Source organism: Sphingobacterium corticibacter (assembly GCF_003076635.1).
GTDB lineage: Bacteria > Bacteroidota > Bacteroidia > Sphingobacteriales > Sphingobacteriaceae > Sphingobacterium > Sphingobacterium corticibacter.
Genome location: NZ_QDKG01000002.1, coordinates 288,357 through 403,699 on the forward strand (window position 1 = coordinate 288,357; position 115,343 = coordinate 403,699).

The 115,343-nt window shown below is 42.0% G+C and carries 101 protein-coding genes and 2 tRNA genes (2 of these 103 cut by a window edge); 46 read left to right on the forward strand and 57 right to left on the reverse strand.

Annotated elements, in window-relative coordinates:
- The 3 genes in view from recG to lipB are tightly spaced (at most 46 nt apart) and all read left to right on the forward strand, a layout consistent with a single transcriptional unit that may run on beyond the window.
- Positions 1 to 2,072 carry the 3' portion of an ATP-dependent DNA helicase RecG gene (gene recG, locus DC487_RS07225; RefSeq protein WP_116775291.1) on the forward strand. 34 nt of this gene lie to the left of the window's left edge, so only the last 2,072 of its 2,106 coding nucleotides appear in the window; its start codon lies beyond the left edge, outside the window; it ends in the stop codon at positions 2,070 to 2,072.
- Between the two features lie 46 nt (positions 2,073 to 2,118).
- Complete coding sequence (gene hflX, locus DC487_RS07230) at positions 2,119 to 3,312, forward strand: GTPase HflX (RefSeq protein WP_116775292.1); 1,194 nt, start codon at positions 2,119 to 2,121, stop codon at positions 3,310 to 3,312.
- A 21-nt stretch (positions 3,313 to 3,333) separates the two neighbouring features.
- A complete protein-coding gene (lipB, locus tag DC487_RS07235) occupies positions 3,334 to 4,092 on the forward strand; it encodes a lipoyl(octanoyl) transferase LipB (RefSeq protein ID WP_116775293.1) in 759 nt (252 codons plus the stop codon).
- Here lipB and DC487_RS07240 read toward each other — a convergent pair.
- The 5 genes from DC487_RS07240 to DC487_RS07260 all read right to left on the reverse strand — a co-directional run bounded on the left by DC487_RS07240 (position 4,034) and on the right by DC487_RS07260 (position 8,077).
- Positions 4,034 to 4,801, reverse strand: a complete 768-nt coding sequence (locus tag DC487_RS07240; protein WP_116775294.1) for an exodeoxyribonuclease III — start codon at positions 4,799 to 4,801, stop codon at positions 4,034 to 4,036. The genes lipB and DC487_RS07240 overlap by 59 nt on opposite strands.
- Before the next feature lie 3 nt (positions 4,802 to 4,804).
- On the reverse strand, positions 4,805 to 5,581 hold the full coding sequence (locus DC487_RS07245) for a peptidylprolyl isomerase (RefSeq protein WP_116775295.1): 777 nt from the start codon (positions 5,579 to 5,581) through the stop codon (positions 4,805 to 4,807).
- Positions 5,565 to 5,912 carry a hypothetical protein gene (locus DC487_RS07250; RefSeq protein ID WP_116775296.1) on the reverse strand — a complete coding sequence of 116 codons (348 nt, stop codon included), beginning with the start codon at positions 5,910 to 5,912 and terminating at the stop codon, positions 5,565 to 5,567. The genes DC487_RS07245 and DC487_RS07250 overlap by 17 nt, the downstream gene beginning before the upstream one ends.
- Entirely contained in the window at positions 5,909 to 6,367 is a 459-nt protein-coding gene (locus tag DC487_RS07255) for a low molecular weight protein-tyrosine-phosphatase (RefSeq protein ID WP_116775297.1), read from the reverse strand. Before DC487_RS07255 ends, DC487_RS07250 begins: the two co-directional genes overlap by 4 nt.
- Positions 6,368 to 6,517: 150 nt before the next feature.
- A complete protein-coding gene (locus DC487_RS07260) occupies positions 6,518 to 8,077 on the reverse strand; it encodes a Do family serine endopeptidase (RefSeq protein WP_207774334.1) in 1,560 nt (519 codons plus the stop codon).
- 213 nt (positions 8,078 to 8,290) lie between these two features.
- On the opposite strand from DC487_RS07260, the gene dapF reads away from it, so the two are divergent.
- Both dapF and DC487_RS07270 read left to right on the forward strand, forming a co-directional pair.
- On the forward strand, positions 8,291 to 9,085 hold the full coding sequence (gene dapF / locus DC487_RS07265) for a diaminopimelate epimerase (RefSeq protein ID WP_116775298.1): 795 nt from the start codon (positions 8,291 to 8,293) through the stop codon (positions 9,083 to 9,085).
- Between the two features lie 61 nt (positions 9,086 to 9,146).
- Positions 9,147 to 12,032, forward strand: a complete 2,886-nt coding sequence (locus DC487_RS07270) for a DEAD/DEAH box helicase (protein WP_116775299.1) — start codon at positions 9,147 to 9,149, stop codon at positions 12,030 to 12,032.
- A gap of 5 nt (positions 12,033 to 12,037) precedes the next feature.
- On the opposite strand, the gene DC487_RS07275 is transcribed toward DC487_RS07270, so the two are convergent.
- Both DC487_RS07275 and DC487_RS07280 read right to left on the reverse strand, forming a co-directional pair.
- Positions 12,038 to 13,333: an HAD-IB family phosphatase gene (locus DC487_RS07275; protein ID WP_116775300.1), complete on the reverse strand. Its 1,296-nt coding sequence runs from the start codon at positions 13,331 to 13,333 to the stop codon at positions 12,038 to 12,040.
- Between the two features lie 12 nt (positions 13,334 to 13,345).
- Positions 13,346 to 14,320 carry an NAD-dependent epimerase/dehydratase family protein gene (locus DC487_RS07280; RefSeq protein WP_116775301.1) on the reverse strand — a complete coding sequence of 325 codons (975 nt, stop codon included), beginning with the start codon at positions 14,318 to 14,320 and terminating at the stop codon, positions 13,346 to 13,348.
- Between the two features lie 160 nt (positions 14,321 to 14,480).
- Between DC487_RS07280 and DC487_RS07285 the strand changes: the two genes are divergently transcribed.
- On the forward strand, positions 14,481 to 15,668 hold the full coding sequence (locus DC487_RS07285; protein ID WP_116775302.1) for a formimidoylglutamase: 1,188 nt from the start codon (positions 14,481 to 14,483) through the stop codon (positions 15,666 to 15,668).
- Positions 15,669 to 16,525: 857 nt separating this feature from the next.
- On the opposite strand, the gene ggt is transcribed toward DC487_RS07285, so the two are convergent.
- Both ggt and DC487_RS07300 read right to left on the reverse strand, forming a co-directional pair.
- Entirely contained in the window at positions 16,526 to 18,217 is a 1,692-nt protein-coding gene (gene ggt / locus DC487_RS07295; protein ID WP_116775304.1) for a gamma-glutamyltransferase, read from the reverse strand.
- Between the two features lie 161 nt (positions 18,218 to 18,378).
- On the reverse strand, positions 18,379 to 19,539 hold the full coding sequence (locus tag DC487_RS07300) for an MFS transporter (RefSeq protein ID WP_116775305.1): 1,161 nt from the start codon (positions 19,537 to 19,539) through the stop codon (positions 18,379 to 18,381).
- Positions 19,540 to 19,704: 165 nt separating this feature from the next.
- Between DC487_RS07300 and DC487_RS07305 the strand changes: the two genes are divergently transcribed.
- Positions 19,705 to 20,025, forward strand: coding sequence for a winged helix-turn-helix transcriptional regulator (locus DC487_RS07305; protein WP_262508155.1), 321 nt, complete (start codon positions 19,705 to 19,707; stop codon positions 20,023 to 20,025).
- A gap of 71 nt (positions 20,026 to 20,096) precedes the next feature.
- Here DC487_RS07305 and DC487_RS07310 read toward each other — a convergent pair whose 3' ends face one another.
- From DC487_RS07310 to dtd, 3 genes are read right to left on the reverse strand one after another with little or no spacing between them, the layout of a single operon-like run.
- Complete coding sequence (locus DC487_RS07310; protein WP_133228449.1) at positions 20,097 to 20,894, reverse strand: ankyrin repeat domain-containing protein; 798 nt, start codon at positions 20,892 to 20,894, stop codon at positions 20,097 to 20,099.
- A 27-nt stretch (positions 20,895 to 20,921) separates the two neighbouring features.
- A complete protein-coding gene (locus DC487_RS07315; protein ID WP_116775308.1) occupies positions 20,922 to 21,248 on the reverse strand; it encodes a nucleotide pyrophosphohydrolase in 327 nt (108 codons plus the stop codon).
- A 24-nt stretch (positions 21,249 to 21,272) separates the two neighbouring features.
- The gene (gene dtd / locus DC487_RS07320; RefSeq protein WP_116775309.1) at positions 21,273 to 21,731 is read right to left on the reverse strand and encodes a D-aminoacyl-tRNA deacylase; all 459 of its coding nucleotides are present in this window, start codon (positions 21,729 to 21,731) and stop codon (positions 21,273 to 21,275) included.
- Positions 21,732 to 21,930: 199 nt separating this feature from the next.
- On the opposite strand from dtd, the gene DC487_RS07325 reads away from it, so the two are divergent.
- The 5 genes from DC487_RS07325 (at position 21,931) to DC487_RS07345 (ending at position 26,417) form a co-directional block, all read left to right on the forward strand.
- Positions 21,931 to 22,206, forward strand: a complete 276-nt coding sequence (locus DC487_RS07325) for a co-chaperone GroES (RefSeq protein ID WP_066756485.1) — start codon at positions 21,931 to 21,933, stop codon at positions 22,204 to 22,206.
- Positions 22,207 to 22,248: 42 nt separating this feature from the next.
- Positions 22,249 to 23,892, forward strand: coding sequence for a chaperonin GroEL (gene groL / locus DC487_RS07330; protein ID WP_116775310.1), 1,644 nt, complete (start codon positions 22,249 to 22,251; stop codon positions 23,890 to 23,892).
- Positions 23,893 to 24,111: 219 nt separating this feature from the next.
- On the forward strand, positions 24,112 to 25,068 hold the full coding sequence (locus tag DC487_RS07335) for an NAD-dependent epimerase/dehydratase family protein (protein WP_262508156.1): 957 nt from the start codon (positions 24,112 to 24,114) through the stop codon (positions 25,066 to 25,068).
- Entirely contained in the window at positions 25,031 to 25,522 is a 492-nt protein-coding gene (locus DC487_RS07340) for a YdcF family protein (RefSeq protein WP_116775312.1), read from the forward strand. Before DC487_RS07335 ends, DC487_RS07340 begins: the two co-directional genes overlap by 38 nt.
- Positions 25,523 to 25,670: 148 nt before the next feature.
- Entirely contained in the window at positions 25,671 to 26,417 is a 747-nt protein-coding gene (locus DC487_RS07345; protein ID WP_116775313.1) for an amidohydrolase family protein, read from the forward strand.
- 65 nt (positions 26,418 to 26,482) lie between these two features.
- Here DC487_RS07345 and DC487_RS07350 read toward each other — a convergent pair whose 3' ends face one another.
- Both DC487_RS07350 and DC487_RS07355 read right to left on the reverse strand, forming a co-directional pair.
- Entirely contained in the window at positions 26,483 to 26,929 is a 447-nt protein-coding gene (locus DC487_RS07350; protein ID WP_133228452.1) for a hypothetical protein, read from the reverse strand.
- Positions 26,930 to 27,084: 155 nt separating this feature from the next.
- Positions 27,085 to 27,156: transfer RNA gene (locus tag DC487_RS07355), tRNA-Arg, on the reverse strand.
- 212 nt (positions 27,157 to 27,368) lie between these two features.
- On the opposite strand from DC487_RS07355, the gene DC487_RS07360 reads away from it, so the two are divergent.
- From DC487_RS07360 to DC487_RS07385, 6 genes are all read left to right on the forward strand, one after another.
- Positions 27,369 to 28,001 (forward strand): peroxiredoxin, encoded by a 633-nt coding sequence (locus DC487_RS07360; RefSeq protein ID WP_066756431.1) that lies wholly within the window; start codon positions 27,369 to 27,371, stop codon positions 27,999 to 28,001.
- Between the two features lie 113 nt (positions 28,002 to 28,114).
- Positions 28,115 to 28,429 (forward strand): thioredoxin family protein, encoded by a 315-nt coding sequence (locus DC487_RS07365; RefSeq protein ID WP_116775315.1) that lies wholly within the window; start codon positions 28,115 to 28,117, stop codon positions 28,427 to 28,429.
- Entirely contained in the window at positions 28,410 to 28,667 is a 258-nt protein-coding gene (locus DC487_RS07370; RefSeq protein WP_116775316.1) for a DUF6952 family protein, read from the forward strand. Before DC487_RS07365 ends, DC487_RS07370 begins: the two co-directional genes overlap by 20 nt.
- Positions 28,668 to 28,913: 246 nt before the next feature.
- Entirely contained in the window at positions 28,914 to 31,364 is a 2,451-nt protein-coding gene (locus DC487_RS07375; RefSeq protein ID WP_116775317.1) for a PIG-L family deacetylase, read from the forward strand.
- 20 nt (positions 31,365 to 31,384) lie between these two features.
- Entirely contained in the window at positions 31,385 to 31,576 is a 192-nt protein-coding gene (locus tag DC487_RS07380) for a hypothetical protein (protein WP_116775318.1), read from the forward strand.
- Between the two features lie 105 nt (positions 31,577 to 31,681).
- Positions 31,682 to 33,382: a sodium:solute symporter gene (locus tag DC487_RS07385; protein ID WP_116775319.1), complete on the forward strand. Its 1,701-nt coding sequence runs from the start codon at positions 31,682 to 31,684 to the stop codon at positions 33,380 to 33,382.
- Positions 33,383 to 33,399: 17 nt separating this feature from the next.
- On the opposite strand, the gene DC487_RS07390 is transcribed toward DC487_RS07385, so the two are convergent.
- The 4 genes from DC487_RS07390 to DC487_RS07405 all read right to left on the reverse strand — a co-directional run bounded on the left by DC487_RS07390 (position 33,400) and on the right by DC487_RS07405 (position 38,556).
- Complete coding sequence (locus DC487_RS07390; RefSeq protein ID WP_207774335.1) at positions 33,400 to 33,987, reverse strand: LOG family protein; 588 nt, start codon at positions 33,985 to 33,987, stop codon at positions 33,400 to 33,402.
- A gap of 94 nt (positions 33,988 to 34,081) precedes the next feature.
- The gene (locus tag DC487_RS07395; RefSeq protein WP_116775320.1) at positions 34,082 to 36,499 is read right to left on the reverse strand and encodes an outer membrane beta-barrel protein; all 2,418 of its coding nucleotides are present in this window, start codon (positions 36,497 to 36,499) and stop codon (positions 34,082 to 34,084) included.
- A 47-nt stretch (positions 36,500 to 36,546) separates the two neighbouring features.
- The gene (locus DC487_RS07400) at positions 36,547 to 38,187 is read right to left on the reverse strand and encodes a PspC domain-containing protein (protein ID WP_116775321.1); all 1,641 of its coding nucleotides are present in this window, start codon (positions 38,185 to 38,187) and stop codon (positions 36,547 to 36,549) included.
- Between the two features lie 33 nt (positions 38,188 to 38,220).
- Positions 38,221 to 38,556 (reverse strand): PadR family transcriptional regulator, encoded by a 336-nt coding sequence (locus tag DC487_RS07405; protein ID WP_116775322.1) that lies wholly within the window; start codon positions 38,554 to 38,556, stop codon positions 38,221 to 38,223.
- A 200-nt stretch (positions 38,557 to 38,756) separates the two neighbouring features.
- Here DC487_RS07405 and DC487_RS07410 point away from each other — a divergent pair, with 200 nt between their 5' ends.
- Positions 38,757 to 39,134: a VanZ family protein gene (locus tag DC487_RS07410; protein WP_116775323.1), complete on the forward strand. Its 378-nt coding sequence runs from the start codon at positions 38,757 to 38,759 to the stop codon at positions 39,132 to 39,134.
- A 62-nt stretch (positions 39,135 to 39,196) separates the two neighbouring features.
- Here the strand turns inward: DC487_RS07410 and DC487_RS07415 are convergent, their stop codons facing one another.
- Together DC487_RS07415 and rlmN are read right to left on the reverse strand one after the other, a co-directional pair.
- Positions 39,197 to 39,898, reverse strand: a complete 702-nt coding sequence (locus DC487_RS07415) for a ComF family protein (RefSeq protein WP_116775324.1) — start codon at positions 39,896 to 39,898, stop codon at positions 39,197 to 39,199.
- A 36-nt stretch (positions 39,899 to 39,934) separates the two neighbouring features.
- On the reverse strand, positions 39,935 to 40,999 hold the full coding sequence (rlmN, locus tag DC487_RS07420) for a 23S rRNA (adenine(2503)-C(2))-methyltransferase RlmN (protein ID WP_116775325.1): 1,065 nt from the start codon (positions 40,997 to 40,999) through the stop codon (positions 39,935 to 39,937).
- Between the two features lie 85 nt (positions 41,000 to 41,084).
- Between rlmN and DC487_RS07425 the strand changes: the two genes are divergently transcribed.
- On the forward strand, positions 41,085 to 41,912 hold the full coding sequence (locus DC487_RS07425) for an SMP-30/gluconolactonase/LRE family protein (protein ID WP_116775326.1): 828 nt from the start codon (positions 41,085 to 41,087) through the stop codon (positions 41,910 to 41,912).
- On the opposite strand, the gene DC487_RS07430 is transcribed toward DC487_RS07425, so the two are convergent.
- The 3 genes from DC487_RS07430 to DC487_RS07440 form a co-directional block, all read right to left on the reverse strand.
- A complete protein-coding gene (locus DC487_RS07430) occupies positions 41,902 to 43,230 on the reverse strand; it encodes a hypothetical protein (RefSeq protein ID WP_207774336.1) in 1,329 nt (442 codons plus the stop codon). The genes DC487_RS07425 and DC487_RS07430 overlap by 11 nt on opposite strands.
- A 212-nt stretch (positions 43,231 to 43,442) precedes the next feature.
- The gene (locus tag DC487_RS07435; RefSeq protein WP_116775327.1) at positions 43,443 to 45,458 is read right to left on the reverse strand and encodes a RagB/SusD family nutrient uptake outer membrane protein; all 2,016 of its coding nucleotides are present in this window, start codon (positions 45,456 to 45,458) and stop codon (positions 43,443 to 43,445) included.
- An 18-nt stretch (positions 45,459 to 45,476) separates the two neighbouring features.
- Positions 45,477 to 48,728, reverse strand: coding sequence for a SusC/RagA family TonB-linked outer membrane protein (locus DC487_RS07440; RefSeq protein ID WP_116775328.1), 3,252 nt, complete (start codon positions 48,726 to 48,728; stop codon positions 45,477 to 45,479).
- A 256-nt stretch (positions 48,729 to 48,984) separates the two neighbouring features.
- Here DC487_RS07440 and DC487_RS07445 point away from each other — a divergent pair, with 256 nt between their 5' ends.
- Positions 48,985 to 49,431: a KTSC domain-containing protein gene (locus DC487_RS07445; RefSeq protein ID WP_116775329.1), complete on the forward strand. Its 447-nt coding sequence runs from the start codon at positions 48,985 to 48,987 to the stop codon at positions 49,429 to 49,431.
- Positions 49,432 to 49,541: 110 nt separating this feature from the next.
- Here the strand turns inward: DC487_RS07445 and DC487_RS07450 are convergent, their stop codons facing one another.
- From DC487_RS07450 to DC487_RS07465, 4 genes are read right to left on the reverse strand one after another with little or no spacing between them, the layout of a single operon-like run.
- Positions 49,542 to 51,170 (reverse strand): PepSY-associated TM helix domain-containing protein, encoded by a 1,629-nt coding sequence (locus tag DC487_RS07450; RefSeq protein ID WP_116775330.1) that lies wholly within the window; start codon positions 51,168 to 51,170, stop codon positions 49,542 to 49,544.
- A gap of 7 nt (positions 51,171 to 51,177) precedes the next feature.
- The gene (locus tag DC487_RS07455; protein ID WP_116775331.1) at positions 51,178 to 51,462 is read right to left on the reverse strand and encodes a hypothetical protein; all 285 of its coding nucleotides are present in this window, start codon (positions 51,460 to 51,462) and stop codon (positions 51,178 to 51,180) included.
- 2 nt (positions 51,463 to 51,464) lie between these two features.
- On the reverse strand, positions 51,465 to 51,740 hold the full coding sequence (locus DC487_RS07460; protein WP_116775332.1) for a hypothetical protein: 276 nt from the start codon (positions 51,738 to 51,740) through the stop codon (positions 51,465 to 51,467).
- Positions 51,741 to 51,796: 56 nt separating this feature from the next.
- Positions 51,797 to 54,187, reverse strand: coding sequence for a TonB-dependent receptor (locus tag DC487_RS07465; RefSeq protein WP_239016338.1), 2,391 nt, complete (start codon positions 54,185 to 54,187; stop codon positions 51,797 to 51,799).
- Positions 54,188 to 54,294: 107 nt separating this feature from the next.
- Between DC487_RS07465 and DC487_RS07470 the strand changes: the two genes are divergently transcribed.
- Positions 54,295 to 55,290 (forward strand): helix-turn-helix domain-containing protein, encoded by a 996-nt coding sequence (locus DC487_RS07470; protein WP_116775334.1) that lies wholly within the window; start codon positions 54,295 to 54,297, stop codon positions 55,288 to 55,290.
- A gap of 218 nt (positions 55,291 to 55,508) precedes the next feature.
- On the opposite strand, the gene DC487_RS07475 is transcribed toward DC487_RS07470, so the two are convergent.
- Together DC487_RS07475 and DC487_RS07480 are read right to left on the reverse strand one after the other, a co-directional pair.
- Complete coding sequence (locus DC487_RS07475) at positions 55,509 to 56,213, reverse strand: response regulator transcription factor (RefSeq protein ID WP_165799043.1); 705 nt, start codon at positions 56,211 to 56,213, stop codon at positions 55,509 to 55,511.
- A 1-nt stretch (position 56,214) separates the two neighbouring features.
- Complete coding sequence (locus tag DC487_RS07480; protein ID WP_116775336.1) at positions 56,215 to 57,615, reverse strand: sensor histidine kinase; 1,401 nt, start codon at positions 57,613 to 57,615, stop codon at positions 56,215 to 56,217.
- A gap of 131 nt (positions 57,616 to 57,746) precedes the next feature.
- Between DC487_RS07480 and DC487_RS07485 the strand changes: the two genes are divergently transcribed.
- Positions 57,747 to 59,159, forward strand: a complete 1,413-nt coding sequence (locus DC487_RS07485; RefSeq protein WP_207774337.1) for an alpha-L-fucosidase — start codon at positions 57,747 to 57,749, stop codon at positions 59,157 to 59,159.
- A gap of 93 nt (positions 59,160 to 59,252) precedes the next feature.
- Here DC487_RS07485 and DC487_RS07490 read toward each other — a convergent pair whose 3' ends face one another.
- The 8 genes from DC487_RS07490 to purD all read right to left on the reverse strand — a co-directional run bounded on the left by DC487_RS07490 (position 59,253) and on the right by purD (position 65,761).
- Positions 59,253 to 60,200, reverse strand: coding sequence for an aldo/keto reductase (locus DC487_RS07490; protein ID WP_116775338.1), 948 nt, complete (start codon positions 60,198 to 60,200; stop codon positions 59,253 to 59,255).
- A 129-nt stretch (positions 60,201 to 60,329) separates the two neighbouring features.
- Positions 60,330 to 60,821 carry a VOC family protein gene (locus DC487_RS07495; RefSeq protein ID WP_116775339.1) on the reverse strand — a complete coding sequence of 164 codons (492 nt, stop codon included), beginning with the start codon at positions 60,819 to 60,821 and terminating at the stop codon, positions 60,330 to 60,332.
- Between the two features lie 375 nt (positions 60,822 to 61,196).
- A complete protein-coding gene (locus DC487_RS07500; RefSeq protein ID WP_116775340.1) occupies positions 61,197 to 61,988 on the reverse strand; it encodes a hypothetical protein in 792 nt (263 codons plus the stop codon).
- A gap of 11 nt (positions 61,989 to 61,999) precedes the next feature.
- On the reverse strand, positions 62,000 to 62,353 hold the full coding sequence (locus DC487_RS07505; RefSeq protein ID WP_116775341.1) for a GntR family transcriptional regulator: 354 nt from the start codon (positions 62,351 to 62,353) through the stop codon (positions 62,000 to 62,002).
- Position 62,354: 1 nt separating this feature from the next.
- A complete protein-coding gene (locus tag DC487_RS07510; RefSeq protein ID WP_116775342.1) occupies positions 62,355 to 63,161 on the reverse strand; it encodes a hypothetical protein in 807 nt (268 codons plus the stop codon).
- A 1-nt stretch (position 63,162) separates the two neighbouring features.
- Entirely contained in the window at positions 63,163 to 64,005 is an 843-nt protein-coding gene (locus DC487_RS07515; protein WP_116775343.1) for an ABC transporter ATP-binding protein, read from the reverse strand.
- A gap of 306 nt (positions 64,006 to 64,311) precedes the next feature.
- Positions 64,312 to 64,386 (reverse strand) — tRNA-Glu (locus DC487_RS07520).
- A 97-nt stretch (positions 64,387 to 64,483) separates the two neighbouring features.
- Entirely contained in the window at positions 64,484 to 65,761 is a 1,278-nt protein-coding gene (purD, locus tag DC487_RS07525) for a phosphoribosylamine--glycine ligase (protein WP_116775344.1), read from the reverse strand.
- Positions 65,762 to 66,081: 320 nt separating this feature from the next.
- On the opposite strand from purD, the gene DC487_RS07530 reads away from it, so the two are divergent.
- The 4 genes from DC487_RS07530 to DC487_RS07555 all read left to right on the forward strand — a co-directional run bounded on the left by DC487_RS07530 (position 66,082) and on the right by DC487_RS07555 (position 71,229).
- Entirely contained in the window at positions 66,082 to 66,624 is a 543-nt protein-coding gene (locus DC487_RS07530; RefSeq protein WP_116775345.1) for a hypothetical protein, read from the forward strand.
- Positions 66,625 to 66,749: 125 nt separating this feature from the next.
- Positions 66,750 to 68,081, forward strand: coding sequence for a hypothetical protein (locus DC487_RS07535; protein ID WP_116775346.1), 1,332 nt, complete (start codon positions 66,750 to 66,752; stop codon positions 68,079 to 68,081).
- A complete protein-coding gene (locus DC487_RS07540) occupies positions 68,050 to 68,967 on the forward strand; it encodes a hypothetical protein (protein ID WP_116775347.1) in 918 nt (305 codons plus the stop codon). Before DC487_RS07535 ends, DC487_RS07540 begins: the two co-directional genes overlap by 32 nt.
- Before the next feature lie 945 nt (positions 68,968 to 69,912).
- On the forward strand, positions 69,913 to 71,229 hold the full coding sequence (locus DC487_RS07555) for a hypothetical protein (protein WP_116775349.1): 1,317 nt from the start codon (positions 69,913 to 69,915) through the stop codon (positions 71,227 to 71,229).
- Positions 71,230 to 71,494: 265 nt separating this feature from the next.
- On the opposite strand, the gene DC487_RS07560 is transcribed toward DC487_RS07555, so the two are convergent.
- Both DC487_RS07560 and DC487_RS07565 read right to left on the reverse strand, forming a co-directional pair.
- Positions 71,495 to 72,280 carry a DUF4435 domain-containing protein gene (locus DC487_RS07560; RefSeq protein ID WP_116775350.1) on the reverse strand — a complete coding sequence of 262 codons (786 nt, stop codon included), beginning with the start codon at positions 72,278 to 72,280 and terminating at the stop codon, positions 71,495 to 71,497.
- On the reverse strand, positions 72,273 to 73,445 hold the full coding sequence (locus DC487_RS07565; RefSeq protein ID WP_116775351.1) for an AAA family ATPase: 1,173 nt from the start codon (positions 73,443 to 73,445) through the stop codon (positions 72,273 to 72,275). The genes DC487_RS07560 and DC487_RS07565 overlap by 8 nt, the downstream gene beginning before the upstream one ends.
- 383 nt (positions 73,446 to 73,828) lie before the next feature.
- Between DC487_RS07565 and DC487_RS07570 the strand changes: the two genes are divergently transcribed.
- The 3 genes from DC487_RS07570 to DC487_RS07580 are packed head-to-tail and all read left to right on the forward strand — an operon-like array spanning position 73,829 to position 75,701.
- The gene (locus DC487_RS07570) at positions 73,829 to 74,608 is read left to right on the forward strand and encodes a TIGR04255 family protein (RefSeq protein ID WP_116775352.1); all 780 of its coding nucleotides are present in this window, start codon (positions 73,829 to 73,831) and stop codon (positions 74,606 to 74,608) included.
- 5 nt (positions 74,609 to 74,613) lie between these two features.
- Positions 74,614 to 75,174 carry a hypothetical protein gene (locus DC487_RS07575; RefSeq protein WP_116775353.1) on the forward strand — a complete coding sequence of 187 codons (561 nt, stop codon included), beginning with the start codon at positions 74,614 to 74,616 and terminating at the stop codon, positions 75,172 to 75,174.
- A gap of 5 nt (positions 75,175 to 75,179) precedes the next feature.
- Entirely contained in the window at positions 75,180 to 75,701 is a 522-nt protein-coding gene (locus tag DC487_RS07580; protein ID WP_116775354.1) for a hypothetical protein, read from the forward strand.
- 691 nt (positions 75,702 to 76,392) lie between these two features.
- On the opposite strand, the gene DC487_RS07585 is transcribed toward DC487_RS07580, so the two are convergent.
- On the reverse strand, positions 76,393 to 77,265 hold the full coding sequence (locus DC487_RS07585; RefSeq protein ID WP_116775355.1) for an SDR family NAD(P)-dependent oxidoreductase: 873 nt from the start codon (positions 77,263 to 77,265) through the stop codon (positions 76,393 to 76,395).
- 477 nt (positions 77,266 to 77,742) lie between these two features.
- On the opposite strand from DC487_RS07585, the gene DC487_RS07590 reads away from it, so the two are divergent.
- The 7 genes from DC487_RS07590 to DC487_RS07620 all read left to right on the forward strand — a co-directional run bounded on the left by DC487_RS07590 (position 77,743) and on the right by DC487_RS07620 (position 86,541).
- Complete coding sequence (locus DC487_RS07590; RefSeq protein ID WP_116775356.1) at positions 77,743 to 80,403, forward strand: TonB-dependent receptor plug domain-containing protein; 2,661 nt, start codon at positions 77,743 to 77,745, stop codon at positions 80,401 to 80,403.
- A gap of 62 nt (positions 80,404 to 80,465) precedes the next feature.
- The gene (locus tag DC487_RS07595) at positions 80,466 to 81,236 is read left to right on the forward strand and encodes an enoyl-CoA hydratase/isomerase family protein (RefSeq protein ID WP_116775357.1); all 771 of its coding nucleotides are present in this window, start codon (positions 80,466 to 80,468) and stop codon (positions 81,234 to 81,236) included.
- A gap of 1 nt (position 81,237) precedes the next feature.
- The gene (locus tag DC487_RS07600; protein ID WP_116775358.1) at positions 81,238 to 82,110 is read left to right on the forward strand and encodes an SDR family oxidoreductase; all 873 of its coding nucleotides are present in this window, start codon (positions 81,238 to 81,240) and stop codon (positions 82,108 to 82,110) included.
- A gap of 2 nt (positions 82,111 to 82,112) precedes the next feature.
- A complete protein-coding gene (locus tag DC487_RS07605) occupies positions 82,113 to 82,772 on the forward strand; it encodes a hypothetical protein (RefSeq protein ID WP_116775359.1) in 660 nt (219 codons plus the stop codon).
- 75 nt (positions 82,773 to 82,847) lie between these two features.
- The gene (locus DC487_RS07610) at positions 82,848 to 84,587 is read left to right on the forward strand and encodes a phospho-sugar mutase (RefSeq protein ID WP_116775360.1); all 1,740 of its coding nucleotides are present in this window, start codon (positions 82,848 to 82,850) and stop codon (positions 84,585 to 84,587) included.
- Positions 84,588 to 84,614: 27 nt separating this feature from the next.
- Positions 84,615 to 85,160, forward strand: coding sequence for an NUDIX hydrolase (locus DC487_RS07615; RefSeq protein ID WP_116775361.1), 546 nt, complete (start codon positions 84,615 to 84,617; stop codon positions 85,158 to 85,160).
- Positions 85,161 to 85,221: 61 nt separating this feature from the next.
- Positions 85,222 to 86,541, forward strand: a complete 1,320-nt coding sequence (locus DC487_RS07620) for a nicotinamide mononucleotide adenylyltransferase (RefSeq protein WP_116775362.1) — start codon at positions 85,222 to 85,224, stop codon at positions 86,539 to 86,541.
- Between the two features lie 2 nt (positions 86,542 to 86,543).
- Here DC487_RS07620 and DC487_RS07625 read toward each other — a convergent pair whose 3' ends face one another.
- Both DC487_RS07625 and surE read right to left on the reverse strand, forming a co-directional pair.
- The gene (locus tag DC487_RS07625; RefSeq protein ID WP_116775363.1) at positions 86,544 to 86,810 is read right to left on the reverse strand and encodes a hypothetical protein; all 267 of its coding nucleotides are present in this window, start codon (positions 86,808 to 86,810) and stop codon (positions 86,544 to 86,546) included.
- A gap of 2 nt (positions 86,811 to 86,812) precedes the next feature.
- Positions 86,813 to 87,595 (reverse strand): 5'/3'-nucleotidase SurE, encoded by a 783-nt coding sequence (gene surE / locus DC487_RS07630; protein WP_116775364.1) that lies wholly within the window; start codon positions 87,593 to 87,595, stop codon positions 86,813 to 86,815.
- Positions 87,596 to 87,681: 86 nt separating this feature from the next.
- On the opposite strand from surE, the gene DC487_RS07635 reads away from it, so the two are divergent.
- The gene (locus DC487_RS07635) at positions 87,682 to 88,509 is read left to right on the forward strand and encodes an N-acetylmuramoyl-L-alanine amidase (RefSeq protein ID WP_116775365.1); all 828 of its coding nucleotides are present in this window, start codon (positions 87,682 to 87,684) and stop codon (positions 88,507 to 88,509) included.
- Between the two features lie 290 nt (positions 88,510 to 88,799).
- Here the strand turns inward: DC487_RS07635 and nadD are convergent, their stop codons facing one another.
- From nadD to dnaN, 5 genes are all read right to left on the reverse strand, one after another.
- Entirely contained in the window at positions 88,800 to 89,381 is a 582-nt protein-coding gene (gene nadD / locus DC487_RS07640) for a nicotinate (nicotinamide) nucleotide adenylyltransferase (protein ID WP_116775366.1), read from the reverse strand.
- A 6-nt stretch (positions 89,382 to 89,387) separates the two neighbouring features.
- On the reverse strand, positions 89,388 to 89,957 hold the full coding sequence (gene gmk / locus DC487_RS07645; RefSeq protein WP_116775367.1) for a guanylate kinase: 570 nt from the start codon (positions 89,955 to 89,957) through the stop codon (positions 89,388 to 89,390).
- Positions 89,958 to 89,964: 7 nt separating this feature from the next.
- The gene (locus tag DC487_RS07650) at positions 89,965 to 90,840 is read right to left on the reverse strand and encodes a YicC/YloC family endoribonuclease (protein WP_116775368.1); all 876 of its coding nucleotides are present in this window, start codon (positions 90,838 to 90,840) and stop codon (positions 89,965 to 89,967) included.
- Between the two features lie 97 nt (positions 90,841 to 90,937).
- Complete coding sequence (locus DC487_RS07655; RefSeq protein ID WP_116775369.1) at positions 90,938 to 91,609, reverse strand: DedA family protein; 672 nt, start codon at positions 91,607 to 91,609, stop codon at positions 90,938 to 90,940.
- Positions 91,610 to 91,623: 14 nt separating this feature from the next.
- Positions 91,624 to 92,745, reverse strand: a complete 1,122-nt coding sequence (gene dnaN, locus DC487_RS07660; protein ID WP_116775370.1) for a DNA polymerase III subunit beta — start codon at positions 92,743 to 92,745, stop codon at positions 91,624 to 91,626.
- Between the two features lie 87 nt (positions 92,746 to 92,832).
- Between dnaN and DC487_RS07665 the strand changes: the two genes are divergently transcribed.
- The 5 genes from DC487_RS07665 to DC487_RS07685 all read left to right on the forward strand — a co-directional run bounded on the left by DC487_RS07665 (position 92,833) and on the right by DC487_RS07685 (position 97,492).
- Entirely contained in the window at positions 92,833 to 93,981 is a 1,149-nt protein-coding gene (locus DC487_RS07665; protein WP_116775371.1) for a DNA polymerase III subunit, read from the forward strand.
- Positions 93,982 to 93,985: 4 nt separating this feature from the next.
- Positions 93,986 to 95,374, forward strand: a complete 1,389-nt coding sequence (locus tag DC487_RS07670; protein ID WP_207774338.1) for a PSP1 domain-containing protein — start codon at positions 93,986 to 93,988, stop codon at positions 95,372 to 95,374.
- 1 nt (position 95,375) lies between these two features.
- Positions 95,376 to 95,849, forward strand: coding sequence for a gliding motility lipoprotein GldH (locus tag DC487_RS07675; RefSeq protein ID WP_116775373.1), 474 nt, complete (start codon positions 95,376 to 95,378; stop codon positions 95,847 to 95,849).
- The gene (lpxK, locus tag DC487_RS07680; RefSeq protein WP_239016339.1) at positions 95,846 to 96,904 is read left to right on the forward strand and encodes a tetraacyldisaccharide 4'-kinase; all 1,059 of its coding nucleotides are present in this window, start codon (positions 95,846 to 95,848) and stop codon (positions 96,902 to 96,904) included. Before DC487_RS07675 ends, lpxK begins: the two co-directional genes overlap by 4 nt.
- Positions 96,905 to 97,003: 99 nt before the next feature.
- Entirely contained in the window at positions 97,004 to 97,492 is a 489-nt protein-coding gene (locus DC487_RS07685; RefSeq protein WP_116775374.1) for a hypothetical protein, read from the forward strand.
- 68 nt (positions 97,493 to 97,560) lie between these two features.
- On the opposite strand, the gene DC487_RS07690 is transcribed toward DC487_RS07685, so the two are convergent.
- From DC487_RS07690 to DC487_RS07715, 6 genes are all read right to left on the reverse strand, one after another.
- Positions 97,561 to 99,954 (reverse strand): glycoside hydrolase family 3 N-terminal domain-containing protein, encoded by a 2,394-nt coding sequence (locus DC487_RS07690; RefSeq protein ID WP_116775375.1) that lies wholly within the window; start codon positions 99,952 to 99,954, stop codon positions 97,561 to 97,563.
- Positions 99,955 to 100,084: 130 nt separating this feature from the next.
- The gene (gene dnaA, locus DC487_RS07695; protein ID WP_116775376.1) at positions 100,085 to 101,512 is read right to left on the reverse strand and encodes a chromosomal replication initiator protein DnaA; all 1,428 of its coding nucleotides are present in this window, start codon (positions 101,510 to 101,512) and stop codon (positions 100,085 to 100,087) included.
- Between the two features lie 353 nt (positions 101,513 to 101,865).
- Entirely contained in the window at positions 101,866 to 103,794 is a 1,929-nt protein-coding gene (gene dxs, locus DC487_RS07700) for a 1-deoxy-D-xylulose-5-phosphate synthase (protein WP_116775377.1), read from the reverse strand.
- Between the two features lie 169 nt (positions 103,795 to 103,963).
- The gene (locus DC487_RS07705) at positions 103,964 to 104,668 is read right to left on the reverse strand and encodes an enoyl-CoA hydratase/isomerase family protein (RefSeq protein ID WP_116775378.1); all 705 of its coding nucleotides are present in this window, start codon (positions 104,666 to 104,668) and stop codon (positions 103,964 to 103,966) included.
- A gap of 4 nt (positions 104,669 to 104,672) precedes the next feature.
- The gene (locus DC487_RS07710; protein WP_116775379.1) at positions 104,673 to 105,533 is read right to left on the reverse strand and encodes a beta/alpha barrel domain-containing protein; all 861 of its coding nucleotides are present in this window, start codon (positions 105,531 to 105,533) and stop codon (positions 104,673 to 104,675) included.
- Complete coding sequence (locus DC487_RS07715) at positions 105,523 to 106,677, reverse strand: acyl-CoA dehydrogenase family protein (RefSeq protein WP_116775380.1); 1,155 nt, start codon at positions 106,675 to 106,677, stop codon at positions 105,523 to 105,525. The genes DC487_RS07710 and DC487_RS07715 overlap by 11 nt, the downstream gene beginning before the upstream one ends.
- A gap of 138 nt (positions 106,678 to 106,815) precedes the next feature.
- Between DC487_RS07715 and DC487_RS07720 the strand changes: the two genes are divergently transcribed.
- The gene (locus DC487_RS07720; RefSeq protein WP_116775381.1) at positions 106,816 to 108,423 is read left to right on the forward strand and encodes an acyl-CoA carboxylase subunit beta; all 1,608 of its coding nucleotides are present in this window, start codon (positions 106,816 to 106,818) and stop codon (positions 108,421 to 108,423) included.
- Positions 108,424 to 108,619: 196 nt separating this feature from the next.
- Here DC487_RS07720 and thiL read toward each other — a convergent pair whose 3' ends face one another.
- Both thiL and nadA read right to left on the reverse strand, forming a co-directional pair.
- Positions 108,620 to 109,657 (reverse strand): thiamine-phosphate kinase, encoded by a 1,038-nt coding sequence (gene thiL, locus DC487_RS07725; RefSeq protein ID WP_116775382.1) that lies wholly within the window; start codon positions 109,655 to 109,657, stop codon positions 108,620 to 108,622.
- A 21-nt stretch (positions 109,658 to 109,678) separates the two neighbouring features.
- Positions 109,679 to 110,677, reverse strand: coding sequence for a quinolinate synthase NadA (gene nadA, locus DC487_RS07730; RefSeq protein WP_116775383.1), 999 nt, complete (start codon positions 110,675 to 110,677; stop codon positions 109,679 to 109,681).
- 481 nt (positions 110,678 to 111,158) lie between these two features.
- On the opposite strand from nadA, the gene nadB reads away from it, so the two are divergent.
- The gene (nadB, locus tag DC487_RS07735; RefSeq protein WP_116775384.1) at positions 111,159 to 112,751 is read left to right on the forward strand and encodes an L-aspartate oxidase; all 1,593 of its coding nucleotides are present in this window, start codon (positions 111,159 to 111,161) and stop codon (positions 112,749 to 112,751) included.
- 10 nt (positions 112,752 to 112,761) lie between these two features.
- Positions 112,762 to 113,289, forward strand: coding sequence for a gamma carbonic anhydrase family protein (locus tag DC487_RS07740; protein WP_116775385.1), 528 nt, complete (start codon positions 112,762 to 112,764; stop codon positions 113,287 to 113,289).
- On the opposite strand, the gene DC487_RS07745 is transcribed toward DC487_RS07740, so the two are convergent.
- Positions 113,286 to 114,848 (reverse strand): Ig-like domain-containing protein, encoded by a 1,563-nt coding sequence (locus tag DC487_RS07745; protein ID WP_239016340.1) that lies wholly within the window; start codon positions 114,846 to 114,848, stop codon positions 113,286 to 113,288. The two genes, DC487_RS07740 and DC487_RS07745, sit on opposite strands and share 4 nt — an antisense overlap.
- Positions 114,849 to 115,051: 203 nt before the next feature.
- A protein-coding gene (mnmG, locus tag DC487_RS07750) for a tRNA uridine-5-carboxymethylaminomethyl(34) synthesis enzyme MnmG (protein WP_116775387.1) crosses the window boundary here: on the reverse strand, positions 115,052 to 115,343 show its 3' end. 1,565 nt of this gene lie beyond the right edge of the window; the window shows 292 of its 1,857 coding nt (coding positions 1,566-1,857); the start codon falls outside the window, past its right edge — the gene reads right to left on this strand; it ends in the stop codon at positions 115,052 to 115,054.

A 115,343-nucleotide genomic window follows, 5' to 3' on the forward strand; every position in this document is an offset into this window, starting at 1 on the left:
ATCTAAAAGGCGTCGGCCCGCAAAAAGCCGACGTCTTGAAAAAAGAGTTGCAGATTTTCACGATCGGCGACCTGCTACAGCTATATCCTTTTCGGTACGTGGATCGGACGCAGTTTTTCAAAATCCGACAACTGGACGCTACGTTATTAGGCGCGCAAGTTTTGGGGCGACTAATTCGCCTGCAAGAGGTTGGCGAAAAGCGCGCGAAGCGCCTAGTCGGATTGCTCAAAGACGAAACCGGAACGGTCGAATTGGTTTGGTTTCAACAAATCGCTTGGCTCAAAAAAACGCTGCAGCTCAATGCAGTGTATGTCATGTACGGCAAGCCGACCTCATTCAATGGCGCGATTTCCATCACGCACCCCGAGATGGAACTGTACCAATCTTCCGAGAAAAAAATCGGCAACCAAACCTTGCAGCCGGTCTATACTTCTACCGAAAAACTGAAGAAATTCAATCTGGACACCAAAGGTTTGCAGAAGTTGGTGGCTCAAGCCTTAGAAACAGTATTGCCGAATTGGGAAGATGATCTACCCGCAGATCTACGGCAGAAACATCATCTGATTCCAGCTCGTGAAGCTGTATTGGGCATTCATTTCCCGACCGATCAGAAAGCGTATGAAACCGCTTCTCGTCGGCTCAAATTCGATGAATTATTCTGGCTGCAGTTGCGCTTGCTGCGCAATAAGCAACTCAACACCAAGAAATACCGTGGACATCGCTTTACGCAAGTAGGCGATCATTTCAATACGTTTTTCAATACGAGATTACCTTTCCCACTTACGGGCGCGCAGAAGCGCGTGATGAAAGAGATCCGCATTGATACGAATACCGGCGCACAGATGAATCGCTTGGTGCAAGGCGATGTCGGCTCGGGCAAAACGGTGGTGGCGCTTATGGCGATGCTATTGGCCATCGACAATGGATTTCAGGCCTGCATGATGGCGCCGACAGAAATTTTGGCGACACAACATTATCACGGCGTGAAAGAATTGCTGGGGGAAGATTTGTGTCAGGTCGCATTATTGACAGGATCAACGTCGACCAAAGAGCGTCGTCGTATTCACGAACAGCTAGAAGACGGTAGTCTGAATATTCTGATCGGCACACATGCTTTGATCGAGGATAAAGTAAAGTTCAAAAATATTGGCTTCGTCGTGATCGATGAACAACACCGTTTTGGCGTGGAGCAGCGCGCCAAGCTTTGGCGCAAAAACACCATTCCGCCCCACATGCTGGTGATGACGGCGACGCCGATTCCGCGCACCTTGGCCATGACGATGTACGGCGATCTGGACATTTCGGCAATTGATGAATTGCCGGCAGGCCGAAAACCCATCAAAACCGTGCATTTTTTCGAAAACCAGCGCTTGCGCGCTTTTGGTTTTATGCGCGAAGAAATCCAAAAGGGTCGACAGATCTATATCGTTTATCCACTCATCAAAGAAAGTGAAAAGCTGGATTTACTACATCTGGAAGCAGGACTGGAATCTCTGATGCGTGAATTTCCACTACCCAACTACCGCATCAGCGTGGTACACGGCAAAATGCCGGTGAAGGACAAGAACTTTGAAATGCAACGTTTTGTAAAAGGAGAAACGCAGATTATGGTGGCCACCACCGTGATTGAAGTCGGCGTCAATGTTCCCAACGCTTCGGTAATGATTATCGAAAATTCCGAACGCTTCGGCCTTTCGCAACTACACCAATTGCGCGGCCGTGTTGGGCGCGGTGCGGAGCAATCTTTTTGTATCTTAATGTCGAGCAATAAGCTAAGCAAAGACGGCAGAAAGCGACTGGAAACGATGGTGGAAACCAATGACGGTTTTAAGATTGCCGAAGTGGACTTGCAATTGCGCGGGCCTGGAGATATTTCGGGCACTCAACAATCGGGCATTTTGGAAATGAAAATTGCCAACCTCAGCACAGATCAAGCCTTGCTAACCGAAGTACGGGAAACGGTGATCGACATTTTCTTGCAAGACCCCGAGCTGCAACTTCCAGAACACCAATCATTACTCCAAAAACTCACCCACAAAGGCCCAGCTATCGCTTGGGATAAAATCTCTTAAAAACACGTATCTTTGTACTTTACAATCATAAAGAGAGAGAGATTTAATGGGAAAAGAACCAAAAATATACGATACCGCTGCGAAACAAGAAACGGCTATTTTAGTCAGTGTCATTCCGCAGGGCGTCTCGGACGAAACCGCCAAGGAATACTTGGGTGAGTTGGATTTTCTGGTGCAGACGGCGGGTGGTATTGTAAAAGGCGTTTTCACGCAAAAACTAACCAAGCCAGATCGGGCAACATTTGTTGGATCGGGAAAGCTGGACGAGATCAAAGCATTCATAAAAGCAGAAGAAATTGACATCGTCGTATTCGACGATGAGCTTTCGCCATCGCAACTGCGTAACATAGAGAAGGAATTTGAGATCAAGGTGTTGGATAGATCCAACCTGATCTTAGATATTTTTGCCAACCATGCAAAGACCGCTCAGGCGAAAACGCAAGTAGAATTGGCACAATTACAATACTTATTGCCACGACTAACCCGCATGTGGACTCACTTGGAGCGCCAGCGAGGTGGTATCGGTATGCGTGGTCCCGGTGAGAGCCAGATCGAGAGTGACCGCCGGATGATTTTGAACAAGATTTCCTTATTCAAAGAGCGCTTACAACATATCGACAAGCAGAATGAAACGCAGCGCAAAAATCGCGGCGAACTCGTTCGCGTCGCATTAGTGGGTTATACCAACGTCGGGAAATCGACGATCATGAACTTATTGTCCAAGTCGGATGTATTGATCGAAAACAAGCTATTTGCGACGTTAGATACTACCGTTCGCAAGGTGGTAATCGAAAACTTGCCTTTCTTGCTATCAGATACCGTTGGATTTATTCGAAAATTACCGCATCACTTGGTAGAATGTTTCAAATCGACTTTGGATGAGGTGCGCGAAGCGGATATTTTGATTCACGTGGTGGATATTTCACACCATAGTTTCGAAGATCATATTCACGCGGTGAATGAAACTTTGAAAGATTTGAAAGCGCTGGATAAACCAATCTTGACGGTGTTCAACAAGATCGACGCGTACAAACCGGCGGTTGAACAAGATGAGGATGGCGAAGAAATCAAAGTGACGTTGGAGGATTTTAAAAACTCTTGGATGGGTCGCCATGCTGCGCCGGCGATCTTCGTTTCAGCTACGGACAAAGTCAATGTCGAAGAGTTTCGCGCGAAGCTATACGAGATGGTTTCCGAACTCCACACCGCACGCTATCCGCACAACAATTTGTTGTACTAAACGTTCGAAAAACGAAAGGTCATGCAAAACAAGCAAACGCAATTTATCGATTGGGGTTTGGTGGATTACCAAGAAGCGTGGGATCGGCAAGAGTCGGTATTCAATGGAATCTTGGAAGCCAAGCTGCAGAATCGCACGCAAAACACCGAAAATCCTACGCCCAATTACCTGATCTTCACGGAGCATCCGCACGTGTATACATTGGGTAAAAGCGGCCATTTGGAGTATTTGTTATTGGACGAAGAAGGATTGCAAAAGCACCAAGCGACATTTTATAAGATCAACCGTGGTGGTGATATTACATACCACGGACCGGGACAGATTGTTGGATATCCGATCCTGGATTTGGACAATTTCTTCACCGATATTCACAAATACCTACGAATGCTGGAAGAAGCGGTCATACTGACACTGGCCGATTACGGCATTGTAGCTGGTAGATATCCCGGATTTACGGGCGTTTGGATTGATGCAGACAATGATCGCGCGCGCAAGATCTGCGCAATGGGCGTACGCGCTTCGCGCTGGGTAACGATGCACGGTTTCGCGTTCAATGTGAATGCGGATCTGAATTATTTCAACCACATTGTGCCTTGCGGTATTGATGATAAAGATGTGACTTCCATGCAGCGCGAGCTGGGCTATGCACTGGATATGGAAGAAGTGAAAGCGAAGCTAAAAGGTCATATTGCTTCGCTTTTTGAGATGGAATTAACGGCTGCTATAGCGCCAATTCCACTACAGTCGGACAATGATCTGAGTGTACCGCCTCTGCCATAATACTCGAGCTGACAATCTGGTTTTCCAACGCTTTGGATACCATATTGTAATCAATGCGCCAGCCTAAGTTTTTGCCGCGCGATCCTGCGCGGTAACTCCACCAGGTATAATTATGTGGCTCTGGATTGAGATGCCGAAACGAATCAATAAAGCCCGATTCTAAATATTGCTCCATCCATTCGCGCTCCTGCGGCAAAAAGCCGGAAGTATTGGCATTGGACTTTGGATTGTGAATGTCGATCGCGCGGTGACAGATGTTGAAATCTCCGCACACCACGAGCTTGGGTTGTTCTTCGACCAGTTTGTTGCTGTACGCCTGAAAATCGTCCAGAAAACGGTATTTAAACGTTTGACGAATATCGCCAGTCGTTCCCGAAGGGAAATAAACGCTCATCACCGACAGCTCCTCAAAATCCAAGCGGATCATGCGGCCTTCGAAATCGTAATCTTCGTGCCCACAACCATAAACAACTTGCTTTGGTGTTCGGCGGGTGAAGATGGCCGTTCCGCTATAACCTTTTTTCTGAGCTGGATACCAATAATGTTCGTAACCCATTTGTTCGAGATACACCAATTCGGGAACCTGATCCGGTGTGGCCTTGATTTCCTGAATGCAAATGACATCCGGCGCAGCCGTTTTCAACCATTCGAGCCAGCCTTTTTTGAGCGCAGCACGTATTCCGTTGACGTTATAGGTGATGATTTTCATGGATTATTTCTTGCTCGGTGTTAGGGTGTATTCTTGTGCCGGTGCTTTAGAGAATACCTGCGCAAAAAAGCCGCGCTTCGGAACTGCTCCTAATTCGATTTTCAACGCTTCGTCACGCGTTAACGTACGCATAGACATCCGTTCGTTCGCCACTGGGCGATCGCGCCCGTCTGTTTCCACTTTGGCGATGCTATCTACCACGGCTAATCCATCAATGATTTCTCCGTATACGGTGTACTCTCCATCCAGATGCGGCACACCACCGACTGTAGTATAGGTTTCCCGTTGTTTCGGTGTCAACTTTTTCTTCAAGCGCATGGTTTCCAAAGAATCCAACCCCGCCTCGGAATACTTCTTGCCTTGTACCAAGTAGAATTGTGAACCCGAAGATTTCTTCTCTGGGTTATTATCGCGCGCAGCGCCAATGACTCCTTTTTTGTGAATCAATTGCTCTTGGATTTCTGCCGGCACATCATAGCCTGGTCCGCCTTCACCCAAACTTTGTTTATCGACGGCAAACTTGGATCCCGGATCACCACCTTGTATCATAAACTGATTGATCACGCGGTGAAACAATAAAGAATCGTAAAAATTCGCGCGCACCAAGCGCACCATATTATCGCGGTGCAGCGGCGTCTCGTTGTACAATTTCAAAATGGCATTGCCTTTCCCCGTTTTGATCTCCACATAATAGTGAGTAGGTGATTGCGCATACGTCGCATTGTTGCTCAATAACAGCGCGAAAACGAGCAGTATCGTAGCCTTAAATAACCTGTGCATCTTCAAAATAATCTATGATTAATGATTTGATAATTAATTCTTGCTCCATGAGCGTGTAATTGGGGATTGGCTTCACCAATTCCCAGTGCGGCCAACCTTCTTCGTCCAAGCCCTTTAATTCATAAAAACCCATGGAGCTGAACAAGCGACAGTTGGCAATATGCATCAGCTCTTCTTTCTGTCTCTTCGAAAATTCCTGCGGACCTTTTCCTAGCTCCTGCACACCGATTAGAAACAACATCACCTTCAGGTCGGGGATATCCATATCAAACTGCTCGGCCAATACCTCTTGCAGATGTGCCCATTTCTTATTTACTTCTCCGGCGTTCATGCTTTGTCCTCCTGCTTTTCGGATTGCCAAGTTTTCAGTAAAACCTGTGCTTGTGCAGCAATCATATCATATACTGGCTCAAACATCGTATCATCGAAATACGGATCAGGCACTTCGCCTTCGGGCAAGAATAATGTCACTTTATCGCGTTGTTCATCGGTTTTAGCTTGGTCAATTACATCGCGGTAATTCTGGCGATCCATCACCAGAATCTTATCAAAGCGGTCGAACATATTCGGTTGAAACCATTGCGCTTGTTGCGTAGATATATCCAATCCGTAGCTTTTTGCTGTCGCAATAGAGCGTCTGTCCGGCGCTTGGCCAACATGCCAATCGCCCGTTCCGGCAGAATCCACCTGCCAATCTAATCCTTCTTTATCTATCATTGCTTGCATAATGCCATGCGCCAAAGGCGAACGGCAAATATTACCCAAGCATACCATTAATATCTTCATGTATTGCTAGTCCATTTTTGTTGGTGATCGAAATTACTACATTATGCGGAGATATTATAATTCCGCTGCCGCAATGGCCGAATTTCTCTATAACAAGAAAGCCTCCCCAATCGGGGAGGCTCTTCCATTGGGATGGAAACTATCTACTTTTTATCGTTGCAAGGGCACATTCATTTCACGAATGCTTCCTCTACGTGGCACTGCCACGATGTTAATCATATTTCTACGTGTGTTGGACAAAGCACTTTCTACCTCATCTACATTGTTCACTGGTTTGCCATTGATTTCAGTGATCACCAATCCAGACTCATAGCCAAAGTACTCGAACAATCCACCACGGTGTACCTGTGCGATCGTTACACCAGAATTGACGCCCAATTCTTTTTTCTTTGCATCGGTTGCTGGCACAAAGCTAGCTCCTAGCTTATTAAAGATCTCCGCACCGCTAGCCGATCCACCTTCAGATTCTGCTGCTGTTTTGGTTTCCTCACCTTTCAAGGTAACCGTAACATCTTTCTCCTTTTTATCGCGTTTGTACGTCAATTTTACCTTATCGCCAGGACGGAGTCTCGCTACGCGTTCTTGTAAATCTGGAGTTGACTCAATCGTACGTCCTTCGATTTTTGTTAGTACGTCGCCACGTTTGATACCTGCGGCTTCTGCTGCACCACCTTTTACTACATCTCTTACATAAAGACCGGACACATCATCAATACCAAACTCTTCGCGAGTCGCTGCATTGATTTCCGTGAAAGTAACGCCTACATAACCACGTTTTACGCTACCAAATTCTTTGAAATCATCCAATACTTTTTTGGCTAAGTTGATCGGAATAGCAAAACCATAACCAGCGTATACACCTGTCGGAGAAGCAATCGCCGAGTTGATCGCAACCAATTCGCCGCGTGCATTTACCAAGGCACCACCACTGTTACCGCGATTGATTACCGCATCTGTTTGAATAAAGGATTCGATCGCCGTATTCACCATCAGCTCTTGCTGTTCCTGCGGACTACCAAATCCACGTGGACGTTGTTGTTGCTGCTGCGATTCACCCAAAATACCGATCTGACGGCCTTTTGCACTCACAATACCTGCGGTAACTGTCGATTCTAAACCAAGAGGATAACCAACGGCTAAAACCCACTCACCTACTTGCACATTATCTGAATCACCCAGCTTTACGATTGGCAAATTGCTGCCACTAACTTTGATTAATGCTAAATCCGTATTCGCATCGCGACCAATTACTTTCGCTTCAAACGTACGTTTGTCGGTCAGTTTTACTTCGATCTTGTCTGCATCTTGTACCACGTGATTATTCGTCACGATGTAACCATCTGGCGAGATAATCACACCAGAGCCAGATCCCGTAGATTGACGTGGCTGTTGTTGTCTGCGTTGTTGTGGCATACCAAAGAACTCCTCGAAAAGATCAAATGGCTCACCTCCGCCACGTTGCGAACCACGCGCTGTAGACGTCACCGTAATATGCACTACACCTGGTGTCACAGCTGCTGCCGCTTGGGTAAAATCAGGATTTCCGGTAGAAGACATAATTTCTGCACCTGGATTATTCGCATAGAAAACTTTCTGCTGTTCCTCGAAAGTCATCCGATCCAGCTGCCGATTCTCGAAGAGCTTATAGCCCCCCAATGCGATAGCTCCTCCTATCGCCGCTACCAATAATGTTGCTCCTATTTTTTTCATAATGATTTTAATTGTTGAAACATAAATAAACACCGCTACAAATCCGGTGATGTTTTGATTAAGTCAAATGTAATACCATGCGGCCTGCTGGTACAAGTTTTGTCAGTTAAATAATGTTAATCAAAAACGCGTTTGATGCGCTTTTAACAAGATTTAACCATATTGGTCTCTTTTGTAACAAGATTATTAAATTTGTAGCATATTATAAAGGACATGAGCAGAAAAATTGCATTCTCTAAATATCAAGGCGCAGGCAACGATTTTATTTTAATTGATAACCGCAACAACGGTTTTGACCACAATAACCATGATTTAGTGGCCAAAATGTGCGATCGTCGTTTTGGTATCGGTGCTGATGGTCTGATGCTATTGGAGTATACAAAAAATTCTGATATCAGGTCTGATTTCGACATGATTTACTATAACGCAGACGGTCAAAAAGGTTCGATGTGCGGCAATGGCGGACGCTGTATTGTTGCTTTTGCCCGTGATCTTGGCGTTATTGAGCAAGACACTGTCTTTATGGCAGTTGACGGCTTACATCATGCCAATATCCAAGCCGAGCAAGTACAACTTGGCATGATAGACGTGAACAATTTCGCTCGCGATGGCGAAGCGTATATCTTGCAAACTGGATCTCCGCACTACGTAGAATTCGTATCGGGGCTGGCAGATTTAGATGTCTTCACAGTCGGTGGGGCGATTCGAAATAATGAAACCTACAAAACCGAAGGTATCAACGTCAACTTTGTGGAGAAAGAGGGAGAAGATGCCTATTTCTGTCGTACTTTCGAACGTGGCGTAGAAGATGAAACATTTGCTTGTGGTACTGGCGCGACGGCCGCAGCGATGGCCATTGCCCTGCAAGAAGAACGCGAAGGACATCAAGAAATTGGTATTCGTGTATTAGGTGGCCAATTACGCATTGCCTTCGACAAACAAGGAGATACCTTTACCAATGTGTGGTTGCACGGCCCTGCCAAATCGGTATTTCAGGGCGAATTTTAAACTCTAGCAGGAGAATGGTATATTAGTGGTCTTTTTTGCGAGACAGCACTACAATCATTTCATGCAGCAAGTTGATTCCAATCTTCCTTTTCGATTAATTTACTCTTTGGGTGAGCACCCTTATTTGGGCTACCTCATCGAGCCGCATGTGGTGCAGCTCAATAGCAATGGATCGCTATCACTTACTTATAAAAGAGTGTTTAGCAATACGGCTGCGGAGTACGCTGCAGGATTATCTGATGCAGATATGGAGATGATTCGCTTGCTCGATGAAGTCGAGCAAACACATATCATCAAGCGGTATCACAAAAAACCGATTCGTCCGGCAGATTATTTCACCAAGATATTCGATCAAAAAATATATCAGTTTGTTCGCCCAAAGATCGAACAACGATTGCTCAAAGTACTCGACAAACTGGAAGGCCGTCCGCTCTATCTAATGAGCAAAAAAGATGGTTATCCGGCCGAAACGAGATTGCAAATTGCGCAAGAACCTGCTTCTATCCTATTTCATTTCAGAAGAAATGAAGAAGAAACGCGCTATTTCCCGACCATCAAATACCAAGGACACCGCATGGAGTTTATGTATAAAGATGCAAGTGTCATTATACAAGAACAAGCTTGGTTGTTACTCGAAGGCACCTTGTATCATTTTGATCAACCGCTAGACGGCAAGAAGCTCAGCCCATTCTTACAAAAGCGTTTTATATCGGTTCCTCGCAATACGGAAAAGAAGTATTTTGAAACCTTCGTGACCAACCTCATCGAGCGTCATAATGTCTATGCAGAAGGTTTTGACATCAAAACCATGAAAGAAGATGCCGTGCCGATCTTAACCATTCGCTACGCGGAAGGCCAAGCTCCACAAGTGGAATTGAGCTTTCGCTATGGTGACTATACGTTTCCGCCTAGCATCGAACGCTCGATCACGGTTCGTTTGCAACATGATGAAGAGCAAGATACGTACACCTTCACCCGGATCAAACGATCGGTGAAATGGGAGCAAAAGCAAGAAACTGCGCTGATCGAATTGGGTTTACAATCCAAAGATCGCCTCTTCGGCTCATTCGGCGTAGCCGCTGCTTCAGGTGAACACAGCTTTTCGATCTTCGAGTGGTTGAACAAGCATATAGAACAGTTAAAAGAATTGGGCTTTGTCGTCGAGCAACAAACCGGTGCGAAACGATTCTTTCTGGGCTTGGCCAGCGTCGACATGACGGTGGAGGAAAACAATGATTGGTTTGATCTACAAGCTTTCGTTTCTTTTGGGTCTTACAAGATTCCATTCGTGCAATTGCGCGATCATATCCTGAATAGGATTCACGAGTTTGTACTACCAAATGGCGAGATTGCGGTGATTCCCGAAGCTTGGTTTGCACAGTACGAACACTTATTCCATTTCTCCAACTCCACCGATGGATTGAAACTGAATAGAATGCATGTCGGCATTCTACAAGACATCAGCGAACATGCGATGGTTTCTTTCCAACGTAAATTGGAGAAACTAAACTCGTTTGAAGAGATTGAGCAGATGCCACCGCCGCTGCATTTCAAAGGACAATTACGCGCTTATCAGCAGGCGGGCTACAACTGGTTTCACTTCTTGCAGCAATATCGTTTTGGCGGTATTTTGGCGGATGATATGGGATTGGGAAAGACCGTACAAACTATTGCGCTACTGCAACGGCAAAAAGAAAACCGCGCCGAAGGCGAACATGCGGTTACCTCTTTGCTTATTTTGCCGACGTCCTTATTGTACAATTGGCAGAAAGAAGCCGCTCGTTTTGCGCCCAAACTCCGCGTGCTGCTGCACACCGGCTATGCACGTACCAAAGATTCTTTCGCATTTACGCACTACGATCTGGTAATTACCACCTATGGTGTGGTCAGAAGTGATGAGGCATTGTTTAGCGCATTCTTCTTCGATTACATCATTCTCGACGAGAGTCAGCATATTAAAAACCCGCGATCGAAATCATTTAAAGCCATCAAAACTTTGCGGAGCAAACATCGCTTGGCACTCACCGGTACTCCGATCGAAAACTCGGTAGCCGATCTTTGGACGCAGATGCACTTTTCGAATCCCGGATTATTGGGCAATTACCATTATTTCCAAGAGGAATTTGTGATTCCGATCGAGAAAAAGAAGGATGAGGATCGTGCGCAACGCCTGCAAGCGATGATCAAACCATTCATCCTACGCCGCACGAAGAATCAGGTGGCTACAGAACTACCTTCTAAAACGGAGCAAATCGTGTATTGCGCGATGAATGACAAGCAAGCGGAATTGTACGACAGCACGAAATCGGCTTATCGCAATGTCCTCTTGGACGAACCTGCGGCAGGTGAAAACAGTCAGATGACCTTGTTGCAGGGTTTGATGAAATTGCGGCAGCTGGCCAATCATCCGCACATGGTAGATCAGGAATATGCCGACGGCTCAGGAAAATTTGATGCGGTACTGGAAATGTTAGAATCCGTACCTACGCAAGATAGCAAGATCTTGATCTTCTCTCAGTTTGTGAAGCATTTGGATATTTTCCGCCAGCATTTCGACCGCAAGAAAACGAAATACGCTTACTTGGATGGTGGCACGAAAGATCGCGAAGCGGCGGTGAATCAGTTTAAAAACGATGCGGAAACACGTATCTTTCTGATTTCGATCAAAGCGGGTGGCGTGGGTCTGAATCTGACGGAGGCAGATTATGTATTTATTCTAGATCCGTGGTGGAATCCAGCGGTGGAGCAGCAAGCCATTGACCGCAGCCATCGCATTGGCCAAGAGCGCAATGTGTTTATCTACCGCTTCATCAGTAAAGATAGCGTTGAAGAGAAGATTGTGTCCTTACAAAACCGCAAAAAGAAACTCTCTTCCGCGTTGATCACGACAGAAGAGAGTTTCGTAAAATCCTTATCCCGCGAAGACCTAAGCATCCTCTTGGAGTAATCGGCTTATTTGTATAGTATTCGGAACTTGATCGTATTATCGATCTGCTTCAGTTGTTTCAACATTTCCTTATCATACTGCGCATCGACATCGGTGATGGCGTAGCCAATTTCATCTTTGGTCATCAGAAACTGAGAGAAAATATTGACTTCATTTTCTGCATACACCTTATTGATCTGCGCCATAATGCCCGGTACGTTCTTGTGAATGTGAATCAAGCGGTGCGCGTGTTTCAACTTCGGTAAAGTCATCGCTGGGAAATTGCGACTCATATAGGTATCGCCATGATTGATGAAATCTGCCATGCGACGCGGAATAAATTCGGCATTGCGTTTTTTATGGCGTTTATCATCAAAAATCACCACGCCTTTTTCGCAACATACCGTGCGCGACACATTGCCTTTTACATCGCCTAAGTAGCCTAAAACTTTCAGCTTATTAGCTCGGCGTAGCTGATTGGGATCGATTGAGACATTATCTCCCAGAAGCAACATACCAACATCCTTCACGTATTTCTCCTCAAAGCTATCTTTGATACGGACTGAAAAGCCATCATTCTTCAATATCTCGGCGGCCACATTGGGTACATTGCCAATAATTAGGCAGAGAATTCGATTTTTCGGATACGAGATCGCACGTGGTAAATCATTGACATACAGAAACTCATCAAAACTTGGCGTGACGTGATCTGCTTTCTCGGTGACGGATTGGCGTGCAATATTCTCCGTAAACGCATAGAATCGTTCGATCAATCCAGATTCCTTCAACTGGAAATCGGAATAACCATCACCAATACCGAACAATCGGCCTTGTACGTTGAGCTCTTTCAGCAATTTCACCTTGCCCCCTTCATCAGAAAGTGGATTGGTATCGTCGTAGCCCACAATATTTCCTTCATCATCAAATAAGAAGGTATTGGCATAAATATTCTCGGTCTTGATACCGTACGGCGCCACGACAGGCGTAATAAACTCCTTAAATCCACCCGATACAATCCATGCCGTATCGGCGTTGGCTTGAAAGAAAGCACGATTCCGATCAAAAGATTTGGAAACCTTCTTTTTGAGGTGTTTGATCAATTGATCCAGATGGGTTCTATTTGCTTTCAATAAGCTGATTCGGCCAGTAAGGCTTTCGCGAAAGGAGATCTTTCCTTCCATCGCCAAATTGGTATAGCGTTCTATTTCGCGGTATACGCTTTCTTGTTCGGGACTTCCTTCTAGAGATATTCTGGCTAATTCGTCCAGCGCTTCTACTTGTGTAAAGGTGCTGTCGAAATCAATGATATAATAATTTTTCACGCTCCGTATGGATTATTTGGCATAATATGCCTGGTATACATTCTTAAGGGTTTCGGCTACTGGCACGAATTGATGGGCAGTAAGTCGAGTGATCTTGGAATTATCGTAGCTCAATTTTTCGGAAGCTGCCCTGGCGGCATATTTGGTGAGTGCCGACGGTTGTCCGAACAGCGTCGCTTTTACCTTGGCCAATCGCCATGCGATTGACATTAAGGTTTTGCTCGCTTGGATGGTGGGTGCTGGTTTTCCCATTAAGGCGCTAATGTCTGTCAATAAATCGCGTGACAATACATTCTCACTGTTTAATATGAATCTTTCGCCAGAAATTTTGGAATTCATCAGCCAAATCATAATACTAGCCACATCCGTGACATCAACGATACCAACAGAGCCGATTGGAAAGATTTTCAGTCCTTTTTTGACTTGGTCGAATAAGGCATTGGCGGCAACTTTTCCTTTGCCCAGTCCCACGCCCATCATAATCGATGGATTGACAATCACGGCATCAAGATCTTCTTCCATCCCGCGCCACACTTCCATCTCCGCATCATGCTTCGCACGAGAATATAGGGCAGTTTTTCGTGTCATTTCCCATTTCGCCTCTTCAGTAACTGGCTGTCCGTTTTTGTTGGACCCAAGTGCTGCTATGGAACTTACATGCACCAAGCGTGCCCGATGCTCTACACACAGATTTACGATATGCTTAGTACCTTCTCGATTGATTTGAGTGATCTGGGCAGCATCTTTCGATTGATTGGAAATCATCGCCGCACAATGGTACACATACTTAATACCTGAAAACACTTCCTGTAAAGCGAAATAATCGGTGATATCGGCATCTTCCCATTGTACCAAAGAAGATGCTTTTAGTGCATCGGGTATAATGGATTGTGGTCGCTTTAGAGCGATGACGCTATGCCCTGCATCTATCAACTTTTTGATCAATACAGATCCCAAAAAACCGGTTCCTCCAGTTACTAAAATCATCTTCTACCTAGGTGTTTGACATTGCTTCCTTCAAAAGTATAGTAATTATACATACCATGCAAATGCTTATTTGTGGGAGCAAAAGCGAAGGAATAAGTGCATCTTTGTAGTAAACAAAAGCGATTTATTTACGTAAAGTACTTTTAGCATCACCATATTCATGACTTTAGCAGATTTTTTTCAACCGATAATCCTTTCTGAAATTACGTCTACGACAGATTTTCTTAATTCACAACTCGGCAAAACCATCACACGTTACGAAGAAAGCTTCCCTGATTTGGAGGATGCCGATACCAGACCGCATCTGGCTATTGTGGGCGTGGAAGAGGATCGCGCCGCGGTGAATAACCGTGGAACTGCGAAAGCACCGAACGAAGTGCGTAAGCATTTGTATGAACTCTATGAAGGCGATTATACGCTACGCATTGTTGATTTAGGAAATATCAAAGCAGGTGCACGTATCGAAGATACATACGCGGCACTACGTAATGTGGTAGAGGAATTGGTGAAAATGCAGATCGTACCCGTGATTATTGGTGGCGGACAGGATCTGACCTACGCACAGTATCAAGGTTATGAAAATCTAGAGCAAAAAGTTGAGGTAGCGGTGATCGATTCTCGATTTGACCTAGATCAAGAAAGTGATGAGAATACGACCTTGAACTCCACGACATATCTTAATCACATCATCTTGCACCAGCCAGATTATTTATTTAGCCTGAGCAATATCGCCTATCAAACGTATTTGGTGAGCAAGGAGTCAATCAACATGTACAATAAGTTGTTTTTCAACACCATGCGCCTTGGCGCAATTACCGGAAAACTGGACCAGTCCGAACCCTTGATCCGCGCAGCGGATATGGTGAGCTTTGATATGGGTGCGATTCGCGCTTCGGAAGCAGGTGGCAATGCGAATGCAACACCGAATGGATTATATGGCGATGAAGCTTGTCAGCTAGCGCGCTATGCGGGCATGTCCGACAAATGTTCGTCGGTGGGATTCTATGAGTTCAACCCAACATTCGATCCAATGGGACATAGCGCGATGTTGGTCGCTCAGATGATTTGGTGTTTTGTAGATGGTTTCTATTCGCGTAAGGGCGATGCGCCAATGTACCCGAAATCCAATTATATTATCTATCGCACTTCATTAGAAAGCGACGACTATGAATTGGTGTTCGTGAAGAGTAAAAAATCAGATCGTTGGTGGATGCAGGTTCCATATTTCGGTACCAAATCGGTGAACGAACGATTTTTCTTGGTTCCCTGCCGATACGAAGATTATCAATTGGCCGTAGATGGCGAAATGCCGGATTTGTGGTGGCGTACACATCAGAAGTTACAGTAAGTGTTTTTATTCAAACTTTTTCTTGATAAAAAGTTTGGCAAAAATCAAGACTGCGTCCCTTACTGCTACCAGTCCTCAGAAATCCTAAACAAAACCACGAAGTGCTCAGCGCAGCTAAATAAACTCGCTACGCTCAAACAGATTTTTGTTCTTTACGGATTTGCTTTCAGACGGCTGGACGTAGTCGGAACGCTAGGTCGGTTGAATCAGTAACTTTCCAACTCATAAAATGCCGCATTAGCGGATTGGCAATTGCACTAGGATGCACGGACGTTGTGCCAATACGGTCAGCGGCGAGGTTTTTGCATACTTTTTTACGGAGAAAAAGTATGAGCCCGCCCGGCTCGAGGGCAAGCACAAACAGATTTTTGTTCTTTACGGATTCCTTTCAGACGGCTGGACGCAGCCGGAACGCTAGGTCGGTTGAAGCAGCAACTCCCCATTCCGTCAAAATGCCGCCTTAGCGGATTGGCAATTGCACTAGGATGCACGGACGTTGTGCCAATACGGTCAGCGGCGAGGTTTTTGCATACTTTTTTACGGAGAAAAAGTATGAGCCCGCCCGGCTCAAGGGCAAGCTCAAACAGATTTTTGTTCTTCACGGATTTGCTATCGGACGGCTGGACGCAGCCGAAACGCTAGGTCGGTTGAAGCAGTAACTTTCCAACTCATAAAATGCCGCATTAGCGGATTGGCAATTGCACTAGGATGCACGGACGTTGTGCCAATACGGTCAGCGGCGAGGTTTTTGCATACTTTTTCGCGGAGAAAAAGTATGAGCCCGCCCGGCTCGAGGGCAATACTAACATCTCAATACGCAATACTAATCTCTCAATACTAGATACTAACATCTAAAATCAATACCCCCTCGCTACATCATCCCCGCGCGGATCTGCGCCAGTTTGCAATTTACCATTAGGCAACACAATAATATTCTCCACGCGACCGATATTTCCACGTTCGTGGAATTTGTAACCAGCTTGCTCCAAGCTTTTGCGTGTATCAGCTTTGATAGCGGCATCTTCCACATCAATCTGATCGGGCAGCCATTGATGATGAAATCGCGAAGCAGAAACCGATTCTTGCGCGTTCATCCCGTAATCGATCACGTTGGTAATGGTTTGAAATACCGATGTAATAATCGTAGAACCTCCTGGTGTCCCGACGACCATAAATAGCTTACCTTCTTTCTCCACGATTGTTGGCGTCATCGAACTCAGCATGCGTTTATTTGGCGCAATAGCATTGGCCTTGCCGCCAACTAGGCCGTATAAATTAGGCACGCCAGGTTTCACCGAAAAATCGTCCATCTCGTTGTTTAATAAAAAACCAGCGCCTTTTACCCACACGCCAGCACCGTAAGCGCCATTCAAGGTAGTGGTGAGCGAAACCGCATTGCCCTCTTTATCGACGATACAATAATGCGTCGTTTCTTCCGACTCGTAGCCCGCAAATTTAGATGCCAAAACTTCGCTGCTTGGTGTCGCTTTGGCGAAGTTGATTGCTTTCATGCGCGCTTTATTACGGTCATTATCCATCAATTCCTTCATCGGCACGCGATGAAAATCCGGATCGCCCATGTGCGTCGCGCGATCTGCGTAAACCCGTCGTTCGGCCTCTACAATCACGCGTACCGCGGAATCACTTTGAAAACCCCAATCGGTCAATGGATACAACTCCACCGATTGCAATAAGGCAATTAGCGCCGCACCGCCACTCGATGGTGGTGGCATAGAGATCACGCGGTGACCGCGATACATTCCTTCTACTGGTTTGCGCCATACGGCTTGATAATTCTCCAGATCCGCTTTGCTCATAATACCGTTGCCACGCTGCATTTCTTTCACAATATGATCGGCGGTCTCGCCTTTGTAAAAACCATCCCGCCCTTCATTCGCTACGCGCTCCAAGGTGCTAGCCAATTCGGGTTGCTGAAATACATCGCCCTCTTTCCATGCTTCGCTACGGATAATCGCTGCGCCATCGACATTGAGTTTCGAAAAAAGCTCCTGATGTTTATTAAATTCGGCGGCTTGCATGCTCGTAATTTGAAAACCTTCTTTGGCGAGTTTAATGGCTGGCGCAACGAGGGCTTTCCAATCCATCGAGCCATATTTCTCGTGTGCAGCAACCATTCCAGCAACGGTGCCCGGTACGCCTGCAGCCAGCTGTCCATACAGGCTTAAATCTGTAATCGCATTCCCGTCGGCATCCAAGTACATGTCTTTGTCAGACTTTTCCGGCGCTTTCTCTCGAAAATCTAATGCATCTACATTGCCGTCATGACTTCTGTACAGCATAAAACCACCACCGCCGATGTTGCCCGCATTAGGATATACGACGGCCAAAGCAAATTGAACCGCAATAGCCGCATCAATGGCATTACCGCCCTCTTTTAAGATTTGCACACCCACATCAGACGCCAATGGATGAGCTGCGACGACAGCACCGTGTTCGAATTCGTTTGTTTGTGCGGAATGCTGATTGTTGGAGTTCTGACACGAACTGAACAACAAGAACGCTATTAATAAGTGAGATAGTATTTTCATGTCTGTTGTTTGCTTGTTGGTATTAGCTTACAAGTGTATATCCTTTTTGTACAACGGTTCGCGTTACTTCACTACGCGTTCGCTGTGCTGGACTTGACCTAAGGCATCAAGGTACAAAAAATATTGTTTTGTAACTTGATGGTCTACCAAAGGGGTCGTTATTATTTACTCATTTTACTTTGAGTTTTTAATTCCAGCAAACTTCTTATTCCAATCATTAGGAAAGCCAAAACGCCAAAAACAAAACCTATCCAAGGATTATAAGCGACGCCTTTGGTCATAATTATCCACCCTCCGATAGTTGTTCCAAGTGTTACTCCCAAATTACCAAATGATGTTGCTAAACTATTCGCAAACTCTAAGCTACCAGGTACCGAAGAAATCATATAAGTAGAAGCATTCAAGAAGCTAGGCGAATAAAGAAAGCCCCAAATACCTATAACCAGAATAGTTGCAAAAGTATTGCCTCCCGAAAAATGCAGGAGAATCGGCGTCAGAATAGTTCCAGAAAGAAAAAAAGCGGTGGTCTTAGTTACGTTCTTATTCAACATCTTTCCCGCAACCTTCATCGACAAAAGACCAATGACCCCAAAAACAAGCATCATATAACTGATCATGGTATTATCCATTCCCTTTGCTTTGTTCAGGTATTCAGCAAAATAGCTGTAAGTAGAAAACCAAGCCGTTATCATAAAGAGATTCATGGCTGTACTAACTATAAAAGTCGGTTTTGTAAGAATCTTCAATTGGCTTCCATATGACTTCTTTTCTTTGACGGGCATCGGTGGCAATACAAAATAAATGCTTGCCAACGCAATGATACTAACGATTGCCTGCACCAGAAAAGAATATTCCCAAGACCACATACTTGCCAGCCAAGTAGCAAATGGAACCGTAGTCACCATCGCAAAGGCAACGCCGCTGAACACAATTCCCATCAATTCATTTTCATGCTCTTTATCTGCCTTGGAGATCGCTACGGCCAAAGCCGTTGCAATGTAGACGGGTTGCAGAAACGCGGGCAACACCCGAACCAGCATCAATAACCAGAACGGCGGAGAAAAAAATGAAACCACGCCCGTAAGCACAAAAATAGAAATTGCGGTTACCATTATTTTTTTTCGGTCAAAACCAGACACCAATAAGGTCATAAATGGTCCGGTGATCGCAATCACCAATGCAAATACGCTTAATAAATACCCTGCCTTATCGATGCTGATACCATAGTGCTCGGCGATTTGAGGTAAAATCCCAATGACTCCAAATTCGGTGGTAATGATTCCTACAAAACCAAGGCTGCCGATGTATGCATATTTTTTCATCACAATAAGCTCTTTTAAAATGAGCTGCAAAACTGTTGTTTAAATATTACATTTGCTGGGTACACCACCATTTGTGAGGTACACACAAATTTGTAAGTAATGGGGAAGAGAAAGGAAAATTCAACGAATAGGTTGAATGAAAAAGTCATTATGGAATGTGACTTGATGTATGCGATATGTAAAATAGGTGGGCGATGGAAATTAATGATTTTATGCAAACTGGAAAAGGGCAAACTACGTTTCAGTGAGATAAAAAGATGTATCCCAGAGATTACCGAGCGTATGCTTGCCTTACAGCTACGTGAACTGGAAAAAGATGGTTTAGTAAAACGTACCGTCTATGCGGAAGTTCCGCCTCGAGTGGATTATGAATTGACGGATATTGCTATTGGTTTAGTTCCCGTGTGGAGACAGTTGGAAGATTGGGCAGTGCAGCATAAATCGTTGTTGCAAAATGATAAAAGTAAAGTCCATGAAATAGCATAACTTTCATTTGCCTATCACTATGATTAAATCGTTTGGCCAATAGCGTCATTATTTAAATACGAATGCCTGCTTTAACGTGACTGACCTTTGGGAATCACTACTTTCTCGCCTCTTTCGCGCATTTGCTCCCGTACTTCAACGGGTGAAAGAGGCGGCCAAGCGATCCCTTTGTCAATAAGCTGATCACGCACTTGCACAAACTGCTCGCGCAAAGGATTGTTAGGGTTCATCTCTTCAATGGCTTGATATATCGACCAGATGGGCGTTACACCATTGACGGTTGCCAGGTGGATATCAGCTCCTTGCTCAATCAGATAAGCTGTGATTGCTGGTTTTACGCTTGTCGTCGACTCATACAAGGCTGTGCCTCCCATACTGTCCTGATCATTGATACGAGCGCCGTGCGAAAGTAGCAACTTCACGTGATCGAGACCGCCAAACACGCCGCGTTGAAGCATGAGTTTTCTACGCGGATAAATATGGTTTGGACTTAATCCGCCATCTAGCATGGCCTTCAAAAAACGCGTGTCATCATGTTTCATAAATGTCGCCTCCAAGGCACTACCCAACCCTTGCGCAATTTGCTCATCTGGGTTCACACCTAACTCTATCAACGCGGTGATCGCATCAAATTTTTTATTAAAAATAGCAAACCACAGCAAGTCCATATCTTTTTTGCCTTTCAGCGAAAGGTCTTGCCCTTCTGCGAGTTTTTTAAGTCGTAGAGTATCTTCCGATTCAATGGCCTTAGCTATCTTCAAGTAGTCATCCTGAAAAAAATCTTCCGCACGGTATTGTTGCATATTGCTCTCGTGCTGACAGGAGCTGAAAAACAACACTGCGACTAATATGTGAGCTACCATTTTCATCTGTCTTAGGTGCTTGTTGGTATTTGATTATTTGAGCTTCTCGTTATTGGCGTGACGATCCGCATCGCGTACGGTTTTCTTTTCCAAGTTCTTTTGCAATGCTTCGGTGAGGTTAATGCCAGTTTGATTGGCCAAACAGATTAATACAAAAAGCACATCGGCCATCTCATCCGCCAGATTCACCTCTTTGTCGGAAGCTTTAAACGATTGCTCTCCGTATTGACGCGCCATAATGCGCGCTACTTCTCCCACCTCTTCCATCAGCATAGCCGTATTCGTTAATTCGTTGAAATAACGAATGCCTGTCGTATTGATCCATTCGTCTACTTTGGTTTGTGCTTGCTCGATCGTCATATTTATAGTGTTGTGTGTTTCCTATTAAAAATTCTCTTTGTCTTTGGTGTTCATCATAATCGTCACCGGTCCATCATTCTCCAGACTGATCTTCATATCTGCCCCAAAAATTCCTGTTTGCACCGGTTGGCCTAACAGTTCGCTACAGCGCAGAATCATATCTTCATACATGGGCTTTGCCTTATCTGGCTTCGCCGCACGAATAAAAGATGGCCGATTACCTTTCTTGGTTTGCGCGTACAAGGTGAATTGCGAAATGAGTAATAAGCCGCCGCTCACATCTTGCAGGGAGCGATTCATCAACCCTTGATCGTCGGAAAATATGCGCATACTACAAATCTTGGCGGCCAGCCATGCGGCATCTTCGTCTCCATCTGCCTCTTCCACTCCTAGCAAAACCAATAATCCCTGTTTGATGGCTCCCGTTTCGACACCATCTACATGGCACGCGGCATAATTGACCCGCTGAATGACTGCTCTCATGGTTTAAAATTAGGCAAATTTGCCGAAATGTGAGATGCGGATATCCTGACAGCTTGACACGCAACTTTTGCAGAAATCTGACAACCAGGGAGCAGACTTATGCAAAAATGTCTCCTAAATATGTAAATCCTGCTTTGGCATAATTGGTGATGCGAAGAATGTATAAACGTAAATAAAACATAAAATAAATAGAATAATTATGGCATTAAGTATCAAACCTATCGGCGACAGAGTCGTAGTTGAGGCGGCTCCAGCAGAAGAGAAAACAGCATCAGGAATCTATATTCCAGATACAGCGAAAGAAAAACCTTCTCAAGGAACAGTGGTAGCAGTAGGAACTGGTAAACCAGATGAACCATTGACTGTACAAGTAGGCGATAAAGTGTTGTATGGTAAATATGCAGGTACAGAGATCACGTACGAAGGTAAAGAGTACTTGATCATGCGTGAATCAGACATTTACGCGGTACTGTAAGTTAAGTTTTAATCGATTATTAGATTTAAGTAATAGCAAGAAATGGCAAAACAGGTAAAATATAATGTTGAAGCGCGTGAAGCTCTGAAAAAAGGGGTAGATACGTTAGCAAATGCAGTAAAAGTAACGTTAGGACCAAAAGGTCGTAACGTCATTATCGAGAAAAAATTCGGTTCTCCAGCGATCACTAAAGATGGTGTAACAGTAGCAAAAGAAATCGAATTGAAAGACGCCGTGGAAAACATGGGCGCGCAAATGGTGAAAGAAGTGGCTTCTAAAACTGCTGACCAAGCAGGTGACGGAACGACTACTGCTACCGTATTGGCACAAGCAATCGTAGCGCCTGGTATCAAGTCGGTAGCGGCTGGTGCAAATCCAATGGACTTGAAACGCGGTATCGACAAAGCAGTTTCTGCAGTAGTAACTAACTTGCAGTCGCAATCTCAGGTTGTTGGCCAAGACAATAACAAAATCAAACAAGTAGCGTCTATCTCTGCTAACAACGATGAAGTGATCGGTTCGTTGATCGCACAAGCGATGGAAAAAGTAGGTAATGATGGCGTGATCACGGTAGAAGAAGCAAAAGGTACGGAAACTGAAGTAAAAACAGTAGAAGGTATGCAGTTTGACCGTGGTTATTTGTCTCCATATTTCGTGACCAACTCCGAAAAAATGGAAGCAGACTTAGAGAACCCATACATCTTGATCTACGACAAGAAAATCAGCAACATGAAAGAATTGTTGCCAATCTTGGAGAAACAAGTACAAACCGGTAAACCATTGTTGATCATCGCCGAAGATTTAGATGGTGAAGCATTGGCTACTTTGGTGGTAAACAAAATCCGTGGTTCATTGAAAGTGGCTGCTGTAAAAGCACCAGGATTCGGTGATCGTCGTAAAGCGATGTTGGAAGATATTGCGATCTTGACTGGCGGTACCGTTATTTCTGAAGAAAGAGGTTACAAATTGGAGAATGCTGAACTAGATATGCTAGGTCAAGCAGAGAAAGTGGTTATCGACAAAGATAATACTACTGTAATCAACGGATCTGGAAACGGTGAAGAGATCAAAGCACGCGTAGGACAAATTCGTTCACAAATCGAAACAACTACTTCTGATTACGATCGTGAGAAATTGCAAGAGCGTTTAGCGAAGCTTTCTGGCGGTGTGGCTGTTCTTTACGTAGGTGCTACTACTGAAGTAGAGATGAAAGAGAAGAAAGATCGCGTAGACGATGCATTGCATGCTACTCGTGCTGCCGTTGAAGAAGGTATCGTTGCTGGTGGTGGTGTTGCTTTCATCCGTGCAACAGAAGCGTTGAAAGACTTGAAAGGTGATAACGAAGACGAGAACATTGGTATCGATATCATCCGCCGTGCAATCGAGGAGCCTCTTCGTCAGATCTGTTTCAACGCAGGTATCGAAGGTGCCGTAATCGTACAAAAAGTAAAAGAAGGTTCAGCAGATTTCGGTTACAATGCGCGTACTGATGTATTCGAAAACTTAATCGCAGCTGGCGTTATCGATCCAACTAAAGTATCTCGCGTAGCCTTAGAAAATGCAGCTTCTGTAGCTTCTATGTTGTTGACTACCGAGTGTGTGTTGGCAGATGAGCCAGAAGAAGCTGGTGCAGCTGGTGGCGGTGCTCCTGCAGGTATGCCAGGTGGCATGGGCGGCATGATGTAAGCCAACAACTAGATTTTAATTATATATAGTGCAAAAGCCGGATATCCTGAGGGATGTCCGGCTTTTTTGTATTGATCTTTTTATACTGACGAAACAAAACCTCTCAATGGGTTTGTATTTTAAAACAAAAAATTAATGAAAAAGAAATAAAAAGTTTATAAATCATTTGTAAATTGAGCAATAATTACTTAAAATATCTCAATATGAAAAAAAATAGCAATTACAGGCGGAAGTGGATTTGTAGGATCTGCGATTTACAGAGCTTGCTTAAGTAGAGGTTTTAAGGTTTATTTGCTCGACAAAAACGAACCACCGTATGAACTTCCATCCGATGTCGTATGGGAAAAATGCGACGTCACCGACAAAGGACTGGTTATTAGCTGCCTAAACAGCATAAAGCCAGATCATATTTATCTCATCGCCGGTGTTCTCGGCACTACAGAATTGACGTACTCTCCCATGAAAGCCGTTAACACCAACATTGGCGGACTGGTCACATTTATAGAAGCTTTTATTAAGTTGAACTTTTTTCCTCGCGTCTTTTATGTCACAAAACCAAATGTATGGGAAAATATGTACACGATTACAAAAGAATCATCCGAACGAATCCTTAAGCTTTACATGTCTGAATTCAATATTGAAGGCTGTATCCATCGATGGTTCAACGCATACGGCCCTGGTCAACATACCCATCCCATAAGAAAAGCTGTGCCGAACTTTATACTAAATGCATTACACGATGTAGATATTGAAATTTGGGGAAATGGTCTTCAAACAGTAGATTTAATACATATAGATGATATTGCATACTTAGCCGTTGAAGCTATGAACAAACCAATAGCAACAAGGGAAAAAGTGATCGATATTGGCAGCGGAGTTGCCGTTACAGTGAATGAATTAGCTCAAACTATTCTCAGATTGACGAATTCAAGTTCAAAAATAATCCACAAGCCAATGAGACCCGGCGAAATTGAAGATACAGTACTCGTGGCAAACGTCAAAGACCTTAATCATGAAATAAGTAATGGATACATATTTAGGAATTTAGAAGAGGGACTTATTGAGACAATCGAATACTACAAATCGCTACCAGAAGATCATATAGCATCATATTTCGAATATTATAAAAGCGACGAACATGACAAATATTATTATCATTCTGGGCGCTCCGAATGATGACGATGGAAATCTCTCCATTATCGCTCAGGATAGGCTAAATTGTGCATATCGTGTCTTCCTATCTAATACAGGTTTCAAAATTATCTGCACCGGTGGGTTTGGAGCACATTTCAATAAAACAGAGAAGCCACATAGTTATTATGCTAAACAGTTTCTGATAGCTCGAGGTGTTCCAGAAGAAACCTTTCTTGATTCGCCTCTAACATCAAATACTATCGAGGATTTCACCGCAACAAAAGACCTGATCAACAGCGAAAAGCCAAACATCTTGGTGATCATAACGTCCGATTTTCATATGGAGAGAGCAAAGATATTATACAAGAATATTGTCAATTATGAGCGTGTTTTGTTTATTCCCGCGACATCTTCCCTTTCTGAGGAAGAGTTAAAACCCTTATTAGAACACGAGGAAAAAGCAATTGAATCCCTGTTAAAAGGACGTAGAAAATAGGCGTTGAAAAGTTCCGCAGCTTGGCTACTGGACATGAGTTAATTTTGGTTTATTAAAATTATCGCAAATAGGTGTGTTTTATATCACAATAAGCCCATTTAAGCGTTATACTATTATCCGAATACAAAAGCTGTACAATTAAACGATCATGAAGCTATTCGATGCCCATTTCCATATCATCAACCCCCAATTTCCATTAGTAGAAAACAATGGTTATCTGCCACCAGAATTTGTTACCAAAGATTACCTTCAGGCAACCAGTGCTTATGAGCTTGTGGGTGGAGCAGTTGTCTCTGGATCGTTTCAGGCTTTCGATCAGGATTATCTCATAGACACCTTAAGCACGCTTGGAGATGGTTTTGTTGGCGTTGCGAATATTCCGCACACGATGTCTGAGCTAGAATTGGCTCTATTGAACAAGGCAAATGTCGTTGCTGTTCGTTTTAATGTAAAACGGGGTGGCTCTGAAAAACTGGAGCATATCGAGCAGCTTTCTAATAAACTGTATGAGGAATACGGCTGGCACACGGAATTATACATCGACAGCAAAGATTTGAAAGAACTCAAACCCGTTTTGCAAAATATTCCCAAATTCTCTATTGATCACCTCGGACTTTCTAAAGAAGGATTGGATGATCTCTATTTTTGGGTAGATAAAGGCGTAAAAATAAAGGCGACAGGCTTCGGACGAATCAATTTCGATCCGATATCGGTGATGAAAAGGATCCACCAAATCAATCCGCACGCTTTGCTATTCGGCACAGACCTGCCATCTACACGGGCGACAGTCCCTTTTTCGGACAAAGACGTGCAATTGGTCTCCGATAATTTCTCGACGGATGATCTGGAAAAGATTATGTACAAAAATGCCGAGGCGTGGTATCATCGCACATGAGTCAAAAGATGCAACTTTCTATGGTGATGAAGTTCAAGGAGATTTTAAACCATTTCGAGTTACCGCTATTTGTTTGGGTAAACCGCTTGATAGATCAGTACAATCGGTGATGTTTGAATCACTTCCTCACTGTGATTTAGCAATGAAAGCTGAAATTTTATTTCCTTACCATCTGGAAAAGAAATAATCCGATCAATATCTTCCTCCAGAATAATATCTCTAAAATAACCTCTTGTATCCCAATTCATAGGCCTGGAAATGTTCTCGTCTGTTTTCACGATAGCCGAAAGCGGGCTATACTGCGCTGTACCATACAGTCGTGCTGTCTTTTCGCATACACCAAGCGGCATAGCATTATCTAGCTTATACTTAATTTCATGTGCGTCTATGGTATACATCTCACGCTTGCTATTGATCACCAAAGTATCGAAAAGTAATTTATAGATGTCGCCATCATTTGCACATTGGTTGTAGATGGTAGGTTCTATCACGGGTGGCTCGGGAATGTACACAGGATTTTTTTTATTACAGGATCCGATTAGGAAGAGAAAGGGGCTACAAATAATAACGATTAGCTTTAAAAATAGATGTATGTTTTTCATGGTTATTATAATCGGCATGGCGATGGTCGGCCAATATTTAATATTTCAAAAATAGATTAATTTTGTAGCCCCGAGCAGAATCGAACTGCTATCTAATGTTTAGGAAACACCTATTCTATCCGTTGAACTACGGGGCCAATAGTATATACAAAGATTTGAAAAAATTAGTCCACTATCAAGTTAAACGAATATTTAGTTCTCTCAACGGCAACCATAGGATTGATCAATAAATACACACACAAATTATAGATTAAGTTTATAAGTTATTGATAATTTCGATGTGACAATGGCATGTATTATATGTACTTTTGTACATCGAAATTAATACGAAAAATAAAATATCTTAACTATGAGCTTTACAGGCAAAAACTTCCCTAACATTACCGTAGACGCAATCGATTACATGGGAGATTATATCTCACTAAATATTTTTGAAAAGGCACAACAAGAGAATAAAAAGATCCTTTTATTCTGGTATCCAAAAGATTTCACTTTTGTGTGTCCTACTGAATTGCATGCTTTTCAAGCGGAAGTTGCTGAATTGGAAAAACGCAACACCATCGTGATTGGTGCATCTTGTGACTCTAATGAAGTACACTTTGCTTGGTTGAATACAGCAAAAGACAACGGCGGTATCGAAGGTGTGGAATACCCAATCATTGCAGATACTAACCGCAACTTATCAAGCGTGTTAGGCATCTTGGAAATGAAAGAAGTTGAGCACCCTGAATACGGTACTTTAGTAGAAGGTTCGGCTGTAACTTACCGCGCTACTTACTTGATCGACGAAACTGGAAAAGTATTCCACGAATCGGTAAATGATATGCCACTAGGTCGTAACGTAAAAGAATATATCCGTCTAATTGACGCATACACACACGTACAAAAACACGGTGAAGTATGTCCAGCGAACTGGGAAGAAGGAAAAGAAGCCATGAGCGCAACACGTGATGGCGTAGCTTCTTACTTAGCGAGCAACTAATAACAAAAGCCGTCCATTCGGTCTTTGAGTAAATTTTCGGGCTGACTAGAAAGCGTTTCTGCTACAGTGACATTTTTAGTCAGCTTTTTTGTACACCATTAAGCGCAAATAGCATGTTACAAGAATTAGATAATGACAATCTTCAGGAGATTGTAAACAGCAATGACACCGTATTAGTACAGTTCTCGGCCTCTTGGTGTGGCAATTGCCGCATTATGAAACCGAAGTTCAAAAAGCTATCTGGTGAAAATGAAAACGTAGCTTTTGTAATCGTAGACGCGGAAAAGTTTCCAGAATCTAGAAAACTAGCGAACGTAGATAATTTACCGACTTTTGCTGCCTTTAGTAATGGCAAATTGGTGAATCAGGTACAAACGAATAAGATTGATGGTTTAGTAGATTTATTAAATGAAGTTACCAGTAATTAAGCACCTGACCACTTTTATCGCAGAGAACGACGTAGATTTTGTCTTAGAAACCATCGAAACATTGGAATCCCTAACAGAAGTTTCGACGCTGAAAGATGAAGAGCTCGACGTGATTGGCGAATTGATCTCCAACATGTATGGTGCTGTGGAAGTCAACAAATTGATCAAAGAAGGACAAGCTCCAAAAGATGCGATCAATGCCTTTATGCAACGTGTAATGGGCTCGATAGACCGATAATACGGTTTTCCACAAAAAGCTGTGGAAAACGCGGTTTTTGTGGAAAAGTTTTTTACAGCCTTTTGCGTTTTAATAACATATAATGTCCTACTTTTATAGAAATGAAATTAATGCCTGACTCCGATTTCGTTTTAGGATGAAAGAAGTATCAGGTTTAGTATCAAGGGTTTTAAAAGGATTTTTAATTGTTGGTAAAAGGAATCAAATAACTATTTGATTCCTTTTATTGTTAATGTACATTCATACATGCTGCGCACACTTACTTTCCTAATACTGTTAATAACGCATAGTTTCTCTTTTGGTCAAACCATTATCCCAAAAAATTCTTCCGAAATCAAAGCTGGACTAGAGAAGCTCAATGTGCTAGGTTCTGTACTTTACTTTGCCGCTCATCCAGATGATGAAAATACCAAATTGATTGCTTGGTTGTCCAACGAGAAGAAATATGAAACGGCTTATTTATCCTTAACCAGAGGTGATGGTGGTCAAAATCTCATTGGTACGGAGATGGGTATCGAACTTGGCCTGATCCGCACACAAGAATTACTGGCCGCTCGACGTATCGATGGTGGCAATCAATATTTCAGCTCTGCGTATGACTTTGGATTTTCCAAAACCTTTGAAGAAACGTTTGCTTTTTGGAATAAGGAAGAGACGCTGCGGGAGAGCGTTTGGCTGATCCGCAAGTTGCGTCCAGATGTGATCATCACCCGGTTTCCGCCAGATCCACGCGGTGGCCACGGCCATCATCAGGCATCTGCCATTCTTGCGCATGAAGCGTTTATTGCGGCAGCGGATCCAAAACGCTTCCCAGAACAGCTGGACGAGTTGGATGTCTGGCAAGCGAAACGCTTGCTGTGGAATACGGCAAACTTTGGTGGACAGAATAATACATCGGACGATCAATTAAAGATTGAAACGGGCGACTTCAATACGTTACTAGGCGCTTCCTACGGCGAAGTATCGGCAATCAGCCGTTCGCAACACAAGAGCCAAGGTTTTGGCTCGGCATCGTCGCGCGGACAAAGCATTGAGTATTTTGAACATGTAGCTGGTGATCCAGCAAAGCAAACCTTATTCGATGGCGTCACGACAGATTGGTCACGCGTAGCGAACGCTGGATCAATCGCGCAGCACATTGCCGAGCTGAATAAGAACTTCGACATGAAAGCTCCACAAAAATCCGTACCGGCATTAATTGCGTTGCATAAAAGCCTGCAAAATATAGCAGACAAGCATTGGCGCGCCGTAAAAACGCAAGAGATAGAGGAACTGATCTTGGCCTGTGCTGGCTTTTATGTGGACAATTATACCTTAAAACCAGTTGGCATCGTGGGCGAATCGGTGGAGGTGTCTCAAGAAATCATTGTTCGCAATCCAAATATCGTCGCCAGCGTTGAGCGCATTGGCACGCAATCGATTCGTCAAACGCTCGAAAATAATAAGACTTTCCGTCATCAATATCAAATCACAGCGCCAGCCATTACGCAACCATTTTGGTTACGTAAGCCGTATACGTTGGGTAAATTTGATGTGGAAGAAGTTGATTTCGGCGCAGCCGAAAGTAGCGATCGCCCACAGACGGAGATTGTGGTTACGATTGATGGTCTTCCCATCACGATCCATCAGCCGATCTCACATCGTTATGTAGATCCAGTTCGTGGAGAAATCCACAATCCGCTACATATCTTGCCACAGATCACGGCTTCGGCAGTGCAAAGTGCCCTCCTATTAACGGATAAGGAACAGTCGCAGAAAATAGCAGTCACCTTTACACGGCATGATGATCGTGATCAAGCCCAGATTACCGTAAACGCACCAACGGGCATTCAAATATCTCCTTCTACAGTCGTTTTGAGTTTTGGCCAAGCCAAATCCATCACGCAATCTTTTGAAGTAAAAGCCGCCGCAGGCGGACCTGCTAAAGCATCCGAAGCGTCGGCTGAAGACATTAGCTTTAGCATAGGAAAGGATACGATTCGTCAGTATCGATTGATCGAATACAATCACATTCCATCGCAGGCTTGGTTTCCTAAATTGGCCATCAAAGCGGAAAAAATAGATTTGAAGATTCCGGTGAAACGCGTAGCGTATGTAACTGGAGCAGGCGATCGCGTGCCGGAATCATTGCGCGCTGTTGGTATGGTGGTCGATGTAATTCGTCCGCAAGAAATCTCGACGGTGAGCGCGGCCCAATACGACGCGTTAATCGTAGGCATTCGTGCTTACAATGTGTATGCTAACCTTACCGAATATACACCGGCATTGTTGCGCTATGCGGAAGCGGGCGGAACGGTATTGGTGCAATATCAAGTAAATTCCGGCGTAGCCGGAAAAGATATCGGGCCTTATCCTTTCCAAGTAACTCGCGCAAGGGTAACAGAGGAAGATGCTGACGTAAAATTTCTTTTACCAAACGACCTTTCTTTGCAAAAACCGAACAGCATTACTGAGGCGGATTTTGCGGGTTGGATACAAGAACGCGGATTATATTTTGTTGAAAATACGGATGCCACGTACCGCAAACCGCTATCCATGCACGATAAAAATGAAACTGCGCACGACGGCGCTCTAATCATCGCTCGGTATGGAAAAGGCAAATTTGTGTACACATCCTTGGCCTTTTTTAGGCAATTGCCCGCTGGAGTTCCGGGAGCTTACAGATTATTTGTAAATTTACTGGCAAAAGAAGAATAAATACAACGCATAACATTGATATGGAAAATACTAAAAACGAAAAAGCAACTTTGCACAATTCTCTTTACCTAATCGGTGCTGTCATGGGTGCCATCATTGCATTTGTATCGTCAGGAGCAACTTTGAGCTTAGTGACAGGAGCAATCGGCGGATTGATTTTCGCAAGCATCTTTGTGAAATTTGTTATCCCGCACAAGCCTAGTGATAGATAAGGGACTACCTTCCTTTATCGGTAGCTGGCGACGATTTTATTGGCTAGTTGCGCTGTGGCTCGTAGTCAATATTGCATTGATGTACTGGTTTACAAAATATTTTGAATGAGCGCTCTCGATTGGATAGTGCTCATTCTCACGTTGCTGGGTATCGTAACGTATGGAATCTACAAAAGTCGTAATGTTCAAAACATTGACGGCTACATGCTGGGCGATCGGGAATTGCCTTGGTACAATGTAGGTTTTTCGGTCATGGCCACACAAGCCAGTGCCATCACATTCCTATCCGCTCCAGGCTTGGCGTATACCTCAGGCATGAGCTTCGTACAATTCTATTTCGGCCTTCCTTTGGCCATGATTGTATTGTGCATCACCTTTGTACCGATCTTCCACCGGCTCAAAGTATATACGGCTTACGAATTCTTAGAAAAGCGTTTTGATGTGAATACGCGTGTGCTTACCGCGATCCTCTTCCTGATTCAGCGCGGTATCTCTACTGGCATAACGATCTTTGCTCCTGCCGTTATTTTATCCACTATTTTCGAGATTGACCTTACTTCAACCACTTTAGGGATCGGTATCATGGTGATCTCCTATACGGTGTATGGTGGCACAAAGGCGGTTTCCTATACGCAGTTGCTCCAAATGTCCATTATCTTTGGCGGTTTGCTATTGGCAGGCGTTTTAGTAGTGCATTTCTTGCCCGAAGAAATAGGTTTTTCAGAAGCACTACACATTGCCGGGAAATCCGGCAAAACCAACGCGATTGATTTCAGCTTTGATTTGAATAACCAATATACGGTATGGACCGGATTGATTGGTGGGTTCTTTTTGCAGCTATCTTATTTCGGCACGGACCAAAGTCAAGTCGGCCGCTATCTTACCGGATCTTCCGTACGCGAAAGCCGCATGGGATTGTTGATGAATGGCGTTTTGAAAATACCTATGCAGTTCTGCATCCTTTTGATTGGCGTATTGGTATTCGCCTATTATCAGTACAACACACCGCCGCTTTTCTTCAATCAGGCGGAGGCCAAAAAACTGGAAAATAGTAGCTATTCTGCCCAATACCAATCATTGATCACAAAACACGAGCAAACAAAAGCCGCCAAGGCTGCAGATGTCGAGGGATTAATAAAAGCGATGCAAGCCGACGATAAGCGGGCGGAAGAAGACTTTACTACAGCGCTGGCTACACACAATCAATCGACCGATTCGCTTCGCGCACAAATGATCGATTTGCTACAGCAAAATGATGCGGCAGCAGATACCAATGACAATAACTACATATTCTTATCTTTCGTTAGCGATGTATTTCCGAAAGGTCTGGTTGGCTTACTCATTGCGATTATCTTCCTAGCTTCTATGGGAGCGACAGCAAGTGCTATCAACTCCCTCTCGTCTACCACGGTAATCGATATTATTAAGCGATTCGTTCGCAAAACAGGCGATGATAAAACCTATTTACGCATTTCTCGATTCACGACGCTGTTTTGGGGAATTTTCACCGTGATTATTGCTTTGTATGCCAACCGGGTTGGCAACCTATTGGAAGCGGTGAATATTCTTGGTTCCCTCTTTTACGGAACCATACTCGGTATTTTTTTGGTCGCATTTTACCTCCAGAAAATTGGCGGAAAGGCGGTTTTTATTGCCGCTCTGCTTACCGAAGCCCTGATCATCTACATTTGGCAACAAGATGTGATTGCCTTCTTGTGGCTCAATTTGATTGGTTGTATCGGCGTGATTGTGATCGGTTATATCATCCAACTATTCTTGCCAGTACATAAAAGCATCGCGAAATAGGCAACTAAGGGCTTTCTTTACACATCACCTTTGTCCAGCCATTTCGGCACATTAGGCGCTTCGTAGTTATTCATTTTCTCTAGGAGATCCGCAATATTATCCGATACGAGCAACATATCTCTATTTTCTGGTTTGAGCAATCCTGCTACTACCATTTGGTCGATAAATGTAATGAGGTGATCATAGAACCCATTGACATTCAAGATGCCAACAGGCTTGCTGTGCAGTCCGAGCTGCGCCCAAGTGATCATCTCAAAAAGTTCTTCTAAGGTACCAAATCCACCCGGCAGAGCGATGACTCCTTCGCAGAGCGTGCTCATTTTCATTTTGCGCTCGTGCATCGTTTCGACCACGATCAATTCTGTCAAACCATGATGACCTACTTCTTTCGCGTCCAGAAATTCGGGAATCACACCGATCGCTGTTCCATTGGAATCCAATGCTGCATCTGCGACAGCGCCCATCAATCCAACTTTGCCACCGCCGTATACCAATGTGATTTCGGCATGCTCCAAATGTGCACCAACTTGGCGCGCGCTCTCCATCCACACCCCATCAAAACCGGGACTGGAAGCACAAAAAATTACAACACTCTTTATATTCATAACTCAAAGATAGGTCTTTTTCGAAAGCCTAAAAACCAGAAATCCTCCCTTTTGCAAAGGAGGATTTCTGGTTTTGTAGACGACTTATTTGCGCCTATTGTGCGCGATCTCTTTCTTCATTGCCGCTATCAGACTTACGAACACTCTGTTTCAGATTGCCGAAACGGAATGTGTACGTTAAACGTACGGTCTGACTATCATTGTACTGGCGGATATCAGTAAGGAATGCACCAAAGTTCGTACTGATGTTGTTTCGACTCGTACGAAAGATATCTGTCGCTGCCAATTTCAAGGTGCTGCGTGGATCTTTGAAGGTATAATTCACGCCCACATCCAGATTCCAGCGACTGTGGATTTTGTAGATGTTGTATACGAATGGCGACGTGTACGCCAATGATGTTTCTGCCGAGAATGATTTATTGATCTTGAAGTTGTTCATGTTGTTCAACTGAAACATAAATCCACCTTGATCTACGAACGAGCCTGCAATCGGACCTTTGAAGTACATATGCACCAAAGTCATATTGTTATTGATACTCCAGAAGTTACCCACTTTATATGGCGTATTGATATTCAAATAACTGTTCACTTGACGGCCCAAATTCTCGCGAATTACCCAAGATCTTTTTGTTTCTTCATCTTGCCCCATACTTTCAGTAATCGCATCGTTCGTGATATCGCTACCTAAGGTGAAATTGAACATCTGCATCCACGTGTAGTTTAACGAGAAGCCATGAGTGTACTGCGGCTGCAAAAATGGATTGCCGCGCATAAAGGTAAATCGATCGATGAAGTATTCGAATGGATTAAGATATCTATAATTTGGTCTTGAAATCTTCTTGGCGTAACTCAAGGATATGATATTATTCTCATTCAACGTGCGTGTGATACTGGCAGAAGGGAATAGGTCAAAATAACGACGTTTCACATTGCTTTCCATCGTGCGCGATTCTCCATTCGACAGCGTCAACTCCCCTCTCAACCCTGCTTTGATAGACCATTTGTTGATCTCTCTACTGTAGTCCGCGTAGGCCGCAGCTACTTGCTCGGTATAAATAAAATGATTGGGACGACCGGCAAATTCCTGCCATACGCCGTTGACAATGTGATCAAACTGCATATTATTGTCCGAACGGACATTACTGTATTTCAGCCCCGTTTCGAACTTATCCTTATTCTTAAATGGCTTGCTATAATCTATTCGCCCCACATAGATATTAATATCTACCGGCATCGCACTACGCTCAAACTCTGGATCATACAGCAAGGAGCCTTGCGCATCACGCATCAAATACTCATAGTTAATGGTATTGGTATTTCTAAAACGCGTCAAATCCGCATCCACAACAAGCTTACCGCCAGAAGTATCGGTCAAAAAGGTATTGTTTAAGTTGAGAGAATAGCGATTGAAACCAGCGCGCCCAAAGGTATTAGAATTTAGCATGGAATCGATTGGTCCACTTGGGCGACTCATGTTGGTAAAACTGACATTATCCTCTTCCTCAAAGGAATTATTGGCAGAAAATTGCGCGAGAAAGGTGTTTCTTTCAGAGGTTTTTTGCTCGATTCCAAATCGGTAGGTATGTGTCTTATCCGTCTGAAACAAATCGGATGTCTGATCGAAGGCCGTAGGTTCCTCCTCACCAACCACGCGATAAATATCCAAATCAAACTTTCGCTTATTCTGCATATAAGAGTACGTACCGAACAGTGTAGTATTATTTTTCTTGTAGTTCAAACTTGCCGAGGTATTACCGCGTGCATAATTCCCTTGCGCTAAACTTCCGATCAACGTACCATTAAAACCTTCGATTTTATTCTTTTTCAACACGATGTTGATACTACCGGATGAACCTTCCGCATCGTCTTTGGCGCTGCGCGTAGTAGCTACTTCAATATTCTTGATCTGTCCGCCGTCCATCGATTTCAGAAACGAGGCCAGTTGCTCACCCGTCATAAATGTTTGGCGGCCATCAATCGTTACATTAATACCTTCTCGACCCATTAACAGAATGTTTTCATCTTTATCGATGGTCACTCCTGGTGCACGTTGCAATACTTCTAATGCATTGTTTCCAGCAGCCAACGTGGAGTTTTCGACATCCATCACGAGTTTGCCATTGCTACTTCTAATCAAAGGTTGCTGTCCGGTAACTGCTACAGCTTCGATCGTTTGGCTTTGTGTCGTTAGTACAAAAGCGGGCATTTCTAACGTCTTTCCTGCAAATTCAAAAGGTGCAGATTGTGAAGAAGCATAGCCAATAGAGCCAACTTCTAAGTAATAATTTCCATTAGGCACGTAGCTGAGGGTATAATGTCCTTTTGCATCCGTTAGTGCGGATTTCAACAAAACCTTCGAGCTGCTGGTCATCAAATAAACCGTTGCTCCTTCTAGTGGTTCTTTCTGTTCATTGTGTACTGAACCCTGAATATGCACGGTTGCCTGCTGGGCAAAAGCTAGATTCGTTAGGGCAATAGTCGTCCAGGCAACTATAAATAGTATTCTAATCATTGGTTGGTAGTATGAAATAAGTTTTTTTTCTAAGTGTTAGACGCCAACTAGGACTCCGATGTTACATCTTCTTCCGCATTTTTTTCATCTTCATCCTTATCTGGATCGGCGGTAGCACATTTCAACCCATTTTTCGTCATGATCCACTCGGTAGATTTATGGTTGATGTTTGGATAACAATCGTGTATCCATACGCTATTTCTCACACGGTGATCCATATTATTCATAATGGTCACTTTCGTGCCGATTGGCAAGAACACACTCACATCGATACGCTGATCACGATACAATTTCTTTTTTGAGCTAAACAAGAAGTGGCTGTCAAACACAAGATTAGATCCATCTTGTTTCATCTGATAAGCGATATCAGATGCATTATCCGAAGCTTGCTTAAAAGTGCGACCTTTTGCGGTATAGTTGTATTGTATAAAGGGTTTTTCTAATGAATCCAACGATTCAATGCGAATACTTAAATCATCGCGAAGGCTAAATCCATCTTCAATCGCTTTTAATCGACCGTTGTCAAAATCCTCACTTGAAGCATCGATCACACGCACATCTTTCTCGGAGAATATATAGTTTGGAGCCGATCGCAAAGGTTTCTCCACTTTGATCGTGCTTGTCTCCCGGAAGTTTTGGGCAGTTGCCACACAGAAATAGATGATTGCAATGATCGACAAACCCCAGACAGTTAGTAAGGTAAGCGACGCATAATTGTTCATCTTTGGAGCTTTAAATAATATGCGAAGCAAAAGATAAAACAATGCCATGAACGGAATAAAGTTGGCTAGAAAACCAGCGAGCAATGCTACATAGGCATCTGAAGGGTCGAGCAATTCGAGTGGAGGGAAGTGCATATCAGTCTTGAAACCGATGAGATATAATCCACAGAAAATGAAGAAAATAAACAATCCTAACAAGGTAAGACCAACCGAAATCAGAAGAATTATTCCGAAAAAACGACCAATAATCCGGAAAAACGAACCGATAAATGACTCGACAGAACGAGCACCACGACCGATGTACTCACGAGCGCCAGATAGCTGCCCCGACTGCTCATCCATCTCGTAGGATTTTTTGAAATTTTGCAAGTTCGGCGCCTCGCCACGCATGGCCATTTTATCTGCACGACTAACTGCTTTGGGCATAAAAATCCATAACACCACATATAGCATAGCACCAGATCCTGCAAATAAGAAGAAAGTCAAAAACATAACACGAACCCACTTCGGCTCAATGCCGAAATAATGTCCCAAACCGCTACAAACACCACCTAAGATCTTGTCATCGGGATCTTTCATCAGTTTTTTGGCAAAATAGGACGGTTCCACTTTCGGCGCAGGCTCATCTGCGTCTACGGATGATGCACTCGGATCTGCAGCAGTTTCAGTCGTAGAAAATTCTTCCTCGTCACTAATTATACCTGCTTCAAAATCACTTACGCGTCCCATTTGGGCAATGACTTGATTGACATCATCAATACCAATCACTTCTTTCTTGCCAGAATGAATGCGCTCGGAAAACATCTCCGCAATGCGGTTCTCAATATCTTCCAATATTTCTTTGCTATCTTCCGAGCGACCAAAATGTCGCTTGATGTCGATCATGTACGATCGTAATATTTCGTAAGCATCCTCCTCAATATGGAACACGATGCTGTTTATGTTAATGATTATAGTCTTATTCATGGTTTTAGGGTTTTAATATTTTGTTGTTGTCACTTAAATTGTTCGATTTTGCAATGAGATTTCTACGGCAAATAGCAGTTCCTTCCAAGTCACATCCAGCTTTTTGAGCACAGCCATACCTTCTTCGGTAATCTCATAATATTTGCGTGGCGGGCCAGAAGTGGATTCTTTCCAGTTGTAGCTCAAAAGTCCATTGTTTTTGAGCCTAGTCAGTAAAGGGTACAATGTACCTTCCACGATGAGCAACTCCGCTTTCTTCAACTCCGCAATTATATCTGATGCATAGATCTCATTCCGAGAAATAATCGAGAGAATACAGTATTCCAGTATTCCCTTTCGCATCTGTACTTGTGTGTTTTCAGCTACCATAACAATACAAAGATATATCTTTAAGACAGTACTTTGCAATACATAGTACTGTGCAAAATTAAAAAAATAACGTAAATATCTTATAATCAGAGTAATAATTTTTTTTAAAATACGCTTCGCGTAGATATAATGTAGCGGTAAACCTATAAAAATCGTTAAAGCATTTTTATCTTTAACAGATAAAACCGACTTTTACCACTATGCGATTTATTCTAAGCTATTCCTGGGCATTCCTATGGAGCATCTGTATGTTGTATCTCATGTTAAAATCGCCCAGCAACGATATTCCCATACCACTTTACGAAGGTTTTGATAAGATTGCTCATTGTGGCAGTTTCTTCTTGCTTACTGCATTATTTTTGTATGGAGCAGTAGCCAATACGAAAGGTATGGCGCGAAAGTATCTTACCGCATTTTGGGTCTTGCTCGGAACTGGTTCATTCGCTTTTTTCACCGAGTTTGCGCAGTATTATTTTACCAGTACACGGCAGGCAGATTGGTGGGATATCTTTGCAGATGCTGTTGGTATTGGCATGGCACTATTTTCTTACCTGCTATTCTACCGAAAACGATTTTAGGGGTTCATAACAGAACTACTTCAAGAAATTACTTTTATATTTTCGTGATTACGCTTTGCTGCTTAGGCACGTGCTATGGTAACGATCGACACCGTGCAGCCCAAACCATTCATTAGCTGTTGCGCTGCGGCGGCAATGGTGGCGCCTGTGGTAATTACATCATCTACCAACAGCACATGATTCGGGGTTTGCACCCCCTCCTTTTGCGGTACAAAAGCAAAGGCATTTTCCACATTATCGTAACGATCTATCCGCGATCTACGCGTTTGGGAAACCGAATTAAAGGTGCGTTTTATTAAAGAATTATCAATCGGTATGGCCAGCACTTCACTTAATCCGCGCGCAAAATATTCGGATTGGTTGTAGCCGCGTTTTCTCTTTTTGATGGGGTGAATGGGAATTGGCACAATGACATCGACTCCATCTACAATCGGGTTTTCTAGCAGTATTTCACCGTACATCTTGCCGAGATAGATTCCTATTTCAGGCTGTTGACCATATTTTAGATGGTGAATCATTCGCTGTACGCGAGATGATTTGGAAAGCGTCAACATAGACGCGGCATATTGAAATTTGACTTTGCCCCACAACTGTTTTGCCGTTTCATTTTCGGCATCTTTGTGGTGGTCGGTTTGGGGTAAATGGTACAAGCAAGTACTGCAGAGTATGTGCTCCTGATGCATCAAAACGGTATCACACCCTGCACAGCGCTCAGGAAATAGAATATGGACTAATCCATGCCAATACCGATCCAATTTGTACATAGAGGATACATGAATACTGCCACAGAAAATTTAGTTTTATACTTCCTCAGCAGTTTTATCTTTAATAGCTAATTGACCACAGGCTGCGTCAATATCTTTACCACGACTGCGTCGTACATTGGTCACCACGCCTTGGTTACGAAGATAATCCGCAAAAACATCAATCTTATCTGCCTCTGCATTCACAAAATCAGCCAAAGCGATAGGGTTGTACTCAATGATGTTGACCTTACAAGGGATATGTTTACAGAATTTCGCTAAATCTTTGGCATCTTCCAACTCATCGTTGAAGTTATGAAACACAATATATTCGAATGTGACCGCATTCTTGGTTTTAGCATAGTAATACTTGAGCGCCTCAGCCAAGGCTTTCAACGTGTTCTGCTCATTGATCGGCATGATTTCGTTGCGTTTTTCATCATTGGCAGCATGCAAGGAAAGCGCCAGGTTGAAACGAACTTCATCATCTCCGAGTTTTTTGATCATCTTAGCGATACCCGCCGTACTTACTGTAATCCGTTTGGCGGCCATATTCAGGCCCGTTGGCGACGTAATGCGCTCAATAGATTTCATCATATTGGCATAGTTAAGCAGCGGCTCGCCCATACCCATATATACGATGTTTGACAACGGTTGCTGATAATGATCTTCTGCCTGTTTGGCAATCAAGACCACTTGATCGTAGATCTCGTCGGCATTGAGATTACGTTTGCGATCCATATAGCCAGTTGCGCAGAATTTGCAGGTGAGGCTACAGCCAACTTGCGAACTCACGCAAGCCGTCATCCGTGAATCAGCTGGAATCAGTACGCCTTCAATCACATTACCATCATAAAGTGTAAACGTGCTTTTGATGGTTTTATCGTTACTGATCTGCGATTGACGCACTTGTGCTGCATTGATCGTAAAATTGGTTTTAAGGTTTTCGCGCAGCGCCTTACTCAGGTTGCTCATCTCATCAAAAGAGGTACATGATTTTTGCCATAGCCACTCATATATCTGCTTTGCGCGAAACGCCTGCTCCCCCATCTCCGTAAGCTTGACCTTTAGCTGATCAACACTCAAACTTCTGATATCCACCAATTTTACATTATCTTTCACAAAGGCAAAGATACAGAAAGCCCGTTAAACCTTTGACATTCTTCGCTAAATTTGATAAATTAGGACATTCACAAAACACACTACCATGAAAAAGACATTGGCACTACTCGCTCTTTCTGCGCTGACCTATTCAGTTCAGGCACAGCACCAACTAGAAAAATTGTGGGAATCTACTGAGCAATTACCTGTTCCAGAATCGGTATTGCCACATCCTGCTCAATCCACCCTTTTGGTTTCGTTGATTGATGGTGGGGGCAGTGAAAAAGATGGCAAAGGTGGTGTTGCCGTATTGCATGCTGACGGTAAAATGAAAGATGCTACTTGGGTGTCAGGACTGCACGCGCCAAAAGGAATGGCTATGCACGGCAATCGCCTATATATTGCCGATATTACGGATGTGGTTGTCGTGGATATGGCGAATGGAAAAGTGCTAAAAAAAATCCCTGTAGCAGGTGCGACATTCTTAAATGACGTGACCGCAGATGCCATGGGACGTGTGTTTGTATCCGACACACGCGAGCATAAAGTGTATCTGATCGAGAACGATCAAGCGTCTGTGTATTTGGAAGAAGCCAATAATGCAAATGGTGTCCGCGTAATCGGAGAGGCGCTATATGTGTTAGCTGGTAAGGAATTGTGGAAAGTGGATCAAGCCAAAAACAAAACCGTCATTACTAAAGATTTGGAAGAAGGTGGTGATGGCTTGGAGCCGGTCGGCAATGGCGATTTCTTGGTCACTTGCTGGCCTGGATTAATTTATTACATCAAAGCCAATGGCACTGTAGAAAAACTGCTTGATGTACGCGGTAAAATGAACACTGCCGACTTGGGTTTTGATGCAAAAACGAAGACATTATATATACCAACCTTCAACAACAATAGCGTAGTCGCGTATAAGTTGGTTAAAAAATAAATCCGATGCCGGTCTCTACCATGTTGGAGACCGGATTTGGATCCAATGGCGACTTATTACGTCGATACTGGTAATTAGCTTTCAGCACAATGTTTTCTTTCGTGTTGAAATTAACGCCCAACGTAGTAATGCTCAAATTGCTTTCTACCCGCGGAATGCTTTGCAACAACGGATTTACCTGCTGATGCGTATTGAGGCGTTCATATCTTCCAAACAAGCTTAGTTTCATCTCATGCGAATCGAATAAGAAGGAGGATCGATGCTGCCGTTGGCTTGCAGGCCCCCGACGCAGATATGGCAAAATATCGCTGCCTAATTCGAAGAGATAACCATATGTGTTGCTCCCTAGGACCTGACCGCCATTATCTGCGTGTTCAGCGGTCTGCTGATATATTTTTTCGGTATCACTCAATGTACCGTAAGTGCCCAATGCAACAAATCGAAAAGTGCGCCAATGGTATGTACCGTAAGCCGTTGTTAGGTTAATTCTGCCTTTTATATCTTCCTCCCGATCGTTCATTCGAACAGCATTCCCCTGCCCTGAATTGCCATAATACCCCGATACAGACAATGTAGCTCCCGGCAGCCCATGGTAATTGATTTGTGGATTGATCGCAAGAGAACGAGGTACGCCCAAACGAATTTCACGGCCTTGCCTGATCCAACTTGCGCCGACAAACTCTTCGCTATTTAGGCCTTGAGAAAATCCCAAAGCATAACTCCAGTCTTTGGAAATATTGCCATAAAACATGGCGCCAAACTCGATCCATGTGGAGGGTGTAATCAATCTTTCGACATCCGACCGATTGACGGAGTAGAACATTACTGGCTCATCATTATTATTGACATATCCGATCGTCAATGGATAAAATCCTAGTCGCGCTTTCAGATAATCGGCATAAAGATAGTCTACAAAAGCTTCTACTAAAATTTCCTGATGTGTATTGCCATCGCGATCATGCATAAACTCAATTTGAAACTCCGAGTTCCAAATAAGCTTGTCGGTGAGGCGATAACCAAAAAAAGTCGAGTACCGATACAGACCAGAATAATACAGTTCTAGATCACCCAAATCGGTGTTCACATTTTGTTGAAATGGTACATAATTGAATTCGCCAAAACCTCCGATCGACCAGCGCTTCTCTGAGAAAAAGATTTTGGATGCCGCCAACGCCAATCCAGGTTGTTGCTGAAAGCGCGGCTTGTCGACCTCGGTGGTGTCGCTGAAATTAATAAGGGTGTCAGTTTGCACCTGACCTATCGTCGTCTTAGCACAAAAAATAAATGCTGTAGCAATGGTGATAAAAATGTTCCGCATAAATCGCCCTTTTACTTCAATTATTCGATTTCGCGTGCAAAGTTAGCTTTTAATTACAAAAAACAACTCAATTGAAGCAAAAAGTTTAAGTATAAGCATAAAATGTCACGCAATAAAAATGTCATTCTACTGATGCTCTTTATCACCAGTAGAATGACAAGTCATCGAGCGACGAGATTCGCACGATCTTTCTTTGCTACGAAATACGCGGATTACTCCGTTCTATCTTCGTCGGCTACCGCCTCCTGCCAAGTACTCCATTTGGCAACGCCAGCATCATACCCGTCGTAACCGAAATTTTGACTCAGGACGCCTTTTGTATTCGCTGTAATAGCAGCATAGGGTATTGGCCAATACATATTTTTCTTATCCATCGTGTAATTCGGATTACTATTTCCGGTGGCATTGATCTGAATTGGCCCTTTGTTGTACATACTATAATGATTGATGCGCTGATACCAATAACTGCCTCCAGCATCATCCGTGCCTGACTGTTTGTCGAAATTGGCCAAGCTATAGGTATTCCCCCATTCGTCGGGCTGGCCGCTACGAGCCAGACAAAGTGACACGCGTTTCAATTCCACATTGCGCCACTCTTCCCAATACAATTCGCGCGCACGCTCATTCATAATATCGCCGATGGTAACAGCTCCTTGGTACAATTGTGTACACTGTGCTCTCTGGCGAATGATGTTCAAATCATCTTTAATTGTCCCATCGTTCGGGTTAAGATAATATTTAGCTTCGGCGCGTAGTAAATAGGCTTCTGCCAAGCGATACAAATACCAATCGGCAATTCCGCCGTTCGTCGCGCCACGCAAACCATCAGAACCAACAATGTTGGCCTCATTCACCGGGTCATTCAAAAAGAACTTGTAGTGAGGAACATCAAACCAACGACGAATGGTATCGCTACATAATAATGCACCTGTTGTAGGATGAAATAGGGTTAGATTTTGGCCAAACTGCGCAGAAGCTTTATTGTTTACTTTATAATCCTCCATCCGTATCCAGTTTCCTGTGCTGGAGCTATGGCGAAGATCTGTCGCGTCGACTTGTCCATTCACATTCCATACCGCATGTGTTTGAAAATAAGTAGGACGAAATGTTGATATGCCTCTTCCGAATGAGCGCATATAGTCGTACAGCGGATTGTAGTCGCCGCTATTACGACGAACATTCAGCATGGCTTGGCGACCATCAGGCGCTTGCACCCGATTGTCGAACACAAACGGATATAAGATCCGCATCGTTAGCATTTGTGAGAAGGATTCCGCATCAGAACCCCGATTTGGCATTCCCATAATGACTTCCTTATTGGCTGCGATCAGTTTATTTTCCGCACGGTGCATATCCCAGATCACATTTCTGGTGATCGGCCAAGTGCGCGCTTCACCACCCGGATTGAAGGTGCCAAACGTATTGGTCATCAAGGAATATCCCGATTGATTAATAAGAATATCGGTTTGGTCTTTCGCTTTCTGGTATTCGCCCATCGCCAAATAAAGCTTTGTCAACAGCATGCGGCAAGCGCCTTTATTCACTAAACCAATCAGATTAGTTTCCTGCTGCGTAGGCACCCATTCGACCGCAAATTCCATATCTTGTATCAACATCTGCAAAATGGCATCGCGCTCCGTACTGCGGTAGTTCTGTTTTGGCACTTCCAACAACTTGCTTACCAATGGAATATCGCCAAATTGGAATACTAAGGCCATGTAGCGAAAGGCGCGATGAAAATAGGCTCTGCCTTTGTAAGCATTTTTAATATTTTCGTCTAAACCCTCTACTCGATCAACAAATTGGATAATGGTATTGGCATAGGAGATTCCTTTGTACGTTTCTTGCCACATATACCAAATACTGTTGGTTCTGTCCAAGTTCTGCAACCCCGTTTCGCTAGTTGGCGTTAGCATATTAGCCACATCACATAGCATATTTCGTTTATCCGTAGCGCCAGCAACCATTAGTTCTGAGAAGATATACTCTGTGCCCAACGTGAGCATCTCATTGTGCTCTGTAGCCCAATATAGTTTAAGGTGACGATCACAGATTGCCATGGCAGACATCAATCCTGATTCCGTAGAAAAAGTCGCTGCGGGCTCATAGATCGATAAGGGATTTGGTTTCAAAAAATCTTTGGAACAACTGCTAATTAACATGATCCCACTCAATATCGCGGCTATGCTGTACGATAGGCGGCTAGATCGTTGTTGAATATTTTTCATGGTTAAGTACTTTAAAATTTAAAAAACAAGGTTTAAGCCAAACGTATATAAGCGCGGCGCCCAACCACCGGTCTCTGGATCGCCATACGGCCAACCTGGTGACCAAGTCGCGACATTGCGCACAGCGCCAAATAATTTGATGCTGTTTAGATCTAAGTTTGAAGTCCAATGTCTTGGCAATGTGTAGCCCACAGTGATGTTCTCCAACCGCACGAAAGAGCGATTGTACAGTTTATTAACACCGCCAGCACCCACCGGACCACCCGCTTCGATACGACCAAATTCATTGGTTGGATTATCTGGTGTCCAATACTCTTTCCATTCTCGGTTAGATAAACCATACGCCATATGACCACCATTATCATCGTTATTCAGGTAGTTCCCATTCAAACTTTTGTGTCCGGTATACGCATACAAATTGAAAGAGAAAGTCAAATCTTTCCATAACGTGAAGTCACTACGTAATGACCATTGAAATGGCGCTACGCGACGCCCCAAGAATTCTTTATCTTGATCATTATAGACTGGTTTGCTCGTGCCATCTGCATTGATGACGTCGTCTTCTGTATAATTATTAGCCACTTTAGGATCGCCCGGTAGTTGTCCGTAACGCGCTGCTTCTTCTACTTCATTGGCTTGCCAGATTCCAGTAACACGATAGTTCCAAATGGCATCAATCGGTTGATCAATAAACCATCCATTCGGGATATCATCTACTTCTCTACGACTCAAAATACTGCCGTCTGGCGCAATAACGTCTTCGTATTGGTAGTATAAATGCTTGATGCGATTCTTATTATACGACATACCAAAATTGGTGCTCCATTGGAAATTTTCGCGTTGGATGTTGAGGGTATTTAAGGTCAATTCGAAACCTCTGTTGTCTACCTGACCCAAGTTGGTCGCGATGCGCTCAAATCCCGTGAATGATGGTAAGCGCTGTTGCATAATCATATCTTTGGTACTCATGGAGTAGTACTCCATCGTAGTCGAGATCCGATTATTGAACAGGGAGAATTCCAAGCCCACATTATAGGACGCGGTTTTTTCCCATTGTAAGAATGGGTTAGCCAATCGGTCAGCCATCAAATACCGGTACAACGCTAATTCGCCCGCACTATTAATGTACCCCTGCATCTTACCTGCGCCTTCATACAGATTGGCTAATGCCAAATTGGGATCTGCCAACGATCTATTACCATTCTCTCCGTACGATAAACGAAGTTTACCATTGCTGATCAGGCCTTGTGGATTAAAAAAGCTTTCGTTGGTAAAATTCCATGCTACCGCAGCAGATGGAAAAATAGCATGTGGGTTGGATGTACCAAAACCCGAATAACCATCACGACGAAGTGAAGTGGTAAGCTGGTAACGGTCATCGTAGGAGTAAAACAAACGTCCTAACATACCATCTGCCGTTTGGCGCGTATCAAAACTGGAGTACGAGCTGTCTTCTTTCATCCCATTTCTGGTATTGTGAAAACCCAAAGCGTCTGATGGCAAGATGTTTCGAGCATTGATCATATCTTCCCAGAACTGACGTTCTTCCGCTTCATACACAAAGGTCGCGTTGATGCGGTGCTTGTCATTAAACTCTTTCTCCCAGCTCACCACATTGTTGATCGACCAGTCGAACCGCTGCGCTTGCGAGCGGTTCACACCGCGAGATTTGGGATCCGAGCCCGGCAAAGCGGCCGACATAAAATAACGATCATGAAAAAACTGAAAGCGCGGTGAGGCGTTGAAAGAGTAGTTAATGTTGAACGGCAATTTCACACGTGCCTGCAAAATGGAATTCAACGTCGTGAAACCTTTTTCTAGCTCCAGAAACTGTTTGACAAAGTCATAATTGTAACCACGCTGGCTAAATTCGGGACCTAATGGAAACTGAACTGGATTGCCATCCGTATCTGCATAATCGCCATATGGACTGTTGCGTAGCGCCTGTGCCTGATCGATATCTACATTACCATCCGACCTATTTTGAAAGTTAACATTTGCGCCCAACTCAAACCACTTGGTGACCTTCGCGTCAATCTTCATGTTTGCGCGTACCGCGCGATAATTGTCGGATACGACAACACCTTGATTTTTCATGTAACCCATAGACAGGTAATAGTTTACCCGATCTCCAGCACCACTCACACTAGCATTATAATCTTGATCCAATCCCGTACGGAACACATGTTTAGACCAATCTGTAAAATTGCCATCCAAAAAGTTTTGCAAGGCATTGCCGGTGAAACCCAATCGCCTTCCCCAGATCGCCATATCAGACTCTCCATCTACGTTCGATGTGTAAGCGCGCCACGTATCGGCGGATACGCCTGCTGGTAATCGATCTGGACGCACAAAAAATCCCGGTTGCTGTGCAAAAAGCCCCGTTTGATAGGCTTCATATGCTCCTGTGCTTGGGTTTACACCGTAGGTATTTTTGGTAAACCAATCTTCTCTATGTCTGAGATAACCTGCTTCATCAAATGGCTCACGAAAGGTACTCAAGGTAGAAGCCCCGACGTTTGTCCGTAAGTTGACGATTGGTTTGCCGGGTTTACCTTTTTTTGTCGTAATAATGATAACTCCACTAGCTGCTTGAGCACCATAAACTGCCGCCGCAGAAGCATCTTTTAAAATGTCGATCTGCTCAATATCATCAGGATTGATTTCGGATAGTTCCCCATAATAAATCATTCCATCCAGAATCAACAACGGACTATTATGGCCGCCTTCATCATAAACAGAACGCTGACCGCGAATCTGCAAACCACCTCCACCTTTGGCAGAAGGATCAAAGCCCACGCGTACGCCTGGCGTACCGCGCAAGATATCTTGCACCGTACGTGGATTTTCATTAGCGATATTATCAGGGCGAATCTGCGTGACTGCACCCGTCAAATCTTTCTTGCGCATACTACCGTAACCTACCACAACGACCTCGTCCATACCGTGCACATCTGTGCTCAGCGTGACATTGATCGTCGTACGGTTTTCAATAGGAATTTCTTGTACCGCGTATCCTGTACTGGTAAAGGTTAGCGTGTTTCCGCCCGTGGCCGGAAGCTCTAAGCTATATCGGCCTTCCACATTGGTCGAAGTCGCGCGGTCAGAGCCTTTCACACGTACAGTTACACCTTCTACAGGAGTGCCAACTTCGGATGTAACGATACCGGAAATTTGCTTGTTTGGCGATTGCGCCTGCGCAATCGATGCCCGATAGGGACTCAAGCTTGCCAACAGAATGACAAGAATAAAGTAGCATTTATTCATCATGATTAACAATTTAGGCTGAGGACATACGCCGTAGTTAAGGGCGTATACAATTCCATCATCGTAGACATTAGGTAAACTTATTATAATTGGTGTCGCGGTTCAGACGACAATTCAAAAGTCTCCAATCTCCGTGGGAAAAAATTGACTAATTAGCTCAATTTCTAACCAAATAGTATCATGCTTCTGCTGTTCTTTTTAAATAGCAACGGTGCGGTAATGAAATTGTCTTAGCTTTGCATCATCAAAAAACACAGGGATGAAAAAAATTGCAGACTATAGAAATTTATTGGGAGTAGACAAAAACGCTACGCTAAAAGAGCTTAAGACCATCTACAGAAATGCGATGAAAGATACTCATCCTGACAAGTTTGTCGATAACGACGACGCTAAACTCGAAGCGGAAGAAAAGAGCAAAACGGTTATTGAGGCCTATCATTTTCTGGTAAGCATACATGCTGAAACACAGGAAAAATATAAAGAAGAGTATACGGAAACGACTACAAAATCAAATATTCATGATTTTTATTTAGAGAAGTCTATTCTTAAAGTACAACATCTTAATGGGCAAAAGTTCGAATACATCGGTGTGCCAAAAAATGTCTATATTAAGATGGTAAACTCAGACTCGCCAAGCCGTTTCGCAAGAAGACATATTTATGGAAACTTTATATACCGGAAGTCTGGTGAAGCGATGACCGATTAATTTTCAATAACTATGAATCCCGAGATTAAAGCACAGCTAGCTTTTGTCAAGCTAGCTGTGCTTTAAACGTAGAAGAAATCCGCCTACGAGCATTATCTGCGTTTGATTAACTACTTTTCTTTGTCCAACAACACCTGAAAAGGCTTCGCCTGTTTATTGACTTTCCAGCTAGCTATTATACTCGCTATGCCAAGCAATAAAAAAAGCATATCGATCAGAAAAATACCATCGGCTCCCATCTGCTTCGTTTTCCACAACCATAAGCCCGTGGTAAAACCATTGGCTAATGGCACCAGCAGACAGGTAATCGCCGATAGGATCAAGGTATGCAGATTCACTCTGGATGGATTTCGCAAGGCGATCAAATAGATGCTCAACACCAGCCAACTGTAAAAATAAACACGATAGACCACTTCTTGATTTATCGTCGGTAAAAACTTCAGCATGATGAAGGTGAACGCCGTAACTGGCAACATCGCTAAGCAGGCAGACAGAAATACATTGCTTGCCCAGAAGTTGAACCGTCTTTTGTACAACGGCACATTGTTTTTGTTGCGCGCTACCAACCAGATCATAATACCAGAGATGATGACCGCACAACCCATTAACCCCAAAACAAAGAAAACCAGACGCAACGGTGTGCCACCAAAATCACCAAAATGCAGGTGATAAATTAAGCTACGGACACCATCTACATAGTTTGCGTCATCGATCGGCGATTTTGATTCTAAAACCTCGCCCGTAGCAATATTTTGCTTTACAAATCCCGAACCGGCGAATCGTCGTGCAGGATTTGGTTTTGCTTCCAACACAACCTGCATGTTTTGATCTTGAAAATTACGAATATGAATACGAGAAATTCGACTGCCTTCCCAAGTCTGCTGCCATTCGGCAACGTAGGCGTTCATATCAAACTCCTTATCTAATGCTTGGTAAGCATAAGGCACTTCGATCGTCCGATTGTATTGCAGATCCTCAAAAAGCTGCTCTTGCTTGCCCTCATACAGGAAATGCGAGAATGGCGTGGTTAACACGAAATTCGTAATCAAAACTACCCCCGTCACCGCAAACAATAATTGGGATGGAAATCCGATTACGCCTAAGACCGTATGCATATCCGTCCACACGGTTTTCCATTTGCTCCACGGACGGAACAAGAAAAAGTTGGTTTTGATTTTATCCCAATGCAATAGTAATCCCGTTATCAATGCAAAGAGAAAAAGAAAAGATACAATGCCCGCTAATAAATAGCCAAATGGCGTACCCAAACGGATGGGAATCTGATTAAGTGGCGCCAAAAAATGTAGGCGATACAGAAATTCGCCCATATCATAGCCTTCGGCATAGCTCGTTGGGGTCTTGTTGGCAAAGTAATACAAGAAATAGGCAGAATCACCCGATTGCTGCCGACGACCTCTTTTTGCTTCGACCGGCACTGGCTTACTAATCGTAGTGTCTTTGGAAGCCGACATATTGATGTATGCACCTTGCCCGCTATTAAGCATATAGAAATCAAAGTCACGCCCTTGTAGATTGTAGGTTTTCGAAAGGGAATCGATCAAGTAATTATAATCAGCGGATATGTTTTCTCCATGTGTTTCCGCTTTTTGCCAGGCGCTAATGCTGTCTTTAAAAAAGGCAAAAGAACCCGCGAAAAAGATCACATACAGCAAAGCGGCGATGATAATACCGCTAATGGTGTGCGTATGGAAGTAGATATTGTATTTCCTTTGATCCATTTGATTTTTATGCTTGAAGAAGAAAGTACAATCCGTAAAAAACGCTGGTGGCCAGTAAGTAAATCAGCCATACACGCCACACATTCTTGTCCACAAATGCCCAAAGCAAAAGAAACGCCCACAAAATGTAGCCCGTAAAAAAAGCCGTGGCCACCACATTTTCTTTCGGAAAGAAGACGGTCATGAGCAAATGAAAACTAAACATTGTACTGTAACCTCCCAATGTTCCCGCAAGAATTTTGCTGAGACGCAGCCAGCCCGATTTGGTCAAGTATTTTTTATTTGCTGGCATAATTACAACAGTTCAAATAAAAGACAGAACAGATACAAACCAACCACATACGGTATGCGAAGCCAAGAGAATGGAAAAAACAAAACGCACACTCCGCCCATCATCATGAGGATCACCACCGCTGCAAACAAACCACTTCCGACTCCCAAGGCCAACATACAGCCATTCGTGCCCAGTACAAATAGCCCGATAGCTACTTTCTTGCTGATCTCACGACTCTGCCATTGTGCTAACCACTGCGGTTTATCCGGCCAAGATATTCTCTTGGACGTACTCATCCACAGCAAAAAGCCGGCGAAAAACAAAAAGCAGCAGGTGGTGATCATCTTATTTGTTAAAAGGTATAACCTAAGGTCAATCTAAATCCGCGCGGTGGCAATGCTCTCCAACCATAATGCGAGTAACCCCATGCACCAGGATAAAAACCAGTGTAGTTATAGCGATCCATCACATTGTTCACGACCAAAGCAATGTTATAGTTGTCTCTTTTATAAGATGCGCCTAAGTCTACAGAAAACAAATTGTCTGGAAGATATTTCTCGACGGTTGACGGCCAAGCTGCACGGTTTGCCTGTAATTCATAACCTGCCGAAAAGCCCAATCCTTCCAACGCGCCGCGAGTCATTCTATAATTCAACCAAGCATTGGTGATATGCTCTGCATTTCCGTATAACATCATACCTACTCGAGCCGGATTATTATCCTTCGAAATTTTTGCATCGGTGTATGCATAGTTGAACATCACATTAAAAGAAGGTGAAATGCGACCATTTATATCCACTTCAATTCCTTTGGAAGTCGCTTCTCCCGACTGCTCAACCAAACCCGGACGATCAGGTCCTGCCGTGGTCGTAATATTCGTACGTACCAAATGGTAAGCCGTGATTCCTGCTAACAAATTGCCATTGAACCAGGTTTTTTTCAAGCCCAACTCTTTGCTCGTACCACGGGAAGGATCTACCGGATTTCCGTTTACTTGCGTACCTGTTTGCTCCTGAAATGTCTGATCGTACAAGGCAAAAGCCGTAAATGTTGGCGTAATCAATCCCGTAACACTAAAGCGAGGAGTCAATGCGCTATTATGTACACGTGCACCATTCGAAGCCGCGCTAGTACGTGTGGTCGACGTATAACGTAGCCCCGCACCGATGCGTAATTTATCATCTAGAAAATGAGCTTCATCTTGGAAATGCAGAGAATAGTAGCTGTACTCTGTTAAATACTGTGCGCCACGCTCCCGCAATGAACGGCTTCTGTCGTAAGTCGGCAAATCAGATTTTCTCAATTGACCATAGACAGGATTGTAGATGTTGAATACACCTGGCAGTGTATCCAAGTTTGTCCAATCTGCCACGTATGATTTAGTCCCCATATCCAAACCAAACAAGACATTGTTCTGTACTTCGCCTAGGTTGAATTTACCTTTCATAAATACCTGTCCTACGGTCGAAGTGTTCATCGCATCGCCAATAGCAAGGTTTCGCTTTGTGTTACCCAGACTATCCAATGTGTTAAAAGTAGCGTACAGCGATTCGCCTTGCATCTGAGAGTTGATGTAACCGAATTGTCCGGTCATCATCCAGTTATCTGAAAAATAATGATTTACCGTACCAAACACATTGTGCTCGCGCACCACCGTTGGATCGATAATGGGATCGGAAAAGCTAAATTCTCTCGGCAATTCTTTAAATCCTTTGATCCCATACGCGTATTTCGAGAATCCTCCCGTGAATGCATTTTGAGATAAAATGTATTCTGCCGTAAAGTCAGTTTTTTCGGAGTGGACATATTTGATGGATGGATTGATCACAAATTGCTCATTAGAAGCGTGCATCACATGCGAACCTTTTTTGGTACCCATCAAACTCAATCTTCCCAAGAGTTTACCATCTTGCGAAAGCTTACCATCTACATCGACTTCAGCGCGGTAAAGACCAAAGCTACCCAAGCTCAAGCGAGCAGTATTGACAGCGTCTTCTCCTTTAGGTTTTTTGGTCACGATGTTGTAGAAACCACCAGGTTGCGTATTACCCATCATAAAACCGGCTGGTCCTTTTACAAACTCAATACGATCAACGAAAGCCATATCTTCGCGAAGCGGACCAAAACTACCGCTCACATCCATACCATTTCTTAGATTAGAAGCAGAGTATCCACGTACCGCGATACCAGCGCTCGCCTCTTCTTGGTGATAGATCGTACGCGCTCCACTGACATTACGTGTAAAGCCTTCCGCAGTAGAAAATATCATCTGATCGTTCAATAAGTTCTTGTCGATAACCACAATATTCTGCGGAGTCACCAAGAGGTTTTCCGATAAACGTAACGTGGATGATGGTACATTTCTACGGTTGGCAGATACGATGACAGACTCAATTTCATCACTGCTGATTTCCAGCACAAAATCTACAGTCACCTTAGTTCCATTTTGGATCGATACCGTTTTCTGAGATTTGTTTTTACGATAGGTCGCGATGATTTCGAGGTTGCCCGATGGCACATTTTCTAATGTATAGCGCCCGTCCTCATCGGTGACTGTTTTTTGCGCATTGTTGGCGATAGAGATCGCTACTCCCGCCATCGCTGTTCCATTATTGGAAAGTACTCGACCGGCGATCTCATTGCTATTTTGAGCAACAGCTTCAGTAGGAAAAACGATTAAGCAAGTATACAGAGCAAATAGCACCATGTGCAGACTATACCAAACTGGTTTATATCTATTCATTATCTTATTTAGAATTAGTTTAATTAACTTTGACAAAAGTAGACAATGCCGTTTATCGTTTTTGTTGCGATTGGTATAAATGTTTTAGAATTCGGGAGTGAAATTTTATGGTGAAAAGGGAACAGCGCGCAGTCCAAGATTTTTTTTATTTAGACGAGATTTGGCAAGGATCGAGCAGAGAAAACCCCTGCGTGGAGAAGTCATTACATAATGAGATGGGTGATTTCAAGACCATTTACATTCATGAGTCGGAGAAGTTGGCCATTCGCGAGTATCATTCTATCTACCATGAAGATTGTACGCTAAAAAGCACGGTGGATGAAAGTCTTTATGTAGAAATGAGTTTCTTTTTGCACTCGCACACCATAAAAGATCGTATTGACGGCCGACCCAATGAGTACCTGCCTTACCATGGTTACGTGTATTTCGTGCCAAAAGGCGCAAACTTCGAAGTCACGCTAGAAAAGCACAAAAACTACCGACATGTAGATATGTATCTTGAAATCGGTCATCTCGAAGAATGGATTGCCACCCATGCCTATGTGAAAAAATTTGTAGAAGATGTCCGCGCCGATCGAGCCGCACATTTATTTCCTGCTGGCATTCCCATTTGTCCAGAAATAGCGAATCTCTTATTGGATATCAAAGCAAGCGAATTGGATGCAATTAGCCGCGAATACTTCATCAAAGGAAAAATATACCTCTTATTGAGCCTGTTATTTCAGAAAGCTCAGCATATGGCAGCGCCAAACAAAAAGCAATCTGTAACACTACGACAAGACGAGCAGGACAAACTCGATCACATCGCACAACTGATGGAGCAAAACCTCGATAAGTTTTATTCGACCGAGTTTCTGGCAAAAGAGTTCGGCGTAAACGAATTCAAACTTAAAAAAGGGTTTAAACAACGCTATGAGATGGGACTATTTGAGTTTGCTATCAAGCTCAAAATGCAACGCGCCAAGGAACTTATTTCGAACCGCAGTCATACGTTTAAAGAGATCGCGTACCTGTTGGGTTATTCAGCGCCGTCTTCATTTTCGGTCGCCTTCAAGCGAGCAACCGGGCTTTCTCCACTGCAATATAGTAAGGGAGTGGGGTGATAAAGTTGCTTGCATAATGCGGTTACTACATCAGTACAAGCAACCATTCAAAACGACGAAAAGTTTACAGATTAAAAAAAATCTACCAAATTGGTAGATTTTTTTGTTTTTATCATTTTATGACTTTATATTTGTTCTATCATAATTTAGGTTTATAATTGGTTATCTAAAGGTTTTCTCTCTCCCCGTTTGAAAACCTTTTTTATTTCCCTTCTGAACTATCCCGTAGCCGTTACCAAAATATATCCTGCTCCGTATATGCTATCGATCTTCACAGTAGGCTCGTCTTTGAGCAACTTCCGCAATCTAGAAATAAAAACTTCCAAACTCTTCCCATTAAAATAATCGGTATCGCCCCAAAACTTTAAAAGGATTTCTTTTTTGAGCACCAAGGTGTCTTTTCGTTCGGCCAAAAAACCTAATATTTCCGCCTCACGAACGGTCATATTTCTTTGCACACCATTTGCGGCCATTAGAGCCAGTCGGCTTTTATGAAACGACATGCATCCCAAAGAAATCACATCATTAGATGAATTGGTCGTCGGCTGTTGCGTAGTAAAGTTGAGGATATTTTTAATTTTAAGCATCAACTCATCCATCTCAAAAGGCTTTTCTATATAATCGAACGCACCCAAAGCCAATCCGCGAGTTCTATTTTCTTTACCTGCCAGCGCTGTCAAAAACAAAAGCGGCTGTGTCGGCAACAATTTTTTCACTTTATCAGCCAGTTGAAACCCATCTTCTTCGGGAAGTTGTACATCAATGATCATCAGATGAAATTCAGTAGATAGCAACTTGTCAAAAGCATCCTCTGCCGAGGTACTCCACACGACTGTAAGGCTTTGGTTTTGTAAATAGCGTGACAATACTGCACCTAGTGCTAGCTCGTCCTCCACCAATAAAATATCCATTTGCTCTTTCATCTTAATTTTTGGTAGGAATAATGATCTCCATGCTAGTGCCTTTTTTTGGAGCATCGGCAACGACAATTTCCCAATTCATTTTAGAAGCACAGAGGTAGCTATAATATAATCCAAGACCTAGGCCGGATCTAGATTGGGCCTTTTTTGAGCGATAGAATTTCTGGAAAATATAATTCAGATCATCTGCACTGATACCCTCACCATTATCTTGAATGCACAACCGCAACACGTCTGCATCCGTAACTTGCCAGAAGAGATGAACGTGCTTATTCTTTTCTTTGTTAAATTTATAGGCATTCTCGATCAGATTGTCGAGTATGCACAAGTACAATAAGGAATCTACCCAAACTGGATAAGCTTGGTCCGCTTTTTTGTACGTAATACTAATCTTATCCTCAAAGCGTAAAGCAATATCGCACAACAACACGGCCGTTAGCTCGTTGATGTCAGACAATAAGAAGTCTGGCTTCTGTTCTTCAAGCGTTATAGACATCAAAATCTGCTTCACGTAAAAGCGAAGTCTCATACCCTGTCGTTCAATGATGGCGCTTGTTTCCTTCACTTCTTTTTCATTCGCTCTTGCAAAAGGCATATCATAAAGGCTGCGAGCAGCGACGACAATCGTTGTAATTGGTGTATTGAATTCGTGTCGAATATGCTGTATAAAATCGTTTTTTAGCTGTGTTTCCTTTCGCTGATTCACCCAATTCTGAAAGGTGCGGTAATTGATCAAGATAGTAAGTAGAATACAGGCAACAGAAAAAAAGAGCACCAAAGACATATCTTGGAGCACTTGCGACACGCGATTAGGGCGATCGACAAAGAGACTGTACGTAAAGCGATATTCAGCTCCTTGATTGTTATTAATGGATAATTGCAGCGCTCTATTATTATTTGAAATTTTGCGCAATGTGCCCGCAATTCCTGCCTGCGGATCATCTGCTTTCACTTGGTAAATAGGTATCCAGCCTCGATCAGGATTTTTGATGATTTCCAGTCGGTCAAAGGTCAGCTTGTAGACAAAATCCCGATCCAGTTGTTGATCAATCAAAATCCGTTGAAAAAGTGTGTCGAAATTGTGATGCTGCCGAAGCTGCCCGAGAAATGCGTTCACTATGCTATCTCTGGTCGTGTCAAACAAGGCCTGATCTTCGATGGAAAGTAGAAAGGGCAATTGCTTTTCGAAATGTTCGGCAAAGAGCTTATTACCTCCTGGAAATAGTTTTTCATTTTTCACATATTGGCCGTAGGCCGATATCATACTTTCCTTCTGAAAAGCATGAAAGCGTTCATCCTTCAATTTATACGTATTGAACACCAAAAAAGTCACCATACAAGCCAAAGCCACCGAGCTAAGTACCAGCACCCACTGATAGACTTTTGGATTGTCTTTCACTTTCATACATTAAAACTAGAATAAATTCTGGGGTTCGACTCTATTATTAAGCTTTTGTTAGGCATTATTTAGGCTTTCATTAAGTAATATTGTTTCGGCCTTGGCCTAAGTTTGTAATTACATAAAACGAATTAATTATGAAGAGAATATCTTGTATAGCCGGGTTTTGGCTATTCCTACACCTATTTGCTATGCATCAGCTGCAGGCGCAGTCGTTGCCGCGAGAAGCGCAATTGCGCAAAAACCAATTGGATTTTGTGAATTTAGGGTTCGGTATGTTCATCCACTACGGTATGCCGACCTTTATGGATCAAGATTGGTCAGATCCCAATGCACCTTTATCCTTGTTTGATTCGCCAAAGCTTGATACAGACGGATGGGCTAAGGCTGCTAAATCGGCTAATATGACCTATGGCTGTTTGACGACTAAGCACCATAGCGGGTTTCCTATTTGGGACACCAAAACTACAGATTACAACGTGATGAATACACCGCTAGGCAAAGATGTCGTCAAAGAGTTCACTGATGCCTTCCGGCAAAATAATTTGAGTGTGATGCTCTATTATTCTATTCTTGATACGCATCAAGGCATTCGCCCTAATCAAATAACGTCGCAACACATAGACATGATAAAAGCGCAGATCACCGAGCTGCTCACGCAATATGGCCAGATTGATGCTTTGGTGATTGATGGTTGGGATGCGCCTTGGTCGCGGATTTCATACGATGAAATTCCATTTGATGATATTTATTTCTTGGTGAAATCACTGCAACCGAATTGTCTTGTTATGGATCTGAATTCGGCCAAATATCCTGGCGATTTATTGTTTTACACCGACATCAAATCCTACGAACAAGGCGCAGGGCAATTCATTTCCAAAGAACACAATAAGCTCCCTGCGATGGCCTGCTTGCCGCTTCAGCAAAATTGGTTTTGGAAACAGAGTTTTCCGACAACTCCTGTAAAAGAGGCGAAGAAATTGGTCGAAGAATTTATCATTCCTTACAATCAGGCATATTGTAACTTCATGCTCAATGTGGCGCCAAATGCCGATGGCACGATCGATCAGAACGCCTTAGAAGCGTTGGTAGAGATTGGCAAGCATTATACCAATAGCACCAATTACAAAGAGCTGCCAGCTTATGAATATCCAATTACGGCTAGCAATATCGCCAAAGATGTAGTAAGCAACAGTAGCTGGAGCGATGATATGAATATTATGGATTTCGCGAATGACGATAGCTTCAATAGTTCGTGGGTGTCCAATGCGGCAGATTCTGGCCAACCTTGGTATGAATTGACCTTTGATCGTTCTCAATCATTCAACACAATCGTCATTACCGAAGGTAAAAACCACCCTTCAAATTATGTGGTTACATTTCTAAAAGATGGCAAATGGCAACCGATTCAGTCTAAGCCGAGTGTACAAGGAAGGATCAATGTGTTTAGATTTGACGAAGTCATTGGTAACAAAATACGTTTGAACATCGAAAAAACGAAAGCACAAGCCGTATTGTCGGAAGTCGGAGTTTACCTAGAAAGAAGGTAAGTTTTTGATCGACAATACACAATAACTAAGGCAATCTAAAATAGATTGCCTTAGTTATATAACGTAAAATGCGAATTCGAAACGCGCTATTCCCTATTTGCTTGCCGTGTCCAACAAATCCAGATCGGCAGAATCTAATTGCAGTGAAGTGCTGGATAAAATCTCTTTCAGCTGTTCCTTTGAAGTAGCACTGGCAATCGGTCCGCCAATATGCGGTTGAGCAGATAACCAAGCCAAAGCCACGGTGGCTGGTACGGTTTGGTGCTTTTCTGCAACCTTATCTAAAGCATGTAGAACTTTTAACCCTTGCTCGTTCAGATAGTTAGCCGCACCTTGCCCGCGCGGACTTTTATTGAAGTCTTCCTCGGAGCGGTATTTACCGGTCAAGAAACCCGAAGCCAGAGCATAGTAAGGAAAAACGGTCAAGCCATGTTCGGCCACGATTGGTGCGTAGTCCGTCTCGTATCCTTTACGTTCTACTAAGTTGTACAATGGCTGCAAAGCTTGATATTTTGGAAGATTATTCTCTTCCGCGACTTTAAGCGATTCGCGCAGGCGATCTGGAGATATATTGGAGGCGGCGATATATCTGACTTTCCCGGCACGGATCAGCTCATCATAAGCTGCTAAAGTTTCTTCGATCGGAGTTTTCTCGTCGTCGTAATGCGTATAATAGAGATCTATGTAATCTGTTTGCAATCTGCGAAGTGATTTATCCACGCTTTCCAGAATATGCTTGCGACTGGTATTGATCTCGTTCACGCCAGTTGGCCCACCCACTTTGGTGGCAATGACAACTTTGTCGCGGTTGCCACGCCCTTTTAACCATTTCCCGATAATGGTTTCTGATTGCCCACCAACACCGCCATTCGCCCAATGCGAGTACATATCTGCAGTATCAATAAAGTCAAATCCTGATTCGGTATAGGCATCCAATAGCTCAAAAGACTGTTTCTCGTCTAGTGTCCATCCAAAAACATTACCGCCTAAATTAAAACGGGCTACCGCTATGTCTGTATTTCCAATTGTTACTTTTTCCATCTTTTATCTCTTATAAATGATTGATGTACTCAAGTTCAAGATTTATCACCGATATGCATGGGTTACTAAGCACATTTTTATGTCAAAAAATAAGCTCCAAGGACAAAGGTCCGTTCAAATGTGTTGGAATCAAGCATTAACTACGTCTCTTAAATCATTTAAATTGAGCGGTCTGGTATACATTTCTAGAGATCCATCTGCTTTTGTCGGCCAAAGTTCTTGAGGTTTATCCCAATACAATTCCACGCCATTGCCATCTGGATCATCTAAATATATAGCTTCAGAAACGCCATGATCGCTAGCTCCTGTCAAAGAATAGTTGGCTTCTTTCAAGCGATTCAAGATCATGGCCAAATCTTTCCTAGTCGGATACAAGATCGCGGTATGATACAGTCCAACACCATCAGGAGACGCGGGTGGAAAACCTTTGCTGTGCCATGTATTCAAACCAATATGATGATGGTAGCCGCCGGCTGAAATAAATGCGGCCTGATCGCCATACATCGTCGTGATTTCAAAACCTAATAATCCGTGATAAAAATCTAGTGCGCGCTTAAGATCGGATACTTTCAAATGCACGTGACCAATACACGTCTGCGCAGGTATTTTATACTTTTCCATATATCTTCTTTTATATTTAGTTCTTTAACAATAGGGTTGCCCCGTTTTCGCTAAATAAAAATACTAGAATAGGTGCTTGTCTTTGACAGCTTAATGCAATTTTCCGTGTCAATCCATAGTTCAAAGATTGCCTTAGCCTCGTGCCTCGGCTTCGGAAGGACGAAATCACAGTTCATCGCGCGGAGGCACGACAACGCGATCTATCATCCTGCAAAAGACTATCGAAAGAAAGATACTACAACAAAAAACACACTTCAAGCAGACTCGAAGTGTGTTAGAAGGAGGCAACGTTACCTCTTAAATTTTTTCTACCAACGTGCAGATTAGCTCCGAAATCTGGTACACATATTTCATAATCAAGATGATCATCTGATGCTAATTGGTAAGGTTGAGATGCACATTCTGACCAACAAATTCTTTACGAAAGTACTTTTGATCGCCAGATACATTTAGCAACCCAATTTGGTTGTTTTCGTCGTATCGTATGGATGAAACGTTACTTTTACCCACCAATTTCACAGTCATCGTATCTACTTTGAGGTTTTGTGAATAACGCAACAAACCGTCCTGAAGATTCGCATTTACCTGTTCCACAGAATAGTTATCTATAAAAGCTCTTGATTTTCCAGAAATTACAAAGCGAAGATTGGGAATCACCCGTTGAATCGTATCTTCTTCCCCTCGGTAGGGCGGCCCTAAAGTAAGATCACTTCCTCCAAGAATGTTTAATTGCATATCATTCATCAAGTCTTCGGCAATTGATGCGGATAGTTTAGACTGATTAACAGTTAAGTCGCGAATGGGGTTAGGAACATCTAAAATAAGGTAAAATCCATCTTTATTGAGTTGCTTCAAGTATAATGTATCATTCTTCACCTCCATCTTCAAATCTTTGGTCGAGACGTTCCACGCTTTTACCGTGTCCGACTGGCTCTTATTGACATGTAGAGATATCCGCTTATCTTGACCATCGACATGGATATAGTGAAAGCGTTCTAAGACCTTTTCCCCTTGGTCGCGATTAAAATGTTCTGCCCAAAATCTAGACATAAAATCGGCGGGCTTGTTTTCATGATTATATTTGATCAGGCCAACAAGTTGTGGGACACAAGCCACCAAAAGCAGTAGTGCTAAGGTGCTTGCGAATAAAATATGTGATGTTTTCATTTTTTCTTTCTTTATCGGTTTTGATAATAGGTATTCACTTCTTCGATGCTGATGTCCAACAGATCCATTGTTCGAAACACCAGCGTCAACTCTTCGTTAAGGAAGTGGTCTTTTCGTGTTTTCAAGATCAGCGCTTTGGCGGAGTTGCTCGCAAAAAAACCAATACCTCGTTTATTGTAGATTATTTCTTGCTGCTGCAAGTGATCGTAAGCCCGCATCACGGTATTCGGATTCACTTCGAGATCTGACGCCAAATCACGCACGGATGGAATTTTTTCCTCTGCTCGCCATTCTTCGAGCAGAATCCGATCCATCGCGTACTCCCCGATTTGGAGATAAATCGCCTTTTCGTTATTAAATTGCATATTAATAAATCTCCTTTTCTCTAAGTTTGAAATAGGTGGTAACGACCACACCAATCGCTACGATGCTAAATAATACCACCATCGCATTGAACGAAATCTCTGAGGTATCAAATCGATAATTGACATTCCGATACAACGCCTCGAACACTTTAAATGCCACGTAAAAGAATACAAGCAACATGAGCGCAAAAAGCGGAATACTGTACTTGCGGAAGAAGATGGTAGAAAGCTGATACAAACAGGCAAAACTCAATGACAGAATCGACACCACGGTGTAAATCTCTCGTTCTGAAGTGGCGAAGTACGTTCTATTTTCATAGGTGTAGTATAGGTCTCCTACACTTTCTCTATAGGCGATCACATCATCCAAATACATGGATTTCATGATGGATGTAAACATCAAATCCATAACAAAGAAGGAAAGTAGAATCCCAAAAATAATCACCAGATTTCCAACCCACAACGTGACCATGCGCTCGCCACGGCTTACCGGCGTCATGGTGCCGTACACCGTTTTGGTTAATAGCTTGAAATAAGGAATAGTACAAAGTATGATGTATAACGGTATCGTAAAAAGTATGAGCTCTTTGTTTTGCCGACCATTGTAATTGGCCAACATTTCGGCAAAAGAGTTGCTATCTGGATATGTCCGGAAAAAGAGTTGGTTGAATAGCGGTGTGCCATACCAAAACATCGCCAAGAGATACAATACCACTACCACCACCGGAATGCTAATAAGCTTACTTTTATTCAGTAAGCAATATTCGGTTAAGGTCGTCTTTAGTCTTTTTAAATTTATGTTTTTCATCTTACAGGTTAGCTTTAGTTGGTTTTACGCGGTTTACTAAACTAGGGTCGGCAGATAGTGCATTGAAGAAAAATTCGATATCGAATTGGCTCTCCTCATTACGGAGGTTATCGATCAAACTCAGTGTTCCGTGCATACTCTTTTCGGAATAGATTGCTCCCTCTGCATCGCTAGGATTATTTGATATGTAAAAACTATCTTGAAGTGCATTGATGCTTTGGTCTAAGATCAGTTTGCTATGGTTGAGTACGAGTAAATGATCGATTAGATGATGGATATCGCGGATTTGATGTGTTGATATGATTAAGATCCGCTCGTCGGTGACGTATTTCGCAATGATCTTACGGAATTGTGTTTTCGAGGGAATGTCGAGCCCGTTCGTCGGCTCATCCATCAAGATGATATTGGCGTTAGTCGCAAGCCCAAAAGCAATATTTACTTTTTTTACTTGGCCAAAGGAAAGGCTCTTAATATTTTTGCGAACATCAATCTGAAAGGTCTCTAATAATGAATCAAAATATTGCGCATCAAACTTAGGGTACAAAGCACCATAAACCTCCTGAAACTGACGAATCTTCCAATCTGGCAATTCGGCCTGATCGGTCACGAAGTATATGTCAGATAAAAATTCGACTTCACGTTGCTTAGGCTGTAATCGATCGATTTCAATAGTTCCTTTTCGGGGAAAGAGTAAACCGCCAATGTTTTTGAGTAACGTTGTTTTACCTACGCCATTTAACCCTAATAATCCATAGATATGCCCGGGCTGCAATTGTGTCGTGATATTTTCCAATATGGGAACACCCTTCCGGTAGTGATAACAAACATTTTTTAGGTTAATCATATTATCAGATTTAGTGTATTAGTATAATAGTACACTACAAATGTGTGTATCTTTTAAAAGAATACCAAATTATTTTTTATTTTCTCGGTGAATATTCGGTGAACCTCTAAGAAATTAAGACACTCACGTTGCTTTGAGGTCGTAATAGCGGCTATGACATTATACTACCCTGAGGTTCATTGCATCAAAAAACGGCTTAAATCTAGGTTCTGATATATTACGCGCCTCCAAATCGTATGGGAAAGTCTATAAACGACAAAAGCTCGCAATTTCTTGCAAGCTTTTGTATGATTTTAACCTCTCGGCTGGTAGCCCGTAGGGGAATCGAACCCCTGTTTCCAGAATGAAAATCTGGCGTCCTAACCCCTAGACGAACGGGCCATTCTTTTTTGGTGTTGCAAATATAAGGGCTTTATCGAATTTGCCAAAATAAAAACCACTTCAAAAAAGTAACTCACTAATAGTGAGAATATTTTATTTAAATAATATCGAAACCGATGTCTGTACGGAAGTATTTCCCTTCGTAAAAAATACGTCCCGCATCTGCTGTGGCCTGCTGCAGCGCAGTAAATAAGTCATCCTGCAATGTCGTTACCGCAATTACACGTCCACCAGCAGTCACGACCTCACCCGCCTCATTAACTGTAGTGCCTGCATGAAATACAATCGATTCTTTCACATTTTCGATATTGGAGATCACTTTGCCCGATTCGTAATCACCTGGATAACCACCAGAAACCATCATCACGGTAACAGCCGTTTTAGGACTTACCGAGAATGAGCGTTCAGAAAGATTGCCTTCGGCTACGCCAGAAAATAAGTCTACTAAATCTGCTTCGATGCGTGGCAATACCGATTCTGTTTCCGGATCACCTAAGCGCACATTGTACTCGATCACATAAGGATCGCCTGCCATATTCATCAAGCCGATGAAAATAAAACCTTTATACGGGATGCCGTCTTTTTTCAAGCCGTCGATTGTTGGTTTGATCACACGTTCTTCTACTTTACTAAGGAACGCTTCGTCTGCAAAGGGAACTGGAGAAATAGACCCCATACCTCCGGTATTTAGTCCTGTATCGCCTTCGCCGATGCGTTTATAATCTTTCGCTGATGGCAAAACTTTGTAAGATTCTCCGTCTGTCAAGACGAAAACCGAAAGTTCAATTCCTGTCAAAAACTCTTCGATCACGACTGTACTACTGGCTTCGCCAAATTTAGCGTCTGCCAACATAGCCGTTAATTCAGCTTTGGCATCCTCCAATGTTTCGCAAATTAATACGCCTTTCCCTGCTGCCAAGCCATCTGCTTTCAATACGATTGGCAATGATTGGTATTCTAAATAGGTCAGTCCATCAGCTAAGGTGCTCTTGTCAAAAGAGCGTGATGCCGCCGTTGGAATATGATGGCGCGCCATAAATTGCTTAGAGAAATCTTTCGATCCTTCTAATTGCGCTCCCTGTTGCTGCGGCCCAATAACTGGGATATGCTTTAAATCTTCTCTTCCCAAGAAGTAATCATGAATACCTTTTACCAAAGGCTCTTCGGGTCCGACAATGACCATGTTAATTCCATTCTCCAAAGCGAATGCCGCGATGCCATCAAAGTCGGTGACTTTCAATGGTACATTTTGACCATATTCTGTCGTTCCAGCATTTCCAGGAGCGATAAATAACTGACTTAACTTCGGACTTTGGGAGATCTTATAGGCAAGGGCAGATTCTCTTCCGCCAGATCCAATGATTAAAATATTCATCTAGCAAAGATAGTGAACTGATAGATAGTATCTAAATCCTTTCAGATAATAGTTTAAATGGGGTTTCGTTTCTTCTTGATAACTCTTGTTTTCCCATTTTTGCAGATTATTTCTAGTAGATTTCTAGTAAATCGAAATTTACCAGAAAATTATGATCTCCCACCCTTAAATAACCAATCGTTTACTCATCTTATTCAGCTAAAAACTGTCCCTACAAAAAAAATTATTGAAGAAAAAAAATATATTTTAATGTTAATAATTGTACCGACATCAATATTGAAACTATAAAAGCCTTTCTGATAAAACCTAATAGAACAGAGATGGCATCCTACAAAGATGGTGTGTATTATGAAAACGAAGTTCGATCGATCGTTTTCTATGACAAAAAGAAAGAGCGTAAAAGAAAAGAAGATAAACCTGCATCCTTAGTAAATAGGGAACTCATAAGAGCCGAGTATCGACTTACAGAAAGAGATTCGATTGACCGCTTTTTCAGTAGCAACAACTTTAAAATATCAACACTCCTAAATGACTATTATGATGTTATTGAAAAGGTTCGTAATGTTTTTACATCACTGCAGTGGATTAGCTCAAAAATCATCGATCCAAGATCGCTTTTAGAAGATCAAAATGTGAAGATGCAACTTATGGCGGTAGGGTTGGAATGTTCTGGTGGAAGATTGGAGGTAGAACAACTATTAGAGATAGCAAAGCAGGAGAATCCTAATTTATACAAGAACAAGATCATCAACCTTCGAAAATTCTTAATATCATTAGAGGGAATGACATTTCCTCCGACGATAAACACAGAGATTGAGCAATTTCAAAAAGAGTTGGAAATGAGCTTTAAGAACGTGGCATAAGGTAAATAGAGATCGACCATTTCAAACACAACATAAACTCCCGTACATAAAATTATTGTTTAAATATATTATGAATATTTTATATAAATTTCTATATTGAAGGAATATATCTAAATATACCTATTATGAATTTTGTCAAAAATCTATCTATTCAAATATCTGTGATTATTTTTATCGTTTTTGTTTCTTCCTGCACCAAGGAATCTACTGTAGAATCTGAGATAATCCCTGTAGAAGATAGTCTTATTTCGATCGCGAAGACTTGGTTTCAACATGGAGCGCGTGGCGCAACAGTAAATTCCACTATTGATTTTCGTAATTTACAGCCTAATTGGACGAATTATCGGATTAGTCATAATGCTGCTGGTCAACCTTGGATTTCTGTGCGTTTGAAAAACAATTCAGGAAATGTAGCCTACTTAACAGAAATGTCAATAGTAGTTGGTAAAGATGGTGTACCCTATGGTATAATTAAGGAGTTTGCTAGAAATCCTTACAAAAGAGATTCTCCACTAACAATTTATACAATTGATGGCAAGGTTTATCTCGAGGGAATGTATATACGCGATAAACGAGTCCTGAGGGTTAATAGTAGTAGTCAGATCGGATATAGATTGAGTGCCTCCTTAATAGACGGTACTGAAAATCGGGCGGTTCTTAAAAGAGCAAATGATCCAATTCGAGATATAGATGAAGTAGTTATTATGCCTCCAGAACAAGGTGAAGGTGATGCTGATGGCGATGGCGATGGCGATGATTATAATTGGAATCCTGGCGGTGGCGGTGTCGGTGGCAACGGGGGTAATGTGCCGGCAGCACCTCCTGAGGGAGATCCTGAGGATGACGCGGAGGGTGGTGCGGGGGGTGGTGAGGGAGAAGTGGAGATACTTGATTCTTTACAGGGATACCCTTGTGCACAAAATATTTTAAATCAATTACCAAACCTAAAGAATCAAATATCGCAATGGCTAGTTAACGAATTTGGCGGACAAGAAAATGATTTGGTGTTTAGGGCAGTCACAACACTGCCGGATAATTTAGATGGGTATTGGAACACAAATAATCAGATAGGCACGATGCAAACTATTACTTTAAATGGAAATATGTTGAATACTGCTTCGAAAGAATATATATTGGTTACTATGTATCATGAAGCATTGCACGCATATATTTATCTTGAAAAGACTAGGCTCAGTCCAGAATTATTTTTCGCTAAATATAGTGAATGGTCTGAAATTAATTTGCAAGGTGTACCAAAGTACGTAACTACACATTCGCAGTTTAAGAACCTTATGACACATCTAGTATCTGCAATTAAAGAATATAACCCAAATATTTCTGATTACGATGCGGAAGTGTTAGCAAAAACCGGGGTTGTGACTAGCATGAGTAATCTCGACATTAATTTAAACAAATCTTATAAAGATGGAAATTCTGGAACGAAATGCCCTAATTAAAAGTGCTATTATCTTCATTTGTTTTCTAGTTCCTATTTGTTTCTGCGAAGCGCAAGTAAAGTATTTTGTACTGGACGAAGAGCATTCATCGTATAATATTAAGAGTTATACTCTCGATACCAAAGATCTTTATGCTTTAGATTCCCACGTAGAAATCCTTAATATATTTCCAATATATAATACTGACGCGAGGAATGATAGAGAAATAATATTGTTCAGTGCATTGCCAGACGTCTCAACTATGAAGTTATGGGAAAAAATTGACTTATCTGAAATAGATGTTGATACAATTAGCTTTAAAGATTTATTGGCAATAAAACAATTATCGTTGTACGAGCTATATTCTGGCACTTACAACGAGCACAACAAATTCTTCAACAAATACAAGCTTGTTGTAAAACGAAATGGAGAGTATTACGTGGCTTACAATACATTGTTACAGTTTTATGCATTACGGGATAAGCCTGACATGTTCAACTCAGCATGGGGAACAATAAATAAGGATCAAACTCCAGTTACAGTGAAGTCGGTTGCAGAGTATTATAAGAGTATCAAATGCGATTTTCCGTTACTAAGTTATTCCGATGGCTATTCTACTTTTGATCGGCTAAGAGATCGAAAAGAGTTTCTTTCCAAAAAATTCAAAATTGGAAGCTTAAATGCTTATCAATTTTGGTCTTTAACAGATTGGCATATGCCATCTCACGCTTATGAGGTTGACAGAGGTATTGACAGGTTTATCTATATCCCCGAAAAAGGCATTGTAGGTGGATCATTTGACTTCTATTTCTATCATCATAGAAAAAGTATAAACTTGAACATGAGAAAATTTAAGGAGAATATCTACTCTGAAAGGGTGATGATCGCAAATGGCTTAACGGATTGATCAGCTTGAGTATCGAAGATTTTGTATAAGCAAAAATTGCTCTATAATAAGCTAAACCATTTAAATATCGAATATTGTTATCATTTAGACTTATCCCAATAACCACTATGCTAGAAACGCTATTATTTTAATGGGTCAAAAGGCAGTTAATCCCTTAGATATTAATATGATCTAAGGGATCACTATTTTAATATCAAACAGGCTGGTGTTTTTACCGATTTTCGGCAATAGATTTTAGATCAAATCCAAAGTAAGTTGTAAGGAATTGTAATTTATAAATACGAATTGACACCTTAGACTATCAAGGCACTCTAGTATCATGAACCAAATAGATGATCACCTATTATCTATTAAACTGCTAACGAGCACAAATAAATTCACAAAATCTCATTCGGAAGGAAGTCCTTTGGTGAACATCCAAATATTTTAGCCAGCTCATTAATGTGGTTGAGATTACACTTCACGGTCTCATCCAGTATCCTACTCGGTAAAATCTAGGTTGACCTAGAACAGCACATCGAACGCTAGAAACAGACGACACAATAGACACCTTGAAGCGTACCAAGACATCATTAGCAATAACTAATGTGTGGTTTTACATACAGTGTGTCGGAATAGGTTTCTTCCTGTTAATAGCAGACTTTAAGATGATTGGGAATGACATACAGAAACTATTCATAGTGATCTTTCTATTAGGGGTGATGGGTATTGTGATATTTACTGTCAAGATTCGTAATATTGAAGCGAGAATCAGCGACCAAGAGGATACCAAAATGCTTCTGCTTGATAGAATCAACAGCCTGAAAAAGCAACTAATCGTTCTTGACTAGCCGTTGCTGAGATAACTCTTTTCGGTGTACCACCGATACTAACTTAACCTTATTAACAGATCCGACAATTTGAATTGGAAAATACCTCTTCAATAGTTCAGTTTACCAAATTATTATGAGAACCATTTATTTTCTATTACTATCTCTACTGCTATCAGGATGCACATTTACACCAAGCGGAACAAACAACCGCGATGACAAACAGTCTGGAATATATAAAAGAGGTGAACTCACACAATCTAAACAGATTCTCCACGACTACCTGTCAAAACTCGCCTTTGACCAATCAATGAAAAAATTGGTACTGTTAAAGGTTACTGCCCTAGATGATATTGACAAAACAAGTACCGTCCGGCAAGAAGCCGAATTTGAAGCTATGATGTATGTTGCTCAAGATTGCAATTGGCTTGTTGGTCTTGAACAGGCACAAGACTCAGGGCATCCATTTTTTGTTATGGAATATGAAAATAGAGATTCTCAATTTGGAGGGATAGATGCTCAAGGTAACATCATACGTAAAGCCAGCAAGTACAATTTCAAAAAAGGTATGGTCATACTAATACAAGGATATGCTTCATTCAAAAACAGAGGAGATGGAATAGCGGTAGAAAGTATTCGGTTGAGTCGCGAATTTGCTTCGAAAGAAGATCATGGTTTGGATATTGAGATGGATGATCCTATGGAGGAGCAAGATGTAAATACTGCCAAATCTCAAACAATGACAGATCCATCTAATACCTTAGACGAAAAAGAATACATTACTCAAACCTCTAAATCATATTTTTACAACAGCCCTGATGTATCTACCAAGAGGAAGGCCTATCTTGAAAAAGGAGATGTAATACATCCTCTTAAAGAACAAGGTCGCTTTTACTATATCGAATTCACCAGCCCACAAAGTCACAAAACTAGTAGAGGTTGGGTACTGAAGTCTGATTTTATTATTGACAATGCTGTTAACGATGACAAATTAGCATCTGATTATAATAAAGTTCTCAATCTCAAACGGGACGGCTCTTACCAATTCAACCACCCTTTCTTTACTAAAATGTCTAATCAAGAAAAGGCGATCATAGCACTTGTAGCAATGAAAGGAGGAACAGACTGCGAGTATACCAACGATGATTGTACGAATTGCCAATTAACAGATTATTTGCAGATAGGATGTCAATGCTCGGAAGGTCATAAAAGCTACGTCAGAAAATGGTTTAATAGCAATAAAGATCTGGAAGAAGATATTGACAATTGCTATAAAACTCCCAGTGGGGCAACCTTTCAAAGAAACATTCAAGGCATCAAGATGAAACGTGTCGAAAACACATACCTTGTTGAAGTCGAGTTTTTGGAATTAAACATTAGGCATGATGTAAGTGAAGTAATGACTAATACTTATAAGTTTGCTGTAGTGGGCGGTAGAATCACTCTCCTGTAGTAATCTGCCCACAGAAAAATATCAATACTGATTAAAGCGGATCGAATTTTAAATCTTCGATCCGCTTTAATTTTATTCGAAATTGGGGTAAAATAGCCTTCAAAACCACGGATTATTAGAGTTTTGTAGTAGATCTCTACATAGGATATGTAACTTACTGGAACTCATATAAGGCTTACCTTATATAAGAAAAGCTAACCTCAGAATTTAAGAATATATACGGAGATCAATTTAACGTTTAGAATCAAGATTAGGGCGTATTATATTAATTAAAAAAATCCAAAATTTTGTTTTTTCGACATACTAAAATACTCTCGTCTAGGTTGTCCGAAAGAACCATGTTCACAACTATATCGAAAAGCTGTAACCTTGTATAAGTAATAGATTTCTTACGTCTTTCCTGAAATATCTTCTCGAAGATTTGAAATATAAATTTACCACGCAGTTTTCTTTCAAAATCATTTCTTAGTGTGATACTTAAACCTTCTTCTGCATCCTTGTAATTACGGCTTTCAAGAAATTCATCCTCGAATTTAGTTGAATACCTCTTCATTACATTTGTACTTAATATAGTAACATCTGATACCCTTAAGTCTTTTGTGCCATTTTTATAAGCTAATGAGATTTCATGGGCATACCACTTGCAAATGCTATCTACTAAACCCTCAAGTTTTATGTTTTCGTTGTTTCTTAATAAAGACTGTAATATATGCTTCCCGTCCGAATAAATATCATTTTCAATCGAATATCCATTTGTACAAATTAAACTGTCAGATTGATATTTTTCAGGCACTCCGTCTATGACCCATAAGTCACTATCACATAGAAATAATACATTTGAATTACTTAACTCATCTTTTCGATCAAATAATGCTAGCAAGTTTGCCCTTCCATTGCACTCTAAAAAACTAATATTCGAATCAGCAATATTGTCACCAATTATTTGATAAATTTCAGAATCATCTATTCCCTCAATTAATACAGTATTAAGGCTTGATCTCTTTAGTGTTTCCAAAAGAATTTCTGCATTCAGCGGATTTTCTCTAGCCATTGTTATCTCCTTTATCAGATCCTATAATAATTTCTTTATTAGTATACTTCGTATATATAAATGGAGAGTGAGTTGCTATAATGAATTGGTTATTTCGCTTCTGCTTTAATAATGTTGGGAACAATATTCTTTGCCAGTCAGTATGTAGACTCAATTCTGGTTCATCTATAAAAAACACGCAGTTGTCGTAAAAGAAATTATAGCAAAGAAAACCCAACATTTGCTTTTCTCCAGCAGATAATTTATCAGACATAATCGCTTCTCTTGTATTACCAATATCCAACGATGATTGTTCAGTTTTACTAAGATTTTCTCCAAGTTTGAGGTTATTTGATATCTCAATTGATGTATCCTTAAAAATGTTTCGAATCAAATCAGAAAGGATTGTGAAAGGCATTAAAGCATCCTCCTTTTGCTTATCATTTTTCTTAACCAGCTTCCTTATGTCCTCAAGTGCAGTTTTCTCTTTATCTTGACTATTCGCTACAATCGCAAGTATTTGAGATGACTGATTTGCTTCCATTTTTCTGATAATTTCTGAAATGTCGGCATATTTACTGTTAAGAAGATATATAACATCTTCAGTCGATATTGATGCAATAAATTTGTGGTTATTCCCATTTGTCAGAGTTTCAGAAATTTGCTCCAAAGAATCCCTAAGTGATGGACGTCTATATTTTCGATTGTTTATAGTATTTATGGAAAACCCTCCCTCAATTCTTCGAAAAGTTGGAAAAAATAATGAACTCTCGGATATTGGAAATGTTGGGAGGTCTGAATAATTTTCAAACGAAAGACTATCTTCAATTATAATTTTCTCAACCCCGCCATCGTTTATCATTGTATCAATTAACACTAATTCATACTGAATGATTTTTTTTCCTTTACTTTTTTCGTCTCCCTTTACTATGATTTCAAAAGAAGTTCCATTTGACATCTTTAGCAATGCATATTCCAAGTATAATTCTTCAAAAAGTTTGTCAGAGTTGCCACTAATCATATACCATAACGCCTTCATGATAGTAGTTTTTCCACAACCATTCTTTCCCGTCATGATATTTAAATCATCTTGAAAATTGAATACACCTGAAATTTTCCTGTTTAATTTTTTTACTTCAAAACTAGTAATCATTTGAGCCCCTTGAGTTAATAATGCTACAAACATACATTATTCCTAACTAATTAGAAATACGGTTTCCCCTATCTGGGTAAATAGAATGGAGAATCCATGTTCAACTAAACAATTATAAAAACTAGAGATATTCTCCAAAATCCAAAAACTGTCTGATACTACACTTTAGAGGTATGATATCGTAACTTAAAATACGGCCGGGGCTAAAAAAGCATCAAAAACACGCGAATGTCAATAGACTTTTATCAAAAATTATTTCACAAAAAATAGTCATTAATTTATAACCATGCTCCTATTTAATTGTTATACACATCAATTCCTTCTAATTTTTGTACATACCGATTCTTGGAATGAAAAATGCTTATCAGTAATTAATTAATTATATATTTGCAAAATATTTCATTATATTTATAGATATGTCGCTAAGACCTGTAAAAGATAAACATTCAATTAGCAGATCAGTTGTTAATCTATTTCTGGCGCAAAATTTTCCAGAATCTGAGATAATACTTCGTAAGATAATAGCGTCTGATAAATTTGCCACATATTCACGAAAAGGGACTATATCAGAAAAATTAATTCAATTTGGAGATAGAAATATAAGTGTTAGTGACAATAAAAATAGTGGGTTCGTTCTAGAAAGATTCGAAAATGGCTCAAGTTCAGATATTCTCAAAATGGAAAACACTCCTAATGGGAAGTCTATACTCAGCATCGAGACAAGAAATTATACTCGATGGCAGCATTTTGTGGAGAAGATAACTCAAGACCTATCGGATCTTTCAGCTTTTAAAAACTTTTATGTCGAAGCAATTGGCTTAACATACGTTGATGAATTTATTTGGGAATCTAGTGGTGAAATGGCAATTGAAGAAATTTTCAACACTAATTCACAGATGCTTAATGAAAAGTTCTTAAAATCTAAAACAAGCTCAATAGTTTCGACATTTGTGGACACTCAAGTAAGCGGCTATGGACTATCGGAAGAAAAGTCAGAAATATCTTTCAATGAACATTTGAAAAGAGTCATTATTTCGCATACATACATTTTGCAATTTCAAAAGCTTAAAGAGTTAGACGGTGAATCTTATAACTCATTTATTTCTGAATTTGACAGTATACACAGCAAGAACAAAGAGTTTTTACAAGATATTCTTTCGGAAAATACACAGGGATTGATAAATCTTAATATTTAATTGATATGTTAGGCTTAGCAGTAATTACAGTTGTTTCTTTACCACTATTGTATTCATCGCAAAGAAAAGATAATTATCATGATGATGTTCAGTACGATTACTACACCAAATCATCAAACTTCGACTTATCGTACGAAAGTAAAATTGTTGATCTTGAATCTTCATGTATCCCGGAAACAACTTTTGAGGAAAAATCTTTTAGACACAGCCTACTAAAGTCAATACCTTCTTTTATAGACTTCAAGGAACTATCTATGGAGGTTTCCAAAAACTTATATTCGATTTTAAATGAACTGCCGGAAGAAATTGTCAATATGATAGATGTTGATGAAATATACACATCGGATATTGGTACAATCATTATGGATATTCGCATGGAAAATGCGCTTTTTTCTATAGAAATTGGTAAATCGAAAATAGGTTACTTCGCAGAAGTGAACGACATATTTATCTACCAAAATGATGGTATTGAATTCAATTCCCTAGCGATTACAAATTTAGGTGGATTGTTTAAGGATTTATTAGATCTTTATGATAAACAAATTGTTAACGCGCATACCGTTTAATAGTTGTGATAGAGATTCCAGAAAAAATTGATCCGTCAGAAAAGATAGTAAGATTTCTTTTTTCTAAGCATTTGAAAAAATCCAAAAATTTGGATAAGTTTCGATCTACTCTCGATTCAGGTTTAATTAATTCTGATTATGTCTTCTACGATACTCGTGGTGAAGTCTCTATGCAACGGAAAGACTACGTATCAGATGAGAGATGCTTACAGATCGGAAATTCAATTCCGTTAGAATTGGTTGGTTATGTATCATTTCCTCTAGATTTGTATGACAATACAATAATTCTACATAAACAAGAGCCGGGAAGGGAAGAATTTGAGGCAACTTTATTGTGGTCACCCCTGGATTCTGAGAATGTTGAGAGATTGGATAGACCTGTCTGTTCAGATGATGCTGGACTTCCAGCCCATTGCGGGATTACATATGTGAATCCATCTGAATTAATCAATGAAGAGCCTAATACAGCTATACGAATGTTTTCGCGTAGGTTTTTTAAAAGATGTGCATTAGAATTAGTGGGTTAAATTTTACAGGTCTAATGACTAACTTCTTTTAAACTCTTGTGGAATCTCGGGAGCCTTGTCTGCCATTATAAACTATTGTAAAATACAAATTTTGTAAACACATGTCACATAACCTTATCAAAAGATATGATTTGGTCAATCCACAAGAAACATGTGTCAGCAGCTTGCCATATCGGCTCCAATGTTTAACAATTATTGGAAGTAGCACGAAAACATCAAAATTCTTTATCTTTAAAAGAAAATACCCGGGTAAGACGAATGTAAGAATATATTGAAAACTTTCCGATCTATGCCTTGATCATTAAATTTTAAATGATATCAAAAATGAATAAAGCTTTGTGAATTAGTGATCTGAAGTTAAAACTAAATTATAACATATTAACCTATAGAATCCATGTTTCACTTTCTTAATTGATAAATGAGATCACTATGTTACAGAACATGGATGTTTGCTTTTTGGAGTACTTAATAGTAATTGATGTGCAATAAACAAAGCTCAAAGCAAACAGCCAACTTTTATGTAAAAAACAATATTACTGTATATTTCTAGTAGATTAATACAACTTATTGGTTCTCAATACACAATTATATTCATCTAGCAAATATAGCCATCTAACAGCTAGTATTTAAATGGTTTTTTACCAGAATAGTTTTAATGCAATACTGTTTCCATTGCATTAAAACTATACCATTAGTCAATACGGATTCCCGTTATTTCTTCACAATATTTCCAAATAGCTTTTCTATTTTCATCTGAAAAATTTTTCTGGTTTACTTTTGCCGGTTTACTATTGGAAAAATAAAGCCCCGTCTTTCCTTTAACATCTGGCGAGCTCGCTAAATAGATTGCCGATTCGGCTCCCTGTTCAGATGTTTTCGTAATAAGCTTCATCAGGGGGTACAGAATTGCTCTGCCCAAAAAACCTTTATCGAAGGCAAAGTCTCTCATTTTGTCATTCATTACAAAGCCGGGATGCAACGTATTAACTGTAATATTCGACCCTCTTTCTTTTAATTTTTTGACTAACTGTTCAGCCATTAACATGAGAAATAATTTGGAATTTCCATAAGCGCTATTCGATGTATAATTCTCTTTTAATTCTACATCATCAAAATCAGGCTTAGCCATTAAGCTATATGCCACAGAAGCCGTCATTACAATTCGAGCTTCATTACTCTTTGACAAAGATTCCAATAATAGAATATTCAAAAGATAAGGGGCTACAAGGTTTAGGGCGATTGTTTTTTCAATCCCATCCACAGTTACTTCTCTCGATTTGCCGAAATTAGCACCGGCGACTTGGAGTAAGACATCCAAATGATCATGCTTAGCTTTGAAATCATCCACAAGCTGATGAATACTCTTCAGATCCATAAGATCTCCTAAAATATAGTCTATTCTATCATTGGCGCTCTTTGCAATTATCTCATCTCTCACTTTCATTCCGTCTTCCTCCTTACGAGCTACGAAAACAATAGTATAGCCTTGTTTGGCTAGCTCTAACAGTGCAGCCTTTCCTAAACCGCGAGTTGCTCCTGTGATTAAAAGTATTTGAGAATCCATGTATAGTGTTTTAATAAGATTTATTTTTAGATAAGAACTAAATAATTCAACACGACAACAAGAAAAATCATGCCGAATTTGTTAAAAAAATAAATCTAGTAAATAAAAAATATAATACAAGTCGTTTCACAGCGGCTTTGAGGCGTTTCAACTACAAATCAATAAAACTCCTTCAAAAAAGTTTATTTGTATTAAACTTGTTTTTCGTTTACAATTCGATCAAGTACTAAATCGGCATTTCAGACCAACATAGTCCGATTCTAGAAAAAACACGTGCGAATCGGAAAATATGAAACTTCAGCAAGTAACCCAAACGTAGACTTCTTTCTACGCGACGTGCTGCCAGATGCGCTCATACAACAAAGATTTGCAACTAGAGGCCAAAGCGACGTACGATTAATGAATTAGCTTACAGAATTTTAACATTGCCCAACCAGCAGAATTTTCGTAAATTGCTGTTTCGACAACCCAGTTATTATGCTCAAGAAAATATGTTTATTTCTCTCACTCTTAAGCTTTACCGTAGCCAATGCACAGCGTATAGAAGATCGCATCAGCGCTTCGCGCGACCACTATGCACATAATCAACAAGAAAAAATATATATCCATACGGATCGCCATCATTATACCGCCGGAGAAACCATATGGTATAAAACCTACAATACGCTTGGTATCACCAATATGCTTTCGGCATTAAGTGGCATCAATTATATAGAACTGATAGATCCCAAAAATCATATTGTGGCCGATCAACGCATTCAATTGAGCCTAGGATTGGGTTCCGGCAGCTTGACCTTAGCTGACACCTTAGTGGAGGGAAGTTATCGCTTACGTGCATACACCAATTGGATGCGCAACTTTCCGACGGATTACTTCTTCGAAAAATCACTTACTATTACCAACGGTAGAACGGATAATACCGTAACGCAGACCTCCCTGCGGTCGGACGGAAAAGATACATTCATCGCCGTAGAACTAAAAACACTGAGCGGAAATCCGCTCCCAAAAACAACGGTACGCTACCAAGTCATGGAAGGAGACAAGATTGCACAAAAAGGTAGTGAGCGCACCGACGAACAAGGACTAATCCTAATTAAAGTCACCGAAAAGAACAGAAATAAGGATATTCAACTCTCCTTTACAAATCTGGATGAGCGCCCCGTATCCAAAGTAATACATACCGCATCTATAAAACCGCAGAGCAGCGTACAGCTACTTCCAGAAGGCGGGAGAATTTTGGCCGGCACATTAAACAATATCGGCATCAAGGCGATCCGTTCGGATGGCCTTGGTGTAAAAGCGAAAGTAGAAATCATTGATGCCAAACAGGAGGTTATCGGAACTGGCGAAACCAATCATTTAGGTATGGGAAGCCTTGCTTTCTTGCCTTCTCCAAGTGAAAGCTACACCTTTCGAGCGCTAATCGAGGGAGAAGACATCCAGCAGATCCCAGCACCGCAAGTCGAATCTAGCGGTATGTCGTTTATGGTGAACAACCAGAATCCGACCAAGCTTTTTGCACAGATGAATATCTCCGATGATTTGCTTTCGGGAGATCCTGTTTATTTCGTGCTACATCACCTAGGCAACACCTTTTATGCTTCTCGCCAGAAAATGGATCGACAAAATATTGTATTCAGCGTGGACAAAGAACCGTTGCCTTCTGGCGTTATAACCATTTCGGTATTGGATGCAGCTTTCAAACCTTTGTTTGAACGTCCTATATTTCTGTGGCAGGCGGCCGATTTCATGCCATTAAAGATCCATGCATCGAATAATCAGGTTAGTACGCGTGAAAAAGTCACCATAAATACCGAAGTGGGTCTGCCAGCGGATTCCACTCGTTTGGCGTCTTTATCTGCCTCCGTCGTCAATCTAGCCAAAGTGCAGGACACCACAGACCTGCAAGCCAATATCTACAGCGCCTTGTTACTTGAAGCTGATTTACGGGGTCATATAGAGTCGCCTGGCTATTACTTTTCGTCTGAAAATCGCGCAGAAAAATTGATTGATTTGGATAAGTTGCTACTGACACAAGGTTGGCGAAAATACGACTGGTCTGAAGATCCACAAGCAGTCGATACCGTCAAGGCTTTTGAAGCCGAAGAAGGTTTAACTATTAAAGGATTTACCAAGAAATTAGGGCGAAAAGCTGCTGCCCCACTATCAGAAGTGCAACTGATCTCCACCGAAAATCTCACCGACTACATCGACACGCTCAGCTCTGAGGAAGGTTTTTTTCATTTCAAAGACTTACTTTTCCCAGATAGCGCTAAGTTCCTGATTTCTGCCAAAGATCAAAAAGGGAAAAACAATATCGACATCATATTAGACTTGCCCGAACCGCCAGAAATCCAAGCTGCCGATGGGGGCAAAAACGATTTAAATGGCTTATATCTGGACGAACTATTGGCTTCCAAAAAATTCTTTCGCGAATTGGAAGAAAAAGGGCTGATGCCCAATACCATTGATATTGCCCAAGTCGTGGTCACGCGCAAAGTAGAAAAAGCACCTGAGCACTCGCGCAATCTAAATGGTCCTGGGAATGCTGATCAAGTTATAACGTGGGAAGAATTGCAGAATTTTGCTACGGTAGATATGGCGTTAAACGGTCGACTAGTTGGTGTGCGTTTTCAAGGAGGCATTCCATACAGTACCCGCGGCGGAGGAATAATGCAAATTGTGCTTGATGGCATGTATGTGGAGCCCGAAATGTTATCAAGCATTCCAGTTATGGATATTGCTAGTATAGAGGTTTTACGCAACGTCAACTACACGGCTGTTTACGGTTCTTTCGGTGGTAATGGCGTGATCGTCATCACCACCAAGATTGGGTCTGAAGGAAGGGTCAATTACGTGCCCAAAGGCATTTTGTCATTCACGGCCAAAGGCATTTCGGAAGCAAAAGAATTTTACCAACCAACTTACGAAGTAGCGTCCGATCAAACTTTTGAAAATGATCTTCGCACTACTATTCATTGGGCACCATTTGTGGCAACAGATGAACATGGAAAAGCGAGTTTTGATTTTTACACCAGTGATGAGCCGGGCATATATCGAGTCATTCTTGAGGGCATTGATGTGAGCGGTAGAATTGGACGGAAGGTGTTGGATATCACGGTAGATAAAGAAAATTAAATACTAGCAATCAATCTCATCATTAACTTGTTATTAAAACACACAAACTATTAAGACATAAAATGAGTGAATTTTTAAAAACCCATATAGACGATCACGTACTACACGTGATTCTGCATCGTGGCAAAAGCAATGCGATGCACTTGGAAATGATTCAGGAAATACAAGATGTATTTGCCGATGCAGAAAAAGATCCAGCGATTGAAGGTGTTGTGATCACCGGGCACGAAGGGTTTTTCACCTCAGGGCTTGATCTGATCACGCTTTACGGATACGATGAGCGGCAAATGGAAGTTTTCTGGCATGCATTTATTGAACTTTTGTACACACTCACTGCTTTTCCAAAACCTTACGTAGCTGCCATTTCTGGCCATAGTCCAGCCGGAGGATGTGTTCTAGCCATTGCGGCAGATGCTCGTGTGATGGCCGAAGGCGAATACATTATTGGGTTGAATGAAGTTCCTGTAGGCATCATTGTGCCACATGGAATTTTTGATCTATACAGTTTTTGGATTGGTGAAGCACAAGCGTACCGATTTCTACTAGAAGGCAAACTGCTATCACCACAAGAAGCACTTCAGGTCGGCTTGGTCGATGAGGTGGTAGCGCTCGATAAGATTCAGCGCAGCGCGGTACGCCACATCAAAAAATATACACAGCTGGAAAAAAATGCTTGGCGACGAACCAAGTTAAACCTGCGCACACGTGTGTTACAAAGCATGCAGGCGAACAAAGAGCAGACAATCGTAGAGATGTTGACACAATGGTGGAAACCATCGACTCGCGCCGTGCTAAAAACCATAATTGATAATTTAACCAGTAAAAAAAGATAAAATGAATATACAAGGTGCACTACGTGATGATGCTTTGCAAGGCAAAACCATTGTTGTAACCGGTGGCGGAAGTGGTCTGGGAAAAGCGATGTCAACCTATTTCTCCGAGCTCGGGGCTAATGTGGTAATCTCCAGCAGAAAGCTTCCGGTGCTAGAAGAAGCAGCAAAAGAAATCTCCCAAAAAACAGGTGGCAAAGTATTGCCGGTTGCCTGCGATATCCGCCAAATCGAAGAAGTAGAGAACTTGTGGAAACGAGCCGAGGAAGAATTCGGACAGGTCGATGCGCTGCTGAATAATGCGGCTGGCAATTTCATTTCTCCGACAGAGCGCCTGTCGGCGAATGCATTTTCGACCATTATCGATATTGTGTTAAAAGGTACTACCAATTGCACATTGACCTTTGGCAAGAAATGGATAGAAAAAAAACAAGCCGCTAGCATCCTCAACATCGTGACCACTTACGCATTCACGGGTTCTGGTTATGTCGTTCCTTCGGCAGTGGCCAAAGGTGGCGTATTAGCCTTGACACGATCTCTTGCGGTAGAATGGGGAAAATACGGGATTCGAAATAATGCCATTGCGCCAGGTCCGTTTCCCACGAAGGGCGCTTGGGAACGGCTACTTCCCGGCAATTTAGCAGAGGATTTTAGCTTCGAAAAAAGAGTGCCACTAAAACGTGTTGGTGATCATCAAGAGTTGGCAAACTTGGCCGCGTTTTTGATATCAGATTTCGCGGGTTATATCAATGGTGAAGTCGTGACAATCGACGGAGGCGAGTGGCTGCAAGGAGCAGGACAATTCAACGGATTGGAAGCCATCACCTCGGATATGTGGGACAACATTGAGCAATCCATCCGGAAAAACAACAAGTAACTATGCAAAACAAATTTTTTCTATTCCTGCTTACATTCATGTGGATCTGCGCGTCATGTAACAACACCAAAAAGCAAGAAAGCTCAGAATCCGACATGGATTCTACTGTGGTGACGAATGAAGACCTATCAAATACCAATATCAGCAGCGATCGCCGCTTTGTATCGGATATGGTTACCGCATTTATTAAAGCGTACAATGAACGGGATAACGAAAAAATAAATAGTTATATCCATCCTGAGGCCGGCATCATCTTCATCCATCGTCCTGGTGCGATGGATTGGTTCGAGAAAGTCTCTAAAATAGATTTCGATAGCCCCGTGCCTTCCTACTACCCATATGCCAGCGCAGCCAATGACTATGAAATCACGTACGAAGTGGCGCCCAAATACGATTGCGGGTCAGAGAAATGGAACAAAATGGGTTTGTTTGTAGACCTCACGACGGCCACCAATTTATTAAAACCTATTGCAGCCAATCTTAATGAGTTTGAAGATGTGCAGCTGGATCCAAATTATCTCAAACAGATAGAAACGGCAGAGAAAGATAGTTACCGAGTTGTCCTGACAACACCTACTCCACTAATTTTTCATGTAAAACAGTTTGGTGACAATTGGTATGTCACTATACTTGATCGCGGATATGCAGACTGTGGCGCATAATTGCGATTTCAAATAGCGAATCTCCCATTTAAAAGTTATATTTAATCCATAAATAATCGATAACAAAATTTACATATGTCTATAATTGATCTTGCTACCCAATCCCGGGTAGATCGCTGGTTAACCGAAGAATACGATACTGAAACTGTAGCTGCTGTACAACAATTGATTGATACCAATCAGGAAACAGAATTGGTAGATTCCTTTTACAAAGCACTTGAATTTGGTACTGGCGGTCTTCGCGGCATCATGGGCGTCGGCTCTAACCGGATCAATAAATATACATTGGGTCAGGCGACGCAGGGATTGGCCAATTATCTTAAAAAACAATTTCCAGATCAAGCCCTGAAAGTCGCCGTATCATACGATAGCCGCAACAATTCACAGAAATTGGGGCATTTGGTAGCCGATGTTTTCTCCGCAAATGATATCGAAGTGTATCTTTTTGAAGAATTGCGCCCTACACCAATGTTATCTTTTGCCGTTCGACATTTTGGTTGCCAATCCGGCGTGATGTTGACGGCTTCGCACAATCCAAAAGAATACAATGGCTATAAAGCCTATTGGAACGATGGCGGACAATTAGTCGCTCCTCATGATAAAAATGTAATAGAAGAGGTCAATGCTATTCAGTCGGTTCGCGATATCCAATTCGATCGCAAGGCGGAAAATATTCACCTCGTGAAAGAAGATTTTGATGATATCTATATTCAAGCGAACAAAGCGTTGAGCATCAACCCAGATATCGTTGCCGCACAAAAAGATCTAAAGATCGTCTTCTCTCCTATTCATGGTACCGGTATTACGCTAGTGCCGAAAATCTTAAAAGCTTGGGGTTTTGAAAATGTACATATCGTAGAAGAACAGGCGGAGCCAAATGGCAATTTCCCAACAGTAGTGTATCCAAACCCAGAGGAAGAAGAAGCGATGTCGATAGCTATGAAGCAAGGCAAAGCATTGGACGCCGATATCGTGATGGCGACAGACCCTGATGCGGATCGCGTAGGATTGGCGGTGAAGAACCATGCTGGCGAGATTCAATTGCTGAACGGGAACCAAATTGGTAGCTTATTGACCTACTACGTACTTTCAGCGCGTAAAGAGAAAGGTGAATTGCAAGACAACAATTACGTGGTAAAAACCATTGTAACCACGAATCTGATTTCGGACATCGCATCCAGCTTCTCGGTAAAAACCGAAGAGACCTTAACCGGTTTCAAATTTATTGGCGAGGTAATGACTAAGCTGGATGGACAAGAAAAATACTTGGTCGGTGGTGAAGAAAGCTATGGTTTCTTGGTTGGTGATTTGGTAAGAGATAAGGACGCGATCAACTCCTGTGCGTTTATTGCTGAAATGGCTGCCTATTTCAAGAGCAAAGGAAAATCTTTATTTGATGTCTTGACGGAGCTATATACAACATACGGCTTTTACCAAGAAAAACTGATTTCTTTAACGAAAAAAGGAAAAGCTGGCGCAGAAGAGATCAAACAGATGATGGCAGATTTACGTGCGAACCTACCAACGAGTTTGGGTGGCATTGAAGTTAAGGAAGTGCGGGATTACCAAGCTTCGATAGCTACTTCGCCAGCAGATGGCCGCACGACGGCTATTAACCTTCCTAAGTCGGATGTGTTGCAGTTTATCACGGTTGATGGTGATGTAATCTCAGCGCGTCCTTCGGGCACAGAGCCAAAGATCAAATTCTACTGCTCGGTGAAAACAGCACTGCAATATGCAGCGCAATACGATCAGACGGCCGTGCAACTGGAGGAGAAAGTTACGCGCATCATGGCAGATATCGTCAAAGATTAATACTAACAATCCATCAAAAAAGCACTCATGACGGAACCGTGGAAGATCCTACAATCCGAATACATTATAAAGCGTCCCTGGGCGACCTTACGGGTCGACCAGGTGCAATTGCCCAATGGCCTTGTTAAGGACGAATACTATATTTTAGAATATCCAAAATGGGTAAATATGGTGGGCTTCACCGAAGACAACGAAATTGTCTTTGTTCGGCAGTACCGTCACGGTGCGGAAAAGGTTCTTTTAGAACTTCCTGCCGGCGTGGTCGAGGATGGCGAAGAACCAGAAGTGGCGGCACGGCGCGAAATGATGGAAGAAACAGGATATGCTTTCGACGAGGTGACGGAGATTTGTCAACTCTACGCCAACCCTGCAACAAGCGGTAACCTGACGTATACATACGTGATGAAAGGCGGACGTAAAGTGGCCGAACAGGAGCTGGACGATTCAGAAGACATTGAAGTCGTAATCCTATCGATCGAGGAGGCAAAAAAAATGCTGCTAGAGAATGGCGTTGGACAGGCATTGCACACTTCCGCTTTATTCTATGTATTGCATCACGAAGGCCTATTTTAGATCATATACTATCTGTAGAATTAAATCTATTTAGCGCGTAAGAATTTATAACTTTGCCGCCATGGGTAGAGAAATATACGAAACGAAGCGAAAAGCGCTTAAAATAAACCTGACACCTGAGTTTTATGGTACTTTTGCCGAAATCGGTGCTGGACAAGAAGTAGCCCGTAACTTCTTTGAAGCAGGCGCTGCTTCGGGTACAATCGCAAAAACCATGTCGGCTTACGACATGACCTTCTCCGACGCGATTTACGGCGCCGAAGAATCCGGCAGATATGTAAGTCGTACACGCCTTACCAAAATGATTTGCCGCGAATTTGCTTTGCTAGAAGAGCGTTTACATGGCGACAAGTACGACAAACGTCTTTTCTTTGCATTTGCCAATACCGTCACTACGCTAAATTTTAGTAAGACCAACGATCCTCATGGCTGGATTGGTATTCGTTTTCAGCATGAGGTGGATAGCCCGCCCAATGATGTCATTATACACATCCGTTTGCTAGATAGTGACAATACATTACAGCAAAAAGTATTGGGTATTATTGGCGTAAACTTAGTTTTCGCAGCCTACTATTACCGCGAAGATATACAGACATTGATCGAATCCTTGGTAGATAACCTACCAACCGGTTCGGTGGAAATCGACCTAGTAAAAGTTGCTGGACCTGTATTTGAAAAAGTGAATGAGCGCTTGATCAATCTCTATCTGATTGCCAAAGGGTTCTCTAAGGCGGCGATCTTCCGTGTAGATGGAAAAGCCGCTCAGGTCAAAGACTTTCTATACAAAAAGGATATTATGATCCTGCGGACGAAGTACCGCCAAAAATCTCTTCCCAATTTTGATCTCTTTAATAGTGCCGTAGAGCAATTCAAGAAAAATACGAACGCCACAGACGAGAGTTTGGTCGTCATCATTGAGGTGTTGATGAGTAATGTATTGGACGAAGAGGTGAACTTATCGGACGAGGATTTGGAGTACTTCGCAAAGCGTGCGGAAGAGTTGTGTGCCACGGGAAATACCATCTTGTTGTCCAACTTCACCAGAAGTAATTATTTGGCGGAGTTTTTAAACCAGTTCAAGCCGAAGAACATTGGTATTGCAACCAACATCTCCAACTTAAAGAATATCTTCAACTCTGATAATTACCAGAAAGAAAACTACACCAACGAGTTGCTTTCGTATATCTCGGGTTTATTCAGCAAAAATGTGAAGCTATATGCTTACCCTTATTTGCAAGGAAAGGATCACGCCATTATCACGACCGAAAACATGCCTGTATCAGCCGACGCAAAGCCGCTGTTTGACTTCCTGACGATGAATAAATACATCATCGATGTCGAAGGATTCGATACCAAAGACGTAAAGACGCTAAAGTCTTAATTTTAGATAACAACAGTTTTCGTAATCACCGCCAGCAGCATGCCAAGGAATGTGACCAACACAATGCCTTTTCCAAGCTGCTGACGATCGTTGCGATAGCAATACCATACCGCTATCATATTGCCGGTTAAGGCCAGCACATACAATCCTAGTGGCTTTTGCGGCATGAGCTGCGCAATGATTTCTGTATAGCTCGTAAGGAAATACGCGATTATCGGTAATAGGGCACCTAACATCAGCCCCAAAAGCATACTATTTTTGTGCTGCATGATTAGGATTTTGGAATATCAAAACTCCAAGAATTCAATTCTGGAATCACATGATGTGCCGTCATATCAAACTGTGTTGGTACGACCGATACATAGCCATTATTCAATGCAAAAACGTCGGTATCTTCGCCGCGGTCTTCCAATTGAAATTTGCCCGTCAGCCAAAAATATTCGCGTTGATGTGGGTCTACGCGTTCCTCGAACTCCTCTACCCAACGGCCACCAGCTTGGCGGCAGATTTTGATACCTTTTAGCTTTTCTACATTCGGGAAGTTTACATTGAGCAATGAATGTTTAGGCAAGTCGTTTTTTAATACTTGAGCGGCTATACCGCGCACATACGGACGGCAGTATTCGAAATTCGCGTCGTACGAAAAGTCATCCAATGAAAACCCAATGGATGGAATTCCCTCAATCGCGCCTTCTACCGCAGCCGACATGGTACCAGAGTACAAAACATTGATCGAATTATTCAACCCGTGATTGATACCCGAAACGCACAAATCAGGTTTGCGACCTTTAAATACTTTGTTAACAGCTAATTTGACACAATCCACTGGCGTGCCCGAGCATTTGTACATTTCTACTTTTGGATAAATATCCACCGCATCAAGACGCAATGGTTTTCCAATGGTAATAGCATGTCCCATGCCCGATTGTGGGCCATCTGGCGCCACCACGACGACTTCACCAAGATGTTGCATTTCTTCGAGTAATACCTTGATGCCGGGCGCTGTGATGCCATCATCATTCACCACGAGTATTAGGGGTTTCTTTGTTGCCATGTAGCGAATTTAGCAAGAATAATCGTCGGATTGCCCGATGCTCGGTAAGATTTTTGCAGTAGCTCAACCAATTAAATCCCGATGAGATGAAGAATACAGGTTTGGTATTACTGGCTGCTGCTTTATTGTTGAGCGGTTGCAAAGGAGGAAAATATGCAGCATCCGAAAAAGTATATGAGCAGAAAGCGGCTGCATTTGCCAAGACCATCACGGCACAACCGGCAGAAAATCAATGGGAAAAAGTACCCGTGATCGATAAAGAATGGGTTGCTTCCGTCAATTTTGGTACTCGCAAACCTAACTACGTAATGATTCACCATACGGCACAAAAATCGGTAAACGAAACCATCCGAACATTTCAGCTAGAGCGCACGCAAGTAAGCGCCCATTATGTGGTGGGCAGAAATGGTAAGGTGGTACAAATGGTCAATGATTATTTCCGAGCTCACCATGCTGGAGCTGGTTTGTGGGGCAATGATACCGATTTAAACTCCTCTTCCATCGGTATCGAACTAGACAATAATGGCACAACCGATCCGTGGCCTGAAGCACAAATATCTGCCTTAATTCAGCTATTAACAAAACTCAAAGAAAACTATAAGATTCCGCAGGCGAACTTTATTGGTCACATGGATTTTGCGCCTTCGAGAAAACCTGATCCAGCCAATTTCCCATGGGATCGTTTGGCGCAAGCGGGTTTTGGTTTCTGGTACGATGCCAATTTGCAGCCTGCACCACATGATTTCGATGTGCATGTGGCACTACGCATTATCGGATATGATATCAAAAACCTAGATGCCGCGATCAAAGGGTTTAAACGACATTATATTCCACAAAATGCAAACGACACCACATTCAATGAACAGGAACGCGCGATATTGTATAATATCTATATGAAGTATCTGTATCTGTAAGGTACTTAGCTTACTTTGGGGATTTGCGGCTTTTGCTAAATTTTTATAAAAAATGGAAGCACTATCCATTGTCTAACCAAAATATCGCACATAAACCGAGCCTGTGAGCTCAGCGAAGCTAACTTTTGCGAAGTGCTAGAATGGGTATCCGTTGTTGCAAAAATTTGAAGCGAGGAGTTTTTTGCTTACATTTTTTCGGAAACCACGAAGTAGCATGAGTACCAAAATGATTGACAAAGACGAATAACAAGTAAGAGCCTGTGCGGCTCGAGCACATCTAAAGAAGCAATTTAACGACTATACAAGCCCTTCTTATCTATAAACTCTATCACCGCGTCCGGCGTCATAAATTGAACGCTCTGGCGCGCTTGAATCGCTTTACGAATCGCAGTCGAGGATAACTCCATCTGAGGCGTTTCGGTACGCGTAACCGATGGATGATTTGCTAGTTCACCGGCATCATAAGCCGGCCTCGGATACACCAAAATCTTATAATCCCGTAAAATAATATCGGCATTCTTCCATTTTTGGAAACTAGCCAAATTATCTTCCCCCATAATCAGGGAAAAATCATAATCAGGGTAGCGCTCTTTCAGGTGAACGAGCGTATCAATCGTATACGAAGGCTGAGGCAAATTGAATTCTATATCCGAAGCTCGCAATCGATCGCTGTTTTGGATGGCCAAACTCACCATCTCCAGTCGATCGTACATATTGGCCAAGCTCTTTTTCTCTTTGAAAGGGTTTTGTGGCGATACCACAAACCAAACCTCATCCAAAGAAGTATAGTGAGCCATATGGTTTGCAATGATCAAATGACCCACATGAATGGGGTTAAACGATCCAAAAAACAAACCAATCTGCTTACTCATATCCGTTTAAGATTTGATAAATGGAATGACCAAATCCTCCGCTTGCTGACAAGCTTCCTCTAGCTCGAAATTGTTGAGGATCACATCAAACTTATCCGCAAAACTAAGCTCATGCTCGGCTTTGGCAAAGCGCTCTTTCAACTTTTCTTCACTGTCTGTACCTCTTCCTGTTAAGCGCTCTTTCAACACCTCCAACGATGGCGGATTCACAAAAATAGCCAAAGCCTCATCTGGAAATTTAGATTTCAGGCGCAGTCCGCCGACCACGTCAATATCGAAGATCACGTGCTTTCCTTCGGCCCAAATGCGTTCTACTTCTGAACGCAGTGTACCATAAAAAGTGCCTGAATATACTTCTTCGAACTCGATGAAGTTTTGGTGCGCAATCTTGTGTAAAAAATCGTCTTTGGAAATAAAATAATAATCTTTTCCATCTACCTCTTCCCCACGTGGAGCACGCGTACTTGCCGAAATCGAGAAGGCCAGATCGTTAGGGTATTTGTTTAATAGATGTCTTACTATAGTTGTTTTTCCTGCACCAGATGGTGCAGAAAAGATAATCAATTTGCCACTCATGCTACTCTTATAGTACGTTTAATAACTGTTCCTTAATTTTTTCCAGCTCCTCTTTCATGCGCACTACGATCTGCTGGATATGCGCATTATTGGCTTTAGAGCCTAAGGTATTGATCTCGCGACCCATTTCTTGCGAGATAAATCCCAATTTCTTTCCACTAGGATTAGGCGCTTTTAGCGCTTCTAGGAAATACGCACAGTGGCTACTCAAGCGCACTTTTTCTTCGGTGATGTCTAACTTATCGATGTAATAAATCAATTCCTGCTCGAAACGATTCATGTCTACATTTTCTTTTCCCACGGCGGTATCCATGTACTGCGCGATGCGTTCGCGAATCAACGGGATACGATCGCCATCTACCGCTTCTACCTCCTTCTGGAATGCCATGATATCCGCCACACGTTTTTGTAGATCTGCACTCAATACATTTCCTTCATCCAGACGGAATTGATTGAATTTTTCGATCGCTTGGTGGAATGCTTCGAATAAAACTTTGACCTCTTCCTCATCGGTTTCTGTCTCATTGGATCCTACGACCTCGGGCATTTGCAAAGCCAATTGAAGCAATGGCGATTGCTCATCGCCTACGGCATCAGCCAGCTCTTTCAGCTGTGCGTAATATTTTTTAAATAACCTTTCATTGATGGTCGACGATGTAGCAGTTTGGTCCGCATATTCTGCCGTTACCGTGATATTGACCTTTCCTCGCTCGATGAGCTTTCCGCTTTCGGCGCGGAGCGCCAATTCCTTATCAGATACGTGCTTAGGCAAACGCAAGCTTAGCTCTAAAAACTTCGAATTGAGGGATTTTATTTCTACAGTGTACTTTACCGTTTGGTTTTCTGCCAAACCTGTACCGTAGCCGGTCATGGATTTTATCATACGCAAAGGTACGAAAACCTATATGAAAATTAATTGCTAATCTCTCGACCTCGAGAAGAAGCTATTTCTTCGGAAAAAATACATAAAAACGTGCGAGCTATAAGCCTTCAGCACGCGCTTTGCGCGATGTATTCCACTCCTTGATAAAGCCATAAATAATTGGCAATACCGAAACGAGGATAATGCCTAAGACGACTTTTTCAAAGTTGTCGGCCACCACTGGAATATTGCCCAAGAAATACCCGACTAGGGTGATACCAAATACCCAAACGAAGCCGCCGATGACATTGAACGTGAAAAAGCGGCCATAATTCATATGTCCAATGCCAGCCACAAAAGGAGCAAAAGTTCTTACAATCGGAACGAAACGGGCGATAATGATGGTCTGAGGACCATGTTTTTCGTAAAATTGATTGGTCTTTTCAATGTATTCGTCTTTAACAAGCTGCTTGTTGAACAGTCTTAACCGAACAAACCGATCACCGGCATATTTGCCGATGAGATAGTTACAGGCATCGCCTAAAACCGCAGCAACGAATAACAATACCAAGCAAAAGTAAATGTTCAGCTGCCCTTGTGCTGCAAACATGCCCACGGCAAATAATAGAGAATCGCCCGGCAAGAATGGCATCACGACCAAACCTGTCTCTACGAAAATAATAAGAAAGAGGATCGCATAGATCCAATACTTGTAATCAGCAATCAGCTGTATCAGATGATCGTCAATATGTAAGATGAAATCGATGATTCCATATAAAAAATCCGTCATCGTAGCTGTGCTGACTAATTATTGTTTAACATGACCGGCATCACCAACATCAAGACATCTTCGCTGTCTTCTTTGATGGCTGGGAATAATAATCCGGCACGATTTGGTGTACTCATTTCTAAAGTCACCTCTTCAGATCCTAAATTATTCAACATCTCTACCAAGAAACGGGCATTGAAACCGATTTCCATATCGTCACCCTCGTACTGGCAGCTCAAACGCTCGTGTGCTTCGTTGGAGAAATCCAAATCTTCTGCCGAAATGTGCAATTCGCTACCCGAAATTTTCAACCGTACTTGATGCGTGGTTTTATTCGCGAAAATCACAACACGACGCAGCGAGTTTAAGAAACTAGCACGTTCTACGGTCAATTTATTGGGATTCACTTGAGGAATTACCGCTTCGTAATCTGGGTAACGCTCGTCAATCAATCGACAGATCAAGGACACATGACCAAATTGGAAGAATGCGTTGGTATTATTGTATTCGATAGAAACATTGATATCATCTGAAGGCAAGGAAGACTTCAACAGATTCAAGGCTTTTTTAGGTAAAATTAAGGATGTCGGTTTTTCCGCACCAATATCCGTACGACGATAGCGTACCAATTTGTGTGCATCTGTAGATACAAACGTGATCGACTGCTCTGCCAATTGTACATATACGCCGGACATCGCTGGTCTAAGCTCATCGCTACTTACCGCAAAAATAGTTTTGCTAATAGCTTCTGCTAGGATTGGAGCCGCGATATTTACCGTAGAAATATTATCTACCACTGGGATTTTCGGAAAATCGTCCGCATTCTCGCCACTCAATTTGTATTTACCATCACCAGCACTGATTTCGATTGCCATGGTGGCGGTATCCACCGAGAAAGCAACGGGCTGATCTGGAAGAGTTTTCAACGTCTCGATCAGGATCTTGGATGGCATCGCCACACGTCCTTCTTCTTTAGCTTCTATTTGCAACGATGTCACCATACTGGTCTGCAAATCAGTAGCAGAAATGGTCAATTCATTGTCCTTAATTTCAAACAAAAAGTTCTCCAAAATGGGCAAAACGGTGCTACTGCTAGATGCTCCGCTAATGGCTTGCAATTGCTTCAATAAAGTGGATGTGGATACGATAAACCTCATTTGTAGTTGGCTATTTTATACTGCAATAATACAAAAAGATTCCAACTTTCTTCCAAGGTTTTTTCGTTACTTTTGTACGAATCGGCTATGCGTTTTGAAAATATAATAGGTCACGACAGCGTTAAACAACATCTTATCCGCACCGTACAGGATAATAGGGTGAGTCATGCCCAACTATTTCTCGGACCAGAGGGTTCCGGCTCGTTGCCGCTGGCCATCGCATACGCGCAATTTGTGAATTGCGAAGACAAACAGGAAGCGGATAGCTGTGGTGTTTGTGCCTCTTGTCGCAAATACGAAAAGTTGATCCATCCGGATTTGCACTTCTCCTATCCTTTCTTCGCCAAATCTGCTGGTGAAGTCGCCATTAACTATATCGAAGCTTGGCGACAGGCCTTGTCAGAAAACCCGTATATGGGGATGAATGCGTGGCGAGCGCAATTTGATGCACAAAACAAACAGGCCAATATCAACATTGCAGAAGTACACGATATCATCAAGAAACTCAGTTTCAAAGCATTCGAATCAGAGTATAAAGTGCTGATTATGTGGCTTCCAGAATATCTAGATGCACAGGGAAATGCTTTATTGAAACTGATTGAAGAACCACCTGAGAAAACCTTGTTTCTATTAGTAGCGGAAAATCAAGATCGTATCCTGAATACCATTATTTCGCGGACGCAGTTGGTAAAAATCCATAAGCTGACCCATACCGATATCAATCAATACCTTATTGAAAACAAGGGGGTAGATCCACTCAAGGCTGGAGAAATCTCTTTCTTGGCCGATGGCAATCTGCAATCTGCAATGGAGTTGCTACAGAGCGATAGTAATGCGTACTTTGATCTGATGATACAATGGTTGCGTTTGGTGGTGACCGACACAGGGCTCAAGCTAATTCAATTGTCGGAGATCGATTTCCCTAAATTAGGCAGGGAAAATCAGAAAAACTTCCTGATGTACACCATCGGTATGATGCGACAGATCGTGTTGAAATCGCAGGGACTGGAAAGTTTGATCTTCCTGCAAGACAAAGAATTAGAATTTATTACTAAATTTAGTGAAATATTTACACTGGAACAATTAAGCGCAGGGGTAGATCTACTGGAGAAAACGCATTACGCCGTCGAGCGTAATGCCAATGCTAAAATATTATTTTTAGACTTATCTTTGCAGTTAGTTTTATTGTTCAAATACAAAACGTTCCGCCAACAGGCGGACTCAATATATATATAGACATATGGGATGTGGAAGTTGCGCATCCGGCGGAGGTTGCGGAAGCAAATCTCTGGGGACTGTACCGTCAGGTTGTAATAACAACGGCTCGTGCATGACCAGCGGATGCAATAAATTGGATGTTTACGATTGGCTGACCGACATGGATCTGCCTTCTAATTATAAACCGTTTGACATAGTAGAAGTTCGTTTTAAAGGCTCCAGAAAGGAGTTTTTTGTGAATACGGAAAACCTGTACTTGGAAATGGGCGAAATGGTCGCCGTAGAACCTTCTACGGGCGGTTATGATATTGGCCACGTATCACTCACTGGTGAATTGGTTCGCTTACAACTCAAGAAAAACCGCGTGAAAGCGGAAGATGTAGCCAAGAAAGTATACCGCAAAGCCACAGAAAAAGACATCGAAAAGTTTAATGCTGCTAAAGAGTTGGAGTGGGAAACCATGCACCGCGCTCGTACGCTAGCCTTAGATCTTGGCTTGTCGATGAAGATTTCTGATGTAGATTATCAAGGCGATAAGACCAAAGCGACGTTTTATTATACGGCCGAAGGCCGAGTCGATTTTCGGGAATTGATTAAGCGTATGGCGGAGTCGTTCCGTATTCGGATCGAAATGCGCCAAATCGGTATGCGCCAAGAAGCGAGCCGCTTGGGCGGAATTGGATCTTGCGGACGCGAATTGTGCTGTTCAACGTGGTTAACGGATTTCAAAACGGTTTCTACTTCGGCAGCGCGCTATCAAAATCTTTCGTTGAATACCTTGAAACTGGCCGGTCAATGTGGCAAGTTGAAGTGTTGTTTGAACTACGAGTTGGATAGCTATATGGATGCCCTAAAGGATATCCCGACCGATATCGATCGTATTGATACCGAGATCGGGATGGCGTACTTGCAGAAAACCGATATTTTCAAGAAAACCATGTGGTTTTCGTACCCGAAAGCAGAAAACTGGATTCCTTTGACCGTCGATAAAGTGCGTGAATTCGTGCAGATGAACAAGGGCGGCCAAAAGCCAACCGAATTGCTGTACATTGAGCCAGAAGAAGAAGCTAAAGCGAAGCCAATAAACTACGATTACGAGAACGTAGTAGGACAGGATAGCTTAACCCGATTGGACGACCGCAACAAAAAGAAACGCCGCAAGAAAAAACCTGCTGGCAAAAATCCAAACGGAGAAACAGCGCAAAAATCGGCTGAAAATAGACCAGCACGACCACCAAGACAGCCACAAGCGAAGGCAGACAACGCTCCGCGTACGGACAATCCTAGACCAAAAGCAACTGCTGGTGAAGGAACCGAAGGTGCTGCAAAACCACGTCCAAAAAGACGCAATAACAATAACAGAAATCGCGATAGAAGGAATTATAACAACAACGATAACAAAGCGGAATAGCATGCTGAAAGCACATAGCCTAATACTTTTGAGCTTAGTGTGGCTGTTATTGTTCGCATCCTGCGATCCGCATATTGCATACGAGAAAAACAACAGAATCGACGATTACCGTTGGAATCGCGATTCTGTTGCTCAGTTTTCTGCGCACATTGTTGATGTCTCACAACCGTATCAGATCGCGGTGAATGTGCGGCACAACAATTTTTATCCTTACACCAATCTGGTGTTTTCTGTAGAACAGCAGCATGCTTCCGGCAAGGATACCACGTATAACATAGAGCTATCTTTGGCTAAAGAAGATGGGCGATGGCTCGGTCAATCTGCCGGCAATTTGTATCATATCAAAGAACCGATTATTAAAACATACCTCTTTCCTGATACCGGTGTTTACCACTTTTCGGTTCAACATCATATGGAAGATCATGAGTTAATGGGAATCACAGATATTGGTTTATTAATTGCCCAAAAACCATGATACGCCTACTGCGTTGGCTACTTTTACCCATTTCGCTCTTGTATGGTCTTGCGGTTTGGTTGCGCAATCTGCTATACGATAAAGGAATCTGGAGCAGTAAAAGTTATCCCGTACGCAGTATTGTGATTGGCAATCTTGCGGTCGGCGGCAGTGGAAAAACGCCCATGACAGAGTGCTTGATCCGATGGTTTGATGATGAGTACAAAATAGCCACGCTAAGCCGTGGTTACGGACGCAAAACAACAGGTTTTCGCTATGTGCTGATAAACGATGACGCCGTCGCGACAGGCGATGAACCTTTGCAGTTTAAACGAAAGTTTCCGCACCTTACGGTGGCAGTTTGTGAAGACCGTCGTACAGGGATGGAAACCTTGTTAGGCAAGCACGATCTGATCTTGCTGGACGATGCCTTCCAACATCGTAAAGTTTCCGCCAGCTGCAATATCTTGCTGTTTGAATATGCTTCTTTACTCGGACCAATTATTCCATTGCCCACTGGGAATTTCAGAGATTTATTGCCGCAGGCAAAAAGAGCACATATCATTGTTATTACCAAAATACCAAATGATGTGAGCGCACAACAGCGCACTCAAATCATGCAGAAATTACGCAAACATAGTTCTGCGCCCATCTACTTTGCTTCGATCGCGTACGGCGCTCCTAAAGCCCTTTCTGGGCAAAGCAATACAACTATTAGTTCATTGGTGGATCTGCACGATAAACAGGTGCTGTTAGTAACCGGAATAGCAAACCCAGCTCCCCTATTGGATTATGTGCGTCAGCAAGCCAAATATGTGGAAAGCATCGCTTTACCAGACCATCACCTATTCTCGAAAGCAGATTACGAGCGAATTCAATCATCGTACGCAGCATTAGCAGCCAAAGGAGATACGGCATTGGTCACTACAGAGAAAGATGCACAACGATTATCAATAGATTTTTTACCGAAAATACCCACTTATTTTATCCCGATTACCTTCGCTTTTGATGAAGAACAACGGATTCGCGAAGATGTAATTAACACTCTTGCCCGATATAGTGTAAATGAACCTTAAAGGAAGTTAAAAACTGTTTGTTTTTATACGCTCCGAAATACATTCTCCACCTTTGTTAAAGGAAATAATTCTATTTAAACTAAAAAAAGGAGAAATATTATGAAAAAGGTAATGATTGCAGTAGCGTTATTAGTAGGACTAAACGCAGCACAAGCACAAACAGGTAATGAGGCAAACAAAGATGGACAAACTCGTAATCGTGAAAGAACGGAACGCAGTGGTTTCAACAAAGATCCAGAAGCTCGCGCCAAAGCAAAGGTGGAGCATCTAGATAAAAAATTGGCTCTGACAGCTGCACAGAAAGAATCTATCCACAAACTGGTACTAGATCAATCTAAGAATGCACAAGCACTTTACAAAGACGCTGATCCGAAGAACGATGAAACACGCAATAAAGCAAAAGAGCTAAGAGCTCAAACTGACCGTAAAATAGAAGCATTATTGGATGCGAATCAAAAAGAAAAGTATGCTGAAATGCAGAAAAATCGCAGCGAGTGGTCTAAACGTAATAATCGCAGACCTGATCGCGATAAACGTGAAGGCAGAAAACAAGATGGTGACAAGAGCGTAGAACATAATCACTCTTAATACACAAGCAATTAAAAAGCCCGGAATCATCTGATTTCGGGCTTTTTAATTGTGACATATCGGCCTCTTTATTTCACTTTTCCGTATAATGGTAACTGTACTGATTTTGTGATCTCAACCTTTTCATTTAGGCGGATATCATCTGCGGAAGCACCTACCATCACGTTGAAACTTCCCGCTTCCATGATACGTTGCATCTTCGGATTGATTATCGATAAATCTTCTGGTTGTAAATGGAAAACAACTTGCTTGAATTTCCCAACAGCTAAGTGGATACGATCAAACTTCTTCAATTGTTTGATAGGTTGTACCGTTGAAGCAAATTCATCGCGCACATATAGCTGTACCACTTCATCTCCAGCACGTGATCCTATATTTTTCACTTGGAAACTCACTTCTATACCGCCATCTGCCTGTTGCGTGATCTTCAAATCGCTGTAACCAAACTCTGTGAAGCTTTTTCCATATCCAAACGTGTATAAGGGCGAACCCAATGTTTCCACGTAATCATGTCCTTTAGGTACCTTCTTGTTGTAATACACGGGTAATTGACCAACCGAACGCGGCACAGAAATCGGCAATCTGCCTGCTGGATTGTAATCGCCAAAGATGACATCGGCGATAGCATTTCCACCTTCTTGACCAGGATACCAAGCATTCAATAAGGCATCCGCATTCTCCTGCGCCCAATTCATATTGAGTGGTCTTCCCTGAATGTACACCACGATCATTGGTTTGCCTGTTTTTTTAATCGCTTCTAGTAACTTAATCTGATCGCCTAATAAATCCAACGTAGAGCGGTCAAAACCTTCACCACTTTCCATATCACTGAGCGATTTGGCATCGGCTACTGCCGCTCCGGTTTCGATATATTTTGTTTCGAAATCACGCGCACTAGATCCACCAACGACAACAACCGCCACGTCGGCTTGCATTGCCGCTTCTACTGCTGCCGCAATATCAGATTGTGCCGTATCGCGAATAGCTGTACCTTTTGCGTAGATCACGTTTGCTGCAGGCAATTTCGTTTTGATACCATCTAATACCGTACGGATCGCTGCACGTTCTTGTGGTGCGGTATAATCGCCTAATTGATTATAATGTGTATCCGCATTTGGACCGATCACCGCAATCTTTTTTACTTTTTTGGCAGATAATGGCAATACGTTGTTTTTATTTTCGAGCAAGACAATTGATTCCTGTGCTGCTTTGCGAGCGACGGCTACGTTTTCTTTGCTTCGTACTTCGCGTCCTGCTGCTTTTGCATCACGATATGGATTTTCAAATAAACCCATATCAAACTTCAGGCACAATACACGAGATGCTGCACTATCGATCTTCGCGATATCAATTTTTCCAGCTTTAACCGCTTCGATAAGCTCTGCGAATGGGCGTGCACCCAAATCTACATCTACACCAGCCTCCAAAGACATCGTGCCTGCCTCTTGCAAAGAAGATGCTACGCGATGACTAGAATACACACCATCAATACTTCCTAAATCAGAAACTACAAAGCCATCAAATCCCCAATCCTTACGCAACACGTCGGTAAGTAAATAACCATCTGCCGTACAAGGAATACCATCAATGGAGTTATAAGCGGTCATCACCGATAAAGCGCCCGCTTCTACCGTTTTGAAAAATGGTGGCAGAAAACTTTCATGCAATTCTCGCTGTCCGATGATCGCACTATTGCCATTGTGACCGCCTTCCGGTATGCCGTAAGCAATGAAATGCTTAATGGTGGAAATTACCGCGTTTGGATTCTTTATATCGCCTGCGCCAGCTCCTTTTGCTGCTGCTGCACCCATCGTTCCGCTCAAAACCGGATCTTCGCCATATGTTTCTTCGACACGTGACCAACGTGGATCGCGCGAAAGATCTAAAACCGGACCGTAACCTATATGCCCGCCTTGCAAGCGAACTTCTTTGGCAGAAACTGCCGAAACTTGCTCTTGCAACGTAGGATTCCAAGTAGAGGCCATGCCAATTCCCGTCGGGAAAACCGTCGTTCCGATAGCCATATGACCATGTGGTGCTTCTTCTGCAATGAAAATTGGAATTCCCAAACGCGTTTCTTCCACGGCATAACGCTGCATCGCATTGGCTGCTTCGGCAGCTAAGGCTGGTCTAAGACCATTTTCTAAAGTTTTCTGCGTCCAAGGATCAGCGCGAAATACCGCCCAAAACATACCTACATGCTGCTTATCCAGCAAATTCTTGTATTTCTCTGAGTAGGTAACGGTATTACCATCTTTGGTATACATTTCCCAGCCGAGTGGACAAAGCAATTGACCTACTTTCTCTTCTAGCGTCATGTGACTTAAAAGATCGGCCGTGCGCTCGCTTGTGCTTAACCGAGCATCTTTATATCGAAATTTTTCCTGTGCTAAACTGGAGGATGTAGTTAAACACAATCCTAAGCCCGCAATTAGCAATATGTTTCGAGTTTCTTTAAACATAATAAAAGGTATTAGCAGTGCTCAATGCAACCGTTTGCATTGAAATTCGACGCAAAATAAGAATAATCGATCTAAAATAAAAAGGCGCCTAAGTAACAACTTGGCGCCTGTAATATTTTGTACGGTAAGACTAAGAAGCTTTCAGCTTTTTCTGGATGTCTTGCACGTAAGTTTTGAATTTTTTGTCGGTTTCAATAAGATCTTCTACCGTTTGGCAAGCATAAATAACCGTGGAGTGATCACGACCGCCAAAGAAGTTACCGATCGATTTTAGAGAGGATTTTGTGTGGTTTTTGGCCAAATACATGGAGATTTGACGCGCCTGTACAATCTCACGCTTTCGAACTTTGGATTTCACCATCTCAACTGGTACTTCAAAGTACTCACAAACCAGTTTCTGGATATAATCCATCGAGATCTCTTTGCTGGTGTTCTTCACGAAGTTTTTCAACATGGACTTCGCCAAGTTCAGATCAATCTCTTTTTTATTGAGCGTAGATTGTGCTAGCAAAGAAACCATGGCTCCCTCTAGTTCACGTACACTGTTATCGATCTGGTTAGCCACAAATTCAACGACATTCTCCGGCAATTCAATCCCGTCTGAATACATTTTCTTCTTCAAGATTGCCATTCTAGTTTCTAGATCGGGCACCTGAATATCAGCTGAAAGTCCCCATTTGAAACGACTTAGCAAGCGTTCCTCTAGTCCGGATAAATCTTTTGGTGGTTTATCTGATGTCAAGATAATCTGCTTACCCGATTGGTGTAGGTGATTGAAGATATGGAAGAAAATATCCTGTGTTTTTTCTTTTCCGGCGAAGTTATGCACATCATCCATGACGATCACGTCCATCGCTTGGTAAAAGTTTACGAAATCATTGATTGTATTGTTTTTCAATGAATCCACAAATTGCTGACAGAACTTTTCACAAGAAACGTAGATAACCAACTTATCTGGAAGATTTTTTTTGATTTCGTTTCCAATAGCTTGCACGAGGTGTGTTTTACCTAGACCCACATCGCCATATACCATTAATGGATTAAAGGAAGTTCCGCCTGGTTTATTCGCCACCGCAAAACCTGCTGATCGCGCCAAACGATTACATTCTCCTTCGATGAAGTTATCGAAGGTATAATTTTGATTAAGCTGCGGATCTACCTGCAACTTTTTCAAGCCTGGAATCACGAAAGGATTCTTAATGTTTTTATTGAGCGCAACAGGTACAGGGATCGATTGATTCTTTCCCTCTGCCCCATTTCCGTTAGACGGTATGTTGGTGGTGAATGGGATACTGGTCGAAGATTTTTCTACGACGATATTGTATTCCAAACGACCTTGTTCACCTAAGAACTTTTTAACTGTTTTGCGAAGGATGCCCACATAATGCTCTTCTAACCATTCGTAGAAAAACAAACTCGGCACCTGAATAGTCAAAACGTTTTCTTCAAGACGTATGGCCTTCACAGGCTCAAACCATGTTTTGAAACTTTGCGCAGGAATGTTGTCTTTTATGACTTGAAGACAGCTATTCCATACACTTGTACACGTTTTTTCCATTCGTAAATTGTTAATAACTTGAAAACCAATGATTGACAAAAAAGCTGTTAAAAACTTTCTCTTACAACGAAGATGATGATTTTTTTTGAGCTATAAAATTAAAAAAACAAAAAAAGATTAAATTACTATAAATCAAATACTTACAACAAATAATAGGCGTTTTTACTACAAATTTTAATGTCAATATTTTTTTATTAACATCGATTTTGTATGCTGATTTTTTCACTTAAAAAGTACCTTTTTCTTAGATGCTCGAAAGGACTTGTGGAAAACTTTGGCGGTTAATAACGCGTATTTTACCCCAGAGATAGAAATTACCTCTAGGGACTCATATTGAAAGAATTATGTAGCAATTATCCGACCAAAGTTTGGGTTTTGCGGCCGGCTGTTAGTTTATTTATTTCCTCTGCTATGGCAGTAGCATCGTAGCGGCATATTTGCCACAATTCTTCTTGATCTCCGTGTTCTACAATATCATCTGGGATGCCTAATCGTACTACCTGAGCTTGATAATTGTGCTCTGCCATGAATTCTAAGATCGCAGATCCAAATCCACCCATCAAGCAGCCATCTTCTACAGTGATTACTTTTTGGAATTTGGCAAAAATTTGGTGTAATAGTTCTTCGTCCAACGGTTTTACAAAGCGCATATCGTAATGCGCTGGATGAATTCCTTCTTCGCTTACTTGTTTGAAAGCTTTCACCACTTCATTACCAATATGACCAAAACTCAGTACGGCTACTTCTTCACCATCACAAATTTTGTGGCCTTTACCAATTGGAAGTTCTCTAAAAGGTTTCCGCCAATCCGGCATCACGCCCGATCCACGTGGATAACGAATACTAAATGGTCCTTTGTCTGGCAACTGTGCTGTAAACATCATATTACGGAGCTCTTCTTCGTTCATAGGAGCGGCCACAATCATATTGGGTACACAACGCATAAAAGCAATATCATAGGCGCCATGATGCGTTGGCCCGTCTGCACCGACCAATCCTGCTCTATCTAAACAGAATACCACATTCAGTTTCTGTAACGCAACATCGTGGATTGCTTGATCAAAGGCACGTTGCATGAAGGAAGAATATATGGTACAAAAAGGCACTAAACCTTGCGTGGCAAGTCCGGCACTAAAGGTAACCGCGTGTTGCTCTGCAATACCGACATCAAATGCGCGATCTGGCATCGCTTTCATCATGATGTTCAAAGATGAACCACTCGGCATTGCTGGGGTAATTCCCATGATTGCCTTATTTGACTCGGCCAGCTCGACCAGTGTGTGGCCGAATACATCTTGGTATTTTGGTGCCTGCGGTTTCTCGTGAATTGTTTTCTTAATTTCTCCCGTAATCTTGTCAAACAAACCGGGTGCATGCCATTTGGTTTGATCTTTCTCGGCCAACGCATAACCTTTACCTTTTACGGTAATGGCATGCAGGAGCTTTGGCCCCGGAATATGCTTGAGATCCTCTATAGTTTTGGCCAGTTGATTAACATCGTGTCCGTCTACTGGACCAAAATATCTGAAATTAAGTGATTCAAACAAGTTAGCATTCTCCCACAGCGTTCCTTTGATAGACTGTTGGAGTTTCTTGGCCCAACCATAGGCATTTGGTCCATTCTTAGAGATCTTGGCTAATACACTCACCAAATCGTCTCTAAATCGATTGTAACTTTTAGAGGTAGTAATATTGGTGAGGTAATCCTTCAATGCTCCAACATTAGGATCAATGGACATGCAATTGTCATTCAGGATGACCAGAATATTTGATTTTTCAATACCAGCGTGGTTAAGCGCTTCGAAAGCCATTCCACCGGTTAGTGCACCATCACCAATTACGGCTACGTGCTGGCGATCGTGTTCTCCTTTGTAAGCCGAAGCTACCGCCATACCCAAAGCTGCAGAAATAGACGTAGATGAATGCCCTACGCCGAAGGCGTCGTATTCACTTTCGGATCGTTTTGGAAATCCAGACAATCCACCGATAAGGCGATTAGTATGAAAATTTTCTCTTCTTCCTGTTAGAATTTTATGACCATAAGCTTGGTGACCAACATCAAACACGATTTGATCATACGGTGTATTGAGCACATAGTGTAATGCTACAGTCAATTCAACTACACCCAAACTAGCTGCAAAGTGCCCGCCATTTACCGAAACTATGTCAATAATATACTGCCGTAAATCAGAACAAACTTCCTCTAGGTCAGTCTCTTTCAATTTTCGTAAATCAGATGGCAATATAATATCCTTTAGTTTGGATCCAATCTCTATGCTCATATGGGAGAAATATTCAAAAATAGATTACAAAGTAACAAACTTATTAACAATATACACAAATAAATGTTTCTGCTAATCAATAAGCTCCGTGTTAATTTGTATGTATTTGATGTAAACAAATGGTCTGAATTTCCGCAAAAAAGAATGCTATTTACATTTCATTAAGTACTTATCTAAGCTTATCCAATACCTGCATTAGGTAGCTGTATTGCTTTTCTGTAGGAATGCTTTTCAATTGACAAATAGATTCGAATCCTGCTTTGAGAACAGAAACATTGGCCTTAGCAAATTTATCTAACAAGTTTTGCAAAGCGCCTTCTTCCAGATATCCATCAACAATACCTACAGACAGCGCTTCTTCAACCGAAAAATAATCGGTATTCAAACATAATTGCAACACTTTCTTTTCTGGAACTACGCGCAGCAAACTGGCCATCACTTGAAATGGAAAAATGCCTAAGTCCAATTCAGGAAGCCTAAAACGGACTTCTGGTTTGGCGAATACATAGGTACATCCGAGTACGTACAAAAATCCGCCAGCAATCACATCACCTTCAACCACCGCGATAGAAGGTTTATGTAATTTTGTGAACACTTCACCTAAAGAAATATCGATATGCGGAATAGCTTCATTTCTTACATCCAAGCTTTCGTCGCGAAATGTTTTGAGATCCATTCCGGCACAAAATACGGGTCCTTCTGCAGAAAGCACCACAACCGTAATTCCATCATCCTGATTGATCTGTTCGATGGCATGCGCTATTTCGCTAATCGTAGCTGGTGTAAAAGCATTCCGCTTCGCGGGACGCGCCAAGATCAGATGAAATATATGGTCTTCTTTACGGGTTTTGATGTAATGGTACGGTGTTTCCATGGCCTCATTGATGACTAATAGTTGGCTTCACTAATTCTTGAAACGCTGTAATAATCGGTTGTAGTTCCTCAATAGAACTTTTTTCAAAGCGGCGTAGCAGCAATTCGGTAGGCATATTTCCGACCAAATTATCTTGCGCAAACGGGCATCCACCATAACCTAAAATTGCCCCTTCAAATCTTCGGCATCCAGCATCGTAAGCTGCATCAATCTTGGCTAACGCATTTTCTGGCCGACTATGCAGGTGAATTCCTGGATTTAAATCCGGAAAATGTTGGTTCACCAAACTAAAAACTTCGGTGATACTGCTTGTCGTAGCTTCTGCTGTGGTATCCGCTATGGAAAAATTGTTTATTCCAAAATCTTGCAACTGCTGAATCCAATCTAACACCAAATCAGCATGCCAAGGATCATCATATGGATTTCCGAATGCCATAGAAATATAGAGCAGCATTTCTTTATTACTTGCTGCTGTCAAATCCTGCATTGCTTTTACCAGCTCGAAGGATTCCGAAATACTGCTATGTGTATTTCGCTGTTGAAAAGTTTCGGAAATGGAGAAAGGATATCCCAAATAATCAATTTGATCGTATTCTAGCGCTTCTTTCACGCCTCGTTCGTTAGCTACGATGACAGATAATTTGGTATCATTTGTTTTTTGTAACCCAGCGATCACTGATGCCGTATCAGCCATTTGCGGTACCGCTTTTGGAGATACAAAACTTCCTACATCGAGGCATGCAAACGCATTACTGGATAACAGAAGATTGATATAATCGATCTTCTGCTGCACCGGAATATGCCGATCTAATGCCTGAATGGCATCACGGACGCAATCTACTATTTGAATATCTTTATAGGACATCTTTTTTTATTTCTCGCGCGATGACCATTTTCTGAATAGCACTCGTGCCTTCTCCAATAGTACATAGCTTCGCATCTCTAAAATACTTCTCGGCGGCAAAATCTTTGGTAAAGCCATAGCCACCGTGGATTTGCACACTTTCATTAGATACTTTGACCGCCGTTTCTGAGGCGTACAATTTGGCCATGGCTCCTGCTTTGGTCACTTTCTCACCTTGATCTTTCAACATCGCGGCATGCTTGACTAGCAATTCCGATGCTTCAATCTCGGTGGCCATATCTGCTAATTTAAACGATACATCTTGAAATTCGAAAATCGGCTTGTTGAATTGCTCACGTTCCTGCGCATATTTCAACGCACATTCGTATGCTCCACGTGCTATGCCCAACGATAAGGCGGCAATGGAAATACGTCCTCCATCCAACAGTTTCAACGCTTGTACGAATCCTGTACCGATATCGCCGATCATCTGGCTTTTGTGTACACGGCAGTTGTCGAAAAATAAACTCGCTGTTTCGGACGCACGCATACCTAATTTGTCCATCTTTTGACCAGCTGTGAATCCGGGCGTTCCTTTTTCTATAATGAATGCCGAAACGCCATGTTTGTCGCCCTTCTCTCCCGTTCGCACCATCACGACAGCAACATCTCCGGAGATGGCGTGCGTGATAAAGGTTTTATTGCCATTAATCACATAATGATCGCCATCCAATACACCAACGGTAGAAAGTCCGCCAGCATCGGAACCCGATCCCGTTTCCGTCAATCCCCAAGCGCCAATCCATTCGCCTGTGGCGAGCTTAGGAAGATATTTTTGCTTTTGCTCCTCGTTGGCAAAGGAAAGAATATGATTAGTACATAAGGAATTGTGCGCCGCTACAGACAGACCGATAGATCCGCATACTTTAGATATCTCATCGAGAATAGCAATATATTCTTGATAACTAAGGCCTGCTCCACCATATTCTTCGGGTACGAGAATACCCATAAATCCGTAATCGCCTAATTTTTTGAATAACTCGACGGGAAATTTTTGGGGCTCGTCCCAAGTCATGATATGCGGTTTGATATGTGCCAGTGCAAAATCTCTTGCACTTTGCCTTACCATTTGTAATTGTTCTGTATCAATTGAATTTTTCATCATAAAATTTTGCTTAGGCTCACAAAGGCTGTGATAAATACTTTACAAATATTATAAAAAACAAATTAAATTTTATGATATTTATACAAATTTAACAATACAACCAGTTGTAAATTAGTATTTCATTAGATAACACATATTATGGAAAACTTATTGTCTGAACTCCGGAAAAAGTTAGAAACACTGCATTTAGGTGGCGGAATCAAGAAGATCGAAAAACACCAATCTAAAGGCAAGATGACGGCTTGGGAACGCGTTCACTATATATTGGATGCCGATAGCGAGTATGTGGAAATAGGAAGTTTTGCGGGCGAGGATCTATATCCAGAACATGGCGGCTGCCCGAATGGTGGTGTGGTCATCGTTTTGGGTTATATACAACAGAGATTATGCGTAGTGGTTTCAAATGATGCGACGGTAAAAGCCGGCGCTTGGTTTCCTATTAGTGCCAAGAAAAATCTACGCGCGCAAGAAATCGCCATGGAAAATCATCTGCCCATTATTTATTTAGTGGATTCAGCCGGTGTTTACTTACCGATGCAAGACGAGATATTTCCAGACAAAGAACATTTTGGACGAATTTTTAGGAATAATGCCAAGATTTCCTCGATGGGCATTCCGCAGATATCGGCGATTATGGGTTCCTGCGTAGCAGGTGGCGCCTATTTGCCGATCATGTCTGATTATGCGTTGATCGTTGAAGGTACGGGATCGGTTTTTTTAGCCGGTTCTTACTTGGTGAAATCTTCCATCGGTGAAGTGATTGATAATGAAGCCTTGGGCGGTGCGACCACGCATTGCGAAATCTCAGGCGTGACGGATAATAAATATCCGGATGATAAAAGCTGTCTAGATGCAATTCGCGGAATTGTGGATAAGTTTGGCCATCAAGATAAAGCGCATTTCTCGCGCATTGCGGCAGCAGAGCCAGCGCAGGACGCGAACTATCTATATAATTACTTTCCGCAGGACAGATTGAAACCTTATGATATGCATGAGGTGTTGAAATGTATTGTGGATAAAGATAGTCTGGAAGAATATAAAAAGGATTACGGAAAGACGATTATCTGTGCACTAGCGCGCGTCGATGGTTGGGCTGTGGGTATTGTTGCCAATCAACGGCAGGTGGTAAAAGCCAAAAAACCTGGAAACGCGACAGAAATGCAAATGGGCGGTGTGATTTATTCGGATTCTGCGGATAAAGCCGCTCGCTTTATTATGAATTGTAATCAGCAAAAGATTCCTTTGGTATTCTTGCAAGATGTGACCGGTTTTATGGTGGGATCACGCTCGGAACAAGGTGGGATCATCAAAGATGGCGCAAAAATGGTGAATGCCATGGCGAATTCTGTCGTACCTAAATTCACCTTTATTGTCGGAAATAGCTATGGTGCGGGCAATTACGCGATGTGTGGAAAAGCCTACGATCCACGATTGATTTATGCTTGGCCCACCGCTCAAATGGCGGTAATGAGTGGCGCTTCGGCCGGAAAAACCTTATTACAGATCCAAGAAGCGACGCTGAAAGCGCAAAACAAAGAGCTGACCGAAAAAGAAAAAGAAGCGCTGTTAGAGAAAATCAATGCGACATATCAAAAGCAATTGAGCCCATATTATGCGGCAGCTCGTTTGTGGGTGGATGGTGTTATTGATCCAATAGACACGCGTAAAATCATCTCGATGGGGATTGAAGCAGCGAATCAGAATCCGACGATGGAGCGGTATAATGTTGGTGTGATACAGACATAGGGAATTGTTTATATAAAGCAAAAGGCGGTATTAGAACCGCCTTTTGCTTTGTATAATTATAAAGGCTCGTCATTACGAAACCGAGGTACGAAGGTGTGGCAATCTAAAGCGCCATCAACTTTATCAACTCTCTCAACCTTATCAACCCCTATCAACTATTATCAACGCTATCAACTCTCTCAACCCCTTCTTAAACCTACTTAAAAGCGTTCCAACCTTGCGCTTGCAATGGATGCACTTTTCCGGATTTAGAGATCATTTGACAACCTGCAGAGCCTTCGGTCATGTGGCCGATCACGGTAATGTCCAGTTGGTTTTTCACCTTATCATAATCTGACTGTGGAATGGTGAATAACAATTCGTAATCCTCGCCCCCACTCAACGCACAGATCGTAGGATCTAAGCCAAATTCTCTGGCTGTATCGTACGTCATGGGATCCAATGGAATTTTGTCTTCATAGATCGTACAACCTACATTAGAGGCTTTTGCAATGTGCAAAATCTCCGATGCCAAACCATCCGATACATCGATCATGGCATTGGGTTTGATATCCAATTGACGCAATAATTCGACAACGTCTCCGCGGGCATCAGGTTTTAATTGGCGTTCGATAATATAGTCTTTCCCTTCCAGATCAGGCTGAATCTTTGGGTTTTCTAAGAAAATCTGCTTCTCGCGCTCCAGCAATTGTAAACCAACATAAGCACCACCCAAATCGCCAGAAACGCATAATAAATCGCCTTCTTTCGCGCCAGAACGATATGTAATATCCGCTTCGTCAGCATATCCGATGCTAGTTACCGAAAGCACCAATCCCTGGTGACTTGCCGAGGTATCGCCGCCAATCAAATCGATATTGTACTTGTTGCAAGCCAATAGTGCGCCTTCATAAATCTCTTCGACCGCTTCTAATGGAAACTTGGAAGACATGCCGATCGAGAACGTGATCTGAGAAGCCGTGCCATTCATGGCATATATATCACTCAAATTGACTTGTACTGCCTTGTATCCCAAGTGTTTTAAGGGAACGTAGCGCAAATCAAAATGCACGTTTTCCAGTAATAGATCCGTGGAAATCAGGGTTTTCTTTCCTTCAAAATTAAGCACAGCCGCATCATCGCCAATTCCCTTAATAGAGGATGCTTGTGTTAGTTGTACCGATTGCGTCAAATGGGCAATCAGCCCAAATTCTCCTAATTCCTTAATATCTGTTTTTTCGCTATTGTCAAACATAGTATTCGTGTAAAAGGTGAACTACAATCCTAGACGTTCCGAGATTTCCAACATTCGTTCAATGGGTTTTTGAGCACGTTGTATTACATCTGCTGGAAGTACGACTTCGGGCAATTCATAATGCAGGCAATTGTACAATTTCTCCAGTGTATTCAATTTCATGTGTGGACAATCGTTACAAGCGCATAGATTATTCGGCGGAGCCGGAATGAAAGTTTTGCTTGGACTGGCCTTCTGCATCTGATGTAAAATACCCGATTCGGTCGCTACGATAAACGTATCTGCCGAATTTTCAATTGTATATTTAAGCATTCCAGATGTGGATCCGATGTAATCGGCTTGTGCCAAGATATGATCTTCACATTCTGGATGCGCGATAAATTTAGCCGTTGGATATTCGGCTCTTAAGCCATTAATCCTATCCTGCGAGAAAATTTCATGTACCATACAGGCGCCATTCCACAGCACTAAATCTCTGCCTGTTTTCTTTTTCACATACGCTCCCAAGTTGCGATCCGGACCAAAGATTATTTTCTGGTCTTTGGGTAAGCTTTCCACAATCTGTACCGCATTACTGGAAGTACAGACGATGTCGGATAGCGCTTTCAATTCCGCCGTACAATTCACATAGGTAATCACCAGATGATCAGGATATTGTTCCTTAAATTTAGCAAATAAGTGCGGTGGACAACTATCTGATAATGAACAACCTGCCTTTAGATCAGGTAATAACACTTTCTTCTCTGGTGATAATATCTTGGCCGTTTCAGCCATGAAGTGCACACCCGCAAAAAGAATTACATCAGCCTCTGTTTTAGCGGCTTGTTGCGACAATCCCAAGCTGTCGCCAATGTAATCCGCTATATCCTGAATTTCGCTTTCTTGGTAATAATGAGCCAAGATCACGGCATTTTTTTCTTTTTTCAGACGCTGGATTTCTGCGATTAAATCTATCGATGGATCGATAGGAAGATCGATATATCCTTTAGCTTCTAAAACAGTATCAAACCTAGTATCCATTTTTCTCTTCTATGCAATGGTGATGATGTTTTCCATGATGGAGGAACAGGACAAAAGTAAAGAAACAATTTCAAACGAAATCCACATTCCCTTTTTTCAATAATTAATAAAGAGTTTTATATAAAATGATCTTATTGTTTATTAGTGTGTGGATAATGGGGATAAGTGAATTCATTTTTTTGACGGAGTAATGGATATTTTAGTTTATCCACAGCTTATCCACAATTTGAAATATAGATTTATGCTGATTATCAGCCCTGTAATTTTTGGCCTTTTATTTTTTCCATGTTTCGATGTGAAATCTTTGTTGTTTACATTTTGTTAATATTGGATTCATGATGTGGTAATATGTTTCCACAAATTCTTGATTTTTGTTCCAGATTGTGGAATAAAATAAAGTTTTACTTTTCGCTCCACCGTTTATCGACATGTTTTCCACATTATTTGTTAATTTGTTGGTCTATTATTACATCGTTTACCCATGTCTGAAAAGTGTACTGATTTCTTAATTGTAGGTTCTGGAATAGCGGGTTTGAGTTTTGCACTCAAAGCAGCCACATTAGGTAAAGTATTAATTGTTACCAAATCTAATGAAGATGAATCCAACACCAAATATGCGCAAGGTGGCGTCGCAGTCGTCATTGACAAGGCAGATAGCTTTGAAGATCACATAGCTGATACGCATATTGCAGGTGATGGTTTGTGTGACCCTGCTGTGGTAGAGCATGTTATTAAAGAAGGACCAGATCGTATTGCCGAATTGATTGCCTATGGTACTAGCTTTGATAAAGAAGCTTCTGGGAGCTATGATTTGGCCAAGGAGGGTGGACATTCTGCGCATCGTATATTACATTATAAGGATATCACTGGTTATGAGATTGAAAGAGCATTGTTAGAACGTGTACATGCTCATCCTAATATCGAGATTCTGACGCATTACTTTGCGGTAGATTTGATTACTCAACATCATGTTGGCATACATGTGGATAAACGTTCAGAAGATATCTCTTGTTATGGTATTTATGCCTTAAATACGGCTACAGGTCGTGTGGAAAAGTTCCTTTCGAAGGTGACTCTAATGGCGACTGGCGGTGCTGGACATGTGTATTCAAGTACTACCAATCCTACTATAGCGACTGGTGATGGGATCGCGATGGTTTATCGTGCCAAAGGTAAGGTTCGTAATATGGAATTCATTCAATTCCATCCAACCGCCTTGTTTAATCCGGCAGAATATCCCGCTTTTCTGATTTCGGAAGCGGTGCGTGGTTTTGGTGGTATTTTGCGCAGAGCCGATGGGGTTTCATTTATGGAAGAGTATGATGTACGTGGATCGCTCGCACCTAGAGATGTGGTTGCGCGTGCTATTGACCTAGAAATGAAGAAGTCTGGGTTGGATTACGTGTATTTAGATATTACGCATCGTAGCAAAGAAGATATATTGGAACATTTTCCTAACATATATGAACAATGTATGCGTATTGGTGTGGATATGAGCTCAGACTTTATACCGGTATCTCCTGCCGCGCATTATTTATGTGGTGGTATTATGGTTGATGGCAATGGTGCTACGAGTATTCAACATTTGTACGCCTGCGGCGAATGTGCTTCTACGGGTTTGCATGGTGCTAATCGTTTGGCATCCAATTCCTTATTGGAAGCAGCAGTTTATGCACATCGTATCTTCAAACATGTGGAAAACCTCTTTGATTCTCTTTCACATCGAGTCGGTATTCCCGAATGGGATGATACAGATACGAGTTTATCGAACGAAGATATCTTAGTTACGCACAATCTGCGCGAAACGCAAAAATTGATGAGTGACTATGTGGGAATTGTACGTTCGGATTTTCGTTTAGAACGCGCATTGCGTCGCCTAGGTTTATTATATGACGAAACGGAATCTTTTTATAAGAATACCAGACTGTCTGTAAAACTATGTGAGTTACGAAATGTTATACAAGTGGCTTATCTGGTGGTCAAGTCAGCCATGGCGCGCAAAGAAAGTCGGGGTCTGCATTACACCACAGATTATCCTGATCACGCCGCCAAATTACAGGATACTATTTACTAATTTTTACGTTATGTCAGCTATTATATTGCCAGTAGGTGAGCATGTTCCACAGATTGCTTTAGATGCTTTTCTGGCGCCCAATTGTACGGTTGTGGGCGATGTTACCATTGGTTCGCACTGTTCCATCTGGTTTAATGCCGTGATTCGTGGTGATGTGAATTACATTAAAATCGGTAATTATACCAATATCCAAGATAATGTAACGATACATGGCACCTATGAACGGAATGGTACAGACATTGGATCATATGTGAATATTGGTCATAATGCCATCGTACATGGCTGCGTGATACACTCGCATGTATTAGTAGGTATGGGCGCTATCGTGATGGATCGTGCTGTATTACAAAGTCACGTAATTATTGCTGCTGGCGCTGTGGTTTTAGAAAATACGATCTGTGAATCAGGCTATCTTTATGCTGGTGTTCCAGCAAAGAAAATTAAGCCATTAACCGAGGAACAGTTAGCGTTACTCGAAAAATTACCACACAATTATGTGAAGTATAGCTCTTGGTTTAAGGATGATAGTACGATCTAACGCGTGTTAAATCGTACATCAATGGTTTCATTTTGTTCCCAGTTTGCTCGGATGGTAAATGTCCTGTCCAAATACCATATCGGTTCTTGATAGGTCATCGTCCATACGTCGGCCGGATCCCATTTACCATTTCTATTTCTATCCCATATTACGCGGATACTATATTTTCCGGTAGGATATTTACGATAAGCCAATTGATGATTCGTGGGTAGTATTTGTGATTCGAAAACCTTCTCCTTATTTTCTGATATCAATTCAATAACATATTGCTGTGCGGTATCCAGACCATTAAATGTTAAGGCGATGTCGCCATAGCTTTCCGCTTCGTTCATGGTGAATTGGATCTTTTCTTCTTTATTGACTTCTTCGAAATAACCTTGCATAGCGCCTTCCTCCAGCGTCAATTCGTAATTTCTTTTTGGACGCCAATTAAAACGGATGTGGTACATTTCTGGGTTGATACTATCTGCTTGCAATTGAAAGTTACGTCGAGGAATAGAATCTTCTACGAGAATAACTTTTGATTTATCCACCTGTTGTAGCGGTGTTCCTGCTGATAGTTGAATATGTTTGACACGATCTACCTTGTTAGTAATACTAAATCGAGGTGTTACGGCTCTGTCTAATTTTAGATTTCTAGGTTTACGGATTACACTGGTATCTAACACACCCGTAATATCAGATAATTCGAATTTGACGGAATCAAAGTCTAAGTTGGGCAAGTAGACGCGTACAGAGTCATTTGTCGGTGCAAATCTTGGAATAGCCTGGCCATTCATCACCACTGGATCTAAGATTCGGAGCGTGGGTTGTTCTAGTATTTTATTAAATACGAGGAGTGCCATGCCACTACTTTCTAATTTGCGTTCTAACATCCTAAAATTACGGACCGGCCCTTTGCTCAGCTCAAGATGTATTCCTGCCGTATCGCGTCTTAAAACAATACTATCTTGAAGAAAACCAATCCATTCATCAGGTGAATTGTAAGTACGATCGTTGTTTTGCTCTTGGATAGCATATATGCGATAGGTATCTTCTTTTAGATTTTGCAATCTAAAAGTACCTGACGTATCTACTGTGGTGAAAATGGATGCTTTTTTCTTTCCAAAAATAGAATCTCTACTAGTAGGTATCAGGATGACGTTGATGTCTTTATCTTTTTCTGGATCGAAATCTTGCGTAAATCCATTGCTCACACTACCCTCTATCGAAAGTGAATCTAACTCGGGTCCGGTCGAAAATACATACGTGTAATTTAGAATAGGATTGCCTTCGTTGAAGTCTACTAATCCTTTTCCCAAGTTAATGGTATATGTTGTGTTTACTTCCAAACTATCTGGTAGTTCTATGTGAAGTGTGCGCTTGCGAATTTTGAAAATGGCTGGAATATCCATATCCGGTGATACACTGAATTCCTTTTGTTGATTGGTCGTCTTTACAAATTCATCAAAGGTGATTTGAATTTTTCGTTCCGTAAAATTCGTAGAGAAATTCGCTGGTAGTTCAGAGACAACACTCGGTGGAATCGAATCTTTAGGGCCACCAGTCGGTCGCGACATGTTAGCACATTGCTGAAATGCCGTCGTTATGACTATTGCTAATAGTAGTAAATATATGTTCTGTTTTAACGCTATTTTTAAGCGTTTTAAGACACTTTTATTGTTTTTGGATATAGAACCCATATTTTATAAAATAGTACGTGTAATCAACTAAAAATGTGTCGTTATAAATTTTATGTAAATATTTGATTTACAGTTATTTACTATATATGAACCATCAAAATGCTAATATCTGCCGGAGAAACACCTGAAATTCTAGATGCTTGCCCTAAAGTGCGAGGTCTTACCGTAGTAAGTTTTTGCCGTGCTTCTGTTGACAGCGAATTAATAGTAGAATAGTCAAAATCATGATGAATTTCTTTGTCTTCCATCTTTTTCATTTTGTTCACGATTTCCATTTCTTTTTCAAAGTAGCTGTCATACTTAACCTTGATCTCCGCCTGTTCGATAGTCTCTGCATCGAAGTTGTTGAGATAGGCACCCAAATTCTTGTCT

Excerpts from the sequence above, each read along its gene's own strand:
- DC487_RS07740 (WP_116775385.1), top strand. The coding sequence starts at position 112,762 with ATGTCAGCTATTATATTGCCAGTAGGTGAGCATGTTCCACAGATTGCT.
- DC487_RS07615 (WP_116775361.1), top strand. The coding sequence starts at position 84,615 with ATGACGGAACCGTGGAAGATCCTACAATCCGAATACATTATAAAGCGT.
- DC487_RS07365 (WP_116775315.1), top strand. The coding sequence starts at position 28,115 with ATGTTACAAGAATTAGATAATGACAATCTTCAGGAGATTGTAAACAGC.
- DC487_RS07390 (WP_207774335.1), bottom strand. The coding sequence starts at position 33,987 with ATGAATATAAAGAGTGTTGTAATTTTTTGTGCTTCCAGTCCCGGTTTT.
- DC487_RS07385 (WP_116775319.1), top strand. The coding sequence starts at position 31,682 with ATGAGCGCTCTCGATTGGATAGTGCTCATTCTCACGTTGCTGGGTATC.
- DC487_RS07460 (WP_116775332.1), bottom strand. The coding sequence starts at position 51,740 with ATGAGTACGTCCAAGAGAATATCTTGGCCGGATAAACCGCAGTGGTTA.
- dxs (WP_116775377.1), bottom strand. The coding sequence starts at position 103,794 with ATGAGCATAGAGATTGGATCCAAACTAAAGGATATTATATTGCCATCT.
- DC487_RS07425 (WP_116775326.1), top strand. The coding sequence starts at position 41,085 with ATGAAAAAGACATTGGCACTACTCGCTCTTTCTGCGCTGACCTATTCA.
- DC487_RS07370 (WP_116775316.1), top strand. The coding sequence starts at position 28,410 with ATGAAGTTACCAGTAATTAAGCACCTGACCACTTTTATCGCAGAGAAC.
- hflX (WP_116775292.1), top strand. The coding sequence starts at position 2,119 with ATGGGAAAAGAACCAAAAATATACGATACCGCTGCGAAACAAGAAACG.
- DC487_RS07665 (WP_116775371.1), top strand. The coding sequence starts at position 92,833 with ATGCGTTTTGAAAATATAATAGGTCACGACAGCGTTAAACAACATCTT.
- DC487_RS07280 (WP_116775301.1), bottom strand. The coding sequence starts at position 14,320 with ATGATTTTAGTAACTGGAGGAACCGGTTTTTTGGGATCTGTATTGATC.
- DC487_RS07570 (WP_116775352.1), top strand. The coding sequence starts at position 73,829 with ATGTCGCTAAGACCTGTAAAAGATAAACATTCAATTAGCAGATCAGTT.
- DC487_RS07240 (WP_116775294.1), bottom strand. The coding sequence starts at position 4,801 with ATGAAAATCATCACCTATAACGTCAACGGAATACGTGCTGCGCTCAAA.
- DC487_RS07560 (WP_116775350.1), bottom strand. The coding sequence starts at position 72,280 with ATGGCTAGAGAAAATCCGCTGAATGCAGAAATTCTTTTGGAAACACTA.
- DC487_RS07540 (WP_116775347.1), top strand. The coding sequence starts at position 68,050 with ATGGAAATTCTGGAACGAAATGCCCTAATTAAAAGTGCTATTATCTTC.
- DC487_RS07690 (WP_116775375.1), bottom strand. The coding sequence starts at position 99,954 with ATGTTTAAAGAAACTCGAAACATATTGCTAATTGCGGGCTTAGGATTG.
- DC487_RS07535 (WP_116775346.1), top strand. The coding sequence starts at position 66,750 with ATGAATTTTGTCAAAAATCTATCTATTCAAATATCTGTGATTATTTTT.
- ggt (WP_116775304.1), bottom strand. The coding sequence starts at position 18,217 with ATGAAAATACTATCTCACTTATTAATAGCGTTCTTGTTGTTCAGTTCG.
- DC487_RS07505 (WP_116775341.1), bottom strand. The coding sequence starts at position 62,353 with ATGCAATTTAATAACGAAAAGGCGATTTATCTCCAAATCGGGGAGTAC.
- DC487_RS07620 (WP_116775362.1), top strand. The coding sequence starts at position 85,222 with ATGGGTAGAGAAATATACGAAACGAAGCGAAAAGCGCTTAAAATAAAC.
- DC487_RS07340 (WP_116775312.1), top strand. The coding sequence starts at position 25,031 with ATGACAAATATTATTATCATTCTGGGCGCTCCGAATGATGACGATGGA.
- DC487_RS07245 (WP_116775295.1), bottom strand. The coding sequence starts at position 5,581 with ATGCACAGGTTATTTAAGGCTACGATACTGCTCGTTTTCGCGCTGTTA.
- DC487_RS07720 (WP_116775381.1), top strand. The coding sequence starts at position 106,816 with ATGGAAAACTTATTGTCTGAACTCCGGAAAAAGTTAGAAACACTGCAT.
- DC487_RS07270 (WP_116775299.1), top strand. The coding sequence starts at position 9,147 with ATGCAGCAAGTTGATTCCAATCTTCCTTTTCGATTAATTTACTCTTTG.
- DC487_RS07605 (WP_116775359.1), top strand. The coding sequence starts at position 82,113 with ATGCAAAACAAATTTTTTCTATTCCTGCTTACATTCATGTGGATCTGC.
- DC487_RS07310 (WP_133228449.1), bottom strand. The coding sequence starts at position 20,894 with ATGAAAATGGTAGCTCACATATTAGTCGCAGTGTTGTTTTTCAGCTCC.
- DC487_RS07610 (WP_116775360.1), top strand. The coding sequence starts at position 82,848 with ATGTCTATAATTGATCTTGCTACCCAATCCCGGGTAGATCGCTGGTTA.
- DC487_RS07440 (WP_116775328.1), bottom strand. The coding sequence starts at position 48,728 with ATGATGAATAAATGCTACTTTATTCTTGTCATTCTGTTGGCAAGCTTG.
- DC487_RS07675 (WP_116775373.1), top strand. The coding sequence starts at position 95,376 with ATGCTGAAAGCACATAGCCTAATACTTTTGAGCTTAGTGTGGCTGTTA.
- DC487_RS07375 (WP_116775317.1), top strand. The coding sequence starts at position 28,914 with ATGCTGCGCACACTTACTTTCCTAATACTGTTAATAACGCATAGTTTC.
- DC487_RS07485 (WP_207774337.1), top strand. The coding sequence starts at position 57,747 with ATGAAGAGAATATCTTGTATAGCCGGGTTTTGGCTATTCCTACACCTA.
- DC487_RS07625 (WP_116775363.1), bottom strand. The coding sequence starts at position 86,810 with ATGCAGCACAAAAATAGTATGCTTTTGGGGCTGATGTTAGGTGCCCTA.
- gmk (WP_116775367.1), bottom strand. The coding sequence starts at position 89,957 with ATGAGTGGCAAATTGATTATCTTTTCTGCACCATCTGGTGCAGGAAAA.
- DC487_RS07710 (WP_116775379.1), bottom strand. The coding sequence starts at position 105,533 with ATGTCCTATAAAGATATTCAAATAGTAGATTGCGTCCGTGATGCCATT.
- DC487_RS07495 (WP_116775339.1), bottom strand. The coding sequence starts at position 60,821 with ATGGAAAAGTATAAAATACCTGCGCAGACGTGTATTGGTCACGTGCAT.
- DC487_RS07405 (WP_116775322.1), bottom strand. The coding sequence starts at position 38,556 with ATGGTAGCTGAAAACACACAAGTACAGATGCGAAAGGGAATACTGGAA.
- DC487_RS07305 (WP_262508155.1), top strand. The coding sequence starts at position 19,705 with ATGTATGCGATATGTAAAATAGGTGGGCGATGGAAATTAATGATTTTA.
- DC487_RS07395 (WP_116775320.1), bottom strand. The coding sequence starts at position 36,499 with ATGATTAGAATACTATTTATAGTTGCCTGGACGACTATTGCCCTAACG.
- DC487_RS07515 (WP_116775343.1), bottom strand. The coding sequence starts at position 64,005 with ATGATTAACCTAAAAAATGTTTGTTATCACTACCGGAAGGGTGTTCCC.
- dapF (WP_116775298.1), top strand. The coding sequence starts at position 8,291 with ATGAGCAGAAAAATTGCATTCTCTAAATATCAAGGCGCAGGCAACGAT.
- DC487_RS07565 (WP_116775351.1), bottom strand. The coding sequence starts at position 73,445 with ATGTTTGTAGCATTATTAACTCAAGGGGCTCAAATGATTACTAGTTTT.
- nadD (WP_116775366.1), bottom strand. The coding sequence starts at position 89,381 with ATGAGTAAGCAGATTGGTTTGTTTTTTGGATCGTTTAACCCCATTCAT.
- DC487_RS07255 (WP_116775297.1), bottom strand. The coding sequence starts at position 6,367 with ATGAAGATATTAATGGTATGCTTGGGTAATATTTGCCGTTCGCCTTTG.
- surE (WP_116775364.1), bottom strand. The coding sequence starts at position 87,595 with ATGGCAACAAAGAAACCCCTAATACTCGTGGTGAATGATGATGGCATC.
- DC487_RS07650 (WP_116775368.1), bottom strand. The coding sequence starts at position 90,840 with ATGATAAAATCCATGACCGGCTACGGTACAGGTTTGGCAGAAAACCAA.
- DC487_RS07250 (WP_116775296.1), bottom strand. The coding sequence starts at position 5,912 with ATGAACGCCGGAGAAGTAAATAAGAAATGGGCACATCTGCAAGAGGTA.
- DC487_RS07345 (WP_116775313.1), top strand. The coding sequence starts at position 25,671 with ATGAAGCTATTCGATGCCCATTTCCATATCATCAACCCCCAATTTCCA.
- DC487_RS07475 (WP_165799043.1), bottom strand. The coding sequence starts at position 56,213 with ATGAAAGAGCAAATGGATATTTTATTGGTGGAGGACGAGCTAGCACTA.
- groL (WP_116775310.1), top strand. The coding sequence starts at position 22,249 with ATGGCAAAACAGGTAAAATATAATGTTGAAGCGCGTGAAGCTCTGAAA.
- lpxK (WP_239016339.1), top strand. The coding sequence starts at position 95,846 with ATGATACGCCTACTGCGTTGGCTACTTTTACCCATTTCGCTCTTGTAT.
- dtd (WP_116775309.1), bottom strand. The coding sequence starts at position 21,731 with ATGAGAGCAGTCATTCAGCGGGTCAATTATGCCGCGTGCCATGTAGAT.
- DC487_RS07470 (WP_116775334.1), top strand. The coding sequence starts at position 54,295 with ATGGTGAAAAGGGAACAGCGCGCAGTCCAAGATTTTTTTTATTTAGAC.
- DC487_RS07430 (WP_207774336.1), bottom strand. The coding sequence starts at position 43,230 with ATGCGGAACATTTTTATCACCATTGCTACAGCATTTATTTTTTGTGCT.
- nadB (WP_116775384.1), top strand. The coding sequence starts at position 111,159 with ATGTCTGAAAAGTGTACTGATTTCTTAATTGTAGGTTCTGGAATAGCG.
- DC487_RS07490 (WP_116775338.1), bottom strand. The coding sequence starts at position 60,200 with ATGGAAAAAGTAACAATTGGAAATACAGACATAGCGGTAGCCCGTTTT.
- DC487_RS07715 (WP_116775380.1), bottom strand. The coding sequence starts at position 106,677 with ATGATGAAAAATTCAATTGATACAGAACAATTACAAATGGTAAGGCAA.
- DC487_RS07360 (WP_066756431.1), top strand. The coding sequence starts at position 27,369 with ATGAGCTTTACAGGCAAAAACTTCCCTAACATTACCGTAGACGCAATC.
- DC487_RS07585 (WP_116775355.1), bottom strand. The coding sequence starts at position 77,265 with ATGGATTCTCAAATACTTTTAATCACAGGAGCAACTCGCGGTTTAGGA.
- DC487_RS07575 (WP_116775353.1), top strand. The coding sequence starts at position 74,614 with ATGTTAGGCTTAGCAGTAATTACAGTTGTTTCTTTACCACTATTGTAT.
- DC487_RS07300 (WP_116775305.1), bottom strand. The coding sequence starts at position 19,539 with ATGAAAAAATATGCATACATCGGCAGCCTTGGTTTTGTAGGAATCATT.
- dnaA (WP_116775376.1), bottom strand. The coding sequence starts at position 101,512 with ATGGAAAAAACGTGTACAAGTGTATGGAATAGCTGTCTTCAAGTCATA.
- DC487_RS07455 (WP_116775331.1), bottom strand. The coding sequence starts at position 51,462 with ATGCCAGCAAATAAAAAATACTTGACCAAATCGGGCTGGCTGCGTCTC.
- DC487_RS07315 (WP_116775308.1), bottom strand. The coding sequence starts at position 21,248 with ATGACGATCGAGCAAGCACAAACCAAAGTAGACGAATGGATCAATACG.
- nadA (WP_116775383.1), bottom strand. The coding sequence starts at position 110,677 with ATGGATACTAGGTTTGATACTGTTTTAGAAGCTAAAGGATATATCGAT.
- DC487_RS07415 (WP_116775324.1), bottom strand. The coding sequence starts at position 39,898 with ATGTACAAATTGGATCGGTATTGGCATGGATTAGTCCATATTCTATTT.
- DC487_RS07705 (WP_116775378.1), bottom strand. The coding sequence starts at position 104,668 with ATGGAAACACCGTACCATTACATCAAAACCCGTAAAGAAGACCATATA.
- DC487_RS07445 (WP_116775329.1), top strand. The coding sequence starts at position 48,985 with ATGAAAAAAATTGCAGACTATAGAAATTTATTGGGAGTAGACAAAAAC.
- DC487_RS07285 (WP_116775302.1), top strand. The coding sequence starts at position 14,481 with ATGACTTTAGCAGATTTTTTTCAACCGATAATCCTTTCTGAAATTACG.
- DC487_RS07555 (WP_116775349.1), top strand. The coding sequence starts at position 69,913 with ATGAGAACCATTTATTTTCTATTACTATCTCTACTGCTATCAGGATGC.
- DC487_RS07530 (WP_116775345.1), top strand. The coding sequence starts at position 66,082 with ATGGCATCCTACAAAGATGGTGTGTATTATGAAAACGAAGTTCGATCG.
- DC487_RS07510 (WP_116775342.1), bottom strand. The coding sequence starts at position 63,161 with ATGAAAAACATAAATTTAAAAAGACTAAAGACGACCTTAACCGAATAT.
- DC487_RS07500 (WP_116775340.1), bottom strand. The coding sequence starts at position 61,988 with ATGAAAACATCACATATTTTATTCGCAAGCACCTTAGCACTACTGCTT.
- DC487_RS07410 (WP_116775323.1), top strand. The coding sequence starts at position 38,757 with ATGCGATTTATTCTAAGCTATTCCTGGGCATTCCTATGGAGCATCTGT.
- lipB (WP_116775293.1), top strand. The coding sequence starts at position 3,334 with ATGCAAAACAAGCAAACGCAATTTATCGATTGGGGTTTGGTGGATTAC.
- DC487_RS07685 (WP_116775374.1), top strand. The coding sequence starts at position 97,004 with ATGAAAAAGGTAATGATTGCAGTAGCGTTATTAGTAGGACTAAACGCA.
- DC487_RS07435 (WP_116775327.1), bottom strand. The coding sequence starts at position 45,458 with ATGAAAAATATTCAACAACGATCTAGCCGCCTATCGTACAGCATAGCC.
- dnaN (WP_116775370.1), bottom strand. The coding sequence starts at position 92,745 with ATGAGGTTTATCGTATCCACATCCACTTTATTGAAGCAATTGCAAGCC.
- DC487_RS07380 (WP_116775318.1), top strand. The coding sequence starts at position 31,385 with ATGGAAAATACTAAAAACGAAAAAGCAACTTTGCACAATTCTCTTTAC.
- DC487_RS07745 (WP_239016340.1), bottom strand. The coding sequence starts at position 114,848 with ATGTCGCGACCGACTGGTGGCCCTAAAGATTCGATTCCACCGAGTGTT.
- DC487_RS07400 (WP_116775321.1), bottom strand. The coding sequence starts at position 38,187 with ATGAATAAGACTATAATCATTAACATAAACAGCATCGTGTTCCATATT.
- DC487_RS07325 (WP_066756485.1), top strand. The coding sequence starts at position 21,931 with ATGGCATTAAGTATCAAACCTATCGGCGACAGAGTCGTAGTTGAGGCG.
- thiL (WP_116775382.1), bottom strand. The coding sequence starts at position 109,657 with ATGTTTGACAATAGCGAAAAAACAGATATTAAGGAATTAGGAGAATTT.
- DC487_RS07600 (WP_116775358.1), top strand. The coding sequence starts at position 81,238 with ATGAATATACAAGGTGCACTACGTGATGATGCTTTGCAAGGCAAAACC.
- DC487_RS07590 (WP_116775356.1), top strand. The coding sequence starts at position 77,743 with ATGCTCAAGAAAATATGTTTATTTCTCTCACTCTTAAGCTTTACCGTA.
- DC487_RS07670 (WP_207774338.1), top strand. The coding sequence starts at position 93,986 with ATGGGATGTGGAAGTTGCGCATCCGGCGGAGGTTGCGGAAGCAAATCT.
- DC487_RS07450 (WP_116775330.1), bottom strand. The coding sequence starts at position 51,170 with ATGGATCAAAGGAAATACAATATCTACTTCCATACGCACACCATTAGC.
- DC487_RS07655 (WP_116775369.1), bottom strand. The coding sequence starts at position 91,609 with ATGACGGATTTTTTATATGGAATCATCGATTTCATCTTACATATTGAC.
- DC487_RS07595 (WP_116775357.1), top strand. The coding sequence starts at position 80,466 with ATGAGTGAATTTTTAAAAACCCATATAGACGATCACGTACTACACGTG.
- DC487_RS07635 (WP_116775365.1), top strand. The coding sequence starts at position 87,682 with ATGAAGAATACAGGTTTGGTATTACTGGCTGCTGCTTTATTGTTGAGC.
- DC487_RS07465 (WP_239016338.1), bottom strand. The coding sequence starts at position 54,187 with ATGAATAGATATAAACCAGTTTGGTATAGTCTGCACATGGTGCTATTT.
- DC487_RS07480 (WP_116775336.1), bottom strand. The coding sequence starts at position 57,615 with ATGAAAGTGAAAGACAATCCAAAAGTCTATCAGTGGGTGCTGGTACTT.
- purD (WP_116775344.1), bottom strand. The coding sequence starts at position 65,761 with ATGAATATTTTAATCATTGGATCTGGCGGAAGAGAATCTGCCCTTGCC.
- DC487_RS07260 (WP_207774334.1), bottom strand. The coding sequence starts at position 8,077 with ATGAAAAAAATAGGAGCAACATTATTGGTAGCGGCGATAGGAGGAGCT.